At 56.7% G+C, this 114755-nt stretch carries 109 protein-coding genes, 1 tRNA gene and 3 pseudogenes (1 of these 113 cut by a window edge); 57 read left to right on the top strand and 56 right to left on the bottom strand.

Annotated elements, in window-relative coordinates; translation table 11 throughout:
* On the bottom strand, nt 1-1680 hold the 5' portion of the coding sequence (locus tag ACR0DE_RS06220) for a glycosyltransferase family protein (RefSeq protein ID WP_480752320.1). Its footprint begins 39 nt before the window's first position; only the first 1680 of its 1719 coding nucleotides appear in the window; the start codon lies at nt 1678-1680; its stop codon lies beyond the left edge, outside the window.
* A 1207-nt stretch (nt 1681-2887) separates the two neighbouring features.
* Nucleotides 2888-3532 (bottom strand): annotated as a pseudogene (locus ACR0DE_RS06215) (cephalosporin hydroxylase family protein); the annotation flags it as partial.
* A 181-nt stretch (nt 3533-3713) separates the two neighbouring features.
* Between ACR0DE_RS06215 and ACR0DE_RS06210 the strand changes: the two are divergent.
* A pseudogene (locus ACR0DE_RS06210) lies at nt 3714-3979 on the top strand (transposase); the annotation flags it as partial.
* Between the two features lie 59 nt (nt 3980-4038).
* On the opposite strand, the pseudogene ACR0DE_RS06205 reads toward ACR0DE_RS06210, so the two are convergent.
* The 10 genes and pseudogenes from ACR0DE_RS06205 to ACR0DE_RS06160 all read right to left on the bottom strand — a co-directional run.
* Nucleotides 4039-4339 (bottom strand): annotated as a pseudogene (locus tag ACR0DE_RS06205) (transposase); the annotation flags it as partial.
* Nucleotides 4340-4508: 169 nt separating this feature from the next.
* Nucleotides 4509-4961: an SRPBCC family protein gene (locus tag ACR0DE_RS06200; protein WP_170513592.1), complete on the bottom strand. Its 453-nt coding sequence runs from the start codon at nt 4959-4961 to the stop codon at nt 4509-4511.
* A gap of 102 nt (nt 4962-5063) precedes the next feature.
* Nucleotides 5064-5672 (bottom strand): nucleotidyltransferase family protein, encoded by a 609-nt coding sequence (locus tag ACR0DE_RS06195; protein ID WP_480752319.1) that lies wholly within the window; start codon nt 5670-5672, stop codon nt 5064-5066.
* Complete coding sequence (locus ACR0DE_RS06190) at nt 5665-6447, bottom strand: XdhC family protein (RefSeq protein ID WP_480752318.1); 783 nt, start codon at nt 6445-6447, stop codon at nt 5665-5667. The genes ACR0DE_RS06195 and ACR0DE_RS06190 overlap by 8 nt, the downstream gene beginning before the upstream one ends.
* Nucleotides 6444-7625 carry a vWA domain-containing protein gene (locus ACR0DE_RS06185; protein WP_480752317.1) on the bottom strand — a complete coding sequence of 394 codons (1182 nt, stop codon included), beginning with the start codon at nt 7623-7625 and terminating at the stop codon, nt 6444-6446. Before ACR0DE_RS06185 ends, ACR0DE_RS06190 begins: the two co-directional genes overlap by 4 nt.
* Nucleotides 7622-8497, bottom strand: coding sequence for an AAA family ATPase (locus tag ACR0DE_RS06180; RefSeq protein ID WP_170594367.1), 876 nt, complete (start codon nt 8495-8497; stop codon nt 7622-7624). The genes ACR0DE_RS06185 and ACR0DE_RS06180 overlap by 4 nt, the downstream gene beginning before the upstream one ends.
* A gap of 46 nt (nt 8498-8543) precedes the next feature.
* Complete coding sequence (locus tag ACR0DE_RS06175) at nt 8544-10973, bottom strand: aerobic carbon-monoxide dehydrogenase large subunit (protein ID WP_480752316.1); 2430 nt, start codon at nt 10971-10973, stop codon at nt 8544-8546.
* The gene (locus ACR0DE_RS06170) at nt 10970-11464 is read right to left on the bottom strand and encodes a (2Fe-2S)-binding protein (protein WP_170392521.1); all 495 of its coding nucleotides are present in this window, start codon (nt 11462-11464) and stop codon (nt 10970-10972) included. Before ACR0DE_RS06170 ends, ACR0DE_RS06175 begins: the two co-directional genes overlap by 4 nt.
* A 12-nt stretch (nt 11465-11476) precedes the next feature.
* Nucleotides 11477-12331, bottom strand: coding sequence for an FAD binding domain-containing protein (locus ACR0DE_RS06165; protein WP_480752315.1), 855 nt, complete (start codon nt 12329-12331; stop codon nt 11477-11479).
* A 111-nt stretch (nt 12332-12442) separates the two neighbouring features.
* A complete protein-coding gene (locus ACR0DE_RS06160) occupies nt 12443-13558 on the bottom strand; it encodes an MHYT domain-containing protein (RefSeq protein ID WP_480567406.1) in 1116 nt (371 codons plus the stop codon).
* On the opposite strand from ACR0DE_RS06160, the gene ACR0DE_RS06155 reads away from it, so the two are divergent.
* On the top strand, nt 13535-13753 hold the full coding sequence (locus ACR0DE_RS06155; protein WP_480752314.1) for a hypothetical protein: 219 nt from the start codon (nt 13535-13537) through the stop codon (nt 13751-13753). The genes ACR0DE_RS06160 and ACR0DE_RS06155 overlap by 24 nt on opposite strands.
* Nucleotides 13754-13831: 78 nt before the next feature.
* On the opposite strand, the gene ACR0DE_RS06150 is transcribed toward ACR0DE_RS06155, so the two are convergent.
* Entirely contained in the window at nt 13832-14188 is a 357-nt protein-coding gene (locus tag ACR0DE_RS06150) for an adenylate/guanylate cyclase domain-containing protein (RefSeq protein ID WP_480752313.1), read from the bottom strand.
* 241 nt (nt 14189-14429) lie between these two features.
* Here ACR0DE_RS06150 and ACR0DE_RS06145 point away from each other — a divergent pair, with 241 nt between their 5' ends.
* The gene (locus ACR0DE_RS06145; protein ID WP_480562471.1) at nt 14430-15707 is read left to right on the top strand and encodes a tetratricopeptide repeat protein; all 1278 of its coding nucleotides are present in this window, start codon (nt 14430-14432) and stop codon (nt 15705-15707) included.
* A 127-nt stretch (nt 15708-15834) separates the two neighbouring features.
* Here the strand turns inward: ACR0DE_RS06145 and ACR0DE_RS06140 are convergent, their stop codons facing one another.
* Genes ACR0DE_RS06140 through ACR0DE_RS06125 form a run of 4 tightly spaced genes read right to left on the bottom strand, consistent with a single transcriptional unit; the run spans nt 15835 to nt 21386 of the window.
* The gene (locus ACR0DE_RS06140) at nt 15835-16683 is read right to left on the bottom strand and encodes an ABC transporter six-transmembrane domain-containing protein (protein WP_480752312.1); all 849 of its coding nucleotides are present in this window, start codon (nt 16681-16683) and stop codon (nt 15835-15837) included.
* Between the two features lie 6 nt (nt 16684-16689).
* The gene (locus tag ACR0DE_RS06135; protein ID WP_480752311.1) at nt 16690-17109 is read right to left on the bottom strand and encodes a DUF2141 domain-containing protein; all 420 of its coding nucleotides are present in this window, start codon (nt 17107-17109) and stop codon (nt 16690-16692) included.
* Nucleotides 17106-20234 (bottom strand): efflux RND transporter permease subunit, encoded by a 3129-nt coding sequence (locus ACR0DE_RS06130; RefSeq protein WP_480752310.1) that lies wholly within the window; start codon nt 20232-20234, stop codon nt 17106-17108. The genes ACR0DE_RS06135 and ACR0DE_RS06130 overlap by 4 nt, the downstream gene beginning before the upstream one ends.
* Before the next feature lie 3 nt (nt 20235-20237).
* Entirely contained in the window at nt 20238-21386 is a 1149-nt protein-coding gene (locus ACR0DE_RS06125; protein WP_480752309.1) for an efflux RND transporter periplasmic adaptor subunit, read from the bottom strand.
* A gap of 101 nt (nt 21387-21487) precedes the next feature.
* Here ACR0DE_RS06125 and ACR0DE_RS06120 point away from each other — a divergent pair, with 101 nt between their 5' ends.
* On the top strand, nt 21488-22105 hold the full coding sequence (locus ACR0DE_RS06120; protein WP_170512806.1) for a TetR/AcrR family transcriptional regulator: 618 nt from the start codon (nt 21488-21490) through the stop codon (nt 22103-22105).
* Nucleotides 22106-22433: 328 nt separating this feature from the next.
* Here the strand turns inward: ACR0DE_RS06120 and ACR0DE_RS06115 are convergent, their stop codons facing one another.
* Complete coding sequence (locus ACR0DE_RS06115; protein ID WP_480752308.1) at nt 22434-24029, bottom strand: GMC family oxidoreductase; 1596 nt, start codon at nt 24027-24029, stop codon at nt 22434-22436.
* A 109-nt stretch (nt 24030-24138) separates the two neighbouring features.
* Between ACR0DE_RS06115 and ACR0DE_RS06110 the strand changes: the two genes are divergently transcribed.
* The 4 genes from ACR0DE_RS06110 to ACR0DE_RS06095 all read left to right on the top strand — a co-directional run bounded on the left by ACR0DE_RS06110 (nt 24139) and on the right by ACR0DE_RS06095 (nt 28258).
* A complete protein-coding gene (locus tag ACR0DE_RS06110) occupies nt 24139-25377 on the top strand; it encodes a TRAP transporter substrate-binding protein (RefSeq protein WP_170392532.1) in 1239 nt (412 codons plus the stop codon).
* Between the two features lie 66 nt (nt 25378-25443).
* Nucleotides 25444-26109: a TRAP transporter small permease gene (locus tag ACR0DE_RS06105; RefSeq protein ID WP_170392533.1), complete on the top strand. Its 666-nt coding sequence runs from the start codon at nt 25444-25446 to the stop codon at nt 26107-26109.
* Nucleotides 26109-27467, top strand: a complete 1359-nt coding sequence (locus ACR0DE_RS06100; RefSeq protein ID WP_170392534.1) for a TRAP transporter large permease — start codon at nt 26109-26111, stop codon at nt 27465-27467. The genes ACR0DE_RS06105 and ACR0DE_RS06100 overlap by 1 nt, the downstream gene beginning before the upstream one ends.
* A gap of 11 nt (nt 27468-27478) precedes the next feature.
* Complete coding sequence (locus tag ACR0DE_RS06095; RefSeq protein WP_170661686.1) at nt 27479-28258, top strand: IclR family transcriptional regulator; 780 nt, start codon at nt 27479-27481, stop codon at nt 28256-28258.
* 271 nt (nt 28259-28529) lie between these two features.
* Here the strand turns inward: ACR0DE_RS06095 and ACR0DE_RS06090 are convergent, their stop codons facing one another.
* Nucleotides 28530-29567: a LacI family DNA-binding transcriptional regulator gene (locus tag ACR0DE_RS06090; protein ID WP_170422384.1), complete on the bottom strand. Its 1038-nt coding sequence runs from the start codon at nt 29565-29567 to the stop codon at nt 28530-28532.
* A gap of 171 nt (nt 29568-29738) precedes the next feature.
* Here ACR0DE_RS06090 and ACR0DE_RS06085 point away from each other — a divergent pair, with 171 nt between their 5' ends.
* From ACR0DE_RS06085 to ACR0DE_RS06015, 15 genes are all read left to right on the top strand, one after another.
* Nucleotides 29739-29930, top strand: coding sequence for a hypothetical protein (locus ACR0DE_RS06085; protein WP_170392536.1), 192 nt, complete (start codon nt 29739-29741; stop codon nt 29928-29930).
* 31 nt (nt 29931-29961) lie between these two features.
* Nucleotides 29962-31107, top strand: coding sequence for a TRAP transporter substrate-binding protein (locus tag ACR0DE_RS06080; RefSeq protein ID WP_170402121.1), 1146 nt, complete (start codon nt 29962-29964; stop codon nt 31105-31107).
* A gap of 102 nt (nt 31108-31209) precedes the next feature.
* Complete coding sequence (locus tag ACR0DE_RS06075; RefSeq protein ID WP_170392538.1) at nt 31210-31725, top strand: TRAP transporter small permease; 516 nt, start codon at nt 31210-31212, stop codon at nt 31723-31725.
* Between the two features lie 15 nt (nt 31726-31740).
* A complete protein-coding gene (locus tag ACR0DE_RS06070; protein ID WP_480752307.1) occupies nt 31741-33072 on the top strand; it encodes a TRAP transporter large permease in 1332 nt (443 codons plus the stop codon).
* Between the two features lie 36 nt (nt 33073-33108).
* Complete coding sequence (gene hisD, locus ACR0DE_RS06065) at nt 33109-34416, top strand: histidinol dehydrogenase (protein WP_170636777.1); 1308 nt, start codon at nt 33109-33111, stop codon at nt 34414-34416.
* Between the two features lie 8 nt (nt 34417-34424).
* Nucleotides 34425-35162: an SDR family oxidoreductase gene (locus ACR0DE_RS06060; RefSeq protein ID WP_170661682.1), complete on the top strand. Its 738-nt coding sequence runs from the start codon at nt 34425-34427 to the stop codon at nt 35160-35162.
* Entirely contained in the window at nt 35159-36121 is a 963-nt protein-coding gene (locus tag ACR0DE_RS06055; protein WP_480752306.1) for an alcohol dehydrogenase catalytic domain-containing protein, read from the top strand. The genes ACR0DE_RS06060 and ACR0DE_RS06055 overlap by 4 nt, the downstream gene beginning before the upstream one ends.
* An 18-nt stretch (nt 36122-36139) precedes the next feature.
* Entirely contained in the window at nt 36140-36445 is a 306-nt protein-coding gene (locus tag ACR0DE_RS06050) for a UxaA family hydrolase (protein WP_170392543.1), read from the top strand.
* A 12-nt stretch (nt 36446-36457) separates the two neighbouring features.
* Nucleotides 36458-37636 (top strand): UxaA family hydrolase, encoded by a 1179-nt coding sequence (locus ACR0DE_RS06045; protein WP_170392544.1) that lies wholly within the window; start codon nt 36458-36460, stop codon nt 37634-37636.
* Between the two features lie 208 nt (nt 37637-37844).
* Nucleotides 37845-38261 (top strand): universal stress protein, encoded by a 417-nt coding sequence (locus ACR0DE_RS06040; protein ID WP_170402133.1) that lies wholly within the window; start codon nt 37845-37847, stop codon nt 38259-38261.
* Nucleotides 38262-38415: 154 nt separating this feature from the next.
* Nucleotides 38416-39303 carry a helix-turn-helix transcriptional regulator gene (locus ACR0DE_RS06035; protein ID WP_480752305.1) on the top strand — a complete coding sequence of 296 codons (888 nt, stop codon included), beginning with the start codon at nt 38416-38418 and terminating at the stop codon, nt 39301-39303.
* A gap of 113 nt (nt 39304-39416) precedes the next feature.
* On the top strand, nt 39417-40370 hold the full coding sequence (locus tag ACR0DE_RS06030; RefSeq protein ID WP_480752304.1) for an alpha/beta hydrolase: 954 nt from the start codon (nt 39417-39419) through the stop codon (nt 40368-40370).
* Between the two features lie 58 nt (nt 40371-40428).
* Nucleotides 40429-40923: a nuclear transport factor 2 family protein gene (locus ACR0DE_RS06025; RefSeq protein WP_480752303.1), complete on the top strand. Its 495-nt coding sequence runs from the start codon at nt 40429-40431 to the stop codon at nt 40921-40923.
* Nucleotides 40924-40976: 53 nt separating this feature from the next.
* The gene (locus tag ACR0DE_RS06020) at nt 40977-41483 is read left to right on the top strand and encodes a nuclear transport factor 2 family protein (protein WP_480752302.1); all 507 of its coding nucleotides are present in this window, start codon (nt 40977-40979) and stop codon (nt 41481-41483) included.
* A 111-nt stretch (nt 41484-41594) separates the two neighbouring features.
* On the top strand, nt 41595-42287 hold the full coding sequence (locus ACR0DE_RS06015; RefSeq protein ID WP_170392549.1) for an SDR family NAD(P)-dependent oxidoreductase: 693 nt from the start codon (nt 41595-41597) through the stop codon (nt 42285-42287).
* Nucleotides 42288-42290: 3 nt separating this feature from the next.
* Here ACR0DE_RS06015 and ACR0DE_RS06010 read toward each other — a convergent pair whose 3' ends face one another.
* A complete protein-coding gene (locus tag ACR0DE_RS06010) occupies nt 42291-43127 on the bottom strand; it encodes a LysR family transcriptional regulator (protein WP_480752301.1) in 837 nt (278 codons plus the stop codon).
* Nucleotides 43128-43218: 91 nt separating this feature from the next.
* Between ACR0DE_RS06010 and ACR0DE_RS06005 the strand changes: the two genes are divergently transcribed.
* Complete coding sequence (locus ACR0DE_RS06005; protein ID WP_480752300.1) at nt 43219-44214, top strand: quinone oxidoreductase family protein; 996 nt, start codon at nt 43219-43221, stop codon at nt 44212-44214.
* 37 nt (nt 44215-44251) lie between these two features.
* Nucleotides 44252-44992, top strand: a complete 741-nt coding sequence (locus ACR0DE_RS06000) for an SDR family oxidoreductase (protein ID WP_480752299.1) — start codon at nt 44252-44254, stop codon at nt 44990-44992.
* A gap of 28 nt (nt 44993-45020) precedes the next feature.
* On the opposite strand, the gene ACR0DE_RS05995 is transcribed toward ACR0DE_RS06000, so the two are convergent.
* Nucleotides 45021-45908: a MurR/RpiR family transcriptional regulator gene (locus tag ACR0DE_RS05995; RefSeq protein WP_480752298.1), complete on the bottom strand. Its 888-nt coding sequence runs from the start codon at nt 45906-45908 to the stop codon at nt 45021-45023.
* Nucleotides 45909-46038: 130 nt separating this feature from the next.
* Here ACR0DE_RS05995 and ACR0DE_RS05990 point away from each other — a divergent pair, with 130 nt between their 5' ends.
* The 4 genes from ACR0DE_RS05990 (at nt 46039) to ACR0DE_RS05975 (ending at nt 50057) form a co-directional block, all read left to right on the top strand.
* Nucleotides 46039-47121 carry an alcohol dehydrogenase family protein gene (locus ACR0DE_RS05990; protein WP_480592720.1) on the top strand — a complete coding sequence of 361 codons (1083 nt, stop codon included), beginning with the start codon at nt 46039-46041 and terminating at the stop codon, nt 47119-47121.
* A 17-nt stretch (nt 47122-47138) separates the two neighbouring features.
* Complete coding sequence (locus ACR0DE_RS05985) at nt 47139-47696, top strand: dimethylsulfonioproprionate lyase family protein (protein ID WP_480752297.1); 558 nt, start codon at nt 47139-47141, stop codon at nt 47694-47696.
* Between the two features lie 25 nt (nt 47697-47721).
* Nucleotides 47722-48828: a mandelate racemase/muconate lactonizing enzyme family protein gene (locus ACR0DE_RS05980; protein WP_480752296.1), complete on the top strand. Its 1107-nt coding sequence runs from the start codon at nt 47722-47724 to the stop codon at nt 48826-48828.
* 107 nt (nt 48829-48935) lie between these two features.
* Nucleotides 48936-50057, top strand: coding sequence for an aminotransferase (locus ACR0DE_RS05975; RefSeq protein ID WP_480752295.1), 1122 nt, complete (start codon nt 48936-48938; stop codon nt 50055-50057).
* Here the strand turns inward: ACR0DE_RS05975 and ACR0DE_RS05970 are convergent.
* The 5 genes from ACR0DE_RS05970 to ACR0DE_RS05950 all read right to left on the bottom strand — a co-directional run bounded on the left by ACR0DE_RS05970 (nt 50054) and on the right by ACR0DE_RS05950 (nt 56394).
* Nucleotides 50054-51136, bottom strand: a complete 1083-nt coding sequence (locus ACR0DE_RS05970) for a sn-glycerol-3-phosphate ABC transporter ATP-binding protein UgpC (protein ID WP_170392556.1) — start codon at nt 51134-51136, stop codon at nt 50054-50056. The genes ACR0DE_RS05975 and ACR0DE_RS05970 overlap by 4 nt on opposite strands.
* Before the next feature lie 3 nt (nt 51137-51139).
* A complete protein-coding gene (locus tag ACR0DE_RS05965; RefSeq protein WP_480752294.1) occupies nt 51140-52795 on the bottom strand; it encodes an alpha-glucosidase in 1656 nt (551 codons plus the stop codon).
* 9 nt (nt 52796-52804) lie between these two features.
* Complete coding sequence (locus ACR0DE_RS05960; protein WP_480752293.1) at nt 52805-53953, bottom strand: carbohydrate ABC transporter permease; 1149 nt, start codon at nt 53951-53953, stop codon at nt 52805-52807.
* Between the two features lie 12 nt (nt 53954-53965).
* On the bottom strand, nt 53966-54973 hold the full coding sequence (locus tag ACR0DE_RS05955) for a carbohydrate ABC transporter permease (protein WP_170402173.1): 1008 nt from the start codon (nt 54971-54973) through the stop codon (nt 53966-53968).
* A gap of 65 nt (nt 54974-55038) precedes the next feature.
* Nucleotides 55039-56394: an ABC transporter substrate-binding protein gene (locus tag ACR0DE_RS05950; RefSeq protein ID WP_170512843.1), complete on the bottom strand. Its 1356-nt coding sequence runs from the start codon at nt 56392-56394 to the stop codon at nt 55039-55041.
* Between the two features lie 214 nt (nt 56395-56608).
* Here ACR0DE_RS05950 and ACR0DE_RS05945 point away from each other — a divergent pair, with 214 nt between their 5' ends.
* Both ACR0DE_RS05945 and ACR0DE_RS05940 read left to right on the top strand, forming a co-directional pair.
* Nucleotides 56609-57640 (top strand): LacI family DNA-binding transcriptional regulator, encoded by a 1032-nt coding sequence (locus ACR0DE_RS05945; RefSeq protein WP_223116909.1) that lies wholly within the window; start codon nt 56609-56611, stop codon nt 57638-57640.
* A 1-nt stretch (nt 57641) separates the two neighbouring features.
* A complete protein-coding gene (locus ACR0DE_RS05940) occupies nt 57642-58961 on the top strand; it encodes a GH1 family beta-glucosidase (protein WP_480752292.1) in 1320 nt (439 codons plus the stop codon).
* A 34-nt stretch (nt 58962-58995) separates the two neighbouring features.
* Here the strand turns inward: ACR0DE_RS05940 and ACR0DE_RS05935 are convergent, their stop codons facing one another.
* Nucleotides 58996-59535 carry a ZrgA family zinc uptake protein gene (locus tag ACR0DE_RS05935; protein WP_170392563.1) on the bottom strand — a complete coding sequence of 180 codons (540 nt, stop codon included), beginning with the start codon at nt 59533-59535 and terminating at the stop codon, nt 58996-58998.
* 231 nt (nt 59536-59766) lie between these two features.
* On the opposite strand from ACR0DE_RS05935, the gene ACR0DE_RS05930 reads away from it, so the two are divergent.
* From ACR0DE_RS05930 to speB, 10 genes are all read left to right on the top strand, one after another.
* Complete coding sequence (locus ACR0DE_RS05930; RefSeq protein ID WP_480752291.1) at nt 59767-61035, top strand: imelysin family protein; 1269 nt, start codon at nt 59767-59769, stop codon at nt 61033-61035.
* 128 nt (nt 61036-61163) lie between these two features.
* Nucleotides 61164-61457, top strand: a complete 294-nt coding sequence (locus ACR0DE_RS05925) for a (2Fe-2S)-binding protein (protein WP_170625132.1) — start codon at nt 61164-61166, stop codon at nt 61455-61457.
* Nucleotides 61405-61890, top strand: coding sequence for a bacterioferritin (bfr, locus tag ACR0DE_RS05920; RefSeq protein ID WP_170392566.1), 486 nt, complete (start codon nt 61405-61407; stop codon nt 61888-61890). The genes ACR0DE_RS05925 and bfr overlap by 53 nt, the downstream gene beginning before the upstream one ends.
* Nucleotides 61850-63397, top strand: coding sequence for a di-heme oxidoreductase family protein (locus tag ACR0DE_RS05915; protein WP_480752290.1), 1548 nt, complete (start codon nt 61850-61852; stop codon nt 63395-63397). Before bfr ends, ACR0DE_RS05915 begins: the two co-directional genes overlap by 41 nt.
* Nucleotides 63398-63400: 3 nt before the next feature.
* On the top strand, nt 63401-64411 hold the full coding sequence (locus ACR0DE_RS05910) for an imelysin family protein (RefSeq protein ID WP_480752289.1): 1011 nt from the start codon (nt 63401-63403) through the stop codon (nt 64409-64411).
* Nucleotides 64412-64414: 3 nt separating this feature from the next.
* Nucleotides 64415-65500, top strand: coding sequence for a DUF1513 domain-containing protein (locus tag ACR0DE_RS05905; protein WP_480752288.1), 1086 nt, complete (start codon nt 64415-64417; stop codon nt 65498-65500).
* A 102-nt stretch (nt 65501-65602) separates the two neighbouring features.
* Entirely contained in the window at nt 65603-67492 is a 1890-nt protein-coding gene (speA, locus tag ACR0DE_RS05900; RefSeq protein WP_480752287.1) for a biosynthetic arginine decarboxylase, read from the top strand.
* A gap of 22 nt (nt 67493-67514) precedes the next feature.
* Nucleotides 67515-68726, top strand: coding sequence for a saccharopine dehydrogenase family protein (locus ACR0DE_RS05895; RefSeq protein ID WP_480752286.1), 1212 nt, complete (start codon nt 67515-67517; stop codon nt 68724-68726).
* An 88-nt stretch (nt 68727-68814) separates the two neighbouring features.
* Nucleotides 68815-69984 (top strand): carboxynorspermidine decarboxylase, encoded by a 1170-nt coding sequence (nspC, locus tag ACR0DE_RS05890; protein ID WP_480752285.1) that lies wholly within the window; start codon nt 68815-68817, stop codon nt 69982-69984.
* A complete protein-coding gene (gene speB, locus ACR0DE_RS05885; protein ID WP_480752284.1) occupies nt 69981-70823 on the top strand; it encodes an agmatinase in 843 nt (280 codons plus the stop codon). Before nspC ends, speB begins: the two co-directional genes overlap by 4 nt.
* Here the strand turns inward: speB and ACR0DE_RS05880 are convergent.
* The gene (locus ACR0DE_RS05880; protein WP_480752283.1) at nt 70820-71410 is read right to left on the bottom strand and encodes an HD domain-containing protein; all 591 of its coding nucleotides are present in this window, start codon (nt 71408-71410) and stop codon (nt 70820-70822) included. The two genes, speB and ACR0DE_RS05880, sit on opposite strands and share 4 nt — an antisense overlap.
* 102 nt (nt 71411-71512) lie before the next feature.
* Between ACR0DE_RS05880 and ACR0DE_RS05875 the strand changes: the two genes are divergently transcribed.
* Nucleotides 71513-72346: a LysR family transcriptional regulator gene (locus ACR0DE_RS05875; RefSeq protein ID WP_480752282.1), complete on the top strand. Its 834-nt coding sequence runs from the start codon at nt 71513-71515 to the stop codon at nt 72344-72346.
* A gap of 2 nt (nt 72347-72348) precedes the next feature.
* On the opposite strand, the gene lptF is transcribed toward ACR0DE_RS05875, so the two are convergent.
* The 8 genes from lptF to ACR0DE_RS05835 form a co-directional block, all read right to left on the bottom strand.
* Nucleotides 72349-73488, bottom strand: coding sequence for an LPS export ABC transporter permease LptF (gene lptF, locus ACR0DE_RS05870; RefSeq protein WP_170392575.1), 1140 nt, complete (start codon nt 73486-73488; stop codon nt 72349-72351).
* Between the two features lie 72 nt (nt 73489-73560).
* The gene (qhpG, locus tag ACR0DE_RS05865; protein ID WP_480752281.1) at nt 73561-74976 is read right to left on the bottom strand and encodes a flavin-dependent monooxygenase QhpG; all 1416 of its coding nucleotides are present in this window, start codon (nt 74974-74976) and stop codon (nt 73561-73563) included.
* Nucleotides 74977-74980: 4 nt separating this feature from the next.
* Nucleotides 74981-76291 (bottom strand): radical SAM protein, encoded by a 1311-nt coding sequence (locus ACR0DE_RS05860; protein WP_480752280.1) that lies wholly within the window; start codon nt 76289-76291, stop codon nt 74981-74983.
* Nucleotides 76288-78048 carry a ferritin-like domain-containing protein gene (locus ACR0DE_RS05855; RefSeq protein ID WP_480752279.1) on the bottom strand — a complete coding sequence of 587 codons (1761 nt, stop codon included), beginning with the start codon at nt 78046-78048 and terminating at the stop codon, nt 76288-76290. Before ACR0DE_RS05855 ends, ACR0DE_RS05860 begins: the two co-directional genes overlap by 4 nt.
* Entirely contained in the window at nt 78041-79714 is a 1674-nt protein-coding gene (locus tag ACR0DE_RS05850) for a hypothetical protein (RefSeq protein WP_480562492.1), read from the bottom strand. The genes ACR0DE_RS05855 and ACR0DE_RS05850 overlap by 8 nt, the downstream gene beginning before the upstream one ends.
* A 39-nt stretch (nt 79715-79753) precedes the next feature.
* A complete protein-coding gene (locus ACR0DE_RS05845; RefSeq protein ID WP_480752278.1) occupies nt 79754-81319 on the bottom strand; it encodes an FAD-binding oxidoreductase in 1566 nt (521 codons plus the stop codon).
* A 120-nt stretch (nt 81320-81439) separates the two neighbouring features.
* The gene (locus tag ACR0DE_RS05840; RefSeq protein ID WP_480752277.1) at nt 81440-84745 is read right to left on the bottom strand and encodes an adenylate/guanylate cyclase domain-containing protein; all 3306 of its coding nucleotides are present in this window, start codon (nt 84743-84745) and stop codon (nt 81440-81442) included.
* Between the two features lie 226 nt (nt 84746-84971).
* A tRNA-Trp gene (locus ACR0DE_RS05835) sits at nt 84972-85047 on the bottom strand.
* Nucleotides 85048-85189: 142 nt separating this feature from the next.
* Between ACR0DE_RS05835 and ACR0DE_RS05830 the strand changes: the two genes are divergently transcribed.
* Nucleotides 85190-85894: a lysophospholipid acyltransferase family protein gene (locus ACR0DE_RS05830; protein ID WP_480752276.1), complete on the top strand. Its 705-nt coding sequence runs from the start codon at nt 85190-85192 to the stop codon at nt 85892-85894.
* Nucleotides 85895-85928: 34 nt separating this feature from the next.
* Here ACR0DE_RS05830 and ACR0DE_RS05825 read toward each other — a convergent pair whose 3' ends face one another.
* The 4 genes from ACR0DE_RS05825 to parC all read right to left on the bottom strand — a co-directional run bounded on the left by ACR0DE_RS05825 (nt 85929) and on the right by parC (nt 90748).
* Nucleotides 85929-86150, bottom strand: a complete 222-nt coding sequence (locus ACR0DE_RS05825; protein ID WP_170420395.1) for a hypothetical protein — start codon at nt 86148-86150, stop codon at nt 85929-85931.
* 269 nt (nt 86151-86419) lie between these two features.
* Nucleotides 86420-87595 carry an elongation factor Tu gene (gene tuf, locus ACR0DE_RS05820; protein WP_010441214.1) on the bottom strand — a complete coding sequence of 392 codons (1176 nt, stop codon included), beginning with the start codon at nt 87593-87595 and terminating at the stop codon, nt 86420-86422.
* A 116-nt stretch (nt 87596-87711) separates the two neighbouring features.
* A complete protein-coding gene (locus tag ACR0DE_RS05815) occupies nt 87712-88302 on the bottom strand; it encodes a hypothetical protein (RefSeq protein ID WP_170392584.1) in 591 nt (196 codons plus the stop codon).
* A 97-nt stretch (nt 88303-88399) separates the two neighbouring features.
* A complete protein-coding gene (parC, locus tag ACR0DE_RS05810) occupies nt 88400-90748 on the bottom strand; it encodes a DNA topoisomerase IV subunit A (protein WP_170513470.1) in 2349 nt (782 codons plus the stop codon).
* A gap of 200 nt (nt 90749-90948) precedes the next feature.
* Here parC and ACR0DE_RS05805 point away from each other — a divergent pair, with 200 nt between their 5' ends.
* The 6 genes from ACR0DE_RS05805 to ACR0DE_RS05780 all read left to right on the top strand — a co-directional run bounded on the left by ACR0DE_RS05805 (nt 90949) and on the right by ACR0DE_RS05780 (nt 95216).
* On the top strand, nt 90949-91590 hold the full coding sequence (locus ACR0DE_RS05805) for an SH3 domain-containing protein (protein ID WP_480752275.1): 642 nt from the start codon (nt 90949-90951) through the stop codon (nt 91588-91590).
* A 69-nt stretch (nt 91591-91659) separates the two neighbouring features.
* Nucleotides 91660-92487 (top strand): SDR family NAD(P)-dependent oxidoreductase, encoded by an 828-nt coding sequence (locus ACR0DE_RS05800; RefSeq protein ID WP_480752274.1) that lies wholly within the window; start codon nt 91660-91662, stop codon nt 92485-92487.
* A gap of 79 nt (nt 92488-92566) precedes the next feature.
* Nucleotides 92567-92767 carry a twin transmembrane helix small protein gene (locus ACR0DE_RS05795; RefSeq protein WP_170392587.1) on the top strand — a complete coding sequence of 67 codons (201 nt, stop codon included), beginning with the start codon at nt 92567-92569 and terminating at the stop codon, nt 92765-92767.
* Nucleotides 92768-92770: 3 nt separating this feature from the next.
* Nucleotides 92771-93343 carry a cob(I)yrinic acid a,c-diamide adenosyltransferase gene (locus ACR0DE_RS05790; protein WP_170425243.1) on the top strand — a complete coding sequence of 191 codons (573 nt, stop codon included), beginning with the start codon at nt 92771-92773 and terminating at the stop codon, nt 93341-93343.
* A 185-nt stretch (nt 93344-93528) separates the two neighbouring features.
* The gene (locus ACR0DE_RS05785) at nt 93529-94287 is read left to right on the top strand and encodes an electron transfer flavoprotein subunit beta/FixA family protein (RefSeq protein ID WP_170425241.1); all 759 of its coding nucleotides are present in this window, start codon (nt 93529-93531) and stop codon (nt 94285-94287) included.
* Entirely contained in the window at nt 94287-95216 is a 930-nt protein-coding gene (locus ACR0DE_RS05780) for an electron transfer flavoprotein subunit alpha/FixB family protein (protein ID WP_480752273.1), read from the top strand. The genes ACR0DE_RS05785 and ACR0DE_RS05780 overlap by 1 nt, the downstream gene beginning before the upstream one ends.
* 63 nt (nt 95217-95279) lie before the next feature.
* Here ACR0DE_RS05780 and ACR0DE_RS05775 read toward each other — a convergent pair whose 3' ends face one another.
* On the bottom strand, nt 95280-96098 hold the full coding sequence (locus tag ACR0DE_RS05775) for a DUF6473 family protein (RefSeq protein ID WP_480562501.1): 819 nt from the start codon (nt 96096-96098) through the stop codon (nt 95280-95282).
* Nucleotides 96099-96261: 163 nt separating this feature from the next.
* Here ACR0DE_RS05775 and ACR0DE_RS05770 point away from each other — a divergent pair, with 163 nt between their 5' ends.
* On the top strand, nt 96262-97137 hold the full coding sequence (locus ACR0DE_RS05770) for a 3-hydroxybutyryl-CoA dehydrogenase (RefSeq protein WP_170513461.1): 876 nt from the start codon (nt 96262-96264) through the stop codon (nt 97135-97137).
* A 79-nt stretch (nt 97138-97216) separates the two neighbouring features.
* Here ACR0DE_RS05770 and ACR0DE_RS05765 read toward each other — a convergent pair whose 3' ends face one another.
* From ACR0DE_RS05765 to ACR0DE_RS05735, 7 genes are read right to left on the bottom strand one after another with little or no spacing between them, the layout of a single operon-like run.
* Nucleotides 97217-98116 (bottom strand): lysophospholipid acyltransferase family protein, encoded by a 900-nt coding sequence (locus tag ACR0DE_RS05765; RefSeq protein ID WP_170392592.1) that lies wholly within the window; start codon nt 98114-98116, stop codon nt 97217-97219.
* 34 nt (nt 98117-98150) lie between these two features.
* Nucleotides 98151-98420, bottom strand: coding sequence for an HPr family phosphocarrier protein (locus tag ACR0DE_RS05760; RefSeq protein WP_170392593.1), 270 nt, complete (start codon nt 98418-98420; stop codon nt 98151-98153).
* Nucleotides 98421-98436: 16 nt separating this feature from the next.
* Nucleotides 98437-98829, bottom strand: a complete 393-nt coding sequence (locus ACR0DE_RS05755; RefSeq protein WP_170392594.1) for a PTS sugar transporter subunit IIA — start codon at nt 98827-98829, stop codon at nt 98437-98439.
* Nucleotides 98826-99707, bottom strand: coding sequence for an RNase adapter RapZ (gene rapZ / locus ACR0DE_RS05750; RefSeq protein ID WP_480600992.1), 882 nt, complete (start codon nt 99705-99707; stop codon nt 98826-98828). Before rapZ ends, ACR0DE_RS05755 begins: the two co-directional genes overlap by 4 nt.
* Nucleotides 99704-100174, bottom strand: a complete 471-nt coding sequence (locus ACR0DE_RS05745; protein WP_170425232.1) for a phosphoenolpyruvate carboxykinase (ATP) — start codon at nt 100172-100174, stop codon at nt 99704-99706. Before ACR0DE_RS05745 ends, rapZ begins: the two co-directional genes overlap by 4 nt.
* Before the next feature lie 3 nt (nt 100175-100177).
* A complete protein-coding gene (locus tag ACR0DE_RS05740) occupies nt 100178-101887 on the bottom strand; it encodes a sensor histidine kinase (protein ID WP_170392597.1) in 1710 nt (569 codons plus the stop codon).
* Nucleotides 101888-101919: 32 nt separating this feature from the next.
* Complete coding sequence (locus ACR0DE_RS05735) at nt 101920-102624, bottom strand: response regulator transcription factor (protein ID WP_170392598.1); 705 nt, start codon at nt 102622-102624, stop codon at nt 101920-101922.
* 344 nt (nt 102625-102968) lie between these two features.
* On the opposite strand from ACR0DE_RS05735, the gene ACR0DE_RS05730 reads away from it, so the two are divergent.
* The 3 genes from ACR0DE_RS05730 (at nt 102969) to ACR0DE_RS05720 (ending at nt 105755) form a co-directional block, all read left to right on the top strand.
* Nucleotides 102969-104567, top strand: a complete 1599-nt coding sequence (locus tag ACR0DE_RS05730) for a phosphoenolpyruvate carboxykinase (protein WP_170465138.1) — start codon at nt 102969-102971, stop codon at nt 104565-104567.
* A 322-nt stretch (nt 104568-104889) separates the two neighbouring features.
* A complete protein-coding gene (locus ACR0DE_RS05725) occupies nt 104890-105180 on the top strand; it encodes a hypothetical protein (protein ID WP_170392600.1) in 291 nt (96 codons plus the stop codon).
* A 32-nt stretch (nt 105181-105212) separates the two neighbouring features.
* Entirely contained in the window at nt 105213-105755 is a 543-nt protein-coding gene (locus tag ACR0DE_RS05720; RefSeq protein WP_255611805.1) for a hypothetical protein, read from the top strand.
* Here the strand turns inward: ACR0DE_RS05720 and ACR0DE_RS05715 are convergent.
* Entirely contained in the window at nt 105752-106516 is a 765-nt protein-coding gene (locus ACR0DE_RS05715; RefSeq protein ID WP_170662871.1) for a sulfite exporter TauE/SafE family protein, read from the bottom strand. The genes ACR0DE_RS05720 and ACR0DE_RS05715 overlap by 4 nt on opposite strands.
* A 144-nt stretch (nt 106517-106660) precedes the next feature.
* On the opposite strand from ACR0DE_RS05715, the gene ACR0DE_RS05710 reads away from it, so the two are divergent.
* From ACR0DE_RS05710 to ACR0DE_RS05700, 3 genes are all read left to right on the top strand, one after another.
* Complete coding sequence (locus ACR0DE_RS05710) at nt 106661-108352, top strand: acyl-CoA dehydrogenase family protein (protein ID WP_480752272.1); 1692 nt, start codon at nt 106661-106663, stop codon at nt 108350-108352.
* Nucleotides 108353-108568: 216 nt separating this feature from the next.
* Nucleotides 108569-109111 carry a hypothetical protein gene (locus ACR0DE_RS05705; RefSeq protein ID WP_170402284.1) on the top strand — a complete coding sequence of 181 codons (543 nt, stop codon included), beginning with the start codon at nt 108569-108571 and terminating at the stop codon, nt 109109-109111.
* A 12-nt stretch (nt 109112-109123) separates the two neighbouring features.
* The gene (locus ACR0DE_RS05700; protein WP_480752271.1) at nt 109124-109516 is read left to right on the top strand and encodes an META domain-containing protein; all 393 of its coding nucleotides are present in this window, start codon (nt 109124-109126) and stop codon (nt 109514-109516) included.
* Here ACR0DE_RS05700 and recO read toward each other — a convergent pair.
* Nucleotides 109500-110225, bottom strand: a complete 726-nt coding sequence (gene recO, locus ACR0DE_RS05695) for a DNA repair protein RecO (RefSeq protein WP_170392605.1) — start codon at nt 110223-110225, stop codon at nt 109500-109502. The genes ACR0DE_RS05700 and recO overlap by 17 nt on opposite strands.
* Before the next feature lie 168 nt (nt 110226-110393).
* Between recO and ACR0DE_RS05690 the strand changes: the two genes are divergently transcribed.
* On the top strand, nt 110394-110783 hold the full coding sequence (locus tag ACR0DE_RS05690) for a VOC family protein (RefSeq protein ID WP_170402289.1): 390 nt from the start codon (nt 110394-110396) through the stop codon (nt 110781-110783).
* A 9-nt stretch (nt 110784-110792) separates the two neighbouring features.
* On the opposite strand, the gene ACR0DE_RS05685 is transcribed toward ACR0DE_RS05690, so the two are convergent.
* The 6 genes from ACR0DE_RS05685 to lepB form a co-directional block, all read right to left on the bottom strand.
* On the bottom strand, nt 110793-111116 hold the full coding sequence (locus ACR0DE_RS05685) for a SemiSWEET transporter (RefSeq protein WP_170392607.1): 324 nt from the start codon (nt 111114-111116) through the stop codon (nt 110793-110795).
* Between the two features lie 110 nt (nt 111117-111226).
* A complete protein-coding gene (locus ACR0DE_RS05680; RefSeq protein ID WP_170402292.1) occupies nt 111227-111556 on the bottom strand; it encodes a DUF1491 family protein in 330 nt (109 codons plus the stop codon).
* Between the two features lie 55 nt (nt 111557-111611).
* Nucleotides 111612-112520, bottom strand: coding sequence for a GTPase Era (gene era / locus ACR0DE_RS05675; RefSeq protein ID WP_170392609.1), 909 nt, complete (start codon nt 112518-112520; stop codon nt 111612-111614).
* 168 nt (nt 112521-112688) lie between these two features.
* A complete protein-coding gene (locus ACR0DE_RS05670; protein ID WP_480752270.1) occupies nt 112689-113201 on the bottom strand; it encodes a GNAT family N-acetyltransferase in 513 nt (170 codons plus the stop codon).
* 19 nt (nt 113202-113220) lie between these two features.
* Entirely contained in the window at nt 113221-113898 is a 678-nt protein-coding gene (rnc, locus tag ACR0DE_RS05665; RefSeq protein WP_170392611.1) for a ribonuclease III, read from the bottom strand.
* The gene (gene lepB / locus ACR0DE_RS05660) at nt 113895-114734 is read right to left on the bottom strand and encodes a signal peptidase I (protein WP_170636241.1); all 840 of its coding nucleotides are present in this window, start codon (nt 114732-114734) and stop codon (nt 113895-113897) included. The genes rnc and lepB overlap by 4 nt, the downstream gene beginning before the upstream one ends.
* Nucleotides 114735-114755: the final 21 nt, after the last annotated feature.

Below are 114755 nucleotides of genomic sequence, written 5' to 3'. Positions count from 1 at the left end.
ACATACTGCTCGGACAAACCGTGGCAACTCAATTTCCGGCCTATCCATAGTCACATAATCGACGGCGTAATCTGCAGCGGCTTTAGAGCGCATTTCGTATTGATCGGATGCTTGAAGAATATATGCAGCTGCTTCGGCCGCAGTATTTACTCGTTCAAGATCCGGGAAGACTGACTCGGGAGCCCCAAAAGGTGCCATCATGGGCCAATTCCGTAGAACCGGTATAGCACCAGTAAGCATGCCTTCGACGAGACTCTCATGACTACCTTCTCTTTGGCTCGTAGATAAAACAAAGCCGATCGACCGGTACCAACTAGCAATGTCGTTTGTATACCCTTCAACTGAAACGCTATCTCCAAACTCAGAAAGTCTTTTCTTGAAATTGAGTTGATATTGCGCTTCAGAGTCCGATACATCGCTACCCCAAGGCTTTCCAACGAAACGAAGCCTCCAGGATGGATCATGCACCTGAAGTTCTTTGAGTATGTCGAGAGCGAATATTGGGTCCTTGTTTGCGGAAGCGTATTGCGTCATACCCAGGGTCTTTTTTGATAACGTCTCGCGCGTTATAAAGTTGAAATTCGACACATCTCTAATATTGGGAATGACATTTGTAACGGTGTCCAAAAGAGCCTTCTCACCCACCAGCGCAGTCAACACCTTACGAATTTGTGGCGCAATGAATACTAACCCATTGATCCTGCGAAAGTTCGCGATCAGAGGGTATGCCGTAAATGCTTCGTAGCTGTGTAAACGAACTATCAGCGGCTTTTCTTCCTGCAAATAGTGACTCATCCAGACAGCGCCCTCCGTCAGCCACTCACAAAAAACGATATCAGCCCAACCAACAAGGTCACTCGCTAACGGATTGCGGTCTGCCAGCGCTTCGCGGATAGCGGTCGCAGAGGGTCGCCCGGCGATGCTCTTTGTTTGGTACGAAATACCCAGTTTGCGATCCGTATTGGGAAACGCCTGCCTGATAATTCCAAAATCGAGGTAACGCACTTCAAATCCATCGTCCTCGAGTGCCTTCGCAGCCAGCGGAAAAAAGTTCCAGTTGTCAGAGACGACCAACACCTTTTTGCACTCGACGGGGGAACTAACATGCGCGCCGCCAACCTGCCCTGCCCTTATAAGGTCCTGCAATTCAATAGGGAAAGAAGCAACGGCGGGATCACCTTCCTGCACGGTTTGTATAAACCTCTGAAAAACTTCGGGAACCAGAAGAGGATGTCCACCCTTGTAAGGTACCCCGAACTTCAGTTCGTGCACCAACCACATATTGAATACACTTCGGCGAGAATTTGCCTCTTCGGCCACACCAAATTGGTCCAACAACTGAATGAACTTTTGGAAATGGCTACGATCCTCGAACGCATTACTCAACACGCCGATCACTGCAAAAGACAGTACCTTGCGGCGGCGGCGCGATTTCAAACGCGAAAGAGCGTCCAGCGACTGTTCGGCATCAAGTTGCAATGCCTTGACCACGGCCAGTGCTTCGAACGTTGCATCAGAACACAACCTGCGGGTCTCAAGTTTCCGTTCGACTTCGTGAACAAGGTCTATTTCCGCTTCTGCAACTAAGTCTGCCTTTCCTGCTCGAACGTCCGCGGCCTTTGCTTTAGCAAGAAGCTGCGCGCCATTCCTCAGCGCTGGATTACAATTCAACGCCTTCAAAATCGTCCCCGACGCTGAACGAAAGTTCTTCTTCTCGAGAGCGTGTTTTGCCGCAGAACGAAGTTTACGTGCTTCGACGTACTTTCTTGGGTGTGTCAGTCGAAAGATTATAGCATGCAATGATGAACTAAGGTGAAGACTGAAGGGCAATTCGAACCACCGATCTGGATTGTATCAATAGATACGCAGAACTATTCTAGGAAAGCGCATCAGTGCAACCGGCGATCCCCTTTATTCAACTGCTATGCCGCATAGTTGCCATACCATTCTAACGCAGCGTTGTTGAACTCAGAACTTCAATCGTATCAGAGGCACACGTTCAAGACGCAATCGTTTCCAACCAGTACAATCCCCGGCACATGACGTTGCTATACAACGACTTGGACACACAATTTAAACCACCGGCTTTTAACTTGAGACAAATCTGGCAGCCCTAAAGTGGTTCCAGCATTCTTCTGGTGAGAAGAGAGCGTAGATCTCTGAGAAGGCGTCGAACATTTCAGTGAATGTCCTTGCTTCAACGCGATCTGGCTTGGCCGAGACAGCTGGCGGGTGGCGGGTAGACCAGTCGTAGCGTTGTCCCCTTGTCCGTGTGTAGCGTCGCTCGGTGGCCACCAGCGTCTTCTATTGTACTTGAAGCCAAACTTGCTCGGAAACCTGTCATCGCATTAGGGTGTGATTGCACACCGGTCGTATATGCCAGTACATTGGCTAGTTCAGGCATGGTTGTGTCTTCGTCTTGCTCAATCCGTTCGATAAGAAATGAGCGCTGGGGATCAAGCATGCTTTCACTGCAAGGTCGACCCTGCGGCGCGGCCTTCAATCGTCCATTTCGTCGGACCGTAAACCTTGTGCGTGCGCCGGTTGCAGGCGAAAGTTACAACCACAACGCCGTCGCGCTCCCGCATAACCATTCTTCAATCAACTTTCGAAGCCGCGACCGAAACGCATCTGGCAATGGTGCTGTTATGATCCATCCTCTCATAAACGATGAATTACAATTCAGTTCTCATGGGAATCCCGGCGCTTCAGTTTTTCGATAGGACGCTCTAGCGATGTTATTCCACACGACAAAGCCATAAGTGCGCCGATCTTATTCACGGTGTCGCAACAACGGGAACAAATTGAACGGCGTCTATCCAACAAAAAGAAAGCTAAGTGCATGACCCCGCTGATCGCGACTACATAAAAGTCTTCATCGTCAAATCTAATCCCTACGCAAAAATCCATCAGGTGCAACGGTCACCTGCAGTTTAGTCGCCATATCGCGATCTATGGTGAAATCGGGATTGTCCTTTAACCAGCTGTGCAGAGCCGTTTTGGGGTTGTTCCCAACATCCCAAAGGCGGTCTTCAAAGAACCCCGGCGGCATGTCTTCCACAAAGCTATCAAGAACCAGACAATAGCAACCTGAGGTAACCAAAGGCCCATATGCCTCTAGTTCGGCGACAACATGGTCGTGGGTATGCATCGAATCGAGACAAACCATGACTCTTTTTGCGTCGCCCACAGCATCCTTGGCACGCGCGATAGTGTCTGGCGCAGTCGAGGATCCCTCGATCATAGTGATCCGGGAGGCCATCGGATGGCGTTCCATCGCGACTTTGTTGTGTGCACGAATATCGATGTCAATGCCGACGACGCGTCGCCTCGGATTAGCCGGATCAAGCAAATCTCCGCTTTCCACAGCGTCAGCATAGTCGAGCATGGCCAGCAATGATGCGGACAAAATCAAAGAGCCACCATGGGCGATGCCCGTCTCAAGAATGACATCGGATTTTATCTCCCATACTATCTCTTGCAAGGCGACTATATCCTGCGGATATTGGATAATTGGCCGCCCCATCCAATCGAAATTGTAAACCTAACGCCGCTGCATGCTTTCGCGCCGCCAATCCTGGGACAAATGCTGAAAACTTGCATCATTTCGAAAGTCCAGAAGAGATGTGAGCCTCCCCAACTGAACTGGTCCACCGATATGTTTAGGAAACGGATGAATGAGAATGGCAAACTAGCGACCGAAGCTAGAAGAGATTGTCTCGTGGTTGCGGCAGGTTGAAGTTCTTATGGGGCAAGGCATGTCCCGTCTTGATGCGATCAGACTGATCGGGGTTGTTGAACAAACCTATTACTGCTGGAGAAAGAAGTACGGTGGAATGGGCGTAGATCAGTTGAAGGAACTGAAACGGCGTTAGAAAGAGACCGAGCGGCTGAAACACGCGGTTTCAGATTTGACTTTGGACAAATTGTTCCTGACGGAAGCCTCAAAGGGAAACTCTTGAGCCCCGCTCGTCGTCGCCCCCATCCGCGATCACGCATTCTTTGAGCAGGCGCAATTCCAAGGCCTATTCAGCAAAAAACTTTCTTTAGATCACGGGCTTCCCGTCTCAGATCCTTTACTTGGGTGGTAGTCGCCGCGCGGGCCGTATCACCTGCCACGCGTTTCTTGCCGGATTCCAGGAATTCCTTGGACCAGCTGTAGTAGAGGCTCTGTGCAATGCTTTCACAGCGGCAAAACTCGGCATGCTATCCTCACCCTTCCGGTCATCCGGAACGGCCTGATATTTTCCTCTGCGGAATACTGTTTGCGGGTCGCACGGGGAATGTCCTTTACGACCTTCTCACCGTGGCTCTGCTTGGTTCCGGGTTGCTTTCTCATCTCCACTCCTTGGCGGTTACGATGAGCCAGAAACCCTCTCTTATCAAATCGACTTAAACTGTCCCATTGGCGATGACGTAAGGCAGTTGCGCAGGCGGTACAAGTTGCCTTTCTGGTCGTTAGCGGGTGGAGCAAGCTCAAAGAACCGCTTCATCTCCACCCATTGAGTTCAGATCATCGCGTCTTCATTCACTACATCAGCGAAGGACTTGAAGAATTTTCCAGCGAGCTTCTTGGCTGTGCTCTGGATCAAACGACTGCCGAGCTGAGCCAGTTTTCCGCCAATCTCGGCCTTGGCTTCATAGCGCAGGATCGTTTTGTCGCCGTCTGCACTCAGCGTCACATCTGCGCCACCCTTTGCATGACCAGCGGTACCACCATTGCCCTGACCAGACAGCGAGAATGCATCAGGGGCGCCGGTCTGGTCCAGGGTGACATTGCCTCCGAACCGCGCCTTGACGGGCCCTACTTTAAGCAAGACCTTGGCCTCCAGTTCAGTATCAGAATGCTTGATTAGTTCTTCACAACCCGGAATGCATTGTTTCAACACCTCGGGATCATTCAGTGCCGCATAGACGCGATCTTTCGGGGCGTTGATGATGATTTCGTCCTTCAGTTCCATAGTCTAGTCCTTCTTAGCAACAGGGAAATCTGATGTTGTCTGCTTGTTCAGTGGTCATTTCGAGCGATTTAAGACGCCTGCGCATCCAGATCAGAAGTCGGCTCATGAGATCGGCTCCTTCGCGGATTCCAAATGGGTCGCATAGTCATTCGGGGTATCGACATCGGTGTAGAACCCTGGCGATGGCAGCGTAGCGGCTTGTACATGTTCGGGATGATCGCGCGTGAAGCCCAAGCAGCCGGGGTGTGCGGGGTTTTCCAGCAATCGCCGGCGCAATAGCTGCGGGATAGTAATTGGATTGCCTCGTGCGCCGTAATGGACAGGTATCGTCACTTTAGTCGCATCACCTGCAACGTGAGCGGCAATCAGATCTTGCAGATCCTGAGTGGTCAATAGCGGCTGATCACCCAAGCCGATCAGAAGCAGATGGGCGTCAGGTGCACAATGCAATCCCGTGGCGACCGAGCTCTGCTGGCCGCTGGTGAAGTTTGCATTGTGAACCAACGAAACAGCTAGCCCTGATAATGCCCGGCGCACGGCGCTCGCCTCATGTCCTGTTACCACCGTCAGGTCAGTATCAATGGCGCCTAAGTAAGGCATGGCTACACGGCGGATCGTGGGTGCGCCGTCTATTGGTAACAGCAGCTTGTTTTGCGCCCCCATGCGACGGGAAAGACCGGCGGCCAGAAGGATCGCGGCAACATCAGCCATCGGCAAGCCCCACAGTCTGCCGTCTGACACGGACTAACTGCGCAAGGATCGACAGCGCTATTTCCTCGGGCGTGACCGCCCCCAGGTCCAGACCCGCCGGGGCGTGGACGGTGTTGATGGCCTCGGGCGTTATGCCGGCGGTCTTTAGTTTTTCAGCCAGTGTCGCGAATTTCCGAGCGCTTCCGACGAAGGCAACATAGTCGGGTAAATCTGTCAGTACGGATTTGAGCGCGTCCAGATCTCCTTGGCCTTGCGTCGCAATGACAACGAAGCGTCGTCGATTGCACGTCGTATCAGCCGACGAGGTGCCAGAAACCGACCAGTGGAATTGCGGTGCCAGGGAACTAAGCGCTTGGGCCACAGGGGATGCGCCAAGCACGACAAGTTCAGGCATTGGCAAACAGGGCTCGATAAAAATGTCGACGGTGCCTTTTGACGGGCAACCATTGCGCGCAAAGCGCGTCCCGTCGACCTCATCCCCCGCTATCACGCCCATTTCTTCCAGGAGTTCCTCGGGCGCGACAGAAACCAGTTGCGGCTGACCGGCGCGCAAAGCCTCTACCGCAGCGCGTTTGACCGCGCCACGCGTGCATCCGCCACCAAGCCATCCATGCAGGATTGTCCCGTCCGCGCTGAGCAGCGCTTTGGCACCCGGCTTGGCCGCCGTCGCCCCCGCAGTGCGCACGATTGTCGCGAAGGCGAAAGGTTCTTGCCGGTCACGCAGGTCTTGTGCCGCATCCGCAAGGTCCGTGTCTAAGATCTCTGCCGGACTCATAGCGTCACCAATTTTGGTTCCAGGGCGGCAAGATCGGCAAGGGTGTTGGCCGGTTGAAAAAGGTCGAGATAAGGCAAGGCCGCAGTCATTCCGCCAGCTACAGGCGCGTAGTCGCTCCAACCCTTCAGTGGATTGAGCCAGATGATCTTACAGCCGCGTTTTCTCAGCTTCTCAAGCGCTGCTGCCAGGATTGCGGGTGGCTCAGTATCATAGCCGTCCGACAGGATCACTACGACAGACCGGCCATCTACAAAGCGCCGCGCATAGGTATCGGCAAAGCGTTGCAACGATGGCCCGATCTTTGATCCACCGCCGAAGCCATCTGCCATCAGCGACATCCGACCAATTGCACGCAGTGCATCTTTGTCGCGCAATGCTTCAGTGATGCGTACCAGCCGTGTGTGAAAAAGATAAGCGTCGGCATCTTTGTCAGCGCGCATCAGCCCAGCGAGAAAAGCAAGGAAAACTTGTGCATAGACGCTCATCGATCCCGATACATCGCAAAGCGCAACGATTTTGCGGCTGCGATCTGGGCGAGACTTGCGCAAGAGCTGCAGAGGTTCCCCTCCTGTCGCAAGGCTCAGGCGAATGGTCTTGCGAAAATGCAGGCGGTCGCCTTTGCGGGCGGCGATCCGACGGCGCGAACGTCGATCGCGCAAAGCGGCACCGATGCGACGCGCAACTACTTCGGCCTCTGCGATATCATCCGCGCGGACCAGATCACGCAGATCGCGGCGGCTGAGATTGCGTTGCTGAGTTGCGATAAGTTTACCGGTGCCGTCGCTGTCGGCCTCGCCGTCACCGGAATCAGGAGCGATGGCGCTGCCCGATGCGCCCATATCCTGACCCTTGGCTTGACGAGAGGAATGCACGTTATCGCTGAGCGCAGACTGCGCCTTGGGCACGGCCCTTTGCTTCACCCGACCGGAATCCATCCAAAAACTATCGAAGAGGCCGTCGAACCGTTCGGCCTCATCCTTGCATCCTGTGCAGATGGCCCGCAACGCGCGACGGCTTTCATTCGGGACAGCGGCATTGACCTCGCCGAGGGCACGCAAGGCAAGCTCTGCCTCTGCCACACCTAGGCGAAGGCCGTTCTGGCGCAAATGCGCAATGAACCCGGCAACACGGGCCGCTGGCCCCGGATCACGCGCCGCAAATTTGGAAACCCGGCTCATGCGGCCTTCCCCGCGATGCGGGCCGCGACTTCAGCGGTGATCTGTGCCTGATCGCTTTGAGTTTTCAGCAGCGTGGTTAAGGTGGAGTGCAACACGGTTGGATCGTCGGTCAGATCCGCAATCCCGAGTCCCATCAAGGCGGCAGCAAAATCGAGCATCTCAGCGATGCCGGGCGTCTTTTCCAGTTCCTCCTCGCGAAGCTTTTGTACAAAGCCTACGACTTGCGCGCCAAGACGCGCCTCAATCGCGGGGCAGCGGGCTTTGAGGATTGCAAGTTCTGTCTGTCGGTCCGGATAATCGACATAGGTGTAAAGGCAGCGACGACGCAGTGCATCGGATAGATCGCGTGTGCCGTTTGAGGTCAGGATCACGATCGGCTTGCTAGAGGCCGTGATGGTGCCGAGTTCTGGGACAGTCACTTGATAGTCGGCCAGAACTTCCAGCAAGTAGGCTTCGAATTCCACATCAGCGCGGTCAATTTCGTCAATCAACAAAACAGGCGGCGTGTCCTGGGTAATGGCGGCCAATAGAGGGCGTTCCAACAGGAAATCACGGGAAAAAATACGCTCCTCAACGCTTTTGCCCGTCTCACCATCTTCGGCCGCGGCGCGGATCGTCAGCAATTGCCGCTGGTAGTTCCATTCGTAGATGGCCTGCGCGGCGTCGAGCCCCTCATAGCATTGCAGTCGGAGCAATTTAGTGTCGCGCGCATCGCTCAGGGTGCGCGCGACCTCTGTCTTACCTACGCCTGCGGCGCCCTCCAGAAGAAGGGGCCGCTCCAACGTCAGCGCCAAATGGAGAGCAACTGCTAGGTCGTCGGATGCGACATAGCCCTGCCCTTCAAGAGCGGATTGTAAATCGGTCCAGGTCATGTGTGTCTCCGGGCAGAGCGGAACGTCTCCGCCCTGCCTTTCGCCTTTAGCCGTGCAGGCCAAGCTCATTGGCGGTCTTCCAGATCCGCCAGTGATCATGTGGCATGTTGGTATGCCGCAGACCAAAGGCTCGGAACGCATCCTGCACCGCGTTGGAGAAGCATGGCACCCCGCCCACATGCGGACTTTCGCCCACGCCCTTCGCACCGATGGGATGATGTGGCGACGGCGTGACGGTGTAGTCGGTCTCGTAGTTCGGAACCTCCCATGCGGTCGGCAGGAAGAAATCCATCAGCGTGCCCGTCTTCACGTTGCCCTGATCGTCATAGGCGATTTCCTGGCCCAAAGCGACGGCGAGTGCTTCGGTCAGGCCGCCATGAACCTGTCCTTCGATGATCATCGGGTTGATCCGGGTACCGCAATCGTCCAGAGCGTAGAAGCGGCGGATGTCTGGCACGCCTGTATCCACATCAATATCCATCACGCAAACATAGGCACCGAACGGATAAGTCATGTTTGGCGGGTCATAGTAGCTGACCGCTTCAAGCCCTGGCTCAATCCCTGGAATGGCCTGATTGTAGGCGGCGAATGCGATTTCTTTCATGGTCTTGAACCGCTCGGGCGCTCCTTTGACCACGAAACGGTCGACGTCGAACTCGACGTCATCGTCATGCACTTCCAACAGATAGGCCGCGATCATTTGCGCCTTGGCGCGGATCTTGCGGCCAGCCATGGCCGTAGCCGCCCCGGCAACCGGGGTCGAGCGCGAGCCGTAGGTGCCCAGACCATAGGGCGCGGTATCGGTGTCGCCCTCTTCGATGGTGATGCTATCGGCAGGTAATCCGATCTCGGAGGCCAGTATCTGTGCGAATGTCGTCGCGTGGCCTTGCCCCTGCGAAATCGTTCCAAGCCGTGCAATTGCAGAGCCCGTGGGATGGATGCGAATTTCGCAGCTATCGAACATGCCGAGACCCAGGATATCGCAATTCTTCACTGGGCCGGCACCCACGATCTCAGTGAAGAAACTGAGACCGATTCCCATGAGCTTGCGCGTTTCGCCCCGTTTGAACGCCTCTACACGCTCGGCCTGTTCCTTGCGCAATCCCTCGTAGTCGACGGTGCTGAGCGCTTTGTCCCAGGCAGTGTGATAATCGCCAGAGTCATATTCCCAGCCAAGCGCAGCCTGATAGGGGAATTGCTCTTTCTTGATGAAGTTGATCCGGCGCAAATCTGCCGCGTCCATGTTCAACTCGATCGCCAGCACCTCGATCATCCGTTCGATGAAATAAACCGCCTCTGTCACGCGGAAGGAACAACGGTAGCTGACCCCGCCCGGCGCTTTGTTGGTGTAGACGCCATCAACCTCAAGGAATGCAGTCGGGATGTCGTAAGATCCGGTGCAGATATTCATGAAACCCGCCGGGAATTTGGTTGGGTCGGCGCAGGCGTCAAATCCACCATGGTCCGCTGTCACATGGCAATGCAACCCGGTGATCTTGCCGTCCTTGGTGGCAGAAATGCGGCCCTTCATCCAATAGTCGCGGGCAAAGGCGGTGGTCATCAGATTGTCCATCCGGTCTTCGATCCACTTTACCGGCTTGCCGGTGACGATGGAGGCGACGACCGAACACACATAGCCCGGATAGGCCCCAACCTTATTTCCAAACCCGCCGCCAATATCGGGAGAGATCACACGGATATTGTGTTCCTCGATCCCGGAAATCAGGCTGACCACAGTGCGGATAGCATGAGGCGCCTGGAACGTGCCCCAAAGAGTCAGCTTGCCATTGACCTTGTCCATTGAGGCGACACAGCCGCAGGTTTCCAGTGGGCATGGGTGCGTACGGTGGTAATACATGGTCTCTTCGGCAACGACCTCGGCATTGTCGATTGTCTCGAATGTTGGACCCTTGTCGCCCGCTTCCCACGTGAAGATGTGGTTGTGATGCTTTCGAGGACCATGTGCTCCATCGATTGGTTTGCCATCCTCGCCCACGGTGTCTTCACGCAGAACTATCTCTGATTCCATCGCCTTGAACGGATCGACCAGAACCTCAAGCTCTTCGTATTCGACTTCGACGGCCTCGATTCCATCTGCCGCCGCATAGCGGTCTTCGGCCACCACAAACGCCACTTCCTGGCCTTGAAACAGAACCTTGCCATCGGCCAGAACCATTTGCTTGTCGCCGGCCAGCGTCGGCATCCAATGGAGGCCGAGCGGTTCAAGGTCCTTGGCGGTCAGCACAGCGAGAACGCCGGGCACTTCAAGTGCTGCCGCCGTATCGATGTTGGTGATCCGTGCGTGAGCGTAGGGAGAGCGGACGAAATCTCCAAAGAGCATCCCGTCAAGCTTCACGTCATCGACGTAGTTGCCCTTGCCTTGAGTAAAGCGGGCATCTTCCACCCTTTTGCGCGAACAGCCCATGCCCTTGAGGTTCGCGGTGCGTTCCTCACGATCTGGTGTCATGTCATTCATTGGGCCGCCTCCTTGGCTGCATTCATCTCGGCCGCTGCGGCTTTGATGGACTTCACGATGTTCTGATACCCGGTACAGCGGCAGATATTACCCGCCATGCCAAAACGGATCTCTTCCTCGGACGGGTTCGGGTTCTCTTCGAGCAACTTTGCCGCACGTGTGATCATGCCCGGTGTGCAGTAACCGCATTGCAGCCCGTGATGTTCCTTAAACGCCTCTTGCAGCGGGTGCAGCGCGTCAGGCCCACCGATGCCTTCGATGGTTGTGATATCCTTGCCATCGGCCTGAGCCACGAACATGGTGCAGGACTTGACTGATTTGCCATCAATGGTGACGGTGCAAGCGCCACAATGGGAAGTCTCGCAGCCAATATGCGGGCCGGTGATGTTGAGCCGCTCGCGCAGCGTGTAGATGAGAAGTTCGCGTGGCTCGGCAAGGAATTCCTCTTCCTTGCCGTTCACCGTGATCTTGTAGTGTTGTTTCTTTGACATCGGACGATCTCCTCACGCACGCGACCAGGCGCGCTCAATGGCGCGGGTTAGAATGATACCTGCCACGTGTTTCTTGAAAGCGACGGGGCCGCGGTTGTCCTCGGTGGGGTCAATATCACCGAGCATGGCGGCCACAGCGGTCTTAATGGCATTTGCATCGACGCCGGTGCCAACCAGAGCGGCCCCAGCCGCCTCGGAAAAGACCGGTGTGTCGCTCAGATTGGTCATTGCAATCGAGGCGGAGGCACAGGTGCCACCTTCTTTCACGATCTGGACTGCAGCAGCAGCGGTAGCATAATCACCAATCTTGCGCTTTTGTTTTTCATAGGCGTAACCGCCATGCGGCGTTGGGATGGTGACTGAAGTCAACACTTCTTCGTCTTCCCGAGCGGTCATGTAGGCGGCTTCGTAAAACTCGCGGGCAGCGATGTCGCGTTCCCCGTCAGGACCCTCGACAGTGAAACGCGCATCCAGGCACTGCATCAGGCCGGGCATGTCATTGCCGGGGTCGCCATTGGCCACGTTGCCACCAACTGTCCCCATGTATCGGACTTGCGGGTCTGCGATCTGAAGGGCAGCTTCGCGCAGAATCGGAGCGGCCTCAGCCAGTGCGTCGTGATCAATAATCGCGTGCTGGGTGACCATCGCACCGATGCGGATACTGTCACTTCCGATCTCGATATCAGACATGCCGCCGACATCCTGAAGATCGATCAGATGCGGCACATCCGCCATCCGCAGCTTCATCATCGGAATCAGGCTGTGCCCACCGGCCATGACGCGGGCATCATCGCCATGCTCTTCCAGGATCGACAGCACACCGGCCATGTCCTTGGGTCTGTAGTATTCGAATGCCGCTGGAATCATCGGCTCTCCTCCCTTCAAGCAAATGTTCTGGCTGAAAGGATCACTGCATGCGCTTGGATGGCGACGCTTCAGTAAATCAACAAAAAACAGGTATTTTGCACGAAATGCGCCCTAGGTCGCACGAATTGCGCCCACCTGCGATGCAAGCGCATCCTGAACCGTCTTGAGTTTGGATCGACTGACCGGCGCGGGTGGCAAACCATCCCCGTCGAACAGGCATCGGCCCTTATCCTTGGTACGCTCAAACCGCGCCACGCGCTGAGGATTGACAAGGTAGCTGCGGTGGGTCTGGAGAAATCCGGTGGGCACCAATCGCTTGGCGGCCTCGGTCACTGGCCAGACACAAAACAACCGATCCGTTTCGGTGTAAACTTGGGTGTAGTGCCCATCCGCGCGCAAAAACAGAACATCTTCGGCAGAGATGAAGACCTTTCCTCCATCCCGTTCGCAAGGAATTTGCAGCAATGGTTTTACATCCGCGGTCGCTTCTGTTGGCTCCGGGTCTTTCCTCGAAGGTCCTGGCAGGTAGGTCACGCTGACCCACAAGCAAGCACCAAATATGATGAAACTGAACAGGATTACGCCAATGGCCAGCGTCTCATTGCTCATCAACGGGCCAAACTCAACCCCACTTGGCACCGCGACGAAACGGGTGCTCGCCAGAGCAAGAAAATGAACGGTGCAAACCGCCGCTGCAAAACACAAAGTGCCCAGCAAAATGTTTCTGTTTGTTCGCTGCCCGTAGGCAATCGCGAAAGCCAGCATACAAAGCGCTATTGCAGCAATCGAGGACAAGATGACGCCACTGGGCGTATACACTGCCCGGCAAAGCTCCAAGCCAGCCATGCCAATATAGTGCATCGCCAAGATGCCCAACCCAACAACGCCTCCTGCCATCGCAATCGTGGCGCGGTTGCGTTCGGTGAAATGCAACAGAATAAGCGCAGCTCCGACGAGCAGGATCGCGACAAGGGCAGACACAAGTGTGATTGCAGCGTCGTAATAGAACAGGATCGGCATCTGAAGCCCGAGCATGGCCACGAAGTGCATGGCCCAGATTCCACCGCCAAGCGAAACAGCCGCAAGAGCCACCGAGGCCTTCTTTTCAAAGACCGGCTTCGTCGAAAGATCTCGCGTCATCGACAATCCTGTAAACCCTGCCACGAAGGCAACGATGCAGGACATGGCGACGAGGAAACTGTTGTGGCTGACGTCGAGAAACTCCATTGTCGCAAATTGGCTAAAAAGTATGCGTTTGGCAAATGGATCAACGATGTCGGACGTTCAAAGAGCGGTTACACATTAGGCGATGCCCAGCTCCCAAGCATTCGTGCCGAGGTGGCTAGCATGCTGCTATTCAGCGGCTTTGAGGCCAAATCCGCCGTTCATATTGATTGGTTGAAAACCACAATTTATGGCTAATGAAGGTCTGCTCGACCCCTCCCGCCGTCATCATTTGATGTTTAAATTGTGACTTCCGAAAGCTGTTGGGTGGAATGGCTAGAGATGCCTTTGGACCGCTTTATAAACTTGCCAGTCTTCGGATAAGCCCTTCAGTTCTTTTGTTCCAAGACTTTCGAAGTCCAAACCGGACCCAGCCACCAGATCTTTTACTGTTCTGGAAACGACGATGTCGCCGCCTCCGCCCAATTCAGAGATACGCGCTGCAATGTTAACGGCAATTCCGCGCACATAATGCAAAGAAACTTCGACTTCGCCTGTGTGAACCCCTATGCGAACTTTCAGATTCAGCTTGGAAATGGCATCGCCAATCGCCTTGCCACAATGGATCGCCTGGCCGGGTCCGTCAAACGTAGCGAGAAAGCCATCGCCATATACTTGGTAGGCAATGTGCACCTCATCACTGTGCCTCCTTAGGACAACCCTATTGGCAAAGAAAGGCTATGAGGCACGCTTAGTTCAACCAATATCTTTTCAATCAGCAGTGAAGGCCAGAAGGCCAGTCCGTTAACCAATGGTTCGATCCCTATAGCAATCGATTATCCACAATAGTGCTTATGGTTTCGCTTTTTATGCTAGCGTTGGGCAGTTGCGAGCACGCACGTTTGAGCATGCTGACGAAAGTGGGAGTATGGAGATGCTGGTTGACCGATATGGACTGACGCTGACGACCAGCCTGCCAGAGGCGCGGGACGCCTATGTCGCGGGGCTTGATCACATCCTTGCAGCAACGTTTGGTGCAAGCGAAGCTTTTTCCGCCGCCATCACGGCCGATCCCGGATTCGCCCTCGGTCACGTTGGGCTTGCTCGAGCTCGAATGTATGAAAACGATATGTCTGGCGCTCAAGAGGCAATGGCGTCGGCCCGCGCCTGCGCATCTGGGTTGACTGAGCGCGAGGAGGGTCATCTTGCGGTATTCGATCTCTTGCTTCAGGGACGTGTCTTACAGGCACGAAGCGCAGTTCTGAAGCACGCTGCTCATCACCCCCGCGATGTCCTTGTCGCGCAGATCTGTACCAACATTTTCGGTTTGATTGGAACATCGGGTGAGCCTGGTCGGGAAAGCACGCAACTTGCCTACACGACCAAATTATTTGATGCCTTGGGCGAAGACTGGTGGGTTATGAGCGTACACGGTCAGGCGCTGTGCGAAGTTGGGCGGCTTGATGAGGCCATGTCCATGATGGACGGCTCGCTCGCTTTGAACAACACCAATGCAAACGCGTCACACTTCAAAGCGCACACGCTCTACGAGCAAGGTTATGGAGAGGCCGGTCGCGCATACCTTGCCGACTGGATCGCGGATTATGATGTGCGCTCGGTATTGCACGGCCACTTAAGTTGGCATCGCGCTCTGTGGGCCTTGGAGCAAGGGGATGAGGCTGAGCTATGGACGATTTACGAGGGAGCTATCGCACCCGCAGCGTCCTATTCGTTGCCGATAAATGTTCTAACCGATGCTGCTGCACTTTTGCACCGCACTGAAATTGCGGGTCTAACAGTTGCGCCCAAACTTTGGCGCGACCTGAGCGAATACGCATCACGGTTTTTTCCAAAACCAGGCATGAGTTTTGCGGACATACATGGCGCGCTGGCTCATGCAATGGCAGGGGAAGGAGAACGCCTTGCGGTTCTGACCGAAACAAGCTTGGGTTTTGCGGCAGATCTTGTTCGCCCGGTGGCACGTGCTTGGGGTGCGATTGCGCGACAAGATTGGACGGATGCGCTGCAACAGCTGACTCCGGTCATGGCAGATCACGCTCGTCTGGGTGGCAGCCGCGCACAGCGTGACCTTTTGGAGCTGACTTACCTGAATCTGCTATTGAAATCCGGCCATATTCAAGAAGCTCATCGAACGATTACAGCGCGACGCCCGATCTTCAGTCATACTGCGCCCGTTGCAGGCTTTGTCTGAATTCACAAAGCTCTAGTTTATCAGCTCTTCTTACCCCTCCTTTAGCTAGGCTGCGCACGACCGGAATGGACTGGTTACTTCCTGATTACAAATCCCGTATCACGCCATTTATGGTATGCAAGCCTGATCAATCGCTCTGCAACCTGGTCGTAATTTCTGACAGGCGAGACCAGGATTGTAAGGTGACGGGCAAAGCAAGTGCGGCTTCCGCAAACTCCCACGAATAGCTGATAATCGAAAATAACATGCCCGGTGTCGCATCCAGGTTTTGGGTCGCGAACCACAGGTTGAATAGGAGCAGACCTATTAACAGAATGAAGATTACGCCATACAGAACGGCTTCGGTATCCGAGAGCTTTACTTCGAACCGGCGCAGTTTACTCAGGTGGACGAAAACCGGACGGTCACGTCGTTGTCCCAGAACACTGACCTGATGCTCCATTTGCTCATTCAGCGCACGGTTCCATTGCCAAAACGTCGAATGAAACAGAGCGTATACAGATATCATTCCGACAAGAACCCCACAGGCAGACAGGGCCAGAACTGGCGAGAAGTAAAACAGCAAAATTGCTGATACGACGAACTGCACCACCCCCGCGATTGCCGAAGGCAGGATCTCTTCAAGAAAGTCGGCCAGTTCGCGCCCCATCCCGATCCGGGCGTTCAGCGACGAAATTGGAAGATTTGAAAACCGCGCGGCAAGCGCCTTGCCCAATTCGACACGGATCATACCGTAGACACGTGTATCGTAAATCCGCCGGATCACGCTGATCATAGTGAGGGCAACCATGAGCGCACCTAACTGCACAAAGGGCTCAAAATCTTCGCTCAGCAATCCATCTATGGCGAAGCCGACGAACAGCGGAATCAGAACCGTCAGGGCAGTTTCAGCCAGGATCAGGAACCACGTAATCCCTACGCGCCAGCGGAACACACTCAGAAGCGTGCCGATTGTCAGTTTTCGATCTGTCAGCATGGCGAATTACTGATCATAGTGAATGCGAACACGCACATCGCCCGGCCAGACCGAGGCAGCCTTAAAATCCGGCTCGTCCTGAGGGTCTGAGGCACCTGTTGAACCCAGCCCCTCCAACAGTTTTGTCTCAGTCATGTTCAGGTCATCGTCCTTGTTTTCGTCATGAAACAACAGCACAGCGTATGGGCCCGCGTTCAGGTCAGAAAACTCATGGCTGACGCTGCCTTTACGTGACGGAATCTGGGCGTAGTCAATGGCGCTCCAGACATCCAAACTGTCAAAGGCGCGCGCGTTATCGAATACAAGGATCACGATGTTGCCCTTGGCGTTGCGGATGCCGTCCACAGTCACATTCAGACCCTCGGCGGCGGCCGGTGCCGCAAGCGTTACCACGGCGAACGCAGGGGCTAGAAGGTTCCGTATCATGGCTTTGTCCTTTCTTCAGAAGGCTGCGGAAGGGGTGACTTGAAAATGGCAATGACATCCTCGGTGATGGCGATCAGTACCGGCACCAGCAGCAGCATGAGGGCTGTGCCGAAGAGTTCTCCAAAAGCTAAAGAGATTGCCGCAGGGATCAGATACTGTGCTTGCTCAGAGGTTTCGGTCAGCAAAGGCAGCAGACCAATCACTGTAGTTGCGGTGGTCAGAAAGATCGCCTTGAAACGTCCAATGCCTGCGCTTCTCAGCGCCAGATTCACGGGCTGACCTTCCTCTCGCGCCTGATTGTAGCGGGTGATCATGACCAGACTGTCGTTCACAATCACACCGGTCAGAGCAAGCATGCCGAAGAACGAAAACAGCGACAGCGAGACATCCATGATCAGGTGCCCAACGGCGGCTGCGATAAAGCCGAATGGCACGATGGCCAGAATGACGAAAGGCTGCCAATAGCTTTTCAACGGCACGGCCATCAGCACATAGATCAGAACGGCTGCCAGCAACAGCGCGCGCTTCAGGCCATCGCTTATATCGGCCATTTCTTCCAGTTCACCGGCCGGCAGGACGGTTACGCTGGGATATTTGGCACGGAGTTTCGGGACCAGCTGCTCGAACACCGCCTGCCCCACCTCTTCGGGAGCAACAAGGTCGCGGTCGATGGACGCGGCTACGATGTTCATGCGCTTGCCGTCACGGCGATCGATAGTGCCAGAGGCATAGGTGCCCTCGATTTCGGCGACGGTCTCAAGCGGCACCCAGGCGCCGGATGCGCTGCGCAACCGGGTCTGCACCAGATCCGCCAACGTATCGCGGTTTTCACGCGCGTTCTGTACGACTACGCGGACTTCGGACCCATCGCGTCTGACCTTGGTCACCTCGGCCCCGCCGAACCCATAGCCAATCTGTCTGGCCAGAGCCTCGGCGTTAAAACCAAGGTGCCGCGCGTCCGGGCGCAGGCGGAGTTTCAGTTCAGGTTGGCCGCCCACCAACCCATCCCTTACATTTGCCACGCCCTCGATGTTCGACAGGAAACCTTTCATTTCGGCGCTGGCTTGCTGCAGAAGGTCTTCGTCTTTTGACGCCAACCGGATTCGGAACCCTCCGGCAAGCGTTTCCGATCCGGTGAACTCCAACTCGGTGACGCCCTCGACCGCACCGACCCGGTCGCGCCATTCGCGGACCACGGAAAGGATCGGGACATTCGGACGCTCAGCTACCGGGATCATTTCAGCGAAAATTTGGGCATTTCCAGCGCTGTTGATGATGGTGAATACTGTCTGAACGGGTGGAGCAGACATACTCGCCTCTTCTGCAAGCTCGACGTTCAGCTCGTTCAACACGGCTTCGATCCGATTCACGTTCGTGCGGGTCAGCGCAAAGGGGGAGCGGGCATCCATTTCCAGGTTCATCGTGATGACCTGACCGGGCACCTCGGGAAAGAACACCGTCCTGACCTTGCCCTTGTACATCAGGCCAAGCCCCAGCGTTGCGGCGGCAATGAACAAGATCAGCACAGCGTAGCGCTGACGCACCGCCGCGACGAGCAAAGGCTGGTAGATGCAATCCCGCACCCAGTACAACCCGCCCTGCGCAGAATCCTGTACCCGCCCCCACAAGCGGGTCGGCAGGTATCGACGCTCTTGCCGCATCGAAACCTGCGCCAGATGGGCGGGCAGGATGAATTTGCTTTCGATAAGCGAAAAGATCAGCGTCAGGATCACGATGCCCGCGAACCCGGCAAGTACCTTGCCCAGCGGATTGTCGATCAACAGCATCGGGAAAAAGGCTGCGATTGTGGTCAGCACGCCAAAGACGGTCGCAACAGCCACGCGATGCACGCCGCGTTCCGTGTCCCTAATCGGGTCCTTCCCCTTGCGGCGTTCTTCAAAAACGCTTTCGCCGACTACAACGGCATCATCGACCAGAATTCCCAAGGCAATGATCAGACCAAAAGTCGTGACATCGTTCAGCGAATAGTCCACCCATTTCGAGCCCGAGACAGCAAGCGCCCCCATGACCGAAACAGGAATGCCCATGGCAACCCAGAAGGCCAAACGCACGTTCAGGAAAATCGACAGCATCAGGGTCACAAGGATCAAACCCTGCACCCCGTTTGAGCGCAACAGCGCCAGGCGGTCCGAGATGTAGCCAGCGCTATCACCCCAGATCTCGACCTGAACCTGCGACGGCAGCTGTCGGCTGAACTCGTCAACCGTGCTGCGCACGATATCACTGATCTCCAGCAGGTTTTCCCTCTGCCCGACCAGAACCTCCATCCCTACGGTTGGTTTGCTGTTCAGGCGAAACAGGTACTCGCCGTCCTGAAACCCGTCTTCGATTTTGGCAATATCGCCCAAAGGCACATAGGACCCGTCGTCACGTTCGATGATCGGCAGAGCTGCGTATTCCGGCACGTATTTCGCCCTGTCATCGGCCCGCAGATAGATCGTACCGCCATCGGTCCTCAGACGACCTGCCTGAAAGGCCAGCGAATTCCCTTCGATGGCACGGGTCACATCCGAAACCGTCAACCCATAGTGGCGCAGCAAAGCCGGGTCGATTTCAATGCGCAATTCCCGCGGTATCAGGCCCCAGATTTGCAACCGCGACAATTCCGGTTGCGCCAGCAACTCTTCTTTCAGGCGTTGCGCCAAGCTCTGCAATGTGGCGGGGTCTGTTTCTCCGAACAAGTTCAGATACAGCGCCGGAAAATCGAAACCCGAGGCTTCGATCACGGGTCGGCGCGCAGTATCAGGCAGATCAGTCAAGCCGTCGATCCGAATACGGACACGATCCAGGACGGCTTGTAGTTTCTGGCCACCTGCGCGACGGACAGTCACGACACTTAGGTCATTTTGGGATTGTGAGGTCATACTACGCACGCCCTCCAAACCTTCGAGGGCCTGCTCAACTTTCTGGGTCACCAATTCATCAACCTGTTCGGCTGTGGCGTCCGGAAACTCGATCGCGATTGTAACACTTTCCGGCGGAATCCGGGGAAAGCCTTCGATCCGAATGTTCAGCAGCGTTTGCACCCCAAGAAATAGGATCAGTGCCATCATCAAATTGGCAGCGACCGGATTTCGGATAAACCAGGATGTCAGAGCATGCATGGCTCAGCCCCCATCTGATTGCGGCGTCACCCGCTGACCCGGTAGAAACGAGGCCAAAGGTGTTTTGGCCACGCGCCACGGGCCGGTCCCTTCGGGAGCCGATACCGTCACTGTACTTTCGCTGCGGAACAGGATGTTCGGGCTAAGCCTCTGCAATTGGTCCTTATCGTCTACAAGCCAAATGTATCCCGCACGGGTCAGGACGCTTTCGGGTAGGGTTAATGTGTCCGAGATCCGGCGTCCGGGTATGTGAACCTGCAGGAAGTCTCCGGCGAGTATGCGTTCATCGGGCTTTGTGACATCCAAAAAGACCCGCACCTGCCGTGTGTCTTGATCCAGAAACCCTCCTCCACGCCGGACTTGAGCCCGCCCCAACGCTCCGCCCGAGCGCTGTGTCAGATCAGCAGTGGCGCCAGAGATCGGATGATCCAACAACGCCCAGTCCGCCTGACTAAACTCGGCGACCAGTTCGAATTGCTGGTCGTCCGAAAGGTGTATCAGGGCATCGCCTGGGTTGACCGTCTGGCCCAGGCTGGCAAAGCGATGGGTTACAAATCCCGAAAAAGGGGCGACAACCTCCGCGTCCTTCAGTTCATTTCGCGCCGCATTCAGCCGTGCCTGCGCAGCTGCAACGGATTTCTCGGCAATGCGCAATTGCGGTAGATTCACAGCCAGTTCGTTTGGCGGTTCTGTTTCATCCCGGTCAAACTGTCGTTGCGCGACTGTCACTTTGTTCTGCGCGCGCAATAACGCCAGTTCCGCTTGCTCAAGCTCCATCTCAGCGGCTGCAACGGCGCTTTGATACGTTGCATTTTCGATTGAAAACAAAGGGGCACCCCGTTCCACCTTAGTCCCTGCCAAAGCGGCGTTGTGCACTGCAATGATGCGCCCGGACACAGCAGATCGCAGCTTGGCATCCCACCGAGGCCGAACTTCGGCGAACGCCGAAACCTGCGCTTGTACGGTTGCTGAAGCAACCGTGACGACCGAGATGATCGGTGGCGGAGGTGAGGTCGTTGTTGCCTGAACATCAATTGTATCTTCTGTATCAAACAGGAGGATGACGATCGCTACAAACAGTGCCAACGATAGTCCAATCCAAAGCCATCGCCGGGTCGGTCTTTGCCGAGTTTCCAAAGTTTTTTCTGTCATAGACCAGTCTTTCCTGTGCCGCCGAATCCATTGCACCTTGTGGCATTCGATAGAGTGTCATATACTATGAACGATCGTTCGTTCAATATTAAGTTGAAAAAATGTCCGATGACACCAAGAAGCCGGAATCAATCCGGGAAAAGGCAACAGCCAAGCGTCGCAACCAGATTTTGGAGGCCGCAGTTATGTGTTTCCTTGAGCGGGGCTATCATCAGACAGGCGTCCGCGATATCGCTGCGCGGGCGGGCGTCAGCCTTGGAAATCTCTATAATCATTTTCGCGGCAAACATGATGTGCTTGTAGAAATCGCAATACTTGAACGCCACGAGATGGAGCCGTTTCTGAAAATCCTGAACTCAGATGCGCCCGCGCCCAAAGTCATAAGAAAGTTCATCAAGGCCTACGCAAAATACCTTGCTGCGCCGGAAAACGTTATTTTAACATTGGAAATTTCGAGCGAAGCAGTTCGTCAACCGGACATCGCGCAGCTGTTCGTCGAGAACCGGTCGAGTTTGACTGAGGCCCTGGAAGCCGTAGTGAAGCGAGGAATTACTGGCGGTGAATTGCGCGCCGTTCCGGATCCCCTTCAGGCGTCACAACTGGTGATCGAAGTTCTGGAAGGCAGTGCATATCGTAGTGTGCTGTCAGAAATGCCCATGACCGGGATCATTGTGTGCGCCGAAGACTTTATTATGAGTTCCCTGCTGGCACGTCATTAGCACGTGGGTAGCGTGTCGTTTTGGAATTCGTGAATGTCAGCCAAAGGGAGCTGCCTGACACATTCATGTAGGCAGCAATCATCGACTTTGAGCCGGCCAAAACGCGGTGGAGGTCAAAGGAAAGTTGGATTTGCGGTTAGGACTATTGGCTAACGCAAAATCATCCGAGGTTCGGTTACCAGACTTCGTTTATTCACAAGACAAAGCGGTCGCAAAGCGCATGCAGATTCCAACCACCGGCACAGCGCCAGATCGTTTTTTGATGCGATTGGCGCACTGATCTATTGATACTGTAGGGATCAGGCGATCAGATACGATGGCAGATTTCTCAAGCATCCGCCTTTATCAGGTCGCTTGCCTTTTCGCCGATCATGATCGCTGGTGCGTTGGTGTTGCCGCTGACGATTTCCGGCATGATCGAACAATCGGCCACCCGCAGGTTCGAAATACCGTGTACCTTTAGTCTTGCGTCGACAACAGACGTCTCGGCGTTCCCCATCGCGCAGGTGCCGGTTGGGTGGTAGATCGACACGCTGTTCGATCTGGCCCAATCCAGAGTGCCGTCATAGTCTTCGCAGCTCAGCTCTGCCGTTGGTCGAAACTCTTCTGAAATCTTCGAGGCCAGAGGGTTTTGTTTGGCAATCCCGCGCGCGATGTTCACGCCGTCGACAATGGTTCGGCAGTCCGTTTCAGTGGACAGATAGTTCGGGATGATCTTGACATGTTCGGATGGGTCCGGTCCGTTCAGGCGCAGCTCTCCCCGACTTTCCGGACGCAGTTGGCAGACCGACATCGTGAAGGCCGAAAACGGATGCACACCTTCGCCTGGGCTGTCGGCGGACCAGGGTTGCACGTGGAACTGAATGTCGGGCGTCTCAACATCGGGCCGGGTTTTCATGAAACCAGTCGCAAGGCTGGCGGCCATTGTCATCGGACCCGCACGAAATAGTGCATATTTCAGCGCGATTCGCGCCTGATTGAACAGGCTGCGAACTTCGTCATTCAGTGTGGGCTCATTGCATTTGAACACCAGCCGCGCCTGCAAGTGATCCTGAAGACCTTTGCCAACACCCGGCAGGGCGTGCAGCGGTTTGATACCATTTTCCTTTAGATGATCCGGCTCTCCGATCCCTGACAACATCAGGATTTGGGGAGAGTTGATCGCCCCACCGGACAGGATGACCTCGCGCCGAACTGTCAGGGTCTGCTCGGCACCAGAACGATCCCGGTAGACCAGCCCGGTTACTTTTTTCCCATCCAGAACCACACGCGACACAAGCGCTTTGGTGATGATGTTGAGGTTCTGACGACTGCGAACGGGCTTGAGATAGGCGACGGCGGCGCTACAGCGGCGGCCATTGCGCGTGGTCAGTTGGAAGTAACCCACGCCTTCTTGCTCGGCCCCGTTATAATCTGGGTTGAATGGGTAACCGGCGGCCTGTGCCGCCGCGACCCAGGCATCGCAGATCGGGCGCTGAATGCGCATGTTGGACACTGACAAGGGGCCATCGACGCCATGATATTCATCCTCGCCGCGCTCTTGATCCTCACAGCGTTTGAACAGGGGTAGCACATCGTCCCAGCCCCAACCATCGTTGCCCATTTGCCGCCAGCGGTCGTAATCTTCCTTCTGGCCACGCACATAGAGTAACCCGTTCAGCGAGGATGAGCCACCCAGAACCTTGCCCCGTGGCCAGTCGATGGATCGACCGTTAAGGCCGGGGTCGGGCTCAGTGCGATAGCACCAGTCAACCGAGGGGTTATGCATCGTTTTGAAATAGCCGACGGGGATGTGAATCCACGGGTTGGTATCGCGGCCACCTGCTTCGAGCAGCGCAACAGTTGTGTTGGGGTCTGCGCTCAACCGATTGGCAATGACACAGCCCGACGATCCTGCGCCAACAACTGCATAATCCACCTCCATAACCGCCTCCTTCCAACGTCGCTGAAAAAAACTCTATGCAAGATGCAAGAATTATACTAGCCTTTTTTGATACAAAACGTCTCAATAATTGCGATCAGGGAGGTAAGCAATGGAGATCGGACGGAAACTAAGTGGTATTTCACGGCGAGATTTCTTCCGCGTGGCCGGGCGTTACGGCATGAGCTCGACACTCCTGGCGGCGGGCGGGTTCGGCGGCGCGATGAGTCTGGCGAATCTGGCGCACGCCGCCGAATCCACCTATGAAAAGCGCTTTTCGAAAGAGCCGAAGCACACGCTGAAATTCGGCGCGTCGGGCTTCAACACCCGCAACCTGTTGATTGAGCGCGCCGGCGCAATTGAGTTCGCGCGCGACCTGGAAGAACGCACGGACGGCGAGATTCGCATCGAATTCATCGGCGACAACCAGATCTGCGGCCAACTGAGCTGTGTCGAAAAGACCCAGCAGGGAATCGTCGATATTTATGCCGCCTCAACTCAGAACTCGGCCGGAGGCGCACCTTATCTGAACGTGCTGGACTATGCCTATATGTTCCCCAGCCGCGCGGCGCAGTATCACTTCTTCTATAGCCCGGCGAGCCAGCGCATCCTGCGTGATCCGCTGGAAAAACGGCACGGGTTGAAGTTCCTGTTTACCCATTGTGAGCTACGCGGCCTGCAAATGGGTTCGACCTTTGCCGACAAGCCGACCGTCACCAAACTGGAAGAGTTGTTTGGTACCAAGAACCGCGTGACGGGTACGCAGTTGGGCCGGATTGCAATGCAATTGCTGAATCTGAACCCGGTCCCGGTGGCTTGGGAAGAGACGCTGGATGCGCTTAAGACAGGTCTGATCGATGGGGCGGAAACCTGGGCCTCGGCCGTGGCTTACGCCAATATGGCGCCGGTGGTTTCGCAGTCGGTCAATCTGAAATTTTTCTGCGGCACTGAACATACGTCCATGTCGGCCGAGGTCTTTGATGGTCTGAGTGGAGAATTGCAGGACGCAGTTATGGAGTCTTCCTACTTCACTCAAGCGTTGATCCAGGGTGCGAATGAAGCCGCATTGCTGAATACGGTAGGCTTCTCGGAGCCGCAATTGCCGGACACTATCTTCGCCGAAAATGGCGTGCGCCCGGCATTCCTGGCTGACGATCAGATCAAGCTGGCCGAAGAGATGTGCGCTCCGAACTACAACCCAGAGCCTTGGGCCCAGTGGCGCGAACGTCTGAATAAATGGGCAGGCGGCATTGATACCTATCAGGAAATCTACGACATCGCGCGCGAGATTCCGGCCGACACCCTGCCGGAAAATGTCGAACCGCGCCGTTGGTGGAAAGGCGAAGCCTGATAGACTGTTACGAACCGGCCCTGAGCGGGCCGGTTCAACTTTATACCGACTGGGAGGACGGGGTTCATGTCGTTTTGGGCAGACATCGGCGCGATTTTCAGCGCCTTTCTCAGCCAGGATTCGTTCGAGATTCAATCCGCACTGGAATCCGACGCCGCCTGGGTGTTGGGCGCGATTGTCTCGGCGATTGGCGGAATCGTGATCATGTTGATCTATCGGGCGGTGCCCTTTGTTGAACGTCATCTGGAACGGTCGGTGATGGTGTATTCCTACCTTGCGATCGCATTAATCATCTTCTGGGGCGTGATCGACCGGTTTGTGTTCAACGATCAGGAACCCTGGTCGACCACCATTCCCCCGCTGCTGTTCATGGTCATGGCGTGGTTTGGGGCGTCGTACAATGTCCGCCTGCGCACACATTTGAGCTTCAGCGAATTCCGCACTGCAATGCCGAGGGCTGGGCAATTGGCTTGCCTGATACTCGACGCGATATTGTGGTTCATCTTTGCGGTGATCGTCATCGTGACCACAACACGGCTGGTGGCATTGTCGGCATCAAACTTTCAGATCGTTCTGGGTACAGACAATATCATGCAGTGGTGGTTCCTTCTGGCCGCACCGCTGTCGTTCTTTCTGATGGTCGGGCGCGTGTTTCAGAACCTTGCCGATGATCTGAACAACTGGAAAACAGGCGAGCCGCTGATCAAGCAGGCCGTGATCGGAGCAGACTGATGACAGACGGAACTATGGTCACACTGATCTCTCTTGCGGTCACCTTTCTGTTCATGCTGGGCGTGCCGGTTTTGTTGGTAATCGGCTATTGGGTCATCGGCTGTTCGTTTGTTCTTGGCCTGACGCTGGACAACATGGGTGCTGAACTTCTGAACGTGTTCAACAAGGGTTTCGCCTTGCTGGCGATGCCGCTGTTCATCCTGACCGGAGACCTGATTAATAAATCGGGCATCGCGCGGCGGCTCAGCGATTTTGCTTATGCCTGTCTGGGCTGGATACGCGGCGGGTTGGCGATGGCATCCCTCGGGGCTTGCGGATTGTTCGCAGCAATCTCAGGCTCAAACTCGGCCACAACCGCCACGATCGGTTCGATGCTGCACCCCGAGATGGTCAAAGGGGGTTATGACGAACGTTTCAGCGCAGCCACCGCTGCGGCTGGTGGAACTGTGGGGATCATCATTCCTCCCTCGATTATCTTTATCGTCTACGGTTTCCTGATGAACCTGCCGATTTCCGAGCTATTTGTGGCGGGTATCCTTCCGGGCGCGCTGATGGTCTTTGGCATGCAGTTCGCCTGCTGGATCATTTGCCGCATGAACGGCTGGGGTCATCTGATCCCACTGCAACTGAACCGGGTGTTGAAAACTGCATTCGGTGCCTGGCTTGGATTCTTCGCCATCGGGCTGGTGCTGTGGGGTATATACACAGGCAAATTCTCACCAACTGAGGCAGCCGGAGTGACGGTCGGCTTCTGCGTTATTGCAGGGTTGGTCAGCTATCCGATCAATCGGATCATGGGCGCGCGGAACGACATCTCACCCACCGAAAAAAGCTATGCCGAGATGTTTGTCGTCGAAGGCTTCACGATCCCCGAGATCCCCTCAATCGTGATCCGCTCGGCCCAGATCACAGGTATCCTCGCACCGCTGATCGCGATTTCTGTGGTGATGCAGCAGATCCTTTCATTGCTTGGCGCTCAGCAAACCATTGGGGATTTCGTAACCTCGATGGGTGGCTACCATGCGGTTCTGTTTACTTCGATGGTGATCGTTTTCTTCTCGGGCATGGTACTCGAAAGCCTGCCTGTCACGATCATCCTGGCCCCGATTCTGGCACCAATTGCGGCCTCGGTCGGGATTGATCCGATCCATTTCTCGGTAATCTTCCTTGTGGGGGCTTCGATTGGCTTCATCACACCCCCCTACGGTCTCAATCTCTACGTGGCATCAGGGGTGACTGGCGTTCCCTACTTCCGTCTGCTTCGGTACACTGTGCCCTATCTAGCAGCGCTGATATCAGTGTGGATTTTGATCTCGCTTGTACCTGATCTGGCCTTGATCCTGCTGCCAAATAACTAGACTGTTGCGGGATGGCCGAAACGGAAACACAAGACAAAGAAACTCAGATCCCAACTAACTTGCGCCTTCTCCTCATCCTTGAGGAGGTGGCGCGACGCGGCGTTGCCGTCAAACCATCGGACCTGATCGAGACACTCGGTCTGGCGAAACCAACAATCCACCGTTTATTGCAAACAGCAGAGGCCGAAGGTTTCCTGCAGCGCGATCTGGATGGCCGCTCATACGGTCCTGGGCACCGTCTAAGGTTGCTTTCAGTCAACACCATGTCGTCCGAGCATCTGCGCACAGCGCGTTTGGCGATCTTACGCAGTGTCGCCGAGCAGGTTGGTGAGACATGCAATCTCGCCATTCCTGACCGAGAGGGCATGATCTATCTTGACCGGGTTGAGACGAAGTGGCCTTTGCGCATTCAATTACCGGTCGGGACACAGGTTCCCTTTCATTGCACCGCCAGCGGCAAGATGTACTTGTCCACGCTCCGGCAGAAAACACTGGATGGATTTCTTTCAGCAGGAAATCTGCAGCCACAGACTGAAAGTTCCCTGACCGATCCGCAGTCATTGCGCACGGAAATCCAACATATCGCTCAGAACGGTTATTCCACTGATGATGAAGAGTTCATGAGTGGAATGGCAGCCCTAGCAGTACCCGTTCAAGATGGGCAAGGCCGATTGGTGGGCACACTTTCGGTTCATGCACCGACACAACGTCACAACGTCAACAGCCTGATGTCGTTTCTGGGTATCCTGAAAAAGGGGGCAAATGAACTTTCGGCTCTGTTAACCACGTGACCAGAACCTGAAAGACAGCCGCGACAAAATAATTTTTGCCCGATTGCCGCGGCAGGCATCGTCCGGTTCGGGGCATTCTGCATCGCAACGGATGAGCCGCGTACAAAGGCCTTCCTCACAGCTTTCTTAGTCTGCTAGCCATAAACTCTGAGTCTAAGAAATACTCACACCAGTAGTTCAAGTTGGATTGGCCGTGCATGCCGAATCCGGGTCGTACATCGTTGGTAGATTCGAGCGGGTAGATTTCCAGAGATAGCCCTCAAGGTTGGGATCACACAATAGTGCGGGCAGGACCGAGTGATTGACGTAGTCTTATTTCTGTCGGCAACTCAACACTTTGACCGCTGTGCGCATCACGGAGTATCTGGATCAGCATCCCAGCGGCGCGACGCCCCATCTCGCGATGCGGGACATGTACCGTCGTAAGAGCGGGTTCGGCGAGCATTGCAATTTCGATATCGTCAAAACCGGTAATTGAGAGGTCTCTAGGCACCTCAAGCCCCATTTCCCGAGCCGCGCGTAAGGCTCCGACCGCCAAAACGTCATTGACGCACATCACGGCAGTCGTTTCTGGTGCGGCTGTCATGACCTCGCGCAAAGCAACTTCACCAGTTTCAACGCCGTAAGCGGTCTCGACAAGAAACATTGTATTCGGGTCTTGACCGGCCTCTTGTTTGGCATCCCGAATGCCTTGAACGCGTTCCCTTGCCCGATCATTCGAAGCGGTTGGTGCAGAGATACACGCGATATGCCGATGCCCATATCCAATGACCTGCCGGGCAAGGGCAAACATCGCAGCCCGATTGTCAAAGCCGATGGCCGGCGGGGATTGGTCAGGATCAAATGACCAGGCGATCAAAGTTGGTACACGCTGCTTTTCCAGAAACGCATAGATTTCCGGTTCGCGATCGTATCCAATCAGCAGCAACCCATCTGCACCCCGCGCTACCAACGCACGCACCTGTTGTTCTTCCAGCTCTGAATCATAGGCGGACGAAGCAACCAGAAGCGTTTTACCATGCCGCACCAGTTCTTCCTGAAACGCCTGTAGTCCGCGTGCAAAAACAGCGTTCTCCATAGTCGGTATCACGGCGGCAATCGTATTTGTCTGCCTTGCTGCAAGGGCTTGGGCTCCGAAATTTGGCGCGTACCCAAGTTCTCGTACAGCTGCCAGAACTCGTTCCCTTGTGCTTTGCCCTACCCGCTCTGGCGAGTTCAGGCACCGCGAGACAGTTGCGGTGGACACGTTCGCATGTCGGGCAACATCTGCAAGGGTTGGGACTGTGTTTTCGTGACCGCTTTGAGGCATGGTTTTTCTTGTCATTCTGGATGGGCAACTAGCTCAAGACAAATTCTATCAAAAGCACGATTTGTCGGGAACCTACAGCACATATGCAATGTAAGCGCTTGCATAACAAAATGTAAGCGCTTACATTGCGGACGACTCAGTGCGAGACATTGGATGGGTTGGGGAGGACGCATGCCATACTTGATAGCTGGAATATTGCTGCTCGCGTTTGTAGCGAACGTAGTGATCGGAGCAGTCTCGAATGCGCCCTTAGTCAACAATATCTGGGAAATGTTGATCTTGTTTGCTGCGGCCATCGCCTTTTCGATCGGCATTCTGCGGAGCGAAGCAAAAGAAATTTCGGAGAAAAAATCAAAGGAATAAATCCGAAAAAAGTCCAACGGGAGGAGAACACATGGACAAGACTAAACAGGAGCTGGCTTCGGCCGAGCGTCGGAATTTTTTGAAACTCGCGGGCACCGGCTCGTTCACGGCAGCTATGGTCGCCGGCGCGGCTGGGACATTGTGGTCCAGCGAAGCGGCAGCACAGACCGCCGCCGAGGAACGCGATCGCGAAAACGCGGCTGAATTCAAGATGACGTTGGCAACGGCCTATGTTCTGGGCGCGTCTCGCAGCTATCCGATCATGCAGCTGGACCTGAAAGAAAACATCCAGAACATGACGAATGGCAAGGTCTATGTGAAACTGGCGCCCGGTGGTCAGCTTGGTGCAGGTGGTGCTTTGGCGCAGGCGGTTCAGGGGGGGACCATTCAAGCCGCGCAACACTCGTTGTCAAATTTCGCGCCCTTCGCAAGCGTCGTCGACCTGATCAACCTTCCATATTTCTGCGGGTCCAACCAGCGGTTCACGAACCTAACTTCCTCTGAAGCTTGGAAGGCGGAAGTAGACCCCAAGATCGCGGCATCCGGCTTTAAAGCGCTGATGTATATCGTGATCGATCCGCGCGTCGTCGCTGTTCGCCAGGGAGGCAACGCAATTATCACCCCCGGCGATATGTCCGGTGTCAAATTCCGCGTACCCGGATCAAAAATGCTGCAGCAGTATTATGGCATGGTGGGTGCGAACCCGACGCCTGTTGCGTGGGGTGAGACTCCGTCAGCGATCCGGCAAGGCGTCGCAGATGCGCTTGATCCCTCGGTGGGCGCGCTGCATGTCTTTGGCTTTGGTGAGATCCTCAGCCATGTGACCTTCACTCAGGCGGTGCCGGACAGTCAGGTCTATTCGATCAACCTTGAATGGTTCGACAGCCTGCCGATGGACGTCAAGGAAGGTATCGAATTTGCGGGCGAAGTCACCCAGCAGCAGAACCTGTCCAAAGTGCCTTCGGCACGGGCCTACGCCATGTCTCAATTGATCGCGAACGGCGTCGAGTTCCACTCGCTCAGCGAAGATCAGTTGGGCGAATGGAAAGAGGTCGGTGGCTATCAGCGTAGCGAATGGGACAGCTTCAAGACCGAGCTGGCCGGATCGATGGATGCGTTCGCCAAGCTGGAAGAAGCCGCAGACACGCGTGCGAAATACTACGTGCACGACGCCTGATCGCGTCTTCGGGCCGGCGCGTCCAGCGTCGGCTCATCCGATGTTTGCCCATTAAAAACCCACTAGAACACGTCACCGCCGCGTGACGGTAGTGAGGATGCTATGTCTCAGCTCTTTCGAGCGATTGATAAAAATGCCGAACGTTGGCTGCTTTTAGTCTTCTACGTCATGCTCGTCGGCACGATGTTTATCGAAGTGGTCCGGCGCGAGGTCTTTGCCTACTCGTCCATCTGGGGCGAAGAAATCGTCCGGTATGCGTTCATCTATCTCGCATGGATCGGTGCCGCCGCTGCGGTCAAGGAACGCGGGCATATCCGCATTGATGTTCTGATGCACTACGTCCCGCGCACGGTCAAAACGCTGCTGTACATCTTCGGCGACATCGTGATGTTCATCGTGGCACTCGTCGCGATCTATTGGTCGTGGGAGACAGTCCACGTGTCCTGGAAATTCGGGTCTGTCACACACGGCCTGCGGATCAGCCAGGTCTTTTTCCTGATGGCGGTGCCGTTTGGCTTCGCGCTGGTCATCTTTCGGCTGGTGCAGTCCTTCCTCCGCGATATTGCCGACCTTCGAACGGGCCGTCCCGTCTACGAAGGCGACAAGCTGTTTGATTAAGGGAGGGCCTGAGCCATGATGTGGCAACAACTCGGCGGTCAAACTCTTGAACTTGGGTGGGATTTCTACGCCTCCGTCATTCTCTTCGTCGCTCTTGTCGCGCTCGCCGTTCCGGTCTGGGCCGCAATAGGCGCTGCCTCGATCACAATGCTGATCATGTCCGGCGCATTGCCGCTGAGCCTTGTCGGCGAAAAGCTGTTCTCGGGCATCGATGCCTTCGCGCTGACAGCTGTGCCGCTGTTTATCCTGACCGGCGACGTGCTTGTCCGAACCGGGCTTAGTCGAAAGTTTCTGGACGTCGCCGAAGCCCTGACCTGCTGGGCCAAGGGTGGCTTCGGTTCGGCCACCGTCCTGGTCTGCGGCATGTTCGCGGCGATCTCCGGGTCGGACGCAGCAGGTGCGGCAGCGGTAGGGCGCATGACTATCGACCGGCTGGTCGAGAGCGGTTATCCCCGCCCCTACGCCTGCGCTTTGGTCGCGGCGGGGGCCTGTACCGGAATCCTCATCCCGCCCTCTATCGCCTATATCATCATCGGCCTCGTGCTGGGTATAGCGGTCTCGACCTTGTTCCTTGCTGCGCTGATCCCCGGCCTCTTGATCCTGACGGCCATCCTGATCACCAACGTCGCGATGAACCGGCTGAACCTTTGGGAAGGCGGCGGCATGATGACCGCAGCTGAATGGCGCGCGAACCTGTGGAAGACGGTCAAGTCCGGCTGGTACGCTTTCCTTGTCCCCGGCATCATTTTCTACGGCATCTTCTCGGGGAAACTGACCCCGACCGAGGCAGGTGCCGTGGCGGTCGTCGTGACCATATTCATCGGGTTTATCCTGGGCACACTGAAATTGTCCGACTTCCCGGCCATGCTGGTCAGTTCGGCCAAGGTCAACGGTGTGATCCTTCCGATCATTGCCTTCTCGATCCCTCTGGCCGAAGCTCTGGCGATCATTGGAGTGCCGCAAGGATTTGTCGGAGCTTTGACCTCAGTCAGCAGTAACGAATTCGTACTGATCGCCATGATGGTCCTTATCCTGATCATTGCGGGCTGCGTTATGGAAACGACGCCCAACATCGTGATCCTGGCACCGATCCTCTACCCGCTGGCGCAAGAGATCGAGATGAACCAGATTCAGTTCTGCATCATGATGATCACCGCGCTGGGGGTCGGGTTTATTACTCCACCCTTAGGGCTGAACTTGTTCGTGGTGTCGGGGATTACGGGCGAGTCGATCCTCAAGATCGCCTACCGCGCCATCCCGTTTGTTTTCTTCATGCTGATCGTGACGTTGATGATCGCCTATATCCCGGCGTTCTCTACCTCACTGTTGCCTGATGTCTATCGATAAGCCGCCGAAAGACGCGGTAAGAAAAGGACTCGATACATGACCCGTGAATACCTGAAGAAAGCCACGCTGACCGCGCGCAGCGGAGCGTCAGACGTCAGTGAAATTGTGCAGGGAATCCTGACTGATATTGAAGCAGGCGGCGATGCCAAGGCGTTGGAATACGCCGCCAAATTCGACAACTACGAAGGCAACGTCATTCTCAGCGATGCCGAAATACAGGCCGCGATGGATGCCGTGCCAGAAAAGCTGAAGCGCGACATCGAGTTCAGCCACAGCAACGTCAAACGCTTTGCCGAGGCACAGAAAGCGTCCATGACCGACATCGCAGTCGAGGTTGTGCCGGGCCTGACCGCTGGCCAGAAGATGATCCCGGTGGATGCAGCCGGTTGCTACGTCCCAGGCGGGCGATACAGCCATATAGCCAGCGCCATCATGACGGTCACCACGGCAAAGGTGGCGGGATGTAAGCACATTGTCGCCTGCTCACCGCCGCGCCCCGATGTCGGTATCGCGCCTGCGATCGTCTACGCCGCGCATATCTGTGGCGCCGACAAGATCATGGCCATGGGCGGCGTGCAGGGGGTTGCGGCGATGACCTTCGGGTTGTTCGGGCTTCCCAAGGCTAACATCCTTGTGGGCCCCGGCAATCAGTTTGTGGCCGAAGCAAAGCGTATCCTGTTCGGGCGCGTCGGCATCGACATGATTGCGGGCCCGACGGACAGTCTGGTCCTTGCGGATGTCACTGCTGATCCGATGGTTGTTGCAACTGACCTCGTTGGGCAGGCCGAGCACGGATACAACTCACCGGTTTGGCTGGTGACAGACAATCGCGACCTCGCCGAAGAGGTTATGCGCTTGGTGCCAGTGCTGATCGAGGACCTGCCCGAAGTGAACCGCGAAAACGCTACGGCTGCGTGGCGCGATTATGCCGAGGTCATCCTGTGCGCGGATCGCGAAGAAATGGCGGCGACATCGGATCAATACGCTCCAGAACACCTGACAGTCATGGCCGATGATCTTGATTGGTGGCTGGATCGGCTGACGTGCTATGGGTCGCTTTTCTTGGGCGAAGAGACCACGGTTGCCTTTGGCGACAAAGCCTCGGGCACCAATCACGTGCTGCCCACGAGCCGGGCGGCCACTTACACCGGTGGCCTCAGCGTCCATAAATACATGAAGATCGTGACCTGGCAGCGCTCGACCGCTGATGCGATGAAGCCGATTGCGCAGGCGACGGCCCGTATCTCACGCCTTGAAGGTATGGAGGGGCACGCGCGTACCGCGGATATTCGACTGGCCAAGTTCTTCCCCGATGAAAACTTTGACCTGACAGCCGAAGACTGACCCAACCCGTGACCTATCATCCTGATCTCACTGGACATACCGCTCTTGTGACCGGGGCCAGCTCCGGCCTTGGTCGCAGAGCGGCAGAGGTACTGTCGCATGCTGGCGCTAAGGTCGTGGGCGTGGCGCGACGTGCAGAAGCGTTGGTCGAGCTGGATCAGGTTCATGCGCTGCCATGGGATCTTTCAGATCGTGATCGGTTGGCCGAGTTGGCCGATGCAGCGTCACAACCGTTTGGGGCACCGGATATTCTGGTACATGCAGCCGGAATCAACACCCGTGAGCCTGCGGATATGGTGTCACCAGAAGGATGGGACATCACAATTAGGTTGAACCTGGCAGTACCTTTCTTTCTGTCGCAGCATCTAGTGCCCGATATGAAGGCCAAAGGCTGGGGACGGATCGTAAATTTCGCATCGCTCCAATCCAGCCGGGCTTTTCCAGGTGGGCTTAGCTATGGGGCGTCAAAGGGCGGCGTGGCACAGCTGACCCGAGCAATGGCCGAGGCCTGGTCATCAAGCGGAATATGCATAAACGCGATTGGCCCTGGGTTCTTTCGAACAGAGCTGACGGCTGCAGTGTTCAATGATCCTGAACGCGCGAACCGTAATGCTGCGCAGACCTGTATCGGTCGCAACGGTGAGCCCAAAGACCTCGACGGCCCGTTGCTGTTCTTTTGCTCTGATGCCTGTGCCTTCGTGACCGGGCAAGTTTTGATGGTCGATGGAGGGTTTACAGCGAAATGAAAGCTTTGGTTTACACCGATGTCGAAACACTGGAATACCGCTATTTCGCGGACCCGGAGCCCGGCCCCGATGAGGTTCTCGTCCGCATCGATAGCGTCGGTATTTGCGGGTCCGACATGCACGCCTATCTGGGCCATGATGATCGCCGCCCGGCACCGCTGATCCTGGGCCATGAGGGGGCCGGTGTGACTGCTGATGGTCGCCGCGTAACCATCAATCCGCTGGTAAACGACCCCAACAGCGCGGCCAGCCGGTCCGGACGTGAGAACCTTTGCCCCTCGCGACAGATCATCTCAATGCCGCCGCGCGAAGGCGCTTTTGCGGAATACGTCGCTATCCCAGAGCGCAATTTGATTGAAGTGCCCTCGCGTATCACGCTGGAGCAGGCCGCACTCGCCGAACCGATTGCAGTCAGCTGGCATGCGGTGCGGCTGGGGCTTGCGGCCCTGCACCCGGCAGACGAACGGCGTGCCCATGTGATTGGCGGCGGGGCAATCGGGCTAGCGGCAGCTCTCGCGCTCACTGCGATGGGGGTCGAGCAGGTGACCTTATCCGAACCCAACGCAGCCCGTGCGACCTATCTTCGCGACACCTGTGGAATCGCCGTTGTGGACACACCGGAACAGGACATTCCATTGGTGATCGACGCAGTGGGGTTTGCGTCTACCCGTGCGGTTGCCTCGGCGCTCGTCAGCCCGGGCGGGGTGATTTTGCACATCGGCCTAGGCAGTTCCGAAGGTGGATTGGATATCCGACGCATCACGCTGCAGGAAATCACGCTAATCGGCACCTACACCTATACCGCACAGGACTTCCGCGACACATGCAATGCCATGTTCAAGGGCCGCCTCGGGACGCTTGACTGGGTTGAAACCCGCGACCTGTCCGACGGGGCCTCGGCCTTTACAGACATTCGCGCTGGCAAGACGCTTGCGCCGAAAACCATCCTTAAACCATAGCAAAAACCGGAGACCTTCATGTCAAATCCAGCCCCAAATGAAATACCGCACCTTTTGGTGCATGAAGAGGAAGACAATGTCGGTGTCGTGGTCGTCGAAGGCCTGACTGCAGGCACCGACATGCTGTGCTGTATTACACATGACAACTCGACCTTTCGCCTGACCGCAGGTGCGGATGTTCCGATTGGCCACAAGATTGCGCTCACGGACCTCAAGAACGGCGATACGGCGATCAAGTATGGTGAGGATATCGGCAAGATCATCGCTGACATCCCACGCGGCGGGCATGTCCACACGCAAAACTGCAAGACCAAGCGCTGGTAAGGGGTTAATACCATGAGCAAATATTCAAACATGACTGTCATGGGCTACCGGCGCGAAAACGGCCGGGTTGGTGTGCGCAACCACGTGCTGATCCTGCCCGTCGATGACATTTCCAACGCCGCCTGCGAGGCAGTCGCCAACAACGTCAAGGGCACGCTGGCAATCCCACACGCTTATGGCCGCCTTCAGTTCGGCGAGGACCTCGAGCTGCATTTCCGCACTATGATCGGCACAGGGGCCAACCCGAATGTCCACTCGGTGGTGGTGATCGGCATCGAGCCGGGTTGGACCAAACGCATTGCCGACGGCATCCGCGAGACCGGCAAGGACGTGGCAGAGTTCTCAATCGAACAGAACGGTGACTTCGAGACCATCCGGCGCGCTTCATGGGCCGCCAAGGATTTTGTTCACAAGGCCACCGAGGTCCAGCGCGAGGAATGCTCGATCAACGAGCTTTGGATTTCGACCAAATGCGGTGAAAGCGACACGACAACGGGTCTGGGGTCCTGCCCAACCGTTGGCAACATGTATGACAAGTTGCTGCCCGAAGGGATCACCGGGTTCTTTGGTGAAACCTCGGAAATCACCGGGGCGGAACATATCTGCCAGAAACGCGCCATCAACGAAGAGGTCGGCGAGCGCTGGTACAAGATGTGGAAGGCCTATCAGGACGATGTGATCTTTGCGCATCAAACCGATGATCTCAGCGACAGTCAGCCAACCAAGGGCAACATCGAAGGTGGCCTGACCACCATTGAGGAAAAGGCGCTTGGCAACCTCGAAAAGATCGGCCGGACTTCGCAGTATATCGACATTCTGGAACCTGCCGAGCAACCTAACTCGGGCAAAGGCCTGTACTTCATGGACAGTTCATCAGCTGCGGCGGAATGTGTGACGCTGATGGCGGCGGGCGGTGCTGTGATCCATACCTTCCCGACAGGTCAGGGCAACGTGGTGGGCAACCCGATCGTTCCGGTCATCAAGATCACCGCGAACCCGCGTACAGTGCGCACCATGGGCGAACATGTGGATGTTGATGTTTCAGGCATCTTGCGGCGCGAACAAACCATCGATCAGGCTGGTGATGCTCTGATCGATATGATCCGCAGGACAGCAAACGGCCGTAACACCGCGGCAGAGGCGCTGGGACATCGGGAATTCTCGATGACAAAACTGTATCGCAGCGCATAGTAACCTCAAGGCGGCCATTGCATATGCGGTGGCCGTCTTTCTCTTGAACCGAGGTCCAGAATGGGCGCGGCTCGAGGTGTTTGGCCACTAAGGCAGGGCGGGGTCCTGGGCAACAGATCAGAACCTTTAATTCTGAAAGTACTTATCAAGTTATGATGCACCAAGCCCTGCTCGTTGACATCGCCGAAACTCACTGGGAGTGCTTTACATGTATAAATCCATATTGATCCCCGTTGCCATTGATCATGAAGAGTTGGTTGCCGAGAAAATCACCACTGCCCGCAAGCTTTTGGCAGCTGACGGAAAGATCACACTACTTACAGTTCTGGAACAAATCCCGGGTTTTACAGCGGAATTCGTGACAGTGAAATCCGAGAACCATCTGACCAACAAAATCATGGGAACCCTAAAGTCGATCGCCGGAGAAGCGACCGATATAAACTGCCAGGTAGAAACGGGAAAGCCAGGGCTGCGCATTACCGAGTTCGCACGGGAAATCGGCGCTGATTTGATTGTTGTCGGAGCGCATCACCCATCGGCAATGGACTATTTTCTCGGATCAACGGCAGCGCGTGTTTCTCGTCGGGCATCGTGTTCCGTCTTGATTCAGCGACCGCAATCTTGAAAATTCTCTAAGCGTCGACCCGAACGCCACAGCTGCGTTGCGAGAAGCAGGTGGCACGGCACCACTCCATGGGTTCGCGCCCCTGTTGGATGTTTTCAACCGTGTGCGATCGACGCCAGCGAGAATTGCCCAGGTGCACTATGGGAGCCGACGATTGCCTTCGAGATATGCGGACATTTACCCCTCGGAACCTTTACTAAACAGCGATGCGATCGAGCGGCCTTCGGCCGCAGGGTTGATGTCCGTTCGGTATTTCCGGGCTGACCCGGATCAGATGCCCGAGGATGTTTTCAAAGAGCATCACGTGCTTCTCAATCTCCAGACCATTCCGCACAGAGTTCGGAACTGGAGGGATGGTGAGTTGCGGGATTTCATGTTTCACAAGGATGAAATCATCGTCACTCCGGCTGGTATGCGATCGGGTTGGCGGTGGTACGCGACGTCTGATGTCATCGTTATCACGCTGGACCCGGCTAAGGTTGAACGCTTTGCTCAGTCCGAGCTGGGCATGCTGCTTGACCCGCAGCAATTTCGGGATTTGCCGCAGTTCTCGGACCCTGATCTGTGCACGGCTGGCGTTATACTGCGTGACGCATTGGAATCGACCGACATGTCTTCGGTCGTGATGTTCGAAGCCATGAGCCGCGTATTCCTAGTGAAACTGCTCCAGAAATATGGAAAACGCCGGATCGAAGATGTTCAGTTGTCATCCCGCTTCACATCCCGGCATTACCAGCGCGTTTTGGCCTTTGTACAGAACCGGCTGGATCAGACCATAACCGTTGAGCAGCTCGCGACCGAGGCGGGAATGAGCCCTTCGCACTTCGCACGCATGTTCAAAGAGACGTTGGGTACGACCCCGATGCAATATGTCATGGCCTACCGAATTGAACAGGCGATGAAGATGATGCAGGACCAGCAGCGTCCTCTGGGTGATATCGCTTTGGAATGTGGCTTTTCCGATCAGGCTCATTTCACGCGCAGCTTTAAACAGGTGGTGGGACAAACCCCCAAGGCTTATCGCGCGGCCAACATGGCTTGATGCAGGATCATTCAAAAACACAGCAGTCCGGTGCAATCAAGTGAACCTCCGGCAACGTATCTCTTTCGTCATCGGGCTTGCGCCCATCCAGACAGACTTTGGGAGATATCGCGATGAAAACCCTCGCTCTGAATACCGCTGCGGCTTTAATGGCCTCGACAGCTGCCGTCGCACAGGTCGAAACCCGCATTGTCACCTTTGAGAATGAAGGTGCCACCCTATCCGGCACACTGTACCTACCCGAAGAACGCGGCGATGCACCTTTGCCAACGGTCGTGGTCACAGGGGCCTGGACCTCGGTACAAGAACAGATGCCGGCGAACTATGCCCGGGAAATGGCCGAACGCGGATTTGCCGCCTTCACCTTCGATTTCCGAGGCTGGGGTAAATCCGGCGATCTGCCGAACCAAGCGCGCTTTGTCGAAAGCCCCGAAGCCAAGACCTCGGACATCAAGGCAGCGATCGAATTCATAGCGACCCTGCCAGAAGTGGACGCCGAGCACATCAATGGGCTGGGTATCTGCGCCTCAGCGGGTTATATGGTCGATGCCGTCTCGGGCAACCCGCTGGTTCAGCGACTTGGTTTGGTTGCTCCCTGGCTGCAGAACGCCGAAATTGTTGAGGCCGTCTACGGCGGCGCAGAAGGTGTTGCCGGCTTGCTTCAAGTCTCTCGGGCTGCCGAAGCCGCCGGGGGCCAGATCATTCCTGCCGCGGGTCCAGAAGGTGCCGAAGGCGTACTGATGCCGATCGGTGGTTACTACTATGAGGCTGACCGTGGGGCGATCCCGGAATATGATGACAAATGGAACAATGCAGGCTGGGAAGGCTGGCTGACCTACCATCCCGCCGACAACCCACAGCGTCTGGACAAACCGCTGACCATTGTTCACTCTGAAAGCGCAGCGATCCCGCAGGGCGTGCAGACCTTCCTTGCCGGATTTGCCGGTGACGCGACTGCGCAGTGGCTCGAGGATGTCACGCAGTTCGATTTCTACGACAACCCCGAGGACGTGACACGGGCGGCCGGCGCCGTTGCCGACCACTTCCGCGCCGGATTGGATAATTGATCCTGCTGATCAGGCGTCGGACCTCGCTATCCGACGCCTCATTCCCTTGGAGACCCCAATGGCCCGAAAACTTCGACTAGCGCTCGCGGTCGCGACCGTTATGGGAGGCAACGCAATGGCCGATACCCCCGAAGACAATATGAAAGTGGTTCAGAACTTTTTTGCGGCTTACGGCTCGAACGACCTTGATGGAATCGCCGCTGTCATGGACGAGGACGTACAATGGCACATTCCCGGCCGCCATCCGCTGAGCGGCACCAAAAACGGTCGGGATGAAGTTTTGGCCTTCTTCGCCCAATTGGGCGCAGCTGGGTTTCAGGCTGACCCGATCTACTTTGGCGCGGATGAAACCCATGTTGTAGATATTCACCGAGGCTGGTCCAACGCCGAAGGTAAGCCGAATGTCGATACCATCTGGGCGCTGGTCTACCGAATCGAGAACGGAAAGATCGTCGAGGCCACCAATCTCAGTGCCGATCAGGATGCGGCAAATGCGTTTTTTTGGTCGCAATACACCTTAGCGCCCGTGCCTGAACGCTTGGCTAATGAATGAAGCAGGCGCAGCAATGTACGTTGCATTTTCCAACTCTGACAAAGGACCCGGATATGAAACGATCCCTCATCGCCATGCTCGCCGCCATAACAATGATTGGAGGCCCCGCATTGGCCGATCAAACTGACATCACCCGCACCCTAACGGATATCGCTGCAGGCGCAGACCGGCATGATTGGACCCGTGTAAGGGATGCCTTCGCCGATCACGTCACCATTGACTACACCAGCCTTTGGGGTGGAGACCCGGCAACCCAACCCGCTGACGAACTTGTTGCGGGCTGGGCCGCCTTCCTGCCCGGGTTCGACAGCACGCATCACATGGTGACCAACCACGCAATCACCTCAGTTTCAGAAACCGCCGCGACAGCGCAGGCTGATTTCACCGCCACCCACCGTCTTGACGATGGCCTATGGGTATTGTGCGGCCGCTATGACTATGCGTTGGAAAAAACAGGTGAACGCTGGGTTGTGACAACGATGACGATGACCGCTCTTTGGGAAACCGGCGACCGTGGTCTCGTCGCCCTCGCCGGTGAACGCGGGGCCGGGGCCAACTGACATCAGTTAACGCCGCATCGTTGCGCGCCGGTTGCCTTGCCAGAGCGATGTTGGCAATCTCACTATTAGGCTTTGCTTTCGGTTAACTGACGAAAATTCAAAGGAAACCTCATGACCGAACAACGTATCGCACTTGTGACCGGAGCCAATCGAGGCATCGGCAAAGAAGTCGCCCTACAACTGGCCCGCGATCATGGATTATTTGTTTTGGTAGCATCGCGCGACCCGCAAAAGGGACAAGCCACGGCCGAAGAGATTGGGCATGGAGCTAAGGCCTTGCAACTGGACGTGTCCGATCAGAGCTCGGTCAACGCTGCCTTTGATAAGATCAACTCCGAATACGGATATCTCGACATACTGGTAAACAATGCAGGCGTTGACTACGACACGGATCAGCACGCGCTCAGCGCCGACCTGGTGCGCGTGCGCCGTGCTTTCGAGACCAACTTCTTCGGAGCCTGGGCAACAACCATTTCGGCCGTTCCTTTGCTTCAAAATGGTCATGATGCCCGGATTGTAAACGTGTCTTCCGGCTCAGGAGCGCTGACAGGCATGTCTTCCAGCACTCCCGGATATGGCATCTCGAAAACAGCGCTCAATGCACTGACCATCAAGACTGCGGCTGATTTGAAGCCCGAAGGCATCCTTGTTAACGCAGTGTGCCCCGGCTGGGTCGCCACTGACATGGGCGGGGGTGGTCGCCCGGTTCCCGAAGGGGCCAAGGGCGTCGTGTGGGCTGCAACACTGCCCGTGAACGGTCCAACAGGTGGTTTCTTTCGGGATGGGGTGCAAATTGATTGGTAGGATTTATCCCGGCGCCATGAAATCGATCAGTTTCCTGACACGCTCGGGCAACAGACGACGGCTGGGATAAACCGCGTACATGTCTCGTGTCAGCGGGACAGTATTCTCAACTTCCAGTCGTCGCAGATCGCCCTCCACCATATCCTTCGGCAACATCGCTATCCCAAGATTACGACGAGCGGCCTGTGCTATGACATCAAGGTCGCCAATATTATGGGCTATGTGGGCTGGATTCACCGTCTCTCCCGTTTCCAGTACCCAGGGTTGACCCGCTATCAGCGCAGGAAGAGTCTGGAACTTCGGTCGCGTCAAAGGTCCCGAAAGCCCGTGCTCTCGAATGAAGCCCTGCCCTGCGCAAAAACAATATGGAACTGACCATAACCGCTTGGCAACAAGACCGGAGTCCGCAAGCGGACCGACCCGAAAGGCGAGGTCGATATTGTCCGCGAAAAAATCCAGCATGATGTTAGTCGTCGTCAGTTCAAGCTGGACCTGAGGATTTTGTTCGGCGTAATCCACCAGCTTTGGCCCTATCGTTGTACGAGCTGCCAAGGGTGGTGCCGTAATGCGAATCGTGTGGTGCCGCGTGTCATCGGTAAAACCCGCAACACGCTGAAGCGCTTCAATCGGATCCTGACAACGATCCAGAAGACGGCGCCCCTCTTCGGTCAGGCGCACCTGCCTTGTCGTGCGCTCGAATAGCTTAGCGCCCAGATGATCCTCTAACTTGGCAATCCTGCGGCTAATCCTGCTAAGCGGAATACCCAGCCGATCTGCAGCTTTGGAAAAGCTGAGGTGGTGGGCGACAACAGTAAACAGGCCAAGGTCATTGTAGATCATAATTCTATTTATGTGATAATACTTTCTGAATTCAACTATTATCACGAAATGGCGTCACCGATATCTTCTGCGAAACAATAGGAGATGCATGATGCCGTATGCGATAGAAATCACCCAAACTGGCGGGCCCGAAGTTCTGCGAAGCGTTGACCAAGCTGTCGCACACCCCGGTGCCAGAGAAATCCTGATCCGTAATCATGCCGGGGCGGTAAATTTTATCGATACGATTATTCGCCGTGGCGAAATGCCAGAGGGCATGATGCCAGACCTGCCCCATGTACCCGGCGTTGAAGGTGCCGGAATCGTCGAAGCGACGGGCGAAGATGTCTTTGGTTTCGCAGTGGGTGATCGCGTCGCATGGATGGGGCCGATTGGTGCGGGCGGCTATGGTACGCATTCCGTAATAGGTGCACCTTATGTAACCAAAATTGCCGATACCATCGCCTTTGAAACCGCAGCAGCAATCCCGGTCAACGCAATGACGGCCTATCACATGCTGGTCAATCTGGGCGGTGCGGCAGCCGGAAGATCCGTACTGGTGCATGCGGCTGCAGGCGGTGTGGGCACGATGGCCCTCCACATCGCCAAGCATCTGGGCATGACTGTGATCGCTTCGGTCAGCACTGAAAAGGTCGGATACGCCCAGGCGCAAGGAGCAGATTTTGTCATCGACTATCGTACTCAGGACGTGGCCACGCTGGTGTCAGAGATCACAAGTGGGCGCGGTGTTGATCTGACGTTGAATCCGGTTTCCGGTGACTCCTTGAAATCAGACCTTGATGCGCTGGCTCCCCTTGGAACGGCTGTGCTCTTCGGATTCCTTGCCGGGCCGCCAGCTGGCGATTTTGCCGAGGATCTGGCGAAACACTTCCAGAAATCTGTCTCAGTACGGATCAGCGATATTTACACGTATTTTTCCAACCGACCAACTGCATTCGGCGCGGACATGACCAAGGTATTCAAGCTGTTGGAAACTGGCATTCTGCGTACTCAGATCACCACATACCCAATCGCCAAGGCTACGGAAGCGCATCGCCGCCTAGAGGCGGGCGAAACCACCGGCAAGTTGGTGCTCAGCATCGATTGACTCATTTAACAGACACGACATGCAAGGAACCAAAGCAATGAACTCGGTTTTCGAAACGGCCCTCATCGGCAAACACGTTGTTATCATTGGCGGCAGCAGCGGCATGGGTAAGGCCACCGCAAAGCTGGCGGTGGCGCTCGGTGCGAAAGTTACCATCGCCAGCCGGAGTCCCGCCAAGCTGGAAGCAGCAGCGGCAGACATCGGAGGCGAAGTTCAGATCGCACCGGTCGATACCACCAACGAAACTGGCATGAAGTCCTGGGCCAACGGCCTTGAAAAAGTAGATCATCTGGTCATCTCTGCCTCAAGCGCAGCGCGTGGGGCCTTCGCCGAATTGCCAACCACTGACCTGCGCGCGATGTTCGAGGCTAAATTTATCGGGCCCTATGTGGCGGCGCGTGAAGTCTTGCCTGTCTTGACTGAAGGCGGCTCCATCACCTTCTTTTCTGGCGTCCTCAGCCGCCGACCCTCTGCCGGTGCAACGGGTCTTGGGGCAGTGAACGCGGCGGTCGAAGCCCTGTCCAAGGGGTTGGCATTGGAGCTATCAAACCGTGCGCGTGTGAACTGCATCAGCCCTGGAATGGTTGCGACCGAGGCTTACGCGGCAATGTCGAATGAGGCTCGCGAGGCCATGTTCGCTCAGGTTGGTAACAGCCTGCCCGTCGGACGCATTGGTGAGGCAGAGGACATCGCCCAAGCTGTGATAATGGCAATGACAAATGGCTATCTCACAGGCGCTGTGCTGGATGTGGATGGTGGTCACCTGGTGCGTGGCTGAATGGCCAATGCGGATTGGCCTGATCCAATCAGGGCTCTTCCGCGTGATACAGACCTAGCTGATGGCGACGCTTGTGAAAGGTCGCCACTCTTTCGACGATCTCGTCGCTGGCCACAGCAATGACGAAGGACAAAAGCGTTTCGAGCAATGCGATAGTACTTACTGATGACGGGAAGAATTGCGGCGTATCCGCCGAGATGACGAACCCGTGTTGTGCATTGCGCAGAACAGGGCTGGCTGGGCTGTCAGAAAGACCGACCACCGTCATGCCCTGCTCTCGGGCAACTTGCACCGCCTCGACCACTTCATTCCGATAAGGTTTGCAGGTCATCGCAATTAGCACATCGCGTTTGTCCGCCCATGCCAGATCGTCAATCGGATTTGATCCGGCGCGCGGGATAGCATGAAACTGCACCATGCCCGTCGAGGCCAGATAAACAAAGTTTCGCGCATTCGAATTGTTCACGCCAACGCCCAGCACGAACACGTTACGCGAATTCCAGATATCTTCAGCGGCGGCTTTCAGCTGTTCGGACGAGATATTGGCAAACGTCTCCTCGACGTTGCGCAGAGCGTCCTGAACCATATCCGCATAAAGCCCGCCCATATTGCCGGACTTACGAATATCCTGCAGCCAACGCGCGCGCTCCGGGAAATCGGCCTGCCCGCGCCGGATCGCCTCGCGGAAGGGAACCCGGAAATCTTCGTAGCCTTCGAACCCCACCTGCCGCGCCATTCGGACAATGGTATTGGGTTTCACATTGGCGGCTTCAGCAATTTCGCGTACAGTCGATACGCCCACGTCGCGCGGGTTCTCAAGCACATAGGTCGCAGCCTTGCGTGCCTCGGGTGTCAACTGCGTCAGTTCCTCCGCCAGCCGTTCCAAAACTAAATTTGATACATCTGTCCCATTCATGATTGACGATGGTATTTTTGTTTGCATACGGTGTCGAGACCAAATCGACTCAGGGGGCCGGACCGATGTCTTTCAGCTCACTCCCGCGCTTGATTGAGGTCACCGTAAATGCATCGACGGAGTTTGCCGCATGGCCCAATCCGAGACAATGAAGGCGATGGTCACCATGGGGCACGGTGATCTGGATCAGATGATCTGGCACGAAAACTGGCCCTGTCCCACTCCCAAACCGGGCGAAGTTCTGATCAAGGTCGGTGCCTGTGGCCTGAACAATACCGACGTAAACACTAGGTCCGGCTGGTATTCTAAAACAGTCAGCGATGCGACCACCGGTGGCGCGTTTGAAGAGGTCGGCACTGATGACCCAACCTGGGGCGGAGCGCCACTGGCCTTTCCGCGCATTCAAGGGGCGGATGTCTGTGGGCAGATCGTTGGAGTTGGAGACGGCGTGGATCCAAATCGCTTGGGCGAGCGTGTGATAACCGATTGCTGGTTGCGCGATCCGACCGATCCGGTGAACAAGGACAAAACCGGCTACTTCGGATCAGAGCGAGATGGCGGCTTTGCTGAATACACAACGATCCCGGCCGTCAATGCGATAGCCATCCAATCAACACTTTCAGATGCTGAGCTGGCAACCTTCTCCTGTTCCTACTCAACCGCCGAAGGTATGCTGACCCGCGCCAAGGTCACTGCGGCTGACACTGTTCTTGTTCCGGGCGCATCTGGCGGCGTCGGTGGCGCTCTGGTTCAACTGGCCAAGCGCCGAAATGCGCGGGTCATCGCGATGGCGTCGGAGGTTAAGCACGACGACGTGGCCCTCTTGGGTCCAGATGTCATCCTGTCCCGCGCCCCCGATGATTTGCGCAAATCGTTGGGAGACGAAAAGATCACGGTCGTTGCCGACGTGGTGGGCGGGTCATACTGGCCGCAGCTTATCAGCATTCTTGAACGCGGCGGACGCTATACCTGCTCGGGCGCCATCGCGGGCCCTATGGTCGAGTTCGATTTGCGGACGTTCTACTTGCGCGATCTGACCTTTACAGGCTCGACCGTCATCGACCCCGAAGTAATGCAAAATCTTGTACGTTATATCGAAGCGGGCGAAGTAAAACCGGCCCTGGCCGCAACCTACCCTCTAAGCCAATTGCATGAGGCACAAACCGCCTTCATCGCGAAGAAACACACCGGAAACATCGTGGTGATCCCATGACGTTGGATGATGTTTTAATGGCCGCCAGGCGATTGCATCAGAACCACCCGGATTTGGCGGGTTTTGGGGGTTGGCCAACAGATTTATCCAGAACGGACTTACAGCCCGCACAAATTCCGGCAACCCGGCTTGTCAGCAAATTTGGTCTGAGCGGTACGCCCGAAACACAGGCATTGGTTACGGCCATTGCAGCAACTGCTGAGCAAGCGCACTGGAAACTGACCTATTCCGAATCCGAGGTCGGTGCGGATTTCTTGTCCCGATACGGGTATTACGAATTGTTCGGACCCAGCGGGCATTTCCATTCGACCCAACTACGCGGTTATGTCGCCTATTGGGGCGCAGGTCTGCAGTATGACTGGCACAGCCACCAGGCTGAAGAGCTATACCTGACGCTCGCTGGAAAAGCCTGTTTTAAGGTTGAAGGGAATGCACAGCTTGTCGGGCCGGGCCAGACCCGCCAGCATGAAAGTTGGCAAAGCCACGCCATGACGACAAGCGATCATTCAATCCTGACCTTTGTCTTGTGGCGGGGCGATGGAATGGATGATCTGCCTCGGATGGATGCCGCATGACATACTGCGTCGAGGTGAAACCAAAATGAAAATTACCGGGATTTCTGTCTTTCAAATCGACCTGCCATTGGAGCATCCATACTGGCTGTCAGGCGGGCGATTGAAGTTTGAGAAGCTCGATGCGACGCTGGTCAAGATTGAAACCGACAAAGGGCTTGTTGGTTGGGGCGAAGGCACACCCTGGGGGCATACCTATGTACCCGCCCACGGCCCCGGCATACGGGCCGGGATCGAGACGATGGCACCGTTTGTTCTTGGCCTCGACCCGCGGCGAGTTCTGGATGTTGAACGCGCGATGGATCAGGCCCTACCCGGACATCTCTACGCCAAAAGCCCGATTGACATGGCGTGCTGGGACATAGCCGGTCAGGTTGCTGGTCTTCCGATTGCTGATTTGATGGGGGGAGGGTCGCGTACGCCGCGCCCAATCGCATCCTCCGTAGGAGCCAAGACAATCGAAGAAACCCGCGCCGTCATCGAACGATACCGGCAGCGCGGCTATATCGCCCATTCCGTCAAAATCGGCGGCGATGTGGCCCGTGATATCGCCCGAATCCGTGACATGGAAAGCCTGCGCAATCCCGAAGACATCATCCTCTATGACGTCAATCGCGGCTGGTCGCGGCAGCAGGCATTACGCGTGATGAGTGCGGTCGAAGACCTCAATGTCATGATCGAACAGCCTTGCGAAACACTGGATGACATTGCCGCGATCTCAGGCAAACATGCTTCGCCTGTTTCCGTTGATGAAAGCCTTGTGACCCTTCAGGACGCGACGCGCATAGCCCGCGATGGCATTGCCGAAATATTTGGCATCAAGCTCAACCGGGTCGGCGGGCTGACCAAAGCGGTCCGAATGCGCGATGTCGCGCTGGCGCATGGGATCGACATGTTTGTAATGGCAACCGGTGGTTCTGTGCTGGCGGATACCGAAGCGCTGCATCTGGCGGCGACAATACCGGATGCGAATTGCCATGCTGTATGGGCCTGTCAGGACATGATCACCGTCGATATCGCCGGTGGGCGTGGACCGAGAAATGTGGACGGCCACCTGCATCTACCCGAAACACCCGGCCTTGGCGTTCACCCAGATGAAGATGCGTTGGGTGATCCTGTGGCGATCTACCGGTAACGATACACGCCTTTTGTGCAAGTTCGATGACGGTCATCTGCCGAGGTTGACCTTGCCGCTTCGCCATGGGAACGATGCGCGATGGCTTAGTCGAACAGGATAGCGCGATGAAGATCGAACCCTTTGGCGTCGAAATCTGGATGAATGAATGGGAAACCCGCTGCGCCTATAACCTTGCAGAGACTTGCGTCGAGAGCCTGAGTATCGCCGAGCTTTTGAAGCTTTCCGGCAAAAACTCGGATGATCTGTCTGAATTGCTTGGGATGAAGATGACCTATGGCGCGATCCGGGGCTCGGACCGGCTGCGCGATGCGATTTGTAACCTATATGACCAGCAAAAGCGTGAGAATGTCATCGTCACCCATGGCACGATCGGTGCCAACATGCTGGTCCACAAAACGCTGGTCGAGCGCGGCGACAAGGTGGTGGCCGTCGTGCCCACCTATCAGCAACACTATTCCATCCCTGCCAGCATCGGCGCGGAGGTGACGCAGATCCATTTACGGGCCGAGAACGCTTATTTGCCCGATCTTGAGGAGCTGCGCGCCGCCGTAACTCCGGGCACCAAACTGATTGCCATCAACAACCCCAACAACCCAACCGGTGCGGTGATGGATCGCGCGTTCCTGCTTGAGATCGTCGAAATCGTACGCTCCGCTGGAGCATGGTTGCTGTGTGATGAAGTCTATCGCGGTACTGGGCAAGAAGGTTCGGGCATGACGGATGCGGTTGCAGATCTTTATGAGAAAGGCATTTCAACCGCGGGCATGTCCAAGGCGTTTTCGCTGGCAGGGCTGCGACTGGGTTGGATTGCGGCCAACCCAGAATTGATCGAAGCGGTTTCGATCCATCGGGACTATGACACGATCTCGGTCGGCATGATCGACGACCATTTCGCCGCGCTTGCGCTGGAAAACCACGACAAGATTCTGGCGCGCAGCCACGCCATAACGCGCGGCAACCTCGCCATGCTGGAAGAATGGGTCGAAAGCGAGCCCAAAATCAGCTGGGTCAAACCCAAAGCAGGAACAACTGCACTTTTGCATTACGATGTCGACATGCCCTCGCGCGAGTTCTGTGTGAAACTGCTGCGGGAAACCGGCGTGATGTTCACGCCGGGCTCTGCCTTGGGTCTCGAAGGCTGTGTTCGGATCGGTTACGCCAATACTCCGTCGATCATTCGCGAAGGGCTGGAAAAAGTTTCCACCTTCCTTGCGAAGCTCGACTAGCGCCTCATCGACTGGCCGTTGTGGAACAGATGCACCTTTTCGGGTGCCGCCGTGACCGAGACGGTTTTTCCTCGCAGATTGCGCTGAACACCAGGTAGTTTTGCAATCACGGCTTCCCGTCCATCCGGGACTGCAAAGTAAAGCAGCGTAACCTCACCCAAAGCTTCGGTGAAATCCACCAAGCCGGAATAAATTGGTGTTCCATCAGTGATATTTAAGTCCTCAGGCCGGACACCGATATTGACCTTTTTGCCTTCGTCAGCGGCATCCGTCGGGATTGATGAGATTGCCACGCCGCCATCATCCAGCGTGACGGTTGTTGTCTCTCCTGTCGCGGTAATAGTCCCGGGCAGCAGGTTCATTGCTGGTGAGCCGATGAACTGCGCGACAAACTCGTTATCTGGCGTCTCATAGAGTTCCAGCGGCGTGCCAACCTGCGCAACTCCCTTATTGGCCAAAACCACAATGCGGCTGGCGAGTGTCATCGCCTCGACCTGATCGTGGGTGACGTAAATCATCGTGCTGTCGGGCATCGCCTCTTTCAGGCGTGCAATCTCGATCCGCGTCGCCACGCGCAGGGCAGCGTCGAGGTTCGAAAGCGGCTCGTCGAACAAATATACTTTGGGGTCGCGCACGATGGCACGACCGATGGCAACGCGCTGGCGTTGTCCACCAGACAATGCCTTGGGCAGGCGATCCAGCAGGGGTTCAAGCTGTAGAATCTGGGCCGCGCGCTCCACGGCGGCATCAACCTCAGCGCTCGGCATCTTCGCGATCTTGAGCGCGAAGGCCATGTTTTCGCGCACCGTCATATGCGGGTAAAGCGCATAGGACTGGAACACCATCGCGATGCCGCGTTGCGCAGGTGGCACATCGTTCACCACCTGCCCTTCGATCTCAAGCGTACCGCCAGTGATCTTTTCAAGGCCCGCGATCATCCTCAGCAAAGTGGATTTTCCGCAACCTGACGGGCCGACAAAGACAATCAGTTCGCCTTGCTCGATCTCGAGATCGATATGTTTCAGAACATCGACCGGACCATAGGATTTGGCCACATCCGTAAGCTTGAGTTCCGACATGGTTTACCTCTTTTCCCGAGCCAATAGACAGAATTGAGCGGCATCCAGCGTCACGTTGCCTTCCCCGCGAACGCCGCCCAACTCCTCCCCGATCACTTGCCAGTCACCTTCTGGCAGGGTCACGCCAACCGGACAGTCACCCAGATTGAAGGCGCAGAAGACCTGCTCGGCTTCATCCTCTCGGGTGAAGGTTAATACCGAACCGATTTGTGACATCCCTGTCTGCGCGCCGGACATCAGCGCTGAGTGCGCATGACGCAATGCAATCGCATGGCGGTAGTGGTGCAGCATCGACGCTGGATCTTTTTCCAACCGATCCACCGCCCGCTCGGCCTGCGCAGCGCTGACTGGCAACCAGGGACGGCTCGTGCTGAACCCGGATTGTTCGTCCTGTGCGGCCCAGACCATCGGAGTACGGCAGCCATCGCGACCTTTGAATTCCGGCCAGAATTCAATACCATAGGGGTCTTGCAAATCTTCGAACGCAACATCTGCCTCGGGCAGGCCCAGTTCCTCACCCTGATAAAGACAGGCTGAGCCACGCAGGCACATCATCAGAACGGCGTGCTGCCGGACAGCTGCATCGTCCAAACCCCAACGCGAAGCATGGCGTTGCACGTCGTGGTTTGAGAAGGCCCAGCATGGCCATGCATCACCCGCCTTGTCCTCAAGCTGGTCAAAAACCTGCTTTGCGTAAGCTGCCGTCAAAGCCCGCTTTTCGAGGAACTCGAAAGCATAACACATGTGCATCCGTTTATCGCCGCTGGTGTATTCGCCCATAATCTCAAGCCCGCGCTGCGCGTCGCCGACCTCACCCAGACAGGCGCGGCCCTCGTATTCGTCAGTCAGGGCGCGTAGCCTTTCCAGGAAGGCGATATTCTCGGGCTGACTTTTGGAATAGAGGTGATCCTGATGGTTATACGGGTTCACCATCGGCGCAATTGATGAGTTCCTCTGATCCATCGGCAGGCCCGGATTGTCACGTAGCTGGGCGTCGTGGAAATAGAAATTGATGGTGTCCAGACGGAAGCCGTCGACCCCCATATCCAGCCAGAAGCGCGCCACATCCAGCAGGGCATTCTGGACATCCTTGCAATGGAAGTTCAAATCTGGCTGCGAAGTCAGGAAGTTGTGCAGATAATACTGCAAACGCCGCGCATCCCACTGCCAAGCCGAACCGCCAAAAATCGATAACCAGTTATTCGGAGGTGTCCCGTCAGGCTTGGGATCGGCCCAGACATACCAATCGGATTTCGGATTATCTCGGCAGGTGCGGCTTTCACCAAACCACGGGTGCTGATCTGAGGTGTGGGATAGCACAAGATCGATCATCACCTTCAGCCCGTGTGCATGGGCCTCATCTAACAACTCTTTAAAGTCCGCCATAGTGCCGAACATTGGATCGACATCGCGGTAGTCGCTGACGTCATAACCGAAATCCTTCATCGGAGATTTGAAGAACGGCGAAATCCAGATTGCATCAACCCCTAGCGAGGCGATGTAGCCTAGCCGCTGGGTGATACCCTTTAAGTCTCCGATCCCGTCACCGTTGCTGTCCTGAAAGCTGCGCGGATAGATCTGATAGATCACCCCGCCCCGCCACCAATCTGACGCCGACTTGATTTTTTCGAATGCTGTCGCGTTGGTCTGCACGTTCATCACACGCCCTTATTTTACGGAACCGGCCAGCAAGCCGCGAACCAGATATTTCTGCATTGCAAAGAAGACTGCCAACGGCACCGCGATTGAGACAAACGCCGCCGTGGCCAAGATTTCCCAGTTACCGCCCCGCGTACCCAGCAGTTCGACGATACGGTTGGTCATTACCGTTGTCTGGCCGCTGGCATCGATCAGGAAGACTTTGGCAACCAGCAGATCGTTCCATGTCCAGAGGAACTGGAAGATCGCAAAGGATGCCAGTGCCGGAAAGCTAAGCGGCAGGATCAACTTGGTAAAAATCTGAAACTCGGTTGCGCCATCTACCCGGGCGTTCTCAATCAGGTCACGAGGCAGCCCGGCCATGTAGTTACGCAACAGGTAGATCGCCAATGGCATCCCGAACCCGGTATGGGCCATCCAGACCCCCAGGTATCCTTTGCCGATCCCGATATTGAGATGCAGTTTCAGCAACGGGATCAGCGCCAGCTGCAATGGCACCACCAATAGGCCAACCACCGCAGCGATCAGCAGGGCACGCCCCGGGAAATCCATCCATGCCAGCGCGTAAGCCGCAAATGCTGCGACAAGAATCGGGATAATCGTCGCCGGGATCGTCACCGTCAGGGTATTGAAGAACGCCTTGCCCATACTGTCGGAACTGCTTTCGTTGAAGAGAACATGGGCATAGTTTTCCAAGGTGAATTCAGGCGGCAGAGTAGTCGTCACAAACACGCGAGGGCCGCGCTTGCCCGAAAACTCTTCTGCGTTTTCCATCCGATAGTCACCGTTGGCCTGAACCGTGATCGTCCCGCCACGACGAAGCTCAGCCGTTTCGCCCGGAGCAAAGGCATCAATCGCACGGGAATTCACACCCCATCGCGAAATGTCCGAGGCCCGATCACCATCGAAGATATTGCCTTCGATCACATAGAGACCATCCTGCAAAACTTGTGTTTCAGGTGCCGCCGAGCGCAGAGTCAGGTTTTGTTCCGACGGGAAGAGCGCCCGCCACCAGCCGCTGCTGGATATCTGGTCCGCTGTTCTGAATGACGAGATCAACAAACCGAGTGTTGGGAAAACCCAAAGCACCACAAGCAGCACGACCGAGGCGTGAACGACCCATCTTAGGGCTGGGCGGGTTCCTGCAATATCGCTCATAACCCCGTCCTCCTACTGCATTTCTTTGCGCGCATTGCGCACGTTCCAGATCAGGATCGGCGTCACCAGCAACATGATCACCATGGCGGATGCCGATCCCACGCCCCAGTCATTGGCGCGGAACATCTTGTCGTACATGTAATTGGCCAGAACCTGGGTCTCCCACTGGCCGTTGGTCATCGCAAAAACGATGTCAAAGACCTTGAGGACCACGATGGTGATGGTGGTCCAGACCACCATGATCGTGGTTTTGATCTGCGGCACTTTGATCTTGAAGAAAATCTGGAACGGATTGGCCCCGTCCAGAATGGCGGCCTCGATGGTCTCTTCCGGGATGCCGCGCAGCGCGGCGGACAGAATGACCATGGCAAAGCCGGTTTGTATCCAGACCAGCACGATCATCAGGAAGAAATTGTTCCAGAAAGGCAGGGTCAGCCAGGTGTGCGTTTCGGTTCCACCAAAGAAGATGTAGATCGCGTTCAGGACGCCGATCTGATCCTGATCGGCCGGACGTGCATCATAGACCAGTTTCCAGATTACCGAGGCGCCAACGAAAGAAATCGCCATCGGCATGAAGATCAGCGACTTGGCGACGTTACCCCAGCGGATGCGATCCGTTAGCTGCGCCACGAGCAGGCCAAATGCGGTGGACATGGCAGGTACAACAATCAGCCAAAGCATGTTGTTGCGCATCGCCTCCCAGAATTTCGGCTCGGCTACCATCTGGGTATAGTTGTCAAAACCCGCCCATTCATATCCGCCTCCGGCTACGCGATCAGTCAGAGACAGGCGCAGCGTCTCAAACACCGGATAGGCAAGATAGACCCCAAGGGCGAGGATCGCGGGAAGCAGAAACAGCCAGGGCCGGATCATATTCGCGCGGTTGATATTGCGACCCGCGTTCGGTCCACGCGCAGGGAACAGGACTTTATCCAGAAATTGGTTGGACAGGTAGAAATAGCCCACGCATCCCGACACACCGATTACGATTGTCAGCAGGCCCTGAATTGCCGGATTCATGGCGTCCTCTCCCTTGCTAGGGTTTCGGGCAACCTGATTGAAAGGTTACCCGAAGGTTCAGCGGATTACTTGATTGCGTCCCAAGATGACTGGATTTCGCCGGTGACTTCTTCGGCGGATTTCCCGCCAGTATAGTCAACCATGCCGGTCCAGAACGTACCCGCACCCACGGCGCCCGGCATTAGGTCCGAGCCGTCGAAGCGGAAGGTGGTCGCGCCCAGTAGAATGTCACCCAGACCGCGCAGAGTATCATCCTTATAGGCTTCGGTGTTCACGCCCTTATGCGGGGTCAGGAATCCGGTTTGTGCCATCATGACTTCATGTGCAATCGGTTGCTTGAGGAACTCCATGAACGCGCTGGTCGCATCCGATGGATTGCTTACCGCCATCAGAGTACCGCCACCCAGAACCGGGTTACCCAAGTCCTTGTCTGCGAAAGACGGCATGTAAAAGAAATCTGCATCCAGGCCGAACTCGACATCTTCGGGGAAGAAGGCCGGAACAAAGGACGCCTGACGGTGCATGTAGCACTGGGGCGGCGATGAGAACATGCCTTTGGGGCTGTCGCGGAAGTCAGTCGAGGCGACAGCATCTGACCCACCCGAGACCTTGGCGTCATCACGCGCAAACCAGCCAAACTCTTCGATTGCGGCGATAACGCGCGGATCATCAAACGGAATCTCGTTTGTCACCCACTGGTCGTAAACCTCGGGCGGCTGAGTCCGCAGCATCATGTCTTCAACCCAGTCGGTCGCGGGCCAACCGGTGGCGGCACCCGATCCCAGGCCAATGCACCACGGGGTTTCGCCATCGGCGACGATCTGCTCGGTCAGGGCCTTCAGTTCTTCCATGCTCGTCGGCACTTCGTATCCGGCATCCTCGAAGTTTTCCGGGTTATACCAGACCAGAGACTTGACGTTCACATTGTAGAAGAAGCCATACATCTGGTCATTGCCGTCGGCGTCTTTGTAAGTGCCAAGATCAACCCAGGAATCGCCAGCCGCATAATTGTCACCAACCCAGGCCGCCATATCTTCACCCAGCGGTGTCAGCTGCCCTTTGGATGCCATGATCGCCGCCAGTCCTGGCTGCGGGAAGACCGCGATATTGGGGGCTGATCCTGCCTCGGCATCGATAACGATCTGCTGCTCGAAACTGTCGGAACCGGTATAGATCACATCTGCGCCAGTCGCCTCTTCGAAATAGGCAATCATGTTGTTGAAGTAACCGTCTTCCGGGGTCAGCCACGGACCAAAAATCGTGACCGTCTGACCGCTCAGATCCGGGGCGCTTTCGGCCCAGGCATTATAGCTGTCCCAGTTGAACGGCCCCTCGCCCGGCGCGAAGACCAAATCTTGTGCTTGTACCGACCCGGCCAGCAGAGCGATCGCCGCCGCACCCGAATAAAGTGCGTGTCTCATGAGTTCTCCTCCCAATATTTTCGGCGCAAACGAGATTCGTTTTCAAAGCGCTTTGGATGCGGTACTTTATCCGCTAACATTCAGATCCTGTCAATATCTCGCCTGCTAACCCCTAAAAAACTGCCATTCTAAGGCATTCTCTCGAAACATGTTGACTGAGCCAGGTTTTCACAACAAAACAAATGGGAATTAATTTGAAGGCGCTTTGAGTGAAATGAACCTAAAGCAACTCTCTGAGATACTCGGCCTTTCACAAACAACCGTCAGCCGCGCGCTGAACGGTTACCCGGAGGTCAGCGAAGGGACGCGCATCCGGGTTCAGGCTGCCGCGAACAAGCATGGTTACCGCCCCAACAGCCGCGCCAAGGGGCTGGCGACAGGGCGGTCTATGGTCATCGGCCATGTGATTCCCACCTCGTCCCGGCACGAAATGGTCAATCCGATTTTCGGAGATTTTGTGGCAGGCGCAGCCAAAACCTATGCGGCGAACAATTATGACATGATGTTCACGCACGCGCCGGACACATCAATTGAAGAATCCTATCGCAGCCTGTTCAATCGGGGCGTCGTAGACGGCGTGGTCCTGCAAGGCCCCAAGGTACGAGAGCCGCGCATCTCGGTATTATCGCGCCTCGGCGTGCCCTTCATTGTTCATGGCCGGTCGACCTACGCCAAAGAGCCCTATGATTGGATCGATGTGAACAACCAGCGTTCATTCGAACGCGCTACTCGGTTTTTGATCGATCTGGGCCATCGGCGCATCGCCTTGATCAACGGGCTCGAGGAAATGGATTTCGCGCGTCGGCGGAGGAACGGCTATCTGGCGGCGCTCAAAGAAGCCGGGATCGCGCCTGATCCAAACCTACTGCGCAGCGCTGAGATGACCGAGATTTATGGGCATCAGACAGCCTGCGACATGCTGAAGCTCGACGACCCGCCAACAGCAATTTTGGCCTCTTCGATTATCTCTGCGGTTGGAGTCCGGCGCGCACTGGAAGAAAGCGGCCTGAAAATGGGGCGCGATATCTCGGTGATCGCTCATGATGACGAGTTGTCATACATGCGCAATGGTATGGATGTTCCAATTTTCACCGCAACGCGCTCGTCGGTCAGACACGCGGGCGAGTTGGCTGCCGAAATGCTGATCGAGCGGATCAACGCTCCGGATGACCCACCCAAAACGCGCTTGCTGGAGGCTGAACTTGTCGTCGGCAGCTCGACGGGGCCAGCCCCACAAAGGATGTGAGATGAAGTACAAACGCGCAGATTTCCCGCCAGATTTTCAGTTTGGCGTGGCGACATCGGCCTATCAGATCGAGGGACACGCCAATGGGGGCGCAGGCAAGACCCATTGGGACAGTTTCGCCGCAACTCCAGGTAACGTCGCCAATGCGGAAAACGGAGATTTGGCCTGCGATCACTATAACCGGTTCGAACAGGATCTGGATCTGATCCGGGGCGCAGGCTTCGACTGTTACCGTTTTTCAACCAGTTGGGCGCGCGTGCTGCCCGAAGGGCGCGGACCGATCAATCAGCAAGGCTTGGATTTCTATGATCGCCTGACCGATGCGCTGATTGAACGCGGCATCAAACCCTGCGCAACGCTGTATCACTGGGAACTCCCGTCACCACTCGCCGATCTGGGCGGTTGGCGAAACCGGGATATCGCGAATTGGTTTGCAGACTTCACCGAGATCATCATGGGCCGCATAGGCGATCGGATGTTCAGCGTCGCACCTGTGAACGAGCCTTGGTGCGTAAGCTGGCTGAGCCATTTCGAAGGCCAACATGCCCCCGGCTTGCGCGACATCCGGGCGTCCGCGCGCGCGATGCACCACGTGCTGCTGGCCCATGGTCGCGCAATCGAAACTATGCGCGGATTGGGCATGTCGAACCTTGGCGCAGTGTTCAACCTTGAATGGGCGGAACCTGCTGACGACAGCGATGAGGCACAGACTGCGGCGGCGCTTTACGACGGGATTTACAACCGCTTTTTCCTGGGCGGCGCATTCAAGAAATCCTACCCTCAGAATGTTCTGGAAGGATTGGAGCCGCATCTGCCGGACAAGTGGCAGGATGATTTCGACACGATAGCTGCACCTGTCGATTGGTGTGGGCTCAATTACTATACGCGCAAGTTGATAACGCGCGCAGATACGTCTTGGCCTTCCTTGACCGACGTCCCTGGCCCCTTGCCAAAAACGCAAATGGGGTGGGAAATTGATCCGGCAGCCCTGTCCCGTTTCCTGATCCGGACCGCGCAAGAGTATACTGGGGACCTGCCTATCTACGTGACCGAAAATGGCATGGCGAGCGCAGAACGTCAAAACGACGCTGACAGAATTGACTACTTGAACCAGCATCTTGCCGAAGTGTGTAACGCCCTGGACCACGGCGTTCCGATCAAGGGATATTTCATCTGGTCCCTTCTCGACAATTACGAGTGGGCGCTGGGATATGAAAAACGGTTCGGGCTGGTCGATGTAGATTTTGAGACGCTGGAAAGAAGGCCAAAGGATTCCTACCGCGCGTTGCAGGCCGCATTGGTCCGGGATCAGTCTGGTTGACCGTCAAGCTTTGCTACTGCGGGCACACGCCGGTTCAGTTTGGCACCTTCAAATGTGGCGTTTGGCGTTCCACCGTAAGGTTCTGTGTGGCCGAGGATGACGTCAGCTCAACAAACAAGCGCTCGGCGCGCGCAAACCGTTCGAAATAGGTGAACTGAATTGAATTCACTAACGACGGCTCCTGACACTGCACCAGATAATCGGCCTGAAATTCGGTGTGATGCACGGCATTATCGCTGACTTGCCCCTCATCCTGAACGAAGACATCACCAACAAGCGCGACATTGGCCGTTGTAGTCACACACCCCGCTTCAGGCGGCACCTCAAAGATCTCAAGCGGTTTAGAAAGGTCCGAGATTGCGACGGCAACATCCGCCCTCTCATCTTCGTTCTCGGCAGTGTGTTCGAACCCAACAATATCTACGCCTGGCACTTCAAGCGTCAGGCTAAATCCGGTTTCAACGAATGAAATTGCCATATGACCCGCGCCATGAGTATGCGCTTCGATGGCGGTCTCTGCCTGCGCCATCAGCGCGGCTGGTATTAGCGCAAGAACAACGGCCGCGCGTTTCATTCTGTTCACCATTAACCAAACAAACCGTAGGGCATTTTAATACAATTGCGCCTCAGCGCAATGTTCGCCGGGTTCATCGGGCTCCCCAGATATGGTTAGTCAGAAATAGGAATAATACCCGACAATAAAACTCAGGTTGACATTGCCGACTATTTCACTAAGAAATTGCCCCGTCCAGCCCCGCTGTGCCTGCCGGGGTCCGAATCCCGCTAAGAAAGAAAAGTGTTCCACATGACCAGATTGTTCAACGCGGCCAGTGCCCTGACCTTGTGTATCGCAAGTACAGCTGTCGCCGAGGCCCCGTCCAAAGCCGATGTTCTGACCACATATTCCAACATCGCCGAAGCCAAATATGACGACAGTCTGATTGCAGCAAAGAATCTGCAAGCTGCCGTCAACGCCCTGATTGCTAGCCCATCCGATGCCACTCTGAACACCGCACGTGCCGCATGGGTCGCCGCGCGCGTGCCGTATCAGCAGACCGAGGTTTATCGCTTTGGAAACGCCATCGTCGACGATTGGGAAGGCAAGGTGAACGCATGGCCTCTGGACGAGGGCATGATAGACTATGTGGATTCCTCCTACGGCGGCCCCAGCGATGAGAACGAGTTTGCCGCGCTGAACATCATCGCCAACCCCAGCTTTGATCTGTCTGGCGAGACCATCGACGCCAGCGAAATTACCCCTGCCCTGCTGTCGGATACGCTGCATGAGGCTGACGGGATCGAGGCGAACGTCGCCACCGGCTATCACGCCATCGAATTCCTGCTGTGGGGTCAGGACCTGAACGGCCACGGCACGGGCGCAGGAAGTCGTCCTTATACCGATTATCTAGTTGGTGACGGCTGTACAGGTGGCAACTGCGATCGCCGCGCCCAGTATCTGAAAGCGGCAACCGATCTGCTGATTAGTGATCTGGAATGGATGACTGCCCAGTGGGCCGAAGATGGTGACGCACGTGCCGCTCTTGCCGCAAATGAAACTGCTGGCGTTAGTGCGATCCTAACCGGCATGGGTTCGCTGTCCTACGGCGAGCAGGCGGGTGAGCGTATGCGCCTCGGCCTGATGTTGAACGACCCCGAGGAAGAGCAGGACTGCTTCTCGGACAACACCCACAACAGCCATTACTATGACGGCCTGGGCATCCAGAATGTGTATTTGGGCAGCTATACCCGCATCGATGGCACGCCTGTTTCGGGTGCATCCCTATCGGATCTGGTGACCGCAGCTGATCCGACGCTTGATACAGAGATGAAAGCCAAGCTGGCCAACACCATGCTGGCGCTAGGCCGTATCAAATCAACCGCCGAAGCGGGTTTTGCGTATGACCAGATGCTGGAACGCGGCAATGAAGGTGGCGAAGCGCTGATTATGGGTGGCGTCAATGGACTGGTCGATCAGACCAAGACCATCGAACGCATCGTGACCGTGCTGGAGCTTGACCAGATCGATTTCGAAGGCTCGGACAGCTTGGATAACCCTGACGCGGTATTCCAATAGGTATCATGGCCGGGCGCATTTTTAGTGCTCTCGGCCTTTCTCAACATCGAGTGTGGCGTCTTGGCACTGGACGCGCCCTCAATAACCCACTATTTCACTAGGAAATAGCATACCCCGACTGAGTCGCCATGATCGTTTGCCAATGCACCAACATCTCTGACCACGACATCCGAGCGGCGATCGATTGGATGCGCACGGCAGACCCACAGACCATCATCACTCCCGGCAAGATCTATCATGCCCTTGGCAAGTCAGCGGATTGCGGCGGATGTATGCCGCTTTTCCTAGACACAATGCGCGCAGACGATAATCTTAAAGTCCCCATGCAGCTTCGGTCGTTACGATCCGAAGTATCACAGGAGAAAGCACATGAAGGGCGATCCCAAGGTCATAGAATACCTCAACAAATCACTGCGGCATGAACTGACGGCGGTCAGCCAGTACTGGCTACATTACCGCCTGCAAGAGGATTGGGGGCTTGGCCATATGGCCAAGAAAAGCCGTGAGGAATCCATCGAGGAAATGGGCCATGCAGACAAGCTGATCGAGCGGATCATCTTTCTGGAGGGCCACCCCAACCTGCAGAAACTTGACCCACTCCGCATCGGGCAGACCCCGAAAGAAACACTGGAATGCGATCTAGCCGCCGAACAAGACGCGCGGGCGCTTTATGTCGAAGCGCGGGAATACTGCCGCGAGGCCGGCGACTATGTGTCCATGGGCCTGTTCGAAGAATTAATCAGCGACGAAGAAGGACATATCGACTTCCTCGAAACGCAGCTCGACCTTTATGAAAGGATTGGCGAAGCCAATTATGCGCAACTTAACGCATCCAAGATGGACGAAGGCGAGTAAGCTTGCCCTTGCATCGGTGGCCGCACTCACGGCCACCTCTTCCCAAGCCACCGAGCTGCGGGACTCTCATCTAAATTTCCTTCCAAGAACTGCCGAAGAACGCGCCCGGATCGACGCTGTCACAGCTACGCCGGACGACTTCAGTGTGCCGCAACGGTTCGAAGAACTGTCCGCTGGTGCTGCGACCGTGCGGGCGCGCACTGATGCGGACGCGTTTTCTCAGCCCTCCGCCAATTTAAGCTTCGAACAGGAGCTGGACTTCAAAGTCGGCAACGGGTTGTTCAAAAAGATCTGGGTCTCGTCTCCGTCGTCCACTCTGGCTTCGGACGGTTTGGGTCCGCTATACAACGCCCGCTCGTGTCAGCGCTGTCACATCAAGGACGGGCGCGGTCATACGCCTAACGGCCCGGATGACAATGCCGTCTCGATGTTCCTGAGAGTTTCGGTTCCCGGCAAGCCAGAGGGCGCGCCTGCTGAGATCGAAGACTATATCGCCACCCTGCCTGACCCGAATTATGGCACTCAGCTGCAGGATTTCGCGCTGGCAGGCCATCCCGCAGAATATCGGCTGGACATCACGTATGAGGAAGTCCCCGTCGCGCTGTCCGATGGCGAAACGGCCTCGCTCCGCCGCCCCAGCTATAAGGCCGCCGATTTAGGCTATGGCCCGCTGCACCCGGACGCAATGCTTAGCCCTCGAGTTGCGCCGCAGATGATCGGACTGGGGTTGCTGGAATCAATTCCGGTTGAGGACTTGCTGGCCAAAGCCGATCCTGATGACGAAGATGGCGATGGTATCTCGGGCCGTCCGAACATCGTATGGTCGACGGAATTTGGCGAACCAATGATGGGCCGCTTTGGTCACAAGGCCGGGATGCCCACGGTGATGGAGCAATCGGCGGCGGCCTTCGCAGGTGATATCGGCGTATCAAGTCCGCTTTACCCCGCGCCGTACGGCGATTGCACCGAATTGCAGGCCAACTGCATTGATGCTCCGCACGGAGACAACGATGCGCGGGGATTCGAGATTGACGCAATTGGCATGGACCTCGTCGCCTTCTACAGCCGCAATCTCGGTGTTCCGGCGCGCCGAGACACCGATGACCCTGAAGTGCTGCGCGGGAAAGAAGTGTTTCTTGCCTCGGGCTGCGCATCCTGCCACACGCCTGCTTATGTCACCCACAGGATGCCCGATAGGCCCGAACAGAGCTTCCAGCTTATCTGGCCCTATACCGACCTGCTGTTGCACGACATGGGCGAGGGTCTGGCCGATAATCGCCCCGAGGCCCGCGCAACGGGCCGCGAATGGCGTACGCCGCCTTTGTGGGGCATCGCCCTGACACAGCGCGTCTCGGGCCACACCCAATTCCTGCACGATGGTCGCGCGCGATCCCTGCTTGAAGCCATCCTTTGGCACGGTGGCGAGGCGCAGGCCGCCCGTGACACGGTTGTTTCAATGCCAAAAGCCGACCGCGACGCTCTGATCCGCTTTCTTGGGAGCCTCTGACCCATGCGTAGCCTTACTTTCGCCGCCGCCCTGCTGGTGCCCTTGGGCGCCTTTGCTCAGGATCGAGCTCCGATTTTGATGGATGTGACCGAAACGCATATTCTACCGCGCTTTGCAGAGCTGGCTGACGCAACCGGTGCTTTGTCGACCACAGCCCAAACAGATTGCGAACCGGAGTCAGACGACCTGCGCGCTGATTACGCCACGGCATTCGATAGCTGGATTTCGGCCAGCCATTTACGTTTTGGGCCGTCCGAGGCTGACGATCGCGCCTTTGCGCTGGCTTTCTGGCCAGATACCAAAGGGTTCACGCCCAAAACCTTGTCCCGACACATCGCCAGTGAAGACACTGCCGTCGACGACCCCGATGCCTTTGCCGAAACCTCAATCGCCGGGCGCGGCTTTTTTGCATTGGAACGAATGCTCTTTGATCCAGCGATGACAGAACAAGGAAGCGCCGACTATCGTTGCGCGCTTATCCGCGCCATCACCACTGATATCAACCGAAATGCCGTCACAATCAACACGGACTGGCAAAGCTACGCACCACGACTGACGCAGCCGGGGGACAACAGCCCCTATCGCACGGGCGATGAGGCAATGCAGGAGCTGTTCAAGGCGCTTACAACGGGGTTAGAGTTCACAGCCGACACACGCATTGGACGCCCTTTAGGAACATTCGAACGTCCGCGCCCGAACCGTGCTGAAGCGCGGCGGTCCAAGCGGTCGTTGCATCATGTCACGCTGTCTCTGATCGCCCTGCGTGACTTGGCCGCCCGTCTGTCCTTTGACCACCCCGAGATTGCTGCAGATCTGGATGCCGGTTTCGCGCGGGCCATCGACCGGGCTCAATCACTGGACGACCCCGCCCTCGCCGGTGTTGCGACACCGCAAGGTCGCGTCCGCATCGAAGCGCTGCAGCAATCGATCAACGACATTCGCGAGATCGCCGCGACCGAGCTTGGCCCGACGCTCGGCATCAGCGCCGGATTCAACTCACTGGATGGGGATTGACCATTGACGAACCGCCGCGAATTTCTTGCTGGCCTTGGTGCCGCCAGTCTTGCTTCGGTGCCGGGCTGGGCGTCCGTCGGCGCGCCCCGCTATCTGGCCGCTGCCTTATTCCCAGATGGTAGCTACCGCCTGTCCGGCCTGGATAACTCGGGCGCAGTTTTGTTCGCTATACCGCTACCCGCGCGCGGGCACGCCGCCGCGGCCCATCCGTTCAAAGCCCAAGCGGTCGCCTTTGCCCGCCGCCCCGGGACCTTTGCAATTGTAATTGATTGTAAAGACGGCTCTGTCCTAAAGCGGCTGGAGGCACCCAATGGCCGCCACTTCTACGGGCATGGTGCATTCTCGGCTGATGGAACACGGTTCTTCACAACCGAAAACGACTATGAGGCCGTAGAAGGTGTGGTTGGCGTCTGGGACGCGATCAGCTTCGCACGGCTGGGAGAGTTCTCGTCAGGTGGGATAGGCCCCCACGACATGCGCTTGCTGCCCGGTGGCGACATACTGGTCATCGCCAATGGTGGCATCGAGACACACCCCGACAGCGGTCGGACCAAGCTAAATCTGCCAACGATGCAGCCCAACCTGAGCTATCTCGACATTTCGGGTTCGATATTGGAGCAAGTGGATCTACCCCGCGCGCTGCACAAAAACTCGATCCGCCATCTTGCGGTGCGTGACGATGGTCTAGTGGGTTTTGCAATGCAATGGCAAGGCAGCCAGACCAAGTACCCTGCCCTTCTGGGGCTTCATCAAAGGGGCGAAAAGCCTCGCCTTTTGTCAGCGCCCGAAACGCAGCAAAGAGAGTTGCAAGGGTATGCTGGCAGCATTGCCTTTTCCACCGATGGCCAATCGGTTGCGATCACCTGTCCGCGAGGCGATGCATTGCACCGCTTCGACGTAAATAGCGGAACATTCATCGAAGCTTTAGTGTTCGAAGATGTTTGCGGTTTAGGCGCCGGCAAGGCTGGGTTGGCGTTTACCACCGGAACCGGTGCATTTGGCGCTCTGACGACCACCGGCGCCGAAATCACCGCGCGGTCGGATTGCCAGTGGGACAACCACCTGATCCCGATCCGTACATACGGCTAGAATTCAGCAGCGAACCCTCTCACAGTTTACACTTGGACGAATCAAACCGCTGCCGTATTGGCAGGCGCTAAACCAGCACACCCAAGTTAAGGACTGATCTGATTGAAACAGACGCCCGACGCACCGCATTCCATCTACGGGGTTGAGAAATGGGGCCATGGCCTCATTGAGGTGACAGAATGGGGCGAGATAGCTCTGCGCAATCCGATGGCCCCCGAAGCCGAGGCAATCAGCCTGCCGGGTATCCTCAGCGATCTGGACGACCGGGGGATCAAAGCCCCGATGGTCTTGCGTGTTGCGTCTTATCTAGAGCATGAAATCGCGCACCTGAACGAGAGCTTTGCCGAGGCAATCGCGCGCGTAAACTATAAGGGCCACTATCGCGGTGTTTTTCCGATCAAGGTGAACCAACAGGCGCAGGTGGTCGACCGGATCGTCGAGTTCGGCAAGAAATACAATTATGGCCTTGAAGCAGGATCAAAACCTGAACTGGTGCTGGCCCTGGCCCATCGCCTGGCCCCCGAAGCGCTGATCGTCTGCAATGGCGTCAAGGATGCTGAATTCATCCAATTGGCGATCCTGTCTCGCAAGATCGGGTTCAACACCGTCATCGTGCTGGAAAGCCCAAAAGAGGCCAATACCGTCATCGAGGTCTATAACCAACTGGGGATCGAGCCCCTAATAGGCGTTCGGGTCAAATTGACCAATCAGATCAGCGGCAAATGGGAAGAAAGTTCGGGCGACCGTTCCGCCTTTGGAATGAACACCGACCAGCTTGTTGCCACCGTGGACAAGCTGAAAGCGGCGGGATTGCTGCACTGCCTCAAGCTACAACATTCGCATCTGGGTTCACAGGTGCAAGACGTTAACGATGTGCGCCGCGCTGTTGGCGAGGCATGCCGGTATTACACCGAACTCTCGCGTGAAGGTGTGCCACTCAGCTACCTGGATCTCGGCGGCGGCATGGGGGTGGATTACACGGGCGAAAAAAAGGCCGCGGAAAACTCGATCAACTACACGGTCGAGGAATATTGCGCCAACGTAGTCGAAACCGTGGCTTACGCCATGGACGAGGCTGAAATCGATCATCCCACGCTTATCACCGAAAGCGGCCGTGCGGTTGTTGCGACGTCGTCCATGCTGGTCTTCAACGTGTTGGAAAGCACACTCTACGACGCCCCGGACGGACCAATGGCCGAGCCCGATGACCACCACATGGTTTCGGACCTCGCCGCAGTACACGGCTATCTCAGCAAAGATCGTCTGCAGGAATGCTGGAACGACGCAACCTTCTATCGCAATGAATTGCGCGCGCTTTTTAGACGCGGGTATGTCGACCTGCGCCAGATGGCCCGGGCCGAGCGCATCTACCTGTCCCTTATGGCCCGTCTCAAGGCCTTGGCGGCAAGTGATGATCTGGACACGGAAGTGGATGACCAGCTTGAGAAGGTCGCAGACATCTACCATTGCAACTTCTCGCTGTTCCAATCCCTCCCCGATGTCTGGGCCATCGACCAATTGCACCCGATCGTGCCGCTGCAAAGCCTGAATGAAACACCAGACCGACGCGCGGTCCTGTCCGACATCACCTGCGACAGCGACGGAAAGATCGACCGATTCATACTGGCCGACGGCGTGTCCCCCAGCCTGCCAGTGCATTCGCTGCCCGAAGAAGGCGAGTATTTCATGGGCGTCTTCTTCGTTGGCGCCTATCAGGAAACACTTGGCGACCTGCACAATCTGTTCGGCGACACCAATGTCGTCACCATCGACCTGCGCACCGACGGTGGCTTCGACTTGCTGCATGAACAAGAGGGCGACACTATTTCTCAAGTCTTGTCTTATGTGGAATTCGACCCGCAAGACTGTGTCGCCGCGTTCCGCAAAATGGTGGACGAGGCGATTTCGACCGGTACTCTGCAAGCCAAGGACCGAAAAACCCTGATGAGCGCCTATCGCGACTCGATCAACGGCTACACCTATTACGAATAACCCCTTGAGAGGAGACTATCCCATGGGCAAAACACTGGTTGTCGGCGCGGGCGGCGTGTCCCACGCAGCCGTGCACAAAATGGCGATGAATTCGGACATCTTTACCGAGATCACGCTGGCCAGCCGCACGAAATCGAAATGCGACGCCATCGCAGCGGCCGTTAAGGACCGCGTCGGTGTGGACATCGCGACTGCCGAGTTGGACGCCTACAAGGTTGAAGATACAGTCAAACTGATCAAAGAAACGGGTGCAGAAATCCTCGTAAACCTGGCCCTGCCGTATCAGGATCTGGTTCTGATGGACGCGTGTCTTGAGGCCGGCATCCACTATCTCGACACCGCGAACTATGAGCCCGAGGACGAGGCCAGGTTCGAATACCACTGGCAATGGGCCTATCAAAAACGGTTCAAAGAGGCTGGTTTGACTGCCATCCTCGGCTCGGGCTTCGATCCGGGTGTTACATCCGTCTTCGCCAAATGGCTGAAGAAGCACAAGTTGGATACGATCCGTCAGATCGATGTGTTGGACGCGAATGGCGGCAGCAACGATCAAGAATTCGCCACCAACTTCAACCCGGAAATCAACCTGCGCGAAGTGCTGGCCGAGGTGCGCCATTGGGAAAACGGCGCATGGCAGCACAGCCCGGCGATGACCCACAAGGTCGAGTTCGACTTCCCCGCCATCGGCCCCAAGAACATGTACCTGATGTATCACGAGGAACTGGAGTCGCTCAGCACCCATTTCCCCGAGATTGAGCGCGCCCGCTTCTGGATGACCTTCGGCGACGCCTACATCACCCACGCCAAGGTGCTGGAAAACGTCGGTATGACTCGCATTGACCCGGTGATGCATGACGGCAAGGAGATCATCCCGATTCAGTTCCTGAAAACCCTGCTGCCCGATCCTGGCGATCTGGGCGCGGAGACCAAGGGCAAAGCCTGCATCGGTGACATCGCCACAGGTCAGGCCAAGGACGGCTCGGGCGAAAAGACCTATTATATCTACAACATCTGCGATCACGAGGAATGCTATGCCGAGGTCGGCAGCCAAGCCGTCAGCTATACCACCGGCGTCCCCGCCATGATCGGTGCGGCGCAGGTGCTGAAAGGCAACTGGACCCAGCCGGGCGTGTGGAACATGGAACAGCTCGACCCGGACGACTTCATGGACATGCTGAACACCCACGGCCTGCCGTGGCAGGTCCACGAACTCGACGGTCCCGTCGATTTCTGATCCGCATCAGCTTCATCTGGCTATAAATATCTCGGGGGGTCCGGGGGGCAGCGCCCCCCGGCCTCTCCACAATCCGGAGACACCCGAATTGTCCGACATGATGACCACCCAAGCCGGAGATGCCGGAGCTTTCCGCAATTTCGACTTCAACCGCGTGCCCACCCCTTGCTTCGTGGTCGATGAGAAAGCCCTTGAGCGCAACCTGACCATCCTCTCCGAGATAGGCACCTGCTCCGGCGCACATGTCCTGAGCGCGCTCAAGGCGTTTTCCATGTTCTCGCTGGCCCCACTGGTGCGCCGACACCTTGGCGGCACCTGCGCGTCCGGCATCTATGAGGCGCGGCTGGGGCGAGAGGAATATGGCGGCGAGGTCGCAACCTTCTGCGCCGGATATAAAGACGCGGACATGGACGAAATCCTGTCGCTATCGGACCACATCATCTTCAACTCACCCGCGCAAAAGAACCGCTTTCTGGCAAAAGCCCAAGCCGCCGGCGTACAGGTCGGTCTGCGCATCAATCCGGAACATTCCGAAGGCGAAATCCCCAAATACGACCCTTGCGCTCCCTGCTCGCGTCTGGGCACGCCGGTCAGCCAATTGACCGCCGAGACTATGAGTGGCGTGGACGGGCTGCACATGCACACGCTCTGCGAACAGGGGTTCGAGCCGTTGCAGCGGACTTGGGACGCGGTTGAGCCAAAACTCAAACCGTACCTTGGCCAACTCAAATGGCTGAACTTCGGCGGCGGGCATCATATCACCCGTGATGACTATGACCGCGACGGGCTGGTCGCCTTCATCAAATCCATCCGTGAGACACACGGTATCGACGTCTATCTGGAACCCGGTGAAGCGGTGGCCCTGGATGCGGGCATTCTGGTTGGCGAAATCCTCGACTTGCCGACCAACGGTATGACCCTTGCGATCACCGATATCTCGGCCACCTGCCATATGCCGGACGTCATCGAAGCCCCCTATCGCCCCGCCCTCATGGATGAGGCCGAGGCAGGCCATACCTATCGCCTTGGCGGCCCGTCCTGTCTGGCGGGCGACGTGATCGGTGACTACACTTGGGACAAGCCACTGGAAATCGGCCAACGCTTTGCCTTCCTCGATCAGGCGCATTACTCGATGGTCAAAACCAACACCTTCAACGGAGTTCCGCTGCCGACTATAGCGCTGTGGAACAGCGAAACGGACGAACTGAAAATCATCAAACAGTTCGGCTATGACGACTTTAAAGGCCGCCTCTCATGAGTATTTTCCTCGACAGTGAACTGTCCGCATCCGAGCGCACTGAGGACGCGCGGTTCCGTGTGATCCCGGTGCCGCTGGAACGCACTGTATCTTACGGGGCGGGCACCGCCAAAGGCCCGGACGCAATTATCGAAGCCAGTAATGAACTGGAACGCATCACTGGCCACGCCGAGCCCTGCGTCGAGGGGATCTTCACCGAAGAACCCGTTGACTGCGATGCAGCGTTGCCAGAGATAATGGAACGCCTAGCCCAACGCACGGAAGCGGCCGTTCGCGCCGGCAAAATCCCGGTGACGCTAGGTGGAGAGCATTCACTTAGCTACGGCGCAGTGTTGGGTGTTGCCCGCGCTCTAAACCAACCGATTGGTATCGTGCAAATCGACGCCCATGCTGATCTGCGCAACGCTTATCAGGGCGAGAAACACTCTCACGCCTCAGTCATGCATCTTCTTGCCGAAGAAGGTATCCGTCTGGCGCAATTCGGCGTTCGCGCCTTTTCGACTGAAGAAGCCCAAAGCCGCCTGAGAAACCACGTGTTTCATGTGGACGCCGAAGAACTGGTTACCGGCAACATCCACTCGGTTGATTTGCCCAAGGATTTTCCCGATCTGGTGTACGTCAGCTTTGACGTTGACGGGCTGGACCCGGCAATCATGCCCGCCACTGGAACACCCGTCCCAGGCGGGCTGGGATATTATCAAGCACTGCGCCTGGTGGAACACGCCCTGAAGGGCCGAAAATGTGTGGGTTTCGACGTCGTCGAACTGGCCCCGAACGGCAATGCCGCCTGGGATTTTACCGCCGCCCAGATCGTCTATCGCCTGATGGCCGCCTGTTAAGCCTCGGCGGTCTCATTCAGTTCCATGTGCCCTTCGCCCTTGTTCAGAACGCGGCGTAGCATGGGTTCGAAGAACTCCAGCGGTTTGGTCGGATAGTCCGGGTCGAACGCCTTCTGATCGTATTCATGGCAAAAATAGCGGCAGTCCTCCCAATACGGGCTGTCGCGATATTTGTCGCGGGCATTCCGATCACCACCTAGATGATGATTGTAGTAGTAGCCCTGAAACACGCAGTGGTGCTTGAGAATCCAGTGTGTCTTCTCACTGACATAAGGCTTCATCATCGCGGCGGACAGTTCCCCGTGATTATAAGGCGACAAGATATCGCCGGTGTCATGGATCAGGGCAGCCACAACCAACTCTTCGTCAGCGCCGTCCTCATACGCTCGTGTCGCGGCCTGCAGGCTGTGCTGATAGCGATTCACCGGATACGGCGTCCATTCTTCGTCCAGTGAACGAATGGCGTCCAGTATGCGATCCGGCAAAGCAGCGTTGTAGCTCTCTTCATACTCCATGACCGCATTCCAGTCGGCCTTGGTCGCCTCTTCAAAACTGGTCCAGTTGGGTTTGTGGCTCTTGTCCAGCATCGCGCGAATCCTTTGGCTACGTTCGTCAAATCACTTTAAAGCGGCATATGTAGGCAAAAAAATGAATTGATTTTATCAATACGATCAAAAAATACTTTCAATATGCAAACCAAATCTCTGGAAACATTTTTAAGCGTAGCCGAAACCGGTGGGTTTCACTCAGCGGCCCGTAAGTTGAATGTAACCCAAACCGCAGTCAGCGCCCGGATCAGGGCCCTGGAAGACGCAACAGGCAAACCACTGTTCTCGCGCGGGGTAGGCGGAACGGTATTGACCGAGTACGGCCGCCAATTCAAACCCTATGCGGAACAGATGCTGTCGCTGTGGTCGTTCGCAGCCAACGACCTGCCTGAACAGATTCAAAATCGGTTGGCACTGCGTCTGGGTGCCCAGTTGAGCGTGTGGGATCCGTTACTGGTGGACCTTGCTGTTCGCTTTGAACAACGGTTTGGACAATTGCTGTTAACCCTGAATTACGACCATGATTTGGATATGGTCGACGCCGTTGCGACCCACGTACTTGACGCCGCGCTGACCCATGAAAAACCTGCGGACCGGCGCGTGGTATTCCACGAACTTGCGCCCGAACGGCTGTCTTTGGTTCAAAGCAGGAAGGATGCGAACACCGACGCTGAACGGGTATTTGTCAACATAGAACTGGGCGAGACCTACCGGGATCATGTCCGTTCCACAGCGCGTCTCGCGACAGGGCAAACTATCTTTCTGGGTAATTGCTTGATGGCTTTACGCTATCTCCTACAGCGTGGCGGGTATGGGTATTTCCCGGACTATGTCATCACTCAGCATCTGAACTCAGGCGAGCTGTTGCGCGAGAAAGATGCGCGCGACTTAATGCTACCGCTGTATTTGGTGGTCCGTTCGGACAGTCAAGAAGTTGAAAACATCCTGCAGTGTCTGGAGGAACTTCGCCGCTGACTTCAGACCGGTGACGGCTTTGGTGCTCCGTTTCGAACCCTTTTTCGCAGCAAGGGTCGCCCCGCGGCCAGTAAAAACAGAACCGACACAAGCACGCCCATAACGGCGGGAAGATACAGCAAGCCCCAAAGTCTGGGATCATTGATGACGAACGGGGATACGAATCCCCGAACCCCCTCAAGCAGGACCAGAATGGTAAAGGCACCCAGGATCTGAGGCCAAAGCCCAAAGCGCGAAAAACTACCCAGCATCAGGGTCGAATATCCGACCAATGCGACCGCAATACATATCGCAATCCACGAGAACCTCTGGTGCAGCTCATCCACCAGATGGCCGATGCTGTGATCATCTTTCACTGAGACCGCTTCGCGATCCCAGATCAACTCGACCGTCGGGATGGCTTCAAGGCTGCGATGGCCCATACTCGAATTCTGGGTCAGTTCGGAAATGTCGTAAGAGGCGTCTTCGAACAACGTGGATGACAGCGTGTTACCAGCCTGATCATACCGCAGCGCAATCCCATCCAGCATAACCAGATGAATGCCCGAAGCCTGATTGACCAGATAGGCGGTGGCACTCGAATAACTGACAGGGTTAATCCCATCGCGACGGTCCGAGACGAAGACTTCGCGCAGCGTTCCGTCCAAATCGATATCGCCGATATAGACGGTTACACCTTCTGCTGGATGCAAGAATTCGCCCTCATTCAACAGCTGTGCGGTGACATCTCCGGCAACTTCATCCTGTCTTAATTCCAGTTGATCAACCGATGCAGGTCGCAAAAAGACGCTGATGACAGCCATCATCAGTCCCGCACTGAGCCCGAACACCAAGACCGCACGCGCCAGTCGCCACGGGCTGGAGCCTGTTGCCAGCATCACCGTCATCTCGCTTTCGCGGCTCAAACGGTTGGTGGCGTAAACAGCGGCCGCAAACACAGCCATGGGCATGACCGTCCGGATCAGCGTCGGCAAGGTCAACGCCGTGAACTCCAGGAATACCATCGCCGATTGGCCGCCGCTGATGACCCGATCAAAAAGGCTGACTGAACGCGTGATCCAGAACACCCCGACAAGCACAAGGGTGAAAAAGCCAAACAGCACCAGCAATTGCCGCAGGAAATACCCATCAAAACGCGACATGCGACCTCTTGTTTCTTGGCGGTTGGCGTTGCGGCGGACTTTAGGTGATTCAACGCGCCGAGGAAACCTCGATTAAGCCTGATCAGCGGCGGGGATCACGATGCGATGATACCAAAGCCAGCGCAGAATGCGCGACGCCGTGTGTGTGGCCAAAACCTCTGACCAGCTCTTGATGATGTTCAAAGTGGTTGTCGGGGCGCCCAGCCGCTCTAACAACGGTCCCAGCATTGCGCCCTCCAGATTGGCAACTGGCCTTGGAAGATTCGGGTGCCCTATGACAAGGCCGGGTTCGATATGCGAAGCGGTTTGCACGCCGGAAGCGATGAGCTTGGCCTGAGGTGACAGGATCAGGGGCTGATCATCACGCAACGCCTCCCTGTTTGGATCGAACGCTGGGGACTTTACCCAACCCAACGGCTTTGCGCGCTCAGCCCAGAAGTGCGAAGGATCGACAGCATGCTGCCGTGCATAGAAATCGGCTGCGAGCGCTGCATGGGTCTGCACACGCTCGAATTGCCGATCCGCATAAAAAGACAAGGCCAGATCACTATGTTCGGGGGTTGTCAGAAGCGTGTTCGCCACAGCTGCGGCCTGCACCGCCTGCCCCATCGCCAATTGCACCCCCTGCGACGACAAAGCGTCTACCGCGAAGCTGGCCTCTCCGACCCGCAGAAGGTCGCGCGTTGGTGGTGTTGTCTCGGCCTGGCTGGTGGCATCCGCCCGCCGCACAGGCCCGATACGGCGCTGTTCCAGACAGGGCGCTAGTAGTGTCGAACGGGCCAGAAGATTCAGATAGAGATCGCGTCGATCTGCGGGTGGCAGCCCGATGCAGGCGTCGGGATCGACAAAAACCATTGCGTTGACCACTCCTCCCGGTAACAGCGCGCCCCAATACCAATGTCCTTGTCCCGCCTCGACCCGGGCTTGCGGGCCAAAGCCCGGCGGCACGTGCCAATAAGCATAAAGCGCCAACAAAGGATGGGATGCAGGGAGAAACCTGCGGCCCAGCCCGGCTTGCCGTCCCGCTGCGTCCAGCAGGATTTGTGCCTGGATCCGAAAGGCGCCCGTGTCGGTCCGAACGGGAATCTCCCAACCAGACTGCTGGCGCACCGGGCGGTATGCGCGCGCAGGTTGGACGACCTGCGCCCCTGCCGCTTGTGCTGCACGTAACAGCACCGCATCAAACTGGCCCCGGTCAACCAAAAGTCCGGGGTGATCACCGTCGACGCCGCGACGTTCGAACGCTCCGGCCCAATGCAAAAGCGATCCGCTTGCACGCAGAAAACCGGTTTGGGAAACGGTTTCGTCGACCCCCAACAGTTTCAGGATCGGCCAGATTGATGGCGGCAATGACTCGCCGACATGCTGGCGCGGGAACGTTTGCCGCTCGATCAGGCAGACACGCCGACCTAGCTGAGCCAACCTCAGCGCAGCAGAACTACCTGCCGGGCCGCCTCCGATCACGCAGATTTCGGTCTCAATCTCCATCCGTTCAGGCAGAGGCCACCTGAGCGGACACGCCAAAATAATCCGGACGTGCTTCGGACAAGCGGACATAGGCTTGAAGGCAATAGTGCAGCCAACCTCGAATGTAGTCGCAAGCGGGGCGTCCGCGATGGATGACCTCGTGATGACAGCCGCCGCCGCACAGATACCGCGCCCAGCAAGTGCCGCACGGGGACTGGGTGTGCACGTGACGGTTCGTCAACCAATTTTCTCGCCGAAGATCAGGGCCATCATAGACATCGCCCATGGCTCCGGCTTCGTCTTCAACAAAGCGATGGCAGGCGAACAGTCCACCATCAGCAGACACGCCGAAATACCCGCCCCCTGCCCCGCAGGCATAGGGCCGGTGGGTGCCTCGGTGGATCTCCTGCATCGCCGCTGCCATGTTCGAGAAAGGGTAGCGCCGCCCTTCGATTACCGCCGCCTCGAAAACTTCGCCGCAACGGATCATCTGCGATAGCATCTCGTCCAAATCACTCCGGTTCAGTTCATGCTGACCGTTGGGCGAGGCCAGCATGGGCGAGAATCCAATCGAATGAAATCCCATTCCCACAAACCGATCCAGCGTCTCTGGCAGGTTCATATTCTTCGGCGTAACCGTTACCCGAGCACCAACCTGCATACGGTGTTGAGCTGCCAGCAAAGGTTCGACCCGTTTCAGGATCGTATCAAAACTACCCCGACCGCCACGATTTGGGCGCAGCTTGTCATGGACCTCACCCACGCCATCCAGACTGATGGTGACAGCAAATCCATGCGTTTCGAAAAACGCCGCATCCTCGGGGCGTAGCAGGGTCCCGTTGGTTGTGATCGAGAACCCGACGCTCAACCCGTTGGCATGCGCCTGATCGACGGCATATTCCGTAGCACGCTGCACCAGGTCGCGGTTGATCAGAGGTTCTCCACCCAAATAGGCAAGGTTGATCCGCACACCGGGTTCGGCCTCGGCCACCAGCCGGTCGACCGAGGCTTTGGCGACCTCCCACTCCATATTCCGCGCGGATCCACCAAACTCCCCGCCTGCTGCATAGCAGTAGGTACAAGCCAGATTGCATTTCTGCGCCACGGCCAGCGACAGCGACCGCACGGGCATGTCCTGTGGCAGTGTATCATCGATGAACGGCCTACCATCCAACGCCATGGACCTGAGGAAAGCACTTTGGCTAGGCTCGTCCATCGCCGTGAACTGTTCCGCCGTCCCCGCAGGTACATCGAACACGCGCGAGCCATCAACGGCCAACATGTGATCGCCATATTCGGTGTCAAAGAAATGCACCTGCGCGGTGGGTGGGATCACGCCTTACCCTCCGTCCAGAACGGGATGCCAATCCCCTTGGCGGCCAGTGCTTCGCCCTCGACGCGGAACAGCTTCATATCATCGCGCACCTGCTGGATGTAGGCCTGGGAGTCTTCAAATTTGCCATCCGCTTCAAGCGTATAGGCGTTGGCTAACCCATCCTTGACCTTAGCGTAGAGTTCCAGCGCCATCCTGGCCTCGTCTTCAGTGCCAACCTCAATCTGACGCAAATAGGCAGGTGTGCCTTCTCCCGTATCGTATTTGGCCAAAACGTCCTTCATTTGACTGAAGCGCAGGAAGTGCTCGTCCCCGTCGGTGTCGATCCGTACCGCCAGCGCATAAAGGCGGCGTTCCGGGAACAAGTCCTCCTGCTCCAGCGTTGCAACACATTGCGCATAGGCGCGGTCGATAAAGCCCCCGGGGCGCTCGATTTCGATGAAATCCGCAAGCGCCTCAGCCGTCAGCGGCCTCAGCGCGCGGGGCTGGGTCTTACCCTTACCCGCAGGGAGGGTTTCAGACGGGGTCAAGATGGGTTCATACCCCTCGGGCTCAAGCTCCCACAGCAACTGGTTCGCCCAGCGCATATGGGTCATCTCGCCAATCGCGACCTCCAGCACCGAACGCCGGGCAAATATCAGATCGTCTTTCAGCGTCGGCCATTTTCGGGCATCCGCCGTTTCGGGATCCGCCAACGAAAAATAGGCGTAAAGATATTGCAGGCTCAGCGTCATCTCCATCGCGGCCAGACGCGTCTTGAGGTCCTCGATCATCGCCTGCGGCGTGTCATAGGGCTCCACGCCTGGCATTTCGGGATCAACTTCATAAACCTCGCCCGTTTCGCGGCCTTCAACGACGATGGGCAATTCGCTCCACATCTGATTTACCTGATAATGGTCAATCTGGTAGGGGCGGTTTTGTTCGACCGTATTCAGCGCCGCGACGTTACCGGACGGAGACTTGTCCGAGCGCAGCCAATCCAGATAGGTCTCGGCCTCGATCGGGTTCTTTGACTGACCCGAGGGCAGCTGATCGTCATGCGCCACCTCAGCCATCACTACGTCGGGGTGGTTCGAAGGCCAGTAGTGGCAGCCGCAGTCGCGAAAGTCATGGGACCACGGATTGCACAGGCTTTGCGTCAATTCTCCGGGATCATAGGCTTCGCTGAAGACCCCCGCCTCGGTCCGGTACTGGCGGCGGAATCCGTGCAGGACGACCTGCTCGGTATCCACGATGCCCTCATGATTGCGCCGTTCCAGAGCAATGCTGACCGGTTTGTCATCACCATGTTCCAGACTGCGGATGAACCGCCAAATCATCAGCCCGTCATAGGGTGTGCCGTCTTCCTCCTTGAAAGTGATGCGCTTACCGCTCTGCTCGACCCATGACAGGAACCAGCGACCTTGGCTGAGCTTTGCGCCGATGTCACCGCTGTAGGCCTCCAACAGCGTCTGCACCCACTCCTCGGGGCTGTTGTCAGGCAGCATCGGATCATAGAAATAGTCCACAAAAACCAGATGGAAGCCCTGTGAATTCTTCGGCGCCTCGGGCACGGGGTTCAGCGGCACCCGCGCGGCGTTGAACACCAGACCGGGGAAAAAGCGGCGGTCCAGGTTGCGCACATCCATTTCCAGACCGGGAAAGCAATTCCCCACCGATCCGTCCAGTCGCGTGTTGTCGGGGTTGCCCGGTACCTTATAGGCCGCGCGGGCGGTCAGGTTGCGGGGTTTAACGCGGATTTGGCCGGGCTGATCAGACATTCTGAGCCTCCGTTTCCTGTGCAACCAGATAGTCGATGAACGAGATCACCAGATGGTACTGCCTGCGCGACAGCGACAGCGGGTAATAGTTGGAATCGCGCATATAGGGCGGCATCCGCGCGTCGTGCATCGAGTCGCGGATAATCCGAGGATCGCGAAAATCCGGGTTCGGATTTTGATCAGGGTTCGGGTCGGTTTCAAGCTCGGTCAGGATACCATATGGTGGACGCAGCAGTGTTTTAACGAAATCCGGGCGACGGCGTAGGAAATCCAGCAGGTTGGCCTCGTCGATCAGTTGCTCATGCACGAACTTCGTCGCAACTGTATAGGGCAGCCGATCATTGGGCACGGAGTTCGAAAAGACCGAGATCGGTTGCGGGCGGATCAGTTCGTCGATCTTGTCCGGCGGCCTTGCATCCTCCTCCGTCATGGATTTCGCATCGGTTGACGGCAGGCCCGGCGTCGGGGAAATCCCGGTTTTCGCCTGTAATTTGGCATTGTCCTTCAAACCTTGCGCGCGGATATCGTCGAGGTTGATCAGGCTGTTGGTCTCGAAGGCGCGGCGGAAGATATCGACCACCTCGTCTTTGGCCTGGGTGTAGTTTTCTTCAGTTACCGAGATTAGCGACAGATCACGATCGGCCAGATCATCCTCAAGGCTGTAGAACGGCCGCGCATCAGGTGCAAAATCGGGTGGTCCGGTCATGATCGTGGCGCGCGCGGTCAGGCGTTCGCCACGTACTGCCAGCGTCGCCTCGATCACGCCATCGCTGGTGTCATCGGCCACTCCCCAGGATTGGTCATTGCCCACACGGGCACCGTCGTAACTATCGTGCGGCTCAGGGTCGTCCGAGGTGCCGGACATCATGATCCATTTCGACCAAGGGGTGTCGGGGTTCAGGATGCGGTTCTGTTCGGGCACGATTTCGTGGATGCGACCATATTCCGATTTCGGCGGGTCGTTCTGATAGCCCGGTACGGCCAGCGTCGCCGGACCGTATGCAGCATCAGGCGGGCCATAAACCTCACCTTTCGGAGGCATAAAGCGCAGGCGCAGGATGCTGCGGTCGATGAACTTCCCTTCGACCGGTTCATCATGACCCTGCACAGGATGCATCACACGGATTGAGCCTAGCGGGATCGGGTTATGCTCATAGACCATCGGCTGTTGTTCGGACGTATACGGGCTGAAGGCCAGCAGGGGTTTCGGGGTGAAATCCTGACCCGCAATCTCGACCCGTGCACGAAACCCGCAAGCCGCGTCGCCAGTCCGGCGCTCGGCCTTGGTGTTCCCGACGGTTACCGAATAGCGCACGTTTTGCAGCGACAGGCCCTGATTGTCGAGCAGATCGAGCGTCACCGGTGTCTCATATTCCTCGCCCGTTTCGGCATCATGCATCCGCGCCCACAGCTCAAAGAACGGGGCAACCGGGCGCAACGCGCCGCCTTCGTCGCGAAAGCGGATCGTGTCGGGATCGGGAAGATAGGCGGTGACACTGCCATCTTCGATCTCGCGAAAGGTTATGTTCGACCGGATGACCGTTTTGTTGTTGCCATGGGCATCCATGTCCTGCTGCCACTCATAGCTTTCCAGCGGTGTCTCACCCGGTCCAAGACGGGCAACCGCCATGGGTGGCAGAAAGAAAATCTCTTGGATCGTGTCCATACTGGGCCCTCCCCCGTTTGGCCTTGGCAGCCCCCGCTTTCAGGGGTTCGAATAGCTCTCGTATGTGATCGTTGGGTCGTCGAAGATCGACTTGGACGTATCTCGGATGATGTCTGGCGGAGCGTCATCCGGCACCGGCGAAATGCTCTGCTGATAATGGAAGAAATTATGCGGGTCGAATTTCTGCTTCACGAACAGCAAAGAGTTGAAATACTCGCCCCAGTATTGCCAGCGATAGTTCTTCTGGGTCCGCCGTGGATAGTTCTGATAGACGCGGTCAATGAAATAGCCTTCTTCGGTCATCAGTTCCATGAATCCGTCGAGCCACGGCACAACGATCTCTTTTTCTTCTTCCGACACCCAGAACACATCGACGTAGAAGTTCAGCGACACATCACGGTGAATGAAGGCATTGCCTTGTTTGCCCAACGGCATCCGATTGATCGCCCCCCCATAGGGTTCGATGGCCACAGCGCCATAAGCGTTGGGTGTGCTGTCGAGGTAGTCTACGACGCGCTGCCATTCGACTTCGCTGAGCTGGCGTTCAATATATCCGGCCTGCTTATCTTCACGCGCCTGATCGGGGACGACGGGGATGTCATATTTGTCGTCATATAACCATGAGTTGATTTCTTGATAGGTGCCATAGTTCTGGTCGTCCTCACCCATCTCGCCGCCGATTTCATCGCTCAGCAGGGGCTGAACAAACGCGTTCCCCTCTTCGGACGTGCCATCATAGAGCGCCGACACCAGCAGCACCTTTCGATCTCCCTGATAGGCCAGAAAGATATAGGCCCCGAAACGGTCATCTTCGCAGGTGCGCATGTAGTTGGCCTGCAGGTACTCCAGTGCCTTGGCGGCTTTGTCCAACGGCCATGTGATGTGGCAACCCCAGACTTTATACAGCTGGTGCAGTTGGTAGCGGATTTCCAGCAACACACCAAAGTTGTTGCCGGTCCCGCCTCGTATGGCCCAGAAGAGGTCGGAGTTCGTGTCTTTGTCCGCGATCACGATACTGCCGTCCCACAGCATCACGGAGACACCCAGAACGCTGTCGCAAGCCATCCCAAGCCTGCGCGAGGTAAAGCCATAGCCGCCGCCCATCATGAAACCCGCCACGCAGACATCCTGACAGGCCCCGCCCGGCACATGCAGGTGATAGGAGTTCAACTCCGAATTCAGCATCTTGAACGGTGTGCCCGGACCGACATAGGCCATCGGCACCTTTGGATCGACGGTCACGTAACGCATTCGGCTGGTATCCAGCACCATCTGGTTATTGACCGAATACCCCGCCGTGCTGTGACGCCCTGACCGCGCAACAACCCAAAGGTCATGCTCGCGCGCGAAAGCAAGGCTGGCGCGTACATCCTGAATGGTCTCGCAATAGACGATGATCTCTGGGTAGTCCTGGAAAGCCGGATTCCAAACCTGCCGGTCATTGTTGTAATCCGCGTCGGTCGGCAGAGTGACCGTTCCGATCAGTTTCTTCTCAAATTCACGTATCTCATCGGGCGTGATCGAATGGTACTGCTGCAGCGCCAGATCGGTACGGCTTTGCGCCAAGACATCCTTGGCCAGAAGTGTTTTGCTGATCTTACGCATTAGGTCTCCTCATACCACAAGAGCGGGGCGCCGGACTGGTGACCCAGCGCTTAAAAGTCGAAATTCAGGTATCATCCCAACTCTGCCCGCGCCCAAGCTGGCAGCAAGTTGGCCTTCGGGTCAAGTAATCGTTTCCATCAACGCTCGTGCGTCTTTGAGGTCCGGCAGTTGGGCATCTTGATGGAAATGCGACATGACCGAAATCAACGCCTCACCAACCGGTTCGCCTCGGTGTTGCCGCCACTCCGCCAACGCGACCGCCGCACGAAGCTCGTAAAGCCGCGCGCCTTGCCTTTGCGCTGTTTCGATAGCGCGCAACAGCAGCGGTACGGGATCGCCCCCTGTCTTGGCTACAAGGGCAGCCTCAATACGAAGCTGATCGGCCTCGGCCCATTTCTCTTCGGTTTTACTCAGAGCATTTCTGGCGTGCGTCAGAGTCTGATGCGCCGCGTCGTGATGGCCGGCGTTTGTCTGAATCTCGGCAATCAGCGAAGGGAAGAAAGTCTTGTAATTTCCGGCCCCAACCGACCACCAGTCTTCCGACGCCTGACGCAGGTCCTCGATATGTTCGACTTCAGAGGTCGTGGTCGCCTTTGCCCAGCTTTCCCATAGCCGCGCAATTGTCGCCATAAAGGGTAGCGAATGCTCCTCGGCGACTTCGGACAGCGCCTTAACATCCCTTTGCAATGCAGGGATGTCGCGCGCCAGCAGGTGAACCTTGCACATGTAAACCAAGATCTGCGCCACACTATGCGCGTGCTTGAGGTTCTTGGACCATTCCAGCGCTGTATTCTGCACCTGCAGGGCATCTTGATGCCGACCCATCAGGCAATAACATGTGCCCAGAAATGCTGATGTAATCGCGGCATGATCCGTTCCATAGACATAGGCTAGCTGGCTGTGCTGATCAAAATCATAAAGCGCCCAAGCTTGCTCAAGATGGCGCTTTGCATCTGACAGGTTGCCCAGATGCAATTGCACCGCCCCCATGGCGCGATGACCGACCATGCGGTGTTCGGTCTTGCCGCTTGTCGCCGCCAGATCGAGGATCTGCGCAGCCACGCCTTTCGCCAATCGATATTCGGCACGCACAAGATGGAATGCATATAGCCCGTTGAGCACAGGAAACAGCCGCTCGGTCTCGTCAGCTCGGTGACATAGTTCGCGCAGACGCCCATAGGCCTCACCCGTCGCATCCCCCGAAATACCGCTTGTTGAGCGCAGGACACCGGCACGTAGAATCTGGATGTCGATCTCTTGCAAATCCCGTGCACGGCTCTTTGGCAGATCGGCAAGCTGATCCAGAGCTTTCGACAGATGGGTCAACGCCTCGGCCTGGGCCGAGCGTTCGATCGCTCGACGCCCCGCGCTTTGCCAGTGCATCACGGCCTCATCCGCGCGTTGGGCCAACGTGTAATGCTGTGCCAGAACCTCGGGCTGAGTCTGGGCCAGTTGCGGCTGGTTCTCTAGCAACGCACCCGCCGCGCGGTCATGCAGCGACTGCCGTTCCGTGCGCAGCAGGCTGTCATAAGCCATGTCGCGAATCAATGCGTGGCGGAAGATGAACTCATCCTCTGCCGCATCCGGGGCTTGAAGAATGATCCCGGCCGATGAGAGCTGTTCCAGTCCGGCCTGCAGAACCGTCGGAGACAGAAACGAAACAGAGGCCAGCAACGCGATCGAGAACTGCCGCCCGAACACGGCGCCGGTTTGCGCCACTTCTTTGGCCTTGCCCAAACGGTCCAGACGCTCCATCAGCGAATCCTGCAACGTGCTGGGAACTGAAAGCGATGGCAGGGGGCCGCGCACGACATACCCCTTGTCGCTCAAGCGCAATTGCCCCGATTCCAAAAGACCGCGGGTCACTTCCTGGACATAAAGCGGAATGCCATCCGTCTTGGCCGCAATAAGGTCGCAAACCTCGGGTGGTACAGGGTGCCCCCCCGCCACCTCAGCTACGATCTCAGCCACATCCCGATTGGTCAAACGCTTGAGAGGTATACGCAGGGTATTGTCGTGGTGACCCCAACCCGGATCGAAACCGGTACGTGCTGTTACGACGATCAGCACCGGTAGGTCCCGAATATGTTCGATCACCCGATCTGTAAGAGATAAGGTGGTCGGATCAACCCAATGCGCATCTTCGAACAACAGCAACACCGGTCGTTCTCGCGCTAACGTCGCAAGCTGTTCTGTCACTGCCTCCAACGTCTTCTCAAGCTTCACTTGCGGCGGCAGGTCGAGAGGCCCCAGCGTAGCATCAGCATCAACGCTCAACAAATCGGCGATCAGGCGCACATGCTCAGGCGGGTGATGGCGCAAGAGGTACGAGAGTTTTCCCAGTTTATCCTCATCGTTGTCTGTCGGCGCAAATCCTGCGGCGCGTTCCAGATGCTGAATGATCGGATAAAGTGCCGAGTTGGCATGAAAGGGCGAACACTGGAAGTTCAGGCGAAGCGCGCCTTGATCCAGCACTTCTTGGCTAAGCCCCTCAATCAGGCGTGATTTGCCGATCCCTGCCTCGCCAGTGACAAGAACCGATTGTCCAGCGCCCTGACTTGCCTCATTCCATTTGTCGGTCAGCTTGCGGAACTCTGCCTGGCGCCCAATGAGCCGACCAGAACCGGCATCAGGCATTATGTCAAATCTGCGCTCGATCCGCGCCTGCCCTGTGACGCTCCAGGCTTGTATCGGTTCCGAAAACCCTTTCAGTGCGAAAGACCCGCGATCCTGCAGTTCAAATGCATTGCCCACCAATCTGCGAGTGGACGGGCTGATGATCAGTGTATTGGGCTCGGCCAAACTCTGCAAACGTGCTGCCAGATTGGGTGTACGCCCCATGACCACGTCATGTTCCTTCAACCCTTCGCCATGGATCTCGCCCACAACGACAAGACCAGTCGAAACACCGATCCGCGCAGTCAGACGCTCCTGGCCTTCCATGCGATTCAATCCTTCAAGAATATCCAGACCCGCATGAACGGCGCGCGAGGCCGCATCTTCCACCGCGTGAGGATACCCGAAATAGATCATCGCCCCGTCACCCATGAAATCGGCGATATGTCCACCAAAGCGAGCAACCGAGGTCGAGCAAATTTCCTTGAACCGCCGAAGCAGCTCCCCCAAGTCTTCGGGGTCAAGCCGCTCGGACATGGCAGTCGAGCCAACCAGATCAACAAACATAACTGTCAGTTGCCTCCGCTCGGCGACAATCTTCCCGCTGCCTTGCACCGGGGTCGGATTGGCATCCCGCGCCTGCCCTAATGCGGCCATCAATCGGCGCCTTGGTCCAAGTGGCAGCCCAAGGTCGATCAAATCATGTTCGGAGAGATGTGCGAGATCGGCCAATGTAACTTCGTTCGACGCGAATACCGGCGCATACTTCGACAGCCCGTGTTCTTCAAGGAATGCGTCGATCTCTGTCATTATCCCCGTTGTCCCCGATTGTCTCCGGGTTCCCCTACCCGGTCAGGCTTGCATATTGTGACACAAAAGCCGAACGACTTTAGCACATTAGCTGGACAGTCCTGATGGCTTTTCCTTCAGCCTTGATCAAGCTTTTTCTTTATTGCCGCACACGTCAAGTGAATTGCGCCACACGTATGCACCAAGCCCACGCCTCTGTTGCAGGAATTTCGCTTGTCCGGTGGGATGGCAGGGGCAGCAGGGTTCGAACCCGCGACCTACGGTTTTGGAGACCGTCGCTCTACCAACTGAGCTATACCCCTAGGCTGGGCCATCAGATATGACAGAGGCGCAGCGGACTCAAGAGGCTTTTTGAGTTTTCCGAACACTTTACCGCTGACAAAAAAGTTGCGCCCGGCGCGCAGTTCTTTAAGACAAGGCTCGGCCAGCAGGAGGACCGCAGCCTTGAGCATCCGCAAGAAAATCGCAGACAGCGAAGCCGTGCTGAACTGGGTCGCGCGACGGATCGCAAGCTATATCCGGTTGGTGCATCGCAACACACGCTGGCAGCGCATCGGTTACGAAGAACTGGATCAACTGGCCGAACAGGGCGAACCGGTCATCGTGGTGCTGTGGCACCAGAGACTGGCACAATCGCCATATTTCTTCCCACTGGACAAGGGCCGCATTTGCTCGATCACTTCGGCAGCGCGCGCGGGCAGCATGGTAGGGCGAGTGCAGAAGCTATTCGGGATGGATACAATTGCAATGTCCAGCCGCAAGCGCCACGTCGCCTTGTCGCGCGAAGTGCTGGGAAAGATGAAACAGGGTATCTCGATTGGCATTGCCGCCGACGGCCCTCGCGGACCCGAGCGGGTATCCTCGACCGTACCGCTGGTCTGGGCTCGCACATCAGGTAAACGAGTTTTCGGCATCACCTATTCCGCGCGGCACGGGCGCGAAGCCGGAACTTGGGATCGTCTGCTGATGCCTCGCCCCTGGCGCAACGACGGCGTGTTTCTGTGCCGCGAATGGACCAATCCAGTTCCACGCAAGGCCAGCGAAGAGCAGATTGAGGCCCTTCGTCTGAGCCTTGAGCAGCATATGAACGACATCACCGCCGAGGCCGACCGGATGGTCGGGCGTGAGCCATGGGCAAAGAGCATGTGAACCCAGAACCCGGCGTGAAACGACTATTGCGCCGTTAGGCCGCGTCTGCGCTGGTTTTGACCGAGGTCGCTCCTCTCGCCATGCTGTCCGACATTTCAGCAAGCTTGATATCAAATCGCTTGCGCTCTCGGCAAAAGTCGCTGATTTTGCACTCAACTTCCTGTTCGTCGTCACCGAGAACAGCGGCTCTCATATCATCCAAATCCTTGCTGTGAAGGATTTGCGTTCCATAGTTCAGAAATTCAAAACCAAACATCTTAGTCTCCCTTATCGCCGGGACGCACTTGATTTGCGCGTCACCCTTGCTGTTGCAATAGAGAGCTGGGAGTTCAGTCTTCGTTTGGAGTGGACGGTAGATTAAGAATGCGAGATCGACAGCTGTTTTGTTCAATGAACTCAGCTTGCCCGAGATCATTCGACGAATAATCTCAATGCGCCGAGAAGAATGGAGGAGAAAAGGCCGCCCCAGTTGGAGCGGCCTTCTTTAGTTCACCGATTTGTCGGGCCAAAGCCCGACTACCGTGATTACTCGATGATTTTCGACACGACGCCGGCGCCGACGGTGCGGCCGCCTTCGCGGATCGCAAAGCGCAGGCCGTCTTCCATCGCGATCGGGGCGATCAGCTCGACGGTGAAGCCGACGTTGTCGCCGGGCATAACCATCTCGGTGCCAGCCGCCAGGGTCACGGTGCCGGTCACGTCAGTTGTACGGAAGTAGAACTGCGGACGGTAGTTCGCGAAGAACGGAGTATGACGACCGCCTTCTTCCTTGGTCAGGATGTAGGCTTCGGCTTCGAACTTGGTGTGCGGTGTAACCGAACCCGGCTTACACAGAACCTGGCCACGCTCAACGCCGTCACGGTCGATACCGCGCAGCAGGGCGCCGATGTTGTCGCCCGCTTCACCGCGATCCAGCAGCTTGCGGAACATTTCAACACCGGTACAGGTGGTTTTCTGAGTGTCACGGATGCCGACGATTTCGATCTCGTCGCCAACATTGATCACGCCACGCTCAACACGGCCGGTCACAACGGTACCACGGCCCGAGATCGAGAACACGTCTTCAACCGGCATCAGGAACGGCTTGTCGACTTCACGCTCAGGGGTGTCGATGTAGTCATCAACAGCCGCCATCAGTTCCTTGATCTTCTCTTCGCCGATTTCCGGGTTGTTGCCTTCCATCGCCGCCAGAGCCGAACCTGCGATGATCGGAATATCGTCGCCGGGGTATTCATAGCTGGACAGCAGTTCGCGAACTTCCATCTCAACCAGTTCCAGCAGCTCTTCGTCGTCAACCTGGTCAACTTTGTTCATGAACACGACCATCTTCGGGATGCCAACCTGGCGGCCCAGCAGGATGTGCTCGCGGGTCTGCGGCATCGGGCCGTCAGCTGCGTTCACAACCAAGATCGCGCCGTCCATCTGAGCGGCACCGGTGATCATGTTCTTGACGTAGTCGGCGTGGCCGGGGCAGTCGACGTGCGCATAGTGGCGGTTGTCGGTCTCGTACTCCACGTGGGCGGTCGAGATGGTGATGCCACGTGCTTTTTCTTCAGGCGCGCCGTCAATCTGGTCATACGCTTTGAAGTCACCGAAATACTTGGTGATTGCTGCGGTCAGCGTGGTCTTGCCGTGGTCAACGTGGCCAATCGTGCCGATGTTGACGTGCGGCTTATTACGCTCAAACTTTTCCTTTGCCATTCCTCAGGCGCCCTTTTTGCAATTTGGGGGACCCTTGGTCCCGTGGTTACATCTGCGCGCGCGAGATATTTGGTTCAGGGGGGAAAATCAAGCACATCCTGAGGGAAATGCATCCATCACGCCGGATTTTGTGTGACAGCTTCGGTTTCAAGCGGCTGGATCAAGCTGGGGCGCTTGTCAAACCAGCCATCATCCTTGTGCTCTTCGGCCAGCCACTCCTCAACCCGGTCGGCAACCTTCAAGGCCAGACCGTTCATCTGTTCTTCTCGGGTGCGCGCATTTCCTGATCCAGTAAGGGCGCTTTCACCGGTGGTATCTTCGAGCACCTGAAACTGCTTGCCTTTAGCAAGGAACTCTTTCTTTTCAACGTCATAGACGTTTACCAGAACGATGGCGGTGCTTTTGGGGTTGTAAATCACAGGAATTCCCGGAGGTGCCAACATGTAGCCCTCGAGACTGATGCCAATGTCGTATTCCTGCGAACCTTCATACCGGCCAAGCCTGATGTCCACTGCATTCTGGATCGCTTTGGTCCATTCATCCGGCGTGGCATCCCGCGAAACCGGTCCCTGAACGGCCTTTTCCGCAAAGGCATAATTCACGCGTAGCTTGAATTCACCCAGCGACTCGGGGTCTTCATAAACCTGCGTTTGGGTGCATGCGCCCATCAGGGCCAACCCGGTGATCAGTGTCAGAATGCGCAGCATGTCTCTCGTCTCGATAGGCCTGTTTTCTTTGGATGTAGCGCACCGATACGGGTTGTGCCAAGCCGTATCGGCAGATTTTCACCAAGCGGACAGCATATCACGAGAACTTGTAATCCCTCGGAAAGCCATAAGGTGCTTTTTTCCCGACACCTGCACGCTTGGCCAGCCATTGGGACATATCCGCCTCGTGCCGGGTTTTGTCGCCGCCCATGGACCATTTCAGGCCCTCTTCCCAGTTGAAGGTGGTGATATCGGATAACCCACCATCCAATTCCAGTGTGCCCTGCCGTCCACGCGCCATGTTGTACTTCTGCAAGCGGACACCCTTACCACGGGTCATCTCGGGCAGCTCCTCTGTCGGGAAGACTAGGAATTTCCCGTTCTGCGAGACAACAGCAACATGATCGCCCTCAACCGGCTTACAGATCATCGCCGTCTCGTCTCCTTTGACGTTCAGCACCTGTTTGCCATTCCGGGTCTGCGCCAGAACGTCATCTTCCGGCACCATAAAGCCGTTGCCCGCATCCGAGGCCACAAGCAGCTTGCGCCCCGGTTTGTGGATCAGGATGTCGATAATCTGCGCCTCGTTCGGCAGGTCGACCATCAGACGTAGCGGTTCGCCCATGCCACGCCCGCCGGGCAGGTTAGCGGCGCTGACGGTATAGAATCGGCCATTTGACGCAAAGACCAGCAGGCGGTCCGTAGTTTCCGCGTGGAAAATGAAACGTGGGCCGTCACCATCTTTGAACTTCAACTCGCGCTTCAGATCGATATGGCCGGTCATTGCTCTGATCCAGCCCATCTGAGAGCAGACCACCGTGATTGGTTCTTTGTCGATCATCGCCTCAAGCGGCACTTCCTCGACCTGACCTGCCTCGGCAAATTGTGTCCGGCGCGCGCCGCCTTCATAGTCTTTGCCGAAGGTCTTCTTGGTCTCTTTGAGCTGCTCAGCGATCTTGGCCCATTGCAGGGCGGGATCAGCCAGCAGGTCTTCGAGATTGGCGCGTTCCAGCATCAGCTCGTCGCGTTCGCGGACCAGCTCCATCTCCTCCAGACGGCGTAAGCTACGCAGGCGCATGTTGAGGATTGCATCGACCTGAACTTCGGACAACTCGCCCTCGCCTGGCTTCGGCGAGACGTAATCGGACTCATCGGTTGCGCGGACGTGATCGATGCCCCAATCTTCGCGCATCAGAGCGGCCTTGGGGTCGTCGTCGTAGCGGATGATATCGATCACCCGGTCGAGGTTCAGGAAGGCGACGATAAAGCCCTCCAATACCTCAAGGCGGTGGTCGATCTTGGCCATGCGGTGACGCGACCGCCTGATCAGCACCTCTTGCCGGTGGTCAAGGAACGCGCGCAGCACTTCCTTCATCGAACAGACCTTGGGCGTCACCCCGTCGATCAGCACGTTCATGTTGAGGCTGAAGCGCACCTCAAGGTCCGAGTTGCGATAGAGCATGCCCATAAGCACCTCGGGGTCCACATTCTTGGAACGTGGTTCAAGGATCAGGCGGATGTCATCAGCGGATTCGTCGCGGACATCGGCAAGGATCGGGATTTTCTTGGTCTGGATCAGTTCCGCGATCTTTTCGATCAGCTTGGATTTCTGAACCTGATAGGGAATCTCGGTGACGATGATCTGCCACTGGCCACGCCCCAGATCTTCAACCTCGTATTTACAGCGCAGCCGGAAGGATCCACGCCCGGTGCGGTAGGCCTGTGCGATATTTTCGGGCGGCTCGACAATGACGCCGCCGGTCGGAAAATCCGGGCCGGGAACATAATTCAATAGCGTATCGTCACGCGCATCCGGCGTCTTGATCAGATGCAGACAAGCGTCGCACAACTCAGAAATATTATGCGGCGGGATATTAGTCGCCATGCCCACCGCGATGCCGCTTGCGCCATTGGCCAGTAGATTCGGGAACTGTGCGGGCAACACGACCGGTTCGGTCAGTGTGCCGTCATAGTTGTCGCGGAAATCGACAGCGTCTTCGTTCAACCCTTCCAACAGGGCTTCGGCCACGATGGTCATCCGCGCCTCGGTGTATCGAGAGGCCGCCGGATTATCGCCGTCGATATTGCCAAAATTCCCCTGCCCGTCGACCAGTGGATATCGGACGTTGAAGTCCTGTGCCAAGCGCGCCATTGCGTCGTAAATCGCCGCGTCGCCATGAGGGTGATAGTTACCCATCACGTCGCCAGAGATTTTCGCTGACTTACGGAAACCGCCCGTCGCACTGAGTCGCAACTCGCGCATCGCGTAGAGGATTCGCCGGTGAACCGGCTTCAATCCATCGCGCGCATCTGGCAAAGCGCGGTGCATGATGGTGGAAAGCGCGTAGGTCAGGTAGCGCTCGCCAATTGCGCGGCGCAGCGGCTCGGCTACCTCGCCCCCATTGTCAGGGGTCTCCATATTGGGGTCGTCGATCGTATCGTTCATACATGATGTGATACGACGCAAGCGCGCGCGGGTAAAGCAATCGGCGCATATTTTGCTGGGGACAAGTCGGGCTTTTTGCAACAGGGGGAGGCAAGTATCGGATTTCCCCCGCTTTTCGACTCGAAGCTGAATCTATGGTAGGGTTTCGAACATTAAGACTGCTGCCTTTTATTGATGTTACGATTGCCAGGGGGTGCGCCATGAAGCGTGTTATTGTTATCACTTTCGCCATGCTCGGCTGGAGCTTCTATGTGATGAGCGGGGGCCCGGATTTCGAACCGCGCGGCACCCGCACCGAGCAACCGGTTCGCGTTGCCTCTGTGCCAGAACATGAGCCTGCATCCGACCACGCACCTCGGGCTAAAGACGACCACGCACCTCGGGCTGAAGACCTTGTGACCAACGTTGCCGCGCGCATTGTACAGGCGCGCGCTCAGCCCGAACCACAAGTAGAGGAGGATGCCGCAGTCGTCCTGTCACAAGTCGCGAACGATCCGCTGTCTCAGTTCTCTGCATTTGACGAGAACGGCGTCAGCTTTACTCTGGCTTCGCTTGAAGACGGAGCCGCCGGACTGTTGCAGGTCGAGGCCGAGGTGCAGGATGACATCACACCTGTGACTCAAGTCATCGAGCCCGAGAAAGATATCCGCGAAATCTCGGGCACGCGCGTCAATATGCGCGATGGGCCCGGAACGATTTACCCCATCATCGCCAAAGCCAAACTTGGCCAGCGCGTTGAGGTTCTCAGTGATTCCGGCACCGGCTGGCTGCGGTTGCGGTTATACCCTGATCAGCGGGTGGGTTGGATTTCTGCCTCACTGGTTCGGAAACCAACAAACTGACGCAACTGTGTCATTGTCCTGACCTAAAGCTCGCCATAGCTATGGGCGAAATACACAGGCGGGGGCAATATGCAGAAATCGATTCTGATCACAGGCTGCTCATCCGGGATCGGTCTGGACGCGGCGCACGGGATGCGCGCGCGCGGTTGGCGCGTTTTTGCCTCATGCCGTCAACAGCGTGACTGTGATCGGCTACGGGCACAGGGTTTCGACAGCCCGCTGATCGACTATACCGATTCCGGTAGCATTACCTCAGGCCTGCAGCAGGTTTTGGACGCGACCGGTGGTACGCTGGATGCGTTGTTCAACAATGGCGCTCACGGCCTTCCCGGCGCGGTTGAAGATGTCCCAATCGAAGGGCTTCGCCTAATTTTCGAGACCAACGTATTTGGCTGGCACGAACTAACCCGGCAAGTGATTCCCGTGATGCGGGCTCAGGGCCATGGGCGCATCGTGCAGAACTCATCAGTGTTGGGACTGGTCGCATTCCCCTGGCGCGGGGCATACGTCGCCACCAAATACGCCATCGAAGGCCTGACCGATACCTTGCGCCTAGAGCTACGAGACACCGACATCAAGGTCATCCTGATCGAACCAGGCCCGGTCACCTCGAAGATCCGTGTGAACGCGATCCCTGTCTTCGAACGCTTTATTGACTGGAAAAGCTCAGCCCTGCGACAGAGATACGAGGATACGCTGCTGAAACGCCTCTACGAATCCTCCGGACCTGACAAGTTCGAACTGCCTGCCTCGGCTGTTACCGCCAAATTGGCGCATGCGGTTGAATCCAAGCGCCCACGTCCGCGATACTATGTGACGACGCCCACCTATATCGCCGGATATCTGCGCCGTATTCTGCCCACCCGGGCCATTGATCGCATCCTCTCGGACATATGAGGCGAAATTACCTGTTCGCTTTTGCCGCTATCAACGCTAGATGACGGCTCAACAACTGAACAAACACGGACGGTGAGCTATGGACCTGACGATGGTCATACTGCTTCTGGCCATGGCGGCGGTCGTCGTCGTGCTGGTGATGGGCATTGCCAATTTTGGAAAACCCGGCAAAGAGGCCGCGCTGAAAAGCAACAAGCTGATGCGCCTGCGTATCCTGTTTCAGTTCATTGCGGTGCTGCTGATCGTACTTTACGTCTATCTGCGTGGGCAGGGAGGGTAAGGCATGGTCGTTCTCAACAAGATTTACACGCGCACCGGTGATGATGGGAAAACCGCTCTGGGCAATGGTGAGCGCGTTGCCAAATATTCCGGGCGTGTCGCGGCCTATGGCACTGTGGATGAGCTTAATTCCTTTGTCGGCGTGGCACGGACCGAAGCAGACGGAGAAGTCGAAGCCGCCTTGTCCCGTATCCAGAATGACCTGTTTGATCTGGGTGCCGATTTCTGCCGCCCCGACATGGATAAGGATGCCGAGGCCGACTACCCACCCCTGCGTATCGTTTCCGCTCAGATCGACCGGCTTGAAGCCGAGATCGACGCGATGAATGAAGCGCTCCAGCCCTTGCGCAGTTTCATCCTGCCCGGTGGCTCACGTTTGGCCGCGCATCTGCATGTGTGCAGAACAGTTTCGCGCAGGGCCGAGCGGTTGGCGGTTGAGCTGACAAACATGGAGCCGGTCAATGAGGTGGCTGTCAAATACCTCAACCGCCTGAGCGATTGGTTCTTTGTCGCGGCGCGCTGTGCCAACAACGGCGGGCACGATGATGTGCTCTGGATTCCCGGTGCAAACCGGTGATCGCGCCTGCCGTCGGGAAACTAAATTTCGTTTCTGGTCCAAAAAATGACAAAACGCGACGTCTCGAAACCATGACGTGACGATTTTGCTCTGTTGCGAGGCATCACGACTCGCTATCTAGGCCAGCGAGAGCATTGGTGGAGTCGCTGCGCGGCTTGCCGTTTTTGTAAGGAGCATACGCAAAAATGAAGGTACTTGTGCCTGTCAAGCGCGTGATTGACTACAACGTGAAAGTTCGTGTGAAAGCGGACGGCAGCGGCGTTGATCTCGCCAATGTAAAAATGTCGATGAACCCGTTCGACGAAATTGCCGTGGAAGAGGCGATCCGCCTGAAAGAGGCGGGCAAGGCCGATGAGGTTGTTGCCGTTTCGATCGGTGTGAAACAGTCGCAGGAAACCCTGCGGACCGCACTGGCCATGGGCGCAGACCGCGCCATTCTGGTTGTCGCGGCGGATGACGTGCATCAGGACATCGAACCGCTTGCCGTTGCCAAGATCCTCGCCAAAGTGGTCGAAGAAGAACAGCCGGGCATCGTTCTGGCGGGCAAGCAGGCGATCGACAACGACATGAACGCTACCGGCCAGATGCTGTCGGCCCTGCTGGGCTGGTCGCAAGGCACCTTCGCGTCCGAGCTGGACATCGAAGGCGACACCGCCAAGATCACCCGTGAGGTTGACGGCGGTCTGCAGACCATCTCTGTCAAAATGCCGACCATCGTCACCGTTGACCTGCGCCTGAACGAGCCGCGCTATGCGTCGCTGCCGAACATCATGAAGGCGAAGAAAAAGCCGCTGGATGAAAAAACCGCCGCCGATTATGGCGTCGACGTCACGCCGCGTCTGGAAATCGTCAAGACCGAAGAGCCGCCGGCACGCGCCGCAGGTATCATCGTGGGCTCGGTTGATGAGCTGGTCGAGAAACTTAAAGAAGCGGGGGCTGTGTAATGGCTGTTCTTCTTCTCGCAGAGGTTAACAATGGTGAGCTGTCGGTTGACGCCACAGCCAAGACCGTTGCCGCTGTCAAATCGCTGGGTGAAATCACCGTTCTGGCCGCAGGTGGTTCTGCCGCTGCTGCTGGTGAGGCCGCTGCCAAGATCGATGGCGTATCCAAGGTTCTGGTCGCTGAAGACGCCTCGCTGGGTCATCGCCTGGCGGAATCGACCGCAGCCCTGATCGTGGGTCTGGCCGATGGGTACGAGCATATCGTTGCCCCTGCCACCACCGACGCCAAGAACGTGATGCCGCGCGTTGCAGCCCTGCTGGACGTGATGGTGATCTCGGACGCGTCCGGCGTGGTCGATGCCACCACTTTCGAGCGTCCGATCTATGCGGGTAACGCGATCCAGACCGTGAAATCGAACGACGCCAAGAAAGTCGTGACCATCCGGACCGCCAGCTTCGATGCGGCGGGCGAAGGTGGTCCGGCGGCGGTCGAGACCATCTCGGTCGGCGAAAACCCCGGCCTGTCGTCGTGGGTCGAGGACAAGGTTGCTGAAAGCGACCGTCCTGAACTGACTTCGGCTGGTGTTGTTGTTTCGGGTGGCCGTGGTGTGGGCTCGGAAGACGACTTCAAACTGATCGAAGGCCTGGCCGATAAGCTGGGAGCCGCCGTTGGTGCCTCACGCGCCGCAGTTGACTCGGGCTACGCCCCGAACGACTGGCAGGTGGGTCAGACCGGTAAAGTTGTTGCCCCTGACCTGTATGTTGCAGTCGGCATCTCGGGTGCGATCCAGCACCTGGCGGGCATGAAGGACTCCAAGGTCATCGTTGCGATCAACAAGGACGAAGAAGCGCCGATCTTCCAGGTCGCAGACTTCGGTCTGGTCGCAGACCTGTTCCAGGCCGTACCGGAACTCACCGAAAAACTCGGCTGATTTCAGACAAAGATTTTTCGACGAAAAATCTTAGAAGGCCCGCCACCGGCGGGCCTTTGTTGTTTATACGCCCAGGTCGTTGATCACTTGGGCAAGTGAGCCAGCGATATTGCGATGTGTGGCTGGGCCAATCATATGCTCGGCAATCGGTTGTTGCAGGGTGCCAAACAACATGTCTTCAAGCTCATTCGATACGCCGGATACCTGAACCTGCAAGGACAAAATATCCGTACAATGGGGTCTCAAAGGCTCAATCATCTCGGGGTTGATTGCAAAGCCGTCACCCGGTGTCGAATCCAAATCGCTTCTCTCCACTTGCAGATGCAAAAGCAGGACGGGCGGGCCTACTTCTGCAAGAAACTTGCCGAGCTTTTCGATCCAGACATTGCGCAACTCTTGTTCCACAAGTTCAATACGGGCATCCGAGCGTGCCGACAGGCGGGTCAGCAAGTGCTGTACAAAATGGACATCCGTAAAATCTACTTCGGGATACAGCGCAACCAGATCGGCATTTGGCGCAACGAAACGGTCATTGCGTCGTGGGTGCACCCGGTAGAATCGGTTCGATAGCCCCAGCATGCCGGGTAACTGCAGGACACATATATCAGACCGGTTTGCGATCTCCAGTAGCCCTTTGTCCTGCGTCAACGCCTCGGCACCGCAGAACAGGCTGCCCAGATTGACGCAGCGGCGATCCAGACGACGTTCCAACTCATTGGGAAAGGGGGTTTCTACGAAACGGCCAAAGGTCTCTTCGCCCCCCAAACATGCCACATAGGGGTTGTTCAACGCCCTTTGAGGGCCCCTGAAACGTAGTTTCGAATTTTCATATTCGCACGTCGTTTCCGCGGAATGGACCGCATTGATCGATTGATAGCTCATCACACTCACCCAAATATTCACCCAACCGCCATTTTGCCGCCGCAAGTCTTGAGAAAGTCCTAATGCGCGCATTTGAAGCGAAATTGACTGTCCCCGTCCCCTTGCCGCCCATAGGGAACTGCCGATAATGTCGCCATATTCTGCGAACAAGGGCATCGAACAAATGGACGTAAAATCAGTCGGAGTGATCGGCGCTGGACAGATGGGCAACGGGATTGCTCATGTTATGGCGTTGGCAGAGTATGATGTTCTACTGAACGATGTCAGCCAGGACGCGCTAAACAGCGCTATGGCAACCATTGAAACCAACCTGGCGCGTCAAGCGTCGCGCGGCAAAATCTCGGATGATGCAGTGAAATCCGCGTTGAGTCGGATCACGACGACGCTGAATCTGCCGGATTTGGGGCAGACCGATCTTGTAATCGAAGCCGCGACCGAGCGGGAAACGGTGAAACAGGCAATCTTTGAAGACCTGTTGCCGCACCTACAGCCACATACGATCCTGACATCGAACACTTCGTCGATCTCAATTACCCGGCTGGCCAGCCGCACCGACCGGCCCGAACGTTTCATGGGATTCCACTTCATGAACCCGGTCCCTGTGATGCAGCTCGTCGAGTTGATCCGGGGCATCGCCACCGATGAAGCAACCTTTAACTCCTGTAAAGCCGTAGTGGACCGGCTTGGCAAAACCTCAGCCAGCGCCGAAGATTTTCCGGCCTTTATCGTGAATCGCATTCTGATGCCTATGATCAATGAGGCGGTTTACACATTGTATGAAGGTGTCGGGAATGTGCAGTCCATTGACCAATCGATGAAACTGGGCGCAAACCACCCTATGGGCCCATTGGAACTAGCGGATTTCATCGGCTTGGATACCTGTTTGGCGATCATGAACGTGTTACATGACGGACTGGCAGACACCAAGTATCGTCCCTGCCCGCTGTTGACGAAATATGTCGAAGCCGGATGGCTGGGACGCAAAACCGAACGCGGGTTTTATGATTATCGAGGCGAGGTTCCGGTACCCACACGGTAGAATCTGAGAGGGCCAGCCCTCTCTTGAGCCTATGGCTCAATTCACTCCCGAGATATTTTTGGCCAGATGTAGGGGCAGATCAGGATTTGAGCGTCTTGCCCAGCGCCATGGTGTGATCACGAAGCCAGGCCATGAAACCGCGGGGGTCGCGTTCCAGCAGGTCCATGTCTTTATCCGAAATCGGGTCACCGATCACCGGCGACTGGGGCCTGTTGCAGGATCGGACGATTTCGTGCAGCAGTAGGCCCTGGCGCAGGATAGGCGATATCCGGTTGGCAATTTGATACCAGCGCGAGTTGCTGCCGGGGAAAAAGATCGGCACGACCTTGGCACCCGACCTACGGATCATCTTCGCGGTGAAGACATTCCACTCCCGCTCGATGGCTGGTCCGAACCAATCATCCGAAGACATCACAACACCTGACGGGAATAACGCGACAACGCCCCCATCTGCCAGATGTTTCATCGTCTTGCTGCGCATCTCAAGCATCTTGGCCTGCGCTTCAGGATCATGCGGGAACGGCACCGGGATCATGAATGAGGTCGCAGCTTCATCCAACCCAGTCAGGACTGAGCGGGTCAGGATGCGATAGTCACTGCGGACCCGGCCGATAAGTTCAGCGAAGATCATGCCATCAACCATGCCGTGCGGATGGTTCGCGACGACCACTACGGGGCCTTCTTTTGGAATGCGGGCGATCTGTTCGGCTGGGGTTGTCAGCTCGATACCCATGGTCTTGAGCGCACCGCCCCAGAACTTCTGACCTCGATAGCGTTCGTTCTGCTTCTCGAACTTGTTGACCATGCGCAGGATGGTCAGCTTACCTGTGCACCATTCGATGGCGCGAATGGCCGTAGACGTCCAGGCATCGTCAAACGAGTTGGCGTAGGTCAGGGTTCTGCGGTCGTAGATTTCACCCTGATCGGTGTCGTGATCCACTACAGGACCTGTCTTGGTATCGTGCGTGGTTTCCGCCAATTGCCTTGTCTTTCCGTCCTTGGTGTCGTGGCTGTCAGAACCCTTCGCCGAACTTATCGTTCACCAATGTTTCCAAAGCCTCTGCCAACGCCTCAGCATCCGGGCCGGACGTCTCGACGTCAATAGTGCTTCCGCGCGACGCTGCCAACATCAAAAGGCCCATGATACTGTCGCCCGAGGCAGAAAGCCCGTCTCGTGACACCTCGGCGCGCGCATCAAAGCCTTCGACCACCTCGACCAGCTTGGCAGAAGCGCGGGCGTGAAGGCCCTTTTCATTGATAATTTTCAAACTCTTGGTCGTCATATGAGTCTATCCGGTGTCAATCCAATGTCACATTTTGCGCATTGATGTACTTTCGTCCAGCTTCCAAAGCCAAACGCACGGCCTCCGCCAGTGGCAAGTGGCGACTTTTGGCCAGTTTGATCAGCATGGGAAGGTTGGCCCCGTAAAGGATTCGCCGGTCTTGTGGCGCACATGCGCGCAGGCTCAGATTCGAGGGGCTGCCGCCAAACAGATCGGTCACCACAACGACGCCATCGCCCATATCGACCTCGTCCGCCGCGCGGCAGATTTCAACTTGTTTCGCTTCGCGATCATGGTCGGCTTCTATCGGGATGGCCACCAGTCCGGGTTGCTTTCCAACCACATGCTGCGTGGCCGCAAGATACTCCTGAGCCAACCCACCATGTGCAACAATAACGATCCCGATCACTCCGGCCTCACATTCAACGCGCGTCGTTCCATTTCGCGATGCCTAATTGCCACCTGCTGCCCCCCTTCTGCAAGGGCCTTTGCAACTGCTTCAGCCACCGCGACCGAGCGGTGTTGCCCTCCGGTGCACCCAAATGCAACTGAAAGGTGCGCTTTGCCTTCCTCACGGAAGGCCGGAAGCAGTTCGATCAGCAGGTCGACCACCCGGTCAAAGAAGACGCCATAGTTTGCATCTGATTGAACATAGGCCGCCACATCCGCGTTTCGACCATCCGCATCCCTCAGTTCAGGCCGCCAGTATGGATTGGCCAGAAACCGGCAATCGAACACCATGTCCAGACCGCGCGGCAAGCCCCGCTTGTACGAGAAGGATTCGATCGACACCGCCAGATGCCGCCCGCCCTTTGGGGCGAACCAGCGTTCGACCTCTTCCCGCAGCTGATGCACATTCAACGCGCTGGTGTCGATCAGCGTGTCGGCAAACTCGCGAATTGGGGCTAACAATTCCTTTTCCTGACAAATGCCGGTTTCCGGGCTGGCATCAGTTGCAACCGGGTGACGGCGGCGGGTTTCTGAGAAGCGACGCAGCAGCACCTCGTCACTGCAATCCAGATAGAGGATTGTCAGGTCGACATTCTCCATCCGGCCCAGTTTGGCGGCAAGTTCGATAAACCCGGTGGTTGAAAAATCGCGATTGCGCGCGTCGATACCCAAAGCCATTGGGCGCGCAGGCTCCGAATTGTCGACGAGGCGAGCCAGCAACCCCATCGGCAGGTTGTCAATCGCCTCGAACCCCAGATCTTCAAGCACATGAATTGCGGTCGATCGCCCTGCACCGGAAGGACCTGTTATCAGAACGACGCGCTGTTGTGCTGTCATGTATTCGGCCATTCCGGGGCTACGCGCCCCATTTTCACAAGTTGAATAAGTCCTGCAGCCAAATTGGGCACGCCAGCCCCCCGAAGCAAGGGAACAGTTTGCTTCAACACAAGAATTTCAGCGGGTTCAGGTAACCGCGCGGGCTCGGGTTGGTCCATATCCACAACGAATGCCAATCGGACCGGCCTCGCGGCTTCGGCCCGCAGCAACCCGATGCCGCGCGCTTCAATCAGGCCGCGGATCTGCGGAAGTCCAGCTGCCATCACGTGATCGGCCTGTCCGGTCAATTCGACCCGGTCATCAGCGACAAGCTGCGCCCCAAGCGCCATCATCTGTAGCGCCAAAGAAGATTTGCCCGTACCCGAGGCGCCAATGATCAATACGCCCTTTTCCTGAAGCGCAACACAGGTCCCATGAATGCAGGCCGACCCTTGATCCGCTATCTCAGAAAGTGGGGTGGTGCTCATAACCTAGACGGGAAGCCCGACAACAAACCGCGCACCCAGTGGGTCCGAGGTGATATCGGCCTCGGTTGGACGGATATTTTCTGCCCAGATCACACCACCATGCGCCTCGACGATTTGTTTCGAAATCGCCAATCCAAGGCCCGAATTGTTGCCGAAATGCTCTTCGGGGCGTTCGGAATAGAAACGCTTGAAGATCTTGGTCAGCGCCTGATCAGGAATGCCGGGACCGGTGTCTTCAACCACCACGAGCACGCGGTTGTCACGACGGCGGACCCAGACCCGGATGGCGTCTTTGTCCTCGCAGAACGAAATCGCATTGGTGATCAGGTTGACAAAGACCTGCGCCAGACGCGCCTCGAGCCCGTTGACCACGATGGGGTCCGAGGGAAGGTCTGTGATATATTCGATGCCTTTCGAACGGGCATCTTCACCCAGAAACTGACTGATATTGCCAAGCAGATTGAGCAGGTCAAAGGGCTGCTCTTCTTCTTTCACCAACTCCGCGTCCAGCCGCGATGCGTTCGAGATATCGCTGACCAGTCGATCCAATCGCCGCACATCATGCTCAATCACGCCCAATAGCTTTTCGCGCTGATCATCGCGTTTGACCATACGCATGGTGCCCACGGCGGATTGCAGGCTCGCCAGTGGGTTCTTGATCTCATGCGCGACATCGGCCGCAAATTGTTCGTTCGCGTCAATGCGGTTATAAAGCGCCGTGACCATCCCGCGCAAAGCCTGGCTCAGGCGGCCGATTTCATCCGGACGCGCACTGAGATCCGGGATGCGGATACGTCCGGGGTTCACTCCGGCTCCGCGGTCCTTGCCCATCTCGGCAGCGGCGGCCAGATCAGCAAGAGGATTGGCAATCGTTGAGGCCAAAACGAGGCTCAGACCGATCGAGACCAGCAGTGCCACCACAAACATCTGCAGGATCCGCTCTTGCTCCTTGCGGGCCAGCGCATCGATCTCGCCCGCCGGGCCCGCCATAGCAACGGCACCCACAGGCGTATCGTCCAATAGGATCGGGGCCACGGCGACAATCACCGTCTTGCCTTTGTCGTCGTGCACGGCCTGTACTTGCAATCCGCCGTTCAGCGCCTGCGGAATCATTTCCTGCACCCGTTGCGCCAGCGTCGGAGCCTCGCTTTCGGAAGAACCGCTAAAGACCGCAGACACACCATTCCAAACCGCATTCAATGCGTCGCTGATCAAAGTGCTTCCAGTGGCGCTGTCGGCGTCCTGATGCAAAAGGCTGGGCAATTTGTCGGCCATGGACGCCCCGCGTGTCCAACCGATCAGAGTGCCCGTGCCGTCATAAACAAAAACCTCGCCGCCTTCGGGCAAGCTGAGACCCGCTAGCGTATCACGGACATCCAATGTGCCTGCACCATTGGCAGAGGGTTGACGCAGCTGGGTTTCAAAAACGTTGCTGACAAGTTGCGCATCACCGACCAGGTTCTGCGCGGTCTGTTGAACCCGTTCTTTTCGCGTGTCGTCCAGATACAGCAGCCCTGCCACCAAAATGACAAGGGCAATGAGGTTGAAGGTGATAATCCTGCGCGCCAGGGGCGAATAGCGCATCGAAAACAGGTTTCGTCGCGAACGCTTGGCCTGTAGCTCGGCAGCATCGGGGTCTTGGGGGATGACCCAGTCATCCCCAAGAACGACGTCTGCGTCGTGCACTTGGTTGGCTTGTTCAGTATCGCGCACGAGACCCCTTCGGCTTGATAAAACGGCCGCGCCTATTCTTCGTTATAACGATACCCGATACCGTACAGCGTTTCTATCGCCGAAAACTCGGGATCGGCTGCGCGCATCTTCTTACGCAGTCGCTTGATATGACTGTCAATGGTGCGGTCATCCACGTAGACCTGATCATCATAAGCCACATCCATCAGCTGATCGCGACTTTTGACAAAGCCCGGACGTTGCGCCAAGGCCTGCAGCAGCAGAAACTCGGTAACTGTCAGCGAGACATCATTGCCTTTCCAGCTGACTGCGTGGCGCAGCGGGTCCATCCGCAGCTCGCCCCGCTCCATCACTTTTGTATCGCCCGAGGCCGCGTTGGTCACATCACCATCGACCGCTTCCTGACGGCGCAACAAGGCGCGAATCCGTTCGACCAGCAGCCGCTGAGAGAATGGTTTTTTGACGTAGTCATCTGCACCCATGCGCAGACCCAGAACCTCGTCAATCTCGTCATCTTTGGAGGTCAGAAAAATCACGGGCATCTGGGTTTTCTGCCGCAGCCTTTGCAGCAGATCCATGCCGTCCATCCGCGGCATCTTGATATCCAGTACGGCCATGTCTGGCAGCTTTTTGTTGAAAGCGTCCAGCGCAGCCTGACCATCGTTGTATGTTTCGACCTCAAACCCTTCGGCTTCGAGTGTCATGGACACAGACGTCAGGATATTTCTGTCGTCGTCCACCAGTGCAATCTTTGACATCGGGTTCACCCCTATTCCTGCTCACTCGCGCAATAATACGCTTTTTTGTAAGGCATTGTTGGCGGTTTTGAGCCACCGAATCAACTCGTAACCTCGAATCGTGCCATTCTTGCGGCAGGTATGCGGCAAATTTGCCTTGCTGCGCCCAAATAGCTGCCTTGATTTACGGCAGACAAATCGTGGTGGCGCTAAACCTCAACTTGGTTGCGCTAACTACCCCCAACCCTCCTGTTCATGTCCCAAAATACCGTGATAAGAGGCGCTTGACCGCCGGCTCTTTCCGGTATCCGCCCCAATGGTGCACCCGGCCCAAGGCCCTCGCGCCGCCACAGGAGAAGACACACATGACATCTGGACGGGTTAACCCGCAATTCTGCCTCGAAGATCAGGGCATCGAGGGTCTGGGCAATGTCTATTACAACTTCATGGAACCGGCGCTGATCGAAGAAGCGCTGAAGCGCGGCGAAGGCACCCTTGGCAATGGCGGCGCCTTTCTGGTCACCACCGGCAAATTCACTGGCCGCTCGCCCAAGGACAAGCATGTCGTCAAGACAGACAGTGTTGCCGACAGCATCTGGTGGGAAAACAACGCCGCCATGAGCCCTGAAGGTTTTGACGCGCTCTATGAAGATATGCTGACCCATATGAAAGGCCGCGACTACTTCGTTCAGGACCTCGTGGGCGGGGCTGATCCCAGCTACTCGATCAATGTGCGCATGGTAACCGAGCTGGCGTGGCACAACCTGTTCATCCGCCACCTGCTGCGCCGCCCGGATCGTGAGGATCTGGATGATTTCACGGCTGACTTTACTATCATCAACTGTCCCAGCTTCCAGGCGGACCCCAAAAAGCATGGCTGCCGCAGCGAAACGGTGATTGCACTGAACTTTGATCGCAAGCTGATCCTGATCGGCGGCACCGAATACGCCGGCGAGAACAAGAAGTCCGTCTTCACCCTGCTGAACTATATGCTGCCCGAAAAAGGCGTGATGCCGATGCACTGCTCGGCTAACCACGCGGTTGGCAACCCGGTCGACACCGCCGTATTCTTCGGCCTGTCCGGCACCGGCAAGACCACCCTGTCTGCCGACCCGTCGCGCACCTTGATCGGTGATGACGAACACGGTTGGTCGGATCGAGGCACCTTCAACTTTGAAGGTGGTTGCTATGCCAAGACCATCAACCTGAACGCCGAGGCCGAACCAGAAATCTACGCCACCACCTCGAAATTTGGCACCGTGATCGAGAACATGGTTTTTGATCCCGAGACCAAAGAGCTGGATTTCAACGACGACTCGCTGACTGCGAATATGCGCTGCGCCTACCCGTTGGAATACATCTCCAACGCGTCGAAAACTGCATTGGGCGGGCATCCTAAAAACATCATCATGTTGACCTGCGATGCGTTCGGCGTTTTGCCTCCGATCGCTCGGTTGACGCCTGCGCAGGCGATGTATCACTTCCTTTCCGGCTTTACCTCGAAGGTCGCCGGGACCGAACGTGGCGTGACCGAACCGCAGCCCACCTTCTCGACCTGCTTTGGCGCGCCCTTTATGCCACGCCGCCCCGAGGCTTATGGCAACCTTCTACGCGATAAGATTGCTCAGCATGGCGCGACCTGCTGGTTGGTCAACACCGGCTGGACTGGAGGTGCCTACGGCGTGGGCAGCCGCATGCCAATCAAGGCCACCCGCGCGCTGCTGACGGCCGCGCTGGAAGGATCACTGACTGATGCGGAATTCCGCAAGGACGCCAATTTCGGCTTCGATGTGCCGGTTTCTGTCCCTGGTGTGCCCGAGGTCTTGCTGGATCCGCGCCGCACCTGGGACGATCAGGAAGCGTTCGACAAACAGGCGGAAAAGCTGGTGCACATGTTCGCGGAAAACTTCGAGCAGTACCTGCCCTTCATCGACGAAGACATCAAAGCTGTCGCGATCGGTTGATCGAATTCAGGGGCCATCATGGCCCCTGACCCACCAGAGCTTACGCTTCGGCACCTTGTGTGCACACAGACAAGTTCATTGCGATAACGTGCAACATGCGCTATCGCAATTTACCCAAGACGCTTCGAAGCCCGGCGTCCTTTGGCAGCGGCTTCTGTTAAATTTGAACATCGGGCGATCCGGGCTAACTTACTCACATCATGTCTCGGGCCGTTCAACAAGGTAATGATTATTTCTACACGGGGATGGGTGTCGGCGTGATGTGTTCAAAAGGTCAGCCTTTCGAACTGCCTCGGTCCGTCACGGAAACTATAGGCAAGTAATGACTGAAATCTCAAAACTCACCGAACTGCGCAAATTGATGCAAAGTATGGAGCGCACTCTTGGGCTGGAAGAACTCTCACCGGTCGAGCGCGACATCTACTATGCCGCCGAAGAACTGTCGAAAGATGATCGCGAAGTACGCACCTTTGGTCTGATCGAACACACGCTGGTCAAAAGCGTATCTCGCCCGACATTTTTCCGCGCGCTGAAGTCTCTGGTTCAAAAGGGTTATCTGTCGCAAAGCGGTAGCGCCAATCGCGGACGGTATCTGGTTCATGCGCCCAGGTGATCGCCACCCCAGATCTGTAATCGGCTGACCCCGTGCGCAGATGGGCCTCTGAAACATTCTATGCCTCTTTGGCCTATGTCGCTGCATCGTTCCTAACATTCCAGGTGCTGATGCCGCTTCAGAACGTGTTTTTTCCCGCATACCCCAGCTATGCCAGCTTATTGTTCCTGCCGCACGGCGTGCGGGTTCTGTCGGCCTGGTTATTGGGATGGAGGGCGATATTCGCACTGTTGCCCGGCGTTGCCATCGTCTTTGCCCTTGTGGGCGGTTGGGATGTTCTTCTGCCCAGCAGATTGCTGGCGATCACTATCGCGGTCACCACAGTTCCAGCGGTTTTTTATGTCTGCAAAGCGTTGGGCTGGGATTTGTTTCCGCGCGTCGATCGGAAGCCATGCTGGCTGTGCGTGATGGGCGTTGGAATCATCACATCGGTATTGGTGTCCGTTCTCACCAACATGGCCTTCGGCAGCGCAACGGCCGAGTATATCGCCTATCTGATCGGTGATATCTCAGGTCTTTTTTTCCTAATGTTGGGCCTCTATTTCGCCTTTCGGTTTGCTGAAAGACGCAATTAACCCAAAAGACCCCTGCGCAGCAGGTTCAGCCCTGCAATCAGCAGTACAAGCAGAGTGAGTTTGCGGAACTGTGCCTGATCGATACGATCCTGCAGAAACTGACCGCCGCGCATTCCCAGCAAGGCAGGGATAATCAGCAGCGCTGAGAACACCGCTGTGTCAGTCCTTAGAATACCCGAACCCAGATGCGCCACAATAAGCGCCACAGCGCCCAGACCGTATATCACGCCCTGCACCCGCATCTGATCCTTCTTCGGTGTATTCAAGGCTGTCAGATAGGCCACGGTTGGTGGTCCCCACACGCCCGAGATGCCGCCGACAGCACCGGCCACCGCACCCACCATAGCCTCAACCCGCATTGAGGGCGCTTGCAGCGTCAGTTTCAGCCCCAGTAGTTGCATCAGAGCAAAGAACGAAACTGGTGCGCCTAAGATCAGCAAAAATGCCTTGGGCGACAAGATGTTGATCAGCTGCGCGCTGGCCAATAGACAGACCAGTCCAACGCTCAGAAATACCTTGAACTTTCGAACTGACGCCACCGCCGCAGGTAAACCTTCCCGCAAGGCCTGCACCCCATTGGTCACCAGCGTGGGCAAGATTAGACCTGCCAGCGCCAGCTCAGGCGGCAGCATCATGCTAAGACCAGAAACAAGCACCATTGGCATGGCAAAACCGACCATGCCTTTGACCCAGCCCGCGACGAAAGCAACGACCAAAGCCAGACAGAAATCCTGCGGCGACATAAGTGAAAACAGTCCCATCGACCCTTCATACCAGTCCAAAAAATTTCTGCACTGCAAAAGTCTCTAAGCAATTTTTGAACTTTTTATGGATGATTTGCGTATTTTTGTTGCGCTGCATGTGCAGCATGATATGACCAGACAACCCAGCAGAGGACGTGATTCATGGCCCATGACGGACAGGATGTGACGAACATGACGCAGCCAGCGGTTTTGCCCGATCTTCTAACACTCAGCGCAGCCGCCCTGCCCGGCGTTCAAGCGGTGTTCGATAAGGCGGTCGAATCGGTTCGCGCGCAGGTGACTAGCGAAGGGCGCATATCGGGCGCACTGATCGAGGCCAATCAGACAGCCGCACATGGGCTGGCTTGGCTGGCCACATACCACCAGTCGCTGCAGCAGATGCAGCGCTGGGCCGAGGCGCTTCAGGCCGAGGGAAAATTCGGCGAGATGGAGCAGCTGTTGCATCAGATCGCCTTTGGGGAATACTTGCATCAGATCGCCGGTGGTATTCCGATGAACCAGGGCGAGGTTGTACGTTTGCAGGATCTTGGCCTTGGCTGGGATGCTCTGTCGGGATTCCAATGCAGCGAAGTGCAGACACTGATGGCGCAAGCCAACTCTCAGGCCGCGCGCACGCGTCTGGTTGAGTTGATGCAGGACCAGTCCGGTGCCACCATGTTTGGTGCGTCTGGTCTGGACGAAGAACTGGAGATGATCCGAGACCAGTTTCGCCGCTATGCCGTTGAAAAGGTTGAGCCTAATGCCCATGAATGGCACCTGAAGGACGAACTGATCCCAATCGAGATTATCGAGGAACTGGCCGAGATGGGCGTGTTCGGTCTGACCATCCCCGAAGAATTCGGCGGGTTCGGCCTATCCAAAGCCTCAATGTGTGTGGTCTCGGAAGAGCTTTCGCGCGGGTACATCGGTGTGGGTTCTCTGGGCACACGGTCCGAAATCGCCGCAGAACTGATCATCGCGGGCGGTACGGATGAACAAAAGGCCAACTGGCTGCCAAAACTGGCCAGCGCCGAGATCCTGCCAACCGCTGTTTTCACTGAACCCAATACCGGATCGGATTTGGGCAGCCTGCGCACGCGGGCCGTCAAGAGTGAAGATGGTAACTATAAGATAACAGGAAATAAAACATGGATCACGCACGCGGCGCGCACCCATGTGATGACCTTGTTGGCGCGGACTAATCCCGACAGTACCGATCACCGTGGGCTGTCCATGTTCCTGGCTGAAAAGACACCTGGAACCGACGAGAACCCCTTCCCCACGCCCGGCATGTCTGGTGGGGAGATTGAGGTGTTGGGTTATCGTGGCATGAAGGAATACGAGCTGGGATTTGACGGCTTCGAAGTGAAGGGTGAAAACCTGCTGGGCGGCGAAGAAGGCAAAGGTTTCAAGCAGTTAATGGAAACCTTCGAGTCTGCCCGCATCCAAACGGCTGCCCGCGCCATCGGTGTAGCGCAGAGTGCTTTGGACATTGCCATGCAATATGCACAAGACCGCAAGCAGTTCGGCAAATCTCTGATCAATTTCCCTCGCGTCTCGGGCAAGCTGGCGATGATGGCGGTCGAGATCATGATCGCGCGACAGCTAACTTATTATTCTGCTTGGGAAAAAGATCACGGTCAACGTTGCGACCTTGAGGCCGGGATGGCCAAGCTGCTGGGCGCTCGAGTTGCTTGGGCTGCGGCGGATAACGGGCTGCAGATTCATGGCGGAAACGGCTTCGCTCTGGAATACAAAATTAGCCGCGTGCTTTGTGACGCGCGCATCCTAAATATCTTTGAAGGCGCCGCAGAAATACAGGCGCAAGTCATCGCGCGTCGATTGCTGGGCTGACGCCCGAAGCGACGCGGTTTCCCCAACTGAACCCGGCCTTGCGCCGGGTTTTCTTTTTCTTCCGTGTTGTACGGACCTTCAGGCCTATTTCTTCCGAGTTGTACAACTCGGTTTCAGGGCTTAATGGGCGAAACTTCCCCCTCGGATCGAGCGCAGAAATCGGGTAAAGGGCGTCAACCAAACCCAGCGCCCAAGCTGGCCAGAGGAGAATCGAGCGTGAAAATCATCATCGCAGTTTTGGCCACTTGCATGGCCCTTGCCGGATGCGCCATGGCACCAAACACCGGGCCCGATGATGTGGACCAGTTGGCACAAGCGATCCAGCAGCTTGACCCCAAGGTTGACCCTGCCGAGGCGCGGCGTGCAGCCGAGATATCTTATGCCTATTCCAATCAACTGAAACAGGACTGGAACGTCACCGATCCAGCCATCATCCACAACGCAAAGGTCATCAACGGATTTCGCGAAAAAGGTCTGTGCAATGATTGGGCGCAGGCCATGACCACGCGTTTGAAGCAAGAGAACTTTCGCACGCTGGACCTGCACTGGGCCACGTCGCCTCCAACTGCGTTCCGGATCATCCACCATTCGGCTCTGATCAGCGCTAAGGGAGATTCAATGTATGAAGGCATCATCCTTGACCCGTGGCGCAACAGCGGGGTGCTTTACTGGGATCAGGTGCGCGAGGACACCAAATACAACTGGCGCCCCCGCCTTGAAGTGCGCGAAGAGTTAATCAGCGGTGTGAACCCCTACTGACAGGATATTGCGATGTTACGTCTGGCCTTGTTCCTGCCCCTTTTGACCCTGTTCCAATGCGACAAGGATGAGACTGTCGCCGCCTATGGCGCAGCGGATCAGACATGGGCTTTGCAAGAGATCGACGGGCAGCCTTTTGAGGCCAGCGCCCTTTTGCGATTCCCCGAAGAGGGTCGGATTGAGGGCAATGCCCCGTGCAACACCTATTCAGGTACACTGAATGCACCCTACCCGTGGTTTGAGATCACCGATCTTGCCGCCACCCGCGCGGCTTGCGCCGGGCTTGAAGCCGAGGGGTTTTATTTCGCCGCACTGATGGCGATGACCCAGTCCGAGGTGTCCGGCGATGTGCTGATCCTGCGCAATGAGGACGGGCACGAGATGGTGTTCAAAGCCGCCGAGTAAACTGCGCCACAAATCGCGCGCGTGCGTCCGGCAAAGGCGTATGACCCAGCGACGGAGCCAGATGGTTTTCCAGAAAATACCCGGTCGTGCGCAAGGCTTCAGCAATCTCGGTATCCGGAGCCGCGCCTTCGCCGCGCAGGCAGGGGGGCAAAGGCAGCAGCTTATCGGCCCAGTCCCCTGCCCCCGCCGCACTGACCGCGCGGCCGGTTTTCGGAGAGACATAGACCAACCCCTCGGTCGCCCCTGTCACTGCGCAGGCCGAAAGATCCAAGCCAAAGCCCAGCTCTTCCAGCAGCGCCAGTTCCCAGCGCAGATAGGCCAGTGGCCAGACCTCATCCTGACCCAGCAGGTCCATCAACTGTTCTGTTTGCTGATAGATCGCCGGATGAGGCTCGCGTTCGGGCAGGCAAAAGGACAGCAGCGCCACCACCGCATTTAATCCGGCGAGCGCCAGCCGCCCTGAAAACGCCGCTGCAGCGCGCGAACGCAGGGGTTCGACCTGAAAGGTGCCAAGATGTTCTTCGAGCCGCGCGCGCCAAAGCACGTCCAGTTGCGCGCCGGGTTGCAGGATCGGGGCGATCTTGCGGCTGGTGCCACCGCGCACAATTCCGGCGTGACGACCATGGGCTTCGGTAAAGACCTCGATGATCGCCGCTGTCTCACCATGACGGCGAGAAGTCAGAAGAATGCCGTGATCACGCCAGTCCAAGTTTGGCCTCGTCAGGTCACCAGATATATACGCAGGAAATCTTATGGCCGTTGCAGGTTCAAGATGGAAACGCGTTAGGTTGACCCTGTGGAACACCAAAAACACGTTGCGTGACATCTGTTCACGCAATAGTGTTCACTTTATGTTCTACACGGAGGAATTTAAGAAATGTCACTTAACTATGTCATGATCGGTTCAAATGATGTCGTCAAAGCGCGAAGCTTTTACGATGCGGTTGTGCCCAAAATCGGCGGCAAGGTTATTGCTGAATATATGCCCCACGCTGTTTGTTACGAGCTGCGGGGCGGTGGGTCCATGTGGGTCGCGACGCCCTTTGACAAAGAGGCCGCGACGGTTGGAAACGGCAACATGGTTGGCTTGCTCTGCGAAAGCGAAGCGGAAGTTCGCGAGGTGCATGCGGAGGCTCTTGCCAATGGCGGAACAAATGAAGGTGATCCCGGAGATCGACCTCAATATGGCCCGAACTTCTATGGCGCATATGCGCGCGATCCTGATGGCAACAAGATGAGCTTTGTCTATTTTAGCGATGCAGGCTGATCGCGCGCCCTAGAACGTCATACCTGCGTGAATCAGAATGCCGATAACCATCAGCAGGTTCAGCACCATTGAGATACCGTTGCCCACATAGATGGGCAACTTGCCCACCACCAGCCCATAGGCGAACCACAAAAACGACAGCCCAGCATACAGAGACCAGGACAGCAGCGACTGTCCGGTCGCATGTTCGGAGTGGGTGAAATAAAGTTTGATCAGTTGTGGAAGCGTGGCGAAGGGGCCAACGACGCCGATGAAGACCATGAACCCCTCGAACCGCTGCATCCAGTGACCGAGATTTGAGTTTTCCAGTTTCTGGGCAAGCGTTTCAGCCACTCAACCCCCTCCTGTTCCTGCGGCCCCCGGAAGATTGGGCCGTTTCATTCAGCCGGTTGCAAAGCAAAATAGTCGCTTTGCGCCGCACGTCCAAGATCATTTGGCGCGGGTTAGTCCAGACCTTCTTCACCCAGCAGGTGCCTGCCTTGGCGGTCTTCCACCTCGATCACCCAAAGGTCGGGGTCAAAACTGCGTTGGCGGGTGATGGCGGCATCTACGTCTGCCTCTTCGCCGGATGAGAGCTCCACCCATTTGCGCTCGCCGCTCATCAGATCAAAACTGCGCTGAAAGGCTGCGGCCCGCCCGTTGAGTGTGTTGAGTTTGATAAGCACCGCCCCAGCGGTGTCATCCCCATGCGCCACAACAAAAGCCGGTATTTCCTGAAACCGCAGCCGCGCCAGATAGGCATGCACCCAGAATTCAGCCGTCAGCCGGGTCATGGTTCTGACCTTTCCGTAGGGGTTGAGAATTTTCGACGAAAATTCTTGGCCCGGGTCATGCGTTGCCGTCTTTGAAATCCAGACCCATTTCCGAGTAGCGCTCGGATTCCTCCAGCCAGTTTGGCCGGACTTTCACCTGCAAGAACAGGTGAATCTTGCGGTCCAAAAACTCTTCCAGCTCGGCACGCGCCGCCTGACTGACGGCCTTTATGGTCTCACCACGTTTGCCCAGCACAATCCCTTTGTGGCCATCACGCATGACATAGATGACCTGATCGATCTTGGCCGAGCCGTCCTTGCGCTCTTCCCAGTTCTCGGTTTCGACGGTCAGCTGGTAAGGCAATTCCTGATGCAGGCGCAGGGTCAGTTTCTCGCGCGTCATCTCAGCCGCGATCATGCGCAGAGGCAGATCCGCAATCTGGTCTTCTGGATAGAGCCACGGGCCTTCGGGCAGTTCCGAGGCCAGCCATTTGCGCAAATCGTCGACACCGTGGCCTTTTTCGGCCGAGATCATGAAGGTCTCGGCAAAGGGATAACGCGCATTCAGGTCACTGGTCAGCGCCAGCAGCTTTTCCGAGGGCACCTTGTCGATCTTGTTGATCGCAAGTGCGATGGTGCGGCCCTGCCCGATCTCTTCCAGGCCTTCGAGGATGCGCTCGACACCTTCAGTGATACCGCGATGCGCCTCGATCATCAGCACGACCACATCCGCATCCGCAGCCCCGCCCCAAGCGGCGGCGACCATGGCACGGTCCAGACGGCGGCGTGGTTTGAAGAGGCCCGGCGTGTCGACAAAGACCAGTTGCGCATCGCCCTCCATCGCCACGCCACGGATGCGAGCACGGGTGGTTTGCACCTTATGCGTCACGATCGAGACCTTGGCCCCGACCATGCGGTTCAGAAGGGTGGATTTGCCTGCGTTGGGCTCTCCGATCAGGGCGATAAATCCGGCGCGTGTGCTCATGTGTCCTGCGATCCTGTTTGCAAGTGCGCACCCCTATAGCAGAATGCGCGGACGGGCCAGAGGGATTTGTCGCATTGCGGATATCAGTGAGCGAAGGCCAGTCTGCGGCCCATAGGGCGACGCTGCCCGGTCGGCCGGTGCCGGCATTGGCCGGGCTTGATCGCGCGATCAGGTTGTAGTGTTCAACGCCAGAACTTGGTTCGGATAGGCTTGGTCCCCGAACCGAAAATCTGTGACTCCGACCTGCCGGAACCCTTTGGCTAGATAGAAGTCGATTGCGGGCGTATTCTCGGAATTGGTTGTCAGCCAAATCGACGGGCGCCCTTTTTCACGCATGTAGTCAATCGCGATATCGAGCAGCGCTGAGCCGATGCCTTTACCTTGATGGCGGTGCTGGACGTAGAACGTTACGATTTCTAGGTCAGAAAGCCCGTCCACGGGTGCGGCGCGACTTTCCGCAAGCCGAATATAGCCGTCGATCCCGTCTTCGTTTTCAGAAACCATCAAGAGGTCTTGGCCGTCCTCCAATATGGCTACGAACCGGGCGGTCGTGAACTCGGACAGTGCGAACTCGGCAAAGAAGGCGTTCACACCACGCTTTAGATAGGTTCCGATCCAGACCTCAATCGACAGGGCCGCAAGGCTGGCGGCGTCGGCTTTCTGGGCGGGTCTGATTTTCATGATCTGGCTGCGCAGAGGATCAAGACAACTGTTCCAACAACGCCTTTGCCGCTGCCTGTTCGGCCTGTCGCTTGGAGCCTGCGGTGGCCTGAGCTTCGGTACCATTCTGCAGACGAGCGGCGATCGTGAAGATCGGGGCATGGTCAGGGCCGGTGCGTTTGACCTCGACATAGCTGGGTGGTTTCTGGCCGCGGGCCTGTGCCCATTCCTGCAGGGCGGTTTTTGCATCGCGGGCGTCGGCCTCGACCTTGTGGATGCGATCGCCCCAGAGGGCGAGGATCACGTCTCGGGCAGCCTCGAACCCTGCGTCGCGGTAGATGGCCGCGATGACCGCCTCCATCGCGTCGCCCAGCAAGGCCTGCTTGCGACGACCTCCGGACAGCATCTCGGACCGGCCCAGTTTCAGCACCGCACCCAGATCAATCTGGCGGGCCACATCGGCGCAGGCTTCCTTGCGCACCAGCGCGTTGAAACGGGGAGCCAGTTGGCCTTCGGAAGCTTTCTTGTCGGCCTCAAGCAAAGCAGTGGCCATGACGAGGCCCAGGACGCGGTCGCCCAGAAATTCAAGACGCTGATTGTCGGGGCGCGTTGCAGAGGACACTGAGCCGTGGGTCAGCGCACGCACCAGCAGTTCAGGGTCGGAAAACTCATACCCCAAGCGTTGCTGGAACGCCTTTATCTCAGCCGATAGCTTCAATTGACCGCCTTGAAGAAGCGGTCACCGCGCCATGTCCAGAAGAACAGCATGGACCGGCCAGCGGAGGAGAACATGATCCGGTCGGCGCGACCGATCAGGTTTTCGTAAGGAACATAGCCCACGCCACCGGCGGATTGCGGCAAGCGGCTGTCGGCCGAGTTGTCGCGGTTGTCGCCCATGAAGAAATAGTGGCCCTCGGGTACAGTATAGACCCCGGTATTGTCCGATCCCTGATTGCCGATGTTCAGCACGTCGTAGGACACGCCATTTGGCAGGGTCTCGATCAGGCGGTTCTTTTCGCAAACACCGCCGATCCCGACGGGACCGTTGGAACAGCGCGGGCGCAGGCCTTGTGGGCCCTGCGGTTCAGCAACTTCGGTGAACACACCATCGGGTTGCTGCGGCACAGGAGTGTCGTTGAGGATGATTTGGCCTCCACGAATCTGGATACGATCACCCGGCAGGCCGATCAGTCGCTTGATATAGTCGCGCCCTGTTACCGGATGGCGGAAGACGATGACATCGCCCCGCTCGGGATCGCCACCCAGCAGACGGGAGTTGTCATCACCCTGCATCCAACCGCACACATCCTCGGCATCGATGTTCAGGCCGACGCTGGGGATGATCAGGCTAGGGCAGGACGCGTAGGAATAGCCATAGGCCATCTTATTGACGAAGAGGAAATCACCGATCAGCAGCGTCTGCTTCATCGACCCGGAAGGAATCCAGAACGGCTGAAAGAAAAGCGTGCGGAAAACGCCCGCGATCAGCAGGGCGTAGACGATAGTTTTGATCGTCTCCCAGACGGCGTTTCCGGATTTGGCTTCCTCGGCCATACTGCTCTCTCCAGTCTATGC

It is taken from the genome of Ruegeria sp. C10, from assembly GCF_056537805.1.
This window is presented reverse-complemented; position numbering and strand designations above follow the sequence as displayed.

What these genes read in the sequence shown, in the direction of transcription:
- ACR0DE_RS06200 (WP_170513592.1), bottom strand. Translation starts at nt 4,961, where the DNA reads ATGGAACTGAAGGACGAAATCATCATCAACGCCCCGAAAGATCGCGTC.
- ACR0DE_RS06195 (WP_480752319.1), bottom strand. Translation starts at nt 5,672, where the DNA reads ATGGCTGATGTTGCCGCGATCCTTCTGGCCGCCGGTCTTTCCCGTCGC.
- ACR0DE_RS06190 (WP_480752318.1), bottom strand. Translation starts at nt 6,447, where the DNA reads ATGAGTCCGGCAGAGATCTTAGACACGGACCTTGCGGATGCGGCACAA.
- ACR0DE_RS06185 (WP_480752317.1), bottom strand. Translation starts at nt 7,625, where the DNA reads ATGAGCCGGGTTTCCAAATTTGCGGCGCGTGATCCGGGGCCAGCGGCC.
- ACR0DE_RS06180 (WP_170594367.1), bottom strand. Translation starts at nt 8,497, where the DNA reads ATGACCTGGACCGATTTACAATCCGCTCTTGAAGGGCAGGGCTATGTC.
- ACR0DE_RS06175 (WP_480752316.1), bottom strand. Translation starts at nt 10,973, where the DNA reads ATGAATGACATGACACCAGATCGTGAGGAACGCACCGCGAACCTCAAG.
- ACR0DE_RS06170 (WP_170392521.1), bottom strand. Translation starts at nt 11,464, where the DNA reads ATGTCAAAGAAACAACACTACAAGATCACGGTGAACGGCAAGGAAGAG.
- ACR0DE_RS06165 (WP_480752315.1), bottom strand. Translation starts at nt 12,331, where the DNA reads ATGATTCCAGCGGCATTCGAATACTACAGACCCAAGGACATGGCCGGT.
- ACR0DE_RS06160 (WP_480567406.1), bottom strand. Translation starts at nt 13,558, where the DNA reads ATGGAGTTTCTCGACGTCAGCCACAACAGTTTCCTCGTCGCCATGTCC.
- ACR0DE_RS06145 (WP_480562471.1), top strand. Translation starts at nt 14,430, where the DNA reads ATGCTGGTTGACCGATATGGACTGACGCTGACGACCAGCCTGCCAGAG.
- ACR0DE_RS06140 (WP_480752312.1), bottom strand. Translation starts at nt 16,683, where the DNA reads ATGCTGACAGATCGAAAACTGACAATCGGCACGCTTCTGAGTGTGTTC.
- ACR0DE_RS06135 (WP_480752311.1), bottom strand. Translation starts at nt 17,109, where the DNA reads ATGATACGGAACCTTCTAGCCCCTGCGTTCGCCGTGGTAACGCTTGCG.
- ACR0DE_RS06130 (WP_480752310.1), bottom strand. Translation starts at nt 20,234, where the DNA reads ATGCATGCTCTGACATCCTGGTTTATCCGAAATCCGGTCGCTGCCAAT.
- ACR0DE_RS06125 (WP_480752309.1), bottom strand. Translation starts at nt 21,386, where the DNA reads ATGACAGAAAAAACTTTGGAAACTCGGCAAAGACCGACCCGGCGATGG.
- ACR0DE_RS06120 (WP_170512806.1), top strand. Translation starts at nt 21,488, where the DNA reads ATGTCCGATGACACCAAGAAGCCGGAATCAATCCGGGAAAAGGCAACA.
- ACR0DE_RS06115 (WP_480752308.1), bottom strand. Translation starts at nt 24,029, where the DNA reads ATGGAGGTGGATTATGCAGTTGTTGGCGCAGGATCGTCGGGCTGTGTC.
- ACR0DE_RS06110 (WP_170392532.1), top strand. Translation starts at nt 24,139, where the DNA reads ATGGAGATCGGACGGAAACTAAGTGGTATTTCACGGCGAGATTTCTTC.
- ACR0DE_RS06105 (WP_170392533.1), top strand. Translation starts at nt 25,444, where the DNA reads ATGTCGTTTTGGGCAGACATCGGCGCGATTTTCAGCGCCTTTCTCAGC.
- ACR0DE_RS06100 (WP_170392534.1), top strand. Translation starts at nt 26,109, where the DNA reads ATGACAGACGGAACTATGGTCACACTGATCTCTCTTGCGGTCACCTTT.
- ACR0DE_RS06095 (WP_170661686.1), top strand. Translation starts at nt 27,479, where the DNA reads ATGGCCGAAACGGAAACACAAGACAAAGAAACTCAGATCCCAACTAAC.
- ACR0DE_RS06090 (WP_170422384.1), bottom strand. Translation starts at nt 29,567, where the DNA reads ATGCCTCAAAGCGGTCACGAAAACACAGTCCCAACCCTTGCAGATGTT.
- ACR0DE_RS06085 (WP_170392536.1), top strand. Translation starts at nt 29,739, where the DNA reads ATGCCATACTTGATAGCTGGAATATTGCTGCTCGCGTTTGTAGCGAAC.
- ACR0DE_RS06080 (WP_170402121.1), top strand. Translation starts at nt 29,962, where the DNA reads ATGGACAAGACTAAACAGGAGCTGGCTTCGGCCGAGCGTCGGAATTTT.
- ACR0DE_RS06075 (WP_170392538.1), top strand. Translation starts at nt 31,210, where the DNA reads ATGTCTCAGCTCTTTCGAGCGATTGATAAAAATGCCGAACGTTGGCTG.
- ACR0DE_RS06070 (WP_480752307.1), top strand. Translation starts at nt 31,741, where the DNA reads ATGATGTGGCAACAACTCGGCGGTCAAACTCTTGAACTTGGGTGGGAT.
- hisD (WP_170636777.1), top strand. Translation starts at nt 33,109, where the DNA reads ATGACCCGTGAATACCTGAAGAAAGCCACGCTGACCGCGCGCAGCGGA.
- ACR0DE_RS06055 (WP_480752306.1), top strand. Translation starts at nt 35,159, where the DNA reads ATGAAAGCTTTGGTTTACACCGATGTCGAAACACTGGAATACCGCTAT.
- ACR0DE_RS06050 (WP_170392543.1), top strand. Translation starts at nt 36,140, where the DNA reads ATGTCAAATCCAGCCCCAAATGAAATACCGCACCTTTTGGTGCATGAA.
- ACR0DE_RS06045 (WP_170392544.1), top strand. Translation starts at nt 36,458, where the DNA reads ATGAGCAAATATTCAAACATGACTGTCATGGGCTACCGGCGCGAAAAC.
- ACR0DE_RS06040 (WP_170402133.1), top strand. Translation starts at nt 37,845, where the DNA reads ATGTATAAATCCATATTGATCCCCGTTGCCATTGATCATGAAGAGTTG.
- ACR0DE_RS06030 (WP_480752304.1), top strand. Translation starts at nt 39,417, where the DNA reads ATGAAAACCCTCGCTCTGAATACCGCTGCGGCTTTAATGGCCTCGACA.
- ACR0DE_RS06025 (WP_480752303.1), top strand. Translation starts at nt 40,429, where the DNA reads ATGGCCCGAAAACTTCGACTAGCGCTCGCGGTCGCGACCGTTATGGGA.
- ACR0DE_RS06020 (WP_480752302.1), top strand. Translation starts at nt 40,977, where the DNA reads ATGAAACGATCCCTCATCGCCATGCTCGCCGCCATAACAATGATTGGA.
- ACR0DE_RS06015 (WP_170392549.1), top strand. Translation starts at nt 41,595, where the DNA reads ATGACCGAACAACGTATCGCACTTGTGACCGGAGCCAATCGAGGCATC.
- ACR0DE_RS06010 (WP_480752301.1), bottom strand. Translation starts at nt 43,127, where the DNA reads ATGATCTACAATGACCTTGGCCTGTTTACTGTTGTCGCCCACCACCTC.
- ACR0DE_RS06005 (WP_480752300.1), top strand. Translation starts at nt 43,219, where the DNA reads ATGCCGTATGCGATAGAAATCACCCAAACTGGCGGGCCCGAAGTTCTG.
- ACR0DE_RS06000 (WP_480752299.1), top strand. Translation starts at nt 44,252, where the DNA reads ATGAACTCGGTTTTCGAAACGGCCCTCATCGGCAAACACGTTGTTATC.
- ACR0DE_RS05995 (WP_480752298.1), bottom strand. Translation starts at nt 45,908, where the DNA reads ATGAATGGGACAGATGTATCAAATTTAGTTTTGGAACGGCTGGCGGAG.
- ACR0DE_RS05990 (WP_480592720.1), top strand. Translation starts at nt 46,039, where the DNA reads ATGGCCCAATCCGAGACAATGAAGGCGATGGTCACCATGGGGCACGGT.
- ACR0DE_RS05985 (WP_480752297.1), top strand. Translation starts at nt 47,139, where the DNA reads ATGGCCGCCAGGCGATTGCATCAGAACCACCCGGATTTGGCGGGTTTT.
- ACR0DE_RS05980 (WP_480752296.1), top strand. Translation starts at nt 47,722, where the DNA reads ATGAAAATTACCGGGATTTCTGTCTTTCAAATCGACCTGCCATTGGAG.
- ACR0DE_RS05975 (WP_480752295.1), top strand. Translation starts at nt 48,936, where the DNA reads ATGAAGATCGAACCCTTTGGCGTCGAAATCTGGATGAATGAATGGGAA.
- ACR0DE_RS05970 (WP_170392556.1), bottom strand. Translation starts at nt 51,136, where the DNA reads ATGTCGGAACTCAAGCTTACGGATGTGGCCAAATCCTATGGTCCGGTC.
- ACR0DE_RS05965 (WP_480752294.1), bottom strand. Translation starts at nt 52,795, where the DNA reads ATGAACGTGCAGACCAACGCGACAGCATTCGAAAAAATCAAGTCGGCG.
- ACR0DE_RS05960 (WP_480752293.1), bottom strand. Translation starts at nt 53,953, where the DNA reads ATGAGCGATATTGCAGGAACCCGCCCAGCCCTAAGATGGGTCGTTCAC.
- ACR0DE_RS05955 (WP_170402173.1), bottom strand. Translation starts at nt 54,973, where the DNA reads ATGAATCCGGCAATTCAGGGCCTGCTGACAATCGTAATCGGTGTGTCG.
- ACR0DE_RS05950 (WP_170512843.1), bottom strand. Translation starts at nt 56,394, where the DNA reads ATGAGACACGCACTTTATTCGGGTGCGGCGGCGATCGCTCTGCTGGCC.
- ACR0DE_RS05945 (WP_223116909.1), top strand. Translation starts at nt 56,609, where the DNA reads ATGAACCTAAAGCAACTCTCTGAGATACTCGGCCTTTCACAAACAACC.
- ACR0DE_RS05940 (WP_480752292.1), top strand. Translation starts at nt 57,642, where the DNA reads ATGAAGTACAAACGCGCAGATTTCCCGCCAGATTTTCAGTTTGGCGTG.
- ACR0DE_RS05935 (WP_170392563.1), bottom strand. Translation starts at nt 59,535, where the DNA reads ATGAAACGCGCGGCCGTTGTTCTTGCGCTAATACCAGCCGCGCTGATG.
- ACR0DE_RS05930 (WP_480752291.1), top strand. Translation starts at nt 59,767, where the DNA reads ATGACCAGATTGTTCAACGCGGCCAGTGCCCTGACCTTGTGTATCGCA.
- ACR0DE_RS05925 (WP_170625132.1), top strand. Translation starts at nt 61,164, where the DNA reads ATGATCGTTTGCCAATGCACCAACATCTCTGACCACGACATCCGAGCG.
- bfr (WP_170392566.1), top strand. Translation starts at nt 61,405, where the DNA reads ATGAAGGGCGATCCCAAGGTCATAGAATACCTCAACAAATCACTGCGG.
- ACR0DE_RS05915 (WP_480752290.1), top strand. Translation starts at nt 61,850, where the DNA reads ATGCGCAACTTAACGCATCCAAGATGGACGAAGGCGAGTAAGCTTGCC.
- ACR0DE_RS05910 (WP_480752289.1), top strand. Translation starts at nt 63,401, where the DNA reads ATGCGTAGCCTTACTTTCGCCGCCGCCCTGCTGGTGCCCTTGGGCGCC.
- ACR0DE_RS05895 (WP_480752286.1), top strand. Translation starts at nt 67,515, where the DNA reads ATGGGCAAAACACTGGTTGTCGGCGCGGGCGGCGTGTCCCACGCAGCC.
- speB (WP_480752284.1), top strand. Translation starts at nt 69,981, where the DNA reads ATGAGTATTTTCCTCGACAGTGAACTGTCCGCATCCGAGCGCACTGAG.
- ACR0DE_RS05880 (WP_480752283.1), bottom strand. Translation starts at nt 71,410, where the DNA reads ATGCTGGACAAGAGCCACAAACCCAACTGGACCAGTTTTGAAGAGGCG.
- ACR0DE_RS05875 (WP_480752282.1), top strand. Translation starts at nt 71,513, where the DNA reads ATGCAAACCAAATCTCTGGAAACATTTTTAAGCGTAGCCGAAACCGGT.
- lptF (WP_170392575.1), bottom strand. Translation starts at nt 73,488, where the DNA reads ATGTCGCGTTTTGATGGGTATTTCCTGCGGCAATTGCTGGTGCTGTTT.
- qhpG (WP_480752281.1), bottom strand. Translation starts at nt 74,976, where the DNA reads ATGGAGATTGAGACCGAAATCTGCGTGATCGGAGGCGGCCCGGCAGGT.
- ACR0DE_RS05855 (WP_480752279.1), bottom strand. Translation starts at nt 78,048, where the DNA reads ATGTCTGATCAGCCCGGCCAAATCCGCGTTAAACCCCGCAACCTGACC.
- ACR0DE_RS05850 (WP_480562492.1), bottom strand. Translation starts at nt 79,714, where the DNA reads ATGGACACGATCCAAGAGATTTTCTTTCTGCCACCCATGGCGGTTGCC.
- ACR0DE_RS05845 (WP_480752278.1), bottom strand. Translation starts at nt 81,319, where the DNA reads ATGCGTAAGATCAGCAAAACACTTCTGGCCAAGGATGTCTTGGCGCAA.
- ACR0DE_RS05840 (WP_480752277.1), bottom strand. Translation starts at nt 84,745, where the DNA reads ATGACAGAGATCGACGCATTCCTTGAAGAACACGGGCTGTCGAAGTAT.
- ACR0DE_RS05825 (WP_170420395.1), bottom strand. Translation starts at nt 86,150, where the DNA reads ATGTTTGGTTTTGAATTTCTGAACTATGGAACGCAAATCCTTCACAGC.
- tuf (WP_010441214.1), bottom strand. Translation starts at nt 87,595, where the DNA reads ATGGCAAAGGAAAAGTTTGAGCGTAATAAGCCGCACGTCAACATCGGC.
- ACR0DE_RS05815 (WP_170392584.1), bottom strand. Translation starts at nt 88,302, where the DNA reads ATGCTGCGCATTCTGACACTGATCACCGGGTTGGCCCTGATGGGCGCA.
- parC (WP_170513470.1), bottom strand. Translation starts at nt 90,748, where the DNA reads ATGAACGATACGATCGACGACCCCAATATGGAGACCCCTGACAATGGG.
- ACR0DE_RS05805 (WP_480752275.1), top strand. Translation starts at nt 90,949, where the DNA reads ATGAAGCGTGTTATTGTTATCACTTTCGCCATGCTCGGCTGGAGCTTC.
- ACR0DE_RS05800 (WP_480752274.1), top strand. Translation starts at nt 91,660, where the DNA reads ATGCAGAAATCGATTCTGATCACAGGCTGCTCATCCGGGATCGGTCTG.
- ACR0DE_RS05795 (WP_170392587.1), top strand. Translation starts at nt 92,567, where the DNA reads ATGGACCTGACGATGGTCATACTGCTTCTGGCCATGGCGGCGGTCGTC.
- ACR0DE_RS05790 (WP_170425243.1), top strand. Translation starts at nt 92,771, where the DNA reads ATGGTCGTTCTCAACAAGATTTACACGCGCACCGGTGATGATGGGAAA.
- ACR0DE_RS05785 (WP_170425241.1), top strand. Translation starts at nt 93,529, where the DNA reads ATGAAGGTACTTGTGCCTGTCAAGCGCGTGATTGACTACAACGTGAAA.
- ACR0DE_RS05780 (WP_480752273.1), top strand. Translation starts at nt 94,287, where the DNA reads ATGGCTGTTCTTCTTCTCGCAGAGGTTAACAATGGTGAGCTGTCGGTT.
- ACR0DE_RS05775 (WP_480562501.1), bottom strand. Translation starts at nt 96,098, where the DNA reads ATGAGCTATCAATCGATCAATGCGGTCCATTCCGCGGAAACGACGTGC.
- ACR0DE_RS05770 (WP_170513461.1), top strand. Translation starts at nt 96,262, where the DNA reads ATGGACGTAAAATCAGTCGGAGTGATCGGCGCTGGACAGATGGGCAAC.
- ACR0DE_RS05760 (WP_170392593.1), bottom strand. Translation starts at nt 98,420, where the DNA reads ATGACGACCAAGAGTTTGAAAATTATCAATGAAAAGGGCCTTCACGCC.
- rapZ (WP_480600992.1), bottom strand. Translation starts at nt 99,707, where the DNA reads ATGACAGCACAACAGCGCGTCGTTCTGATAACAGGTCCTTCCGGTGCA.
- ACR0DE_RS05745 (WP_170425232.1), bottom strand. Translation starts at nt 100,174, where the DNA reads ATGAGCACCACCCCACTTTCTGAGATAGCGGATCAAGGGTCGGCCTGC.
- ACR0DE_RS05735 (WP_170392598.1), bottom strand. Translation starts at nt 102,624, where the DNA reads ATGTCAAAGATTGCACTGGTGGACGACGACAGAAATATCCTGACGTCT.
- ACR0DE_RS05730 (WP_170465138.1), top strand. Translation starts at nt 102,969, where the DNA reads ATGACATCTGGACGGGTTAACCCGCAATTCTGCCTCGAAGATCAGGGC.
- ACR0DE_RS05725 (WP_170392600.1), top strand. Translation starts at nt 104,890, where the DNA reads ATGACTGAAATCTCAAAACTCACCGAACTGCGCAAATTGATGCAAAGT.
- ACR0DE_RS05715 (WP_170662871.1), bottom strand. Translation starts at nt 106,516, where the DNA reads ATGGGACTGTTTTCACTTATGTCGCCGCAGGATTTCTGTCTGGCTTTG.
- ACR0DE_RS05710 (WP_480752272.1), top strand. Translation starts at nt 106,661, where the DNA reads ATGGCCCATGACGGACAGGATGTGACGAACATGACGCAGCCAGCGGTT.
- ACR0DE_RS05700 (WP_480752271.1), top strand. Translation starts at nt 109,124, where the DNA reads ATGTTACGTCTGGCCTTGTTCCTGCCCCTTTTGACCCTGTTCCAATGC.
- ACR0DE_RS05690 (WP_170402289.1), top strand. Translation starts at nt 110,394, where the DNA reads ATGTCACTTAACTATGTCATGATCGGTTCAAATGATGTCGTCAAAGCG.
- ACR0DE_RS05680 (WP_170402292.1), bottom strand. Translation starts at nt 111,556, where the DNA reads ATGACCCGGCTGACGGCTGAATTCTGGGTGCATGCCTATCTGGCGCGG.
- era (WP_170392609.1), bottom strand. Translation starts at nt 112,520, where the DNA reads ATGAGCACACGCGCCGGATTTATCGCCCTGATCGGAGAGCCCAACGCA.
- ACR0DE_RS05670 (WP_480752270.1), bottom strand. Translation starts at nt 113,201, where the DNA reads ATGAAAATCAGACCCGCCCAGAAAGCCGACGCCGCCAGCCTTGCGGCC.
- lepB (WP_170636241.1), bottom strand. Translation starts at nt 114,734, where the DNA reads ATGGCCGAGGAAGCCAAATCCGGAAACGCCGTCTGGGAGACGATCAAA.